Source organism: Streptomyces melanosporofaciens, assembly GCF_900105695.1.
GTDB classification, from domain to species: Bacteria; Actinomycetota; Actinomycetes; order Streptomycetales; family Streptomycetaceae; genus Streptomyces; species Streptomyces antimycoticus.
Genome location: NZ_FNST01000002.1, coordinates 9,499,660 through 9,615,002, shown reverse-complemented (window position 1 = coordinate 9,615,002; position 115,343 = coordinate 9,499,660). Strand labels below are relative to the sequence as shown.

Annotated in this window: 91 protein-coding genes and 3 pseudogenes (2 of these 94 only partly in view); 53 read left to right on the top strand and 41 right to left on the bottom strand. The window is 71.4% G+C overall.

The genetic code is table 11. The annotated features are described in order from the left end of the window. The 7 genes from BLV72_RS43560 to BLV72_RS43530 all read left to right on the top strand — a co-directional run. Positions 1 to 1,182: the 3' portion of a sulfatase family protein gene (locus BLV72_RS43560; protein ID WP_093469401.1), read on the top strand. It extends 285 nt beyond the left edge of the window; only the last 1,182 of its 1,467 coding nucleotides appear in the window; the start codon falls outside the window, past its left edge; its stop codon occupies positions 1,180 to 1,182. Further along, positions 1,183 to 3,543, top strand: a complete 2,361-nt coding sequence (locus BLV72_RS43555; protein ID WP_093469399.1) for a glycoside hydrolase family 43 protein — start codon at positions 1,183 to 1,185, stop codon at positions 3,541 to 3,543. Between the two features lie 87 nt (positions 3,544 to 3,630). Then, positions 3,631 to 3,864: a hypothetical protein gene (locus BLV72_RS43550; protein ID WP_043236480.1), complete on the top strand. Its 234-nt coding sequence runs from the start codon at positions 3,631 to 3,633 to the stop codon at positions 3,862 to 3,864. Positions 3,865 to 3,987: 123 nt separating this feature from the next. Then, positions 3,988 to 5,883 (top strand): glycoside hydrolase family 2 protein, encoded by a 1,896-nt coding sequence (locus tag BLV72_RS43545; protein ID WP_093469398.1) that lies wholly within the window; start codon positions 3,988 to 3,990, stop codon positions 5,881 to 5,883. Next, complete coding sequence (locus BLV72_RS43540) at positions 5,880 to 7,187, top strand: extracellular solute-binding protein (protein ID WP_093469396.1); 1,308 nt, start codon at positions 5,880 to 5,882, stop codon at positions 7,185 to 7,187. The genes BLV72_RS43545 and BLV72_RS43540 overlap by 4 nt, the downstream gene beginning before the upstream one ends. Positions 7,188 to 7,218: 31 nt before the next feature. Continuing rightward, the gene (locus tag BLV72_RS43535; protein WP_093469395.1) at positions 7,219 to 8,169 is read left to right on the top strand and encodes a carbohydrate ABC transporter permease; all 951 of its coding nucleotides are present in this window, start codon (positions 7,219 to 7,221) and stop codon (positions 8,167 to 8,169) included. Between the two features lie 58 nt (positions 8,170 to 8,227). Then, positions 8,228 to 9,115, top strand: coding sequence for a carbohydrate ABC transporter permease (locus BLV72_RS43530; RefSeq protein WP_374229337.1), 888 nt, complete (start codon positions 8,228 to 8,230; stop codon positions 9,113 to 9,115). On the opposite strand, the gene BLV72_RS43525 is transcribed toward BLV72_RS43530, so the two are convergent. Beyond that, the gene (locus BLV72_RS43525; RefSeq protein WP_093469392.1) at positions 9,109 to 10,206 is read right to left on the bottom strand and encodes a LacI family DNA-binding transcriptional regulator; all 1,098 of its coding nucleotides are present in this window, start codon (positions 10,204 to 10,206) and stop codon (positions 9,109 to 9,111) included. The two genes, BLV72_RS43530 and BLV72_RS43525, sit on opposite strands and share 7 nt — an antisense overlap. A 707-nt stretch (positions 10,207 to 10,913) precedes the next feature. On the opposite strand from BLV72_RS43525, the gene BLV72_RS43520 reads away from it, so the two are divergent. The 9 genes from BLV72_RS43520 to BLV72_RS43480 are packed head-to-tail and all read left to right on the top strand — an operon-like array spanning position 10,914 to position 20,899. Then, positions 10,914 to 12,260: an SUMF1/EgtB/PvdO family nonheme iron enzyme gene (locus tag BLV72_RS43520; RefSeq protein ID WP_093469390.1), complete on the top strand. Its 1,347-nt coding sequence runs from the start codon at positions 10,914 to 10,916 to the stop codon at positions 12,258 to 12,260. Positions 12,261 to 12,269: 9 nt separating this feature from the next. Continuing rightward, complete coding sequence (locus tag BLV72_RS43515; protein WP_093469389.1) at positions 12,270 to 12,983, top strand: class II aldolase/adducin family protein; 714 nt, start codon at positions 12,270 to 12,272, stop codon at positions 12,981 to 12,983. A 4-nt stretch (positions 12,984 to 12,987) separates the two neighbouring features. Next, a complete protein-coding gene (locus tag BLV72_RS43510) occupies positions 12,988 to 14,052 on the top strand; it encodes an LLM class flavin-dependent oxidoreductase (protein WP_093469387.1) in 1,065 nt (354 codons plus the stop codon). Then, on the top strand, positions 14,049 to 15,443 hold the full coding sequence (locus BLV72_RS43505; protein WP_093469386.1) for a condensation domain-containing protein: 1,395 nt from the start codon (positions 14,049 to 14,051) through the stop codon (positions 15,441 to 15,443). The genes BLV72_RS43510 and BLV72_RS43505 overlap by 4 nt, the downstream gene beginning before the upstream one ends. Next, a complete protein-coding gene (locus tag BLV72_RS43500) occupies positions 15,427 to 17,184 on the top strand; it encodes a non-ribosomal peptide synthetase (RefSeq protein WP_093469384.1) in 1,758 nt (585 codons plus the stop codon). The genes BLV72_RS43505 and BLV72_RS43500 overlap by 17 nt, the downstream gene beginning before the upstream one ends. Next, positions 17,181 to 18,401, top strand: coding sequence for an aminotransferase-like domain-containing protein (locus BLV72_RS43495; RefSeq protein ID WP_167746528.1), 1,221 nt, complete (start codon positions 17,181 to 17,183; stop codon positions 18,399 to 18,401). The genes BLV72_RS43500 and BLV72_RS43495 overlap by 4 nt, the downstream gene beginning before the upstream one ends. Continuing rightward, positions 18,398 to 18,889 (top strand): pyridoxamine 5'-phosphate oxidase family protein, encoded by a 492-nt coding sequence (locus tag BLV72_RS43490; protein ID WP_093469381.1) that lies wholly within the window; start codon positions 18,398 to 18,400, stop codon positions 18,887 to 18,889. The genes BLV72_RS43495 and BLV72_RS43490 overlap by 4 nt, the downstream gene beginning before the upstream one ends. Further along, positions 18,886 to 20,139, top strand: a complete 1,254-nt coding sequence (locus BLV72_RS43485) for an MFS transporter (protein WP_093469380.1) — start codon at positions 18,886 to 18,888, stop codon at positions 20,137 to 20,139. The genes BLV72_RS43490 and BLV72_RS43485 overlap by 4 nt, the downstream gene beginning before the upstream one ends. Before the next feature lie 16 nt (positions 20,140 to 20,155). Then, complete coding sequence (locus BLV72_RS43480; protein ID WP_093469378.1) at positions 20,156 to 20,899, top strand: class I SAM-dependent methyltransferase; 744 nt, start codon at positions 20,156 to 20,158, stop codon at positions 20,897 to 20,899. A gap of 4 nt (positions 20,900 to 20,903) precedes the next feature. Here the strand turns inward: BLV72_RS43480 and BLV72_RS43475 are convergent, their stop codons facing one another. After that, a complete protein-coding gene (locus BLV72_RS43475) occupies positions 20,904 to 21,926 on the bottom strand; it encodes a Gfo/Idh/MocA family oxidoreductase (RefSeq protein ID WP_093469377.1) in 1,023 nt (340 codons plus the stop codon). A 78-nt stretch (positions 21,927 to 22,004) separates the two neighbouring features. Continuing rightward, positions 22,005 to 22,787, bottom strand: a complete 783-nt coding sequence (locus tag BLV72_RS43470; RefSeq protein ID WP_093469375.1) for a TIM barrel protein — start codon at positions 22,785 to 22,787, stop codon at positions 22,005 to 22,007. A 238-nt stretch (positions 22,788 to 23,025) separates the two neighbouring features. Between BLV72_RS43470 and BLV72_RS43465 the strand changes: the two genes are divergently transcribed. Then, positions 23,026 to 24,051 (top strand): LacI family DNA-binding transcriptional regulator, encoded by a 1,026-nt coding sequence (locus BLV72_RS43465; RefSeq protein ID WP_093470879.1) that lies wholly within the window; start codon positions 23,026 to 23,028, stop codon positions 24,049 to 24,051. A 32-nt stretch (positions 24,052 to 24,083) separates the two neighbouring features. On the opposite strand, the gene BLV72_RS43460 is transcribed toward BLV72_RS43465, so the two are convergent. Then, a complete protein-coding gene (locus tag BLV72_RS43460) occupies positions 24,084 to 25,208 on the bottom strand; it encodes an FAD-dependent oxidoreductase (protein ID WP_093469374.1) in 1,125 nt (374 codons plus the stop codon). Between the two features lie 257 nt (positions 25,209 to 25,465). On the opposite strand from BLV72_RS43460, the gene BLV72_RS43455 reads away from it, so the two are divergent. Then, on the top strand, positions 25,466 to 26,068 hold the full coding sequence (locus BLV72_RS43455; RefSeq protein ID WP_093469372.1) for a TetR/AcrR family transcriptional regulator: 603 nt from the start codon (positions 25,466 to 25,468) through the stop codon (positions 26,066 to 26,068). Positions 26,069 to 26,128: 60 nt separating this feature from the next. Here BLV72_RS43455 and BLV72_RS43450 read toward each other — a convergent pair whose 3' ends face one another. Next, on the bottom strand, positions 26,129 to 26,824 hold the full coding sequence (locus tag BLV72_RS43450; RefSeq protein WP_093469371.1) for a type 1 glutamine amidotransferase domain-containing protein: 696 nt from the start codon (positions 26,822 to 26,824) through the stop codon (positions 26,129 to 26,131). 202 nt (positions 26,825 to 27,026) lie between these two features. Between BLV72_RS43450 and BLV72_RS43445 the strand changes: the two genes are divergently transcribed. Beyond that, complete coding sequence (locus BLV72_RS43445; RefSeq protein WP_244321300.1) at positions 27,027 to 27,983, top strand: LysR family transcriptional regulator; 957 nt, start codon at positions 27,027 to 27,029, stop codon at positions 27,981 to 27,983. Between the two features lie 32 nt (positions 27,984 to 28,015). Here the strand turns inward: BLV72_RS43445 and BLV72_RS43440 are convergent, their stop codons facing one another. Together BLV72_RS43440 and BLV72_RS43435 are read right to left on the bottom strand one after the other, a co-directional pair. After that, on the bottom strand, positions 28,016 to 28,741 hold the full coding sequence (locus BLV72_RS43440; protein ID WP_425288489.1) for a response regulator transcription factor: 726 nt from the start codon (positions 28,739 to 28,741) through the stop codon (positions 28,016 to 28,018). 20 nt (positions 28,742 to 28,761) lie between these two features. Then, a complete protein-coding gene (locus tag BLV72_RS43435; RefSeq protein ID WP_093469368.1) occupies positions 28,762 to 30,045 on the bottom strand; it encodes a sensor histidine kinase in 1,284 nt (427 codons plus the stop codon). A 203-nt stretch (positions 30,046 to 30,248) separates the two neighbouring features. Here BLV72_RS43435 and BLV72_RS43430 point away from each other — a divergent pair, with 203 nt between their 5' ends. After that, positions 30,249 to 32,774, top strand: a complete 2,526-nt coding sequence (locus tag BLV72_RS43430; protein ID WP_093469366.1) for an ABC transporter permease — start codon at positions 30,249 to 30,251, stop codon at positions 32,772 to 32,774. A gap of 71 nt (positions 32,775 to 32,845) precedes the next feature. Here the strand turns inward: BLV72_RS43430 and BLV72_RS43425 are convergent, their stop codons facing one another. The 8 genes from BLV72_RS43425 to BLV72_RS43395 form a co-directional block, all read right to left on the bottom strand. Then, positions 32,846 to 33,697: an FHA domain-containing protein gene (locus tag BLV72_RS43425; RefSeq protein ID WP_208905931.1), complete on the bottom strand. Its 852-nt coding sequence runs from the start codon at positions 33,695 to 33,697 to the stop codon at positions 32,846 to 32,848. Beyond that, positions 33,694 to 35,637 carry a serine/threonine-protein kinase gene (locus BLV72_RS43420; RefSeq protein ID WP_093470876.1) on the bottom strand — a complete coding sequence of 648 codons (1,944 nt, stop codon included), beginning with the start codon at positions 35,635 to 35,637 and terminating at the stop codon, positions 33,694 to 33,696. Before BLV72_RS43420 ends, BLV72_RS43425 begins: the two co-directional genes overlap by 4 nt. A gap of 187 nt (positions 35,638 to 35,824) precedes the next feature. Continuing rightward, positions 35,825 to 36,259: a septal ring lytic transglycosylase RlpA family protein gene (locus tag BLV72_RS43415; protein WP_093469365.1), complete on the bottom strand. Its 435-nt coding sequence runs from the start codon at positions 36,257 to 36,259 to the stop codon at positions 35,825 to 35,827. A 58-nt stretch (positions 36,260 to 36,317) separates the two neighbouring features. After that, a complete protein-coding gene (locus tag BLV72_RS43410; RefSeq protein WP_167746675.1) occupies positions 36,318 to 37,142 on the bottom strand; it encodes a glycoside hydrolase family protein in 825 nt (274 codons plus the stop codon). Between the two features lie 61 nt (positions 37,143 to 37,203). Continuing rightward, entirely contained in the window at positions 37,204 to 37,419 is a 216-nt protein-coding gene (locus BLV72_RS49110; protein ID WP_208905930.1) for a hypothetical protein, read from the bottom strand. Beyond that, complete coding sequence (locus BLV72_RS43405; RefSeq protein ID WP_208905928.1) at positions 37,401 to 37,997, bottom strand: thaumatin family protein; 597 nt, start codon at positions 37,995 to 37,997, stop codon at positions 37,401 to 37,403. Before BLV72_RS43405 ends, BLV72_RS49110 begins: the two co-directional genes overlap by 19 nt. 198 nt (positions 37,998 to 38,195) lie before the next feature. Further along, positions 38,196 to 38,792, bottom strand: coding sequence for an HD domain-containing protein (locus BLV72_RS43400; RefSeq protein ID WP_093469362.1), 597 nt, complete (start codon positions 38,790 to 38,792; stop codon positions 38,196 to 38,198). Between the two features lie 100 nt (positions 38,793 to 38,892). Continuing rightward, entirely contained in the window at positions 38,893 to 39,519 is a 627-nt protein-coding gene (locus BLV72_RS43395) for an alpha-ketoglutarate-dependent dioxygenase AlkB (RefSeq protein ID WP_093469360.1), read from the bottom strand. 197 nt (positions 39,520 to 39,716) lie between these two features. Here BLV72_RS43395 and BLV72_RS43390 point away from each other — a divergent pair, with 197 nt between their 5' ends. Next, positions 39,717 to 40,382, top strand: coding sequence for a L,D-transpeptidase family protein (locus BLV72_RS43390; protein ID WP_425288488.1), 666 nt, complete (start codon positions 39,717 to 39,719; stop codon positions 40,380 to 40,382). A 56-nt stretch (positions 40,383 to 40,438) separates the two neighbouring features. Here the strand turns inward: BLV72_RS43390 and BLV72_RS43385 are convergent, their stop codons facing one another. Then, the gene (locus BLV72_RS43385; RefSeq protein ID WP_093469359.1) at positions 40,439 to 41,374 is read right to left on the bottom strand and encodes a fumarylacetoacetate hydrolase family protein; all 936 of its coding nucleotides are present in this window, start codon (positions 41,372 to 41,374) and stop codon (positions 40,439 to 40,441) included. Then, positions 41,346 to 42,605: an MFS transporter gene (locus BLV72_RS43380; protein WP_167746527.1), complete on the bottom strand. Its 1,260-nt coding sequence runs from the start codon at positions 42,603 to 42,605 to the stop codon at positions 41,346 to 41,348. Before BLV72_RS43380 ends, BLV72_RS43385 begins: the two co-directional genes overlap by 29 nt. A 267-nt stretch (positions 42,606 to 42,872) precedes the next feature. Here BLV72_RS43380 and BLV72_RS43375 point away from each other — a divergent pair, with 267 nt between their 5' ends. Both BLV72_RS43375 and BLV72_RS43370 read left to right on the top strand, forming a co-directional pair. After that, a complete protein-coding gene (locus BLV72_RS43375; protein WP_093469356.1) occupies positions 42,873 to 44,222 on the top strand; it encodes an enolase C-terminal domain-like protein in 1,350 nt (449 codons plus the stop codon). 17 nt (positions 44,223 to 44,239) lie between these two features. Next, positions 44,240 to 44,989 (top strand): FadR/GntR family transcriptional regulator, encoded by a 750-nt coding sequence (locus tag BLV72_RS43370; protein ID WP_093469354.1) that lies wholly within the window; start codon positions 44,240 to 44,242, stop codon positions 44,987 to 44,989. Positions 44,990 to 45,081: 92 nt separating this feature from the next. Here the strand turns inward: BLV72_RS43370 and BLV72_RS43365 are convergent, their stop codons facing one another. Both BLV72_RS43365 and BLV72_RS43360 read right to left on the bottom strand, forming a co-directional pair. Further along, positions 45,082 to 46,182: a polyprenyl synthetase family protein gene (locus BLV72_RS43365; RefSeq protein ID WP_425288567.1), complete on the bottom strand. Its 1,101-nt coding sequence runs from the start codon at positions 46,180 to 46,182 to the stop codon at positions 45,082 to 45,084. A 14-nt stretch (positions 46,183 to 46,196) separates the two neighbouring features. After that, on the bottom strand, positions 46,197 to 47,243 hold the full coding sequence (locus BLV72_RS43360) for a tetratricopeptide repeat protein (protein ID WP_093469353.1): 1,047 nt from the start codon (positions 47,241 to 47,243) through the stop codon (positions 46,197 to 46,199). 280 nt (positions 47,244 to 47,523) lie between these two features. Between BLV72_RS43360 and hglS the strand changes: the two genes are divergently transcribed. Next, on the top strand, positions 47,524 to 48,915 hold the full coding sequence (hglS, locus tag BLV72_RS43355; RefSeq protein ID WP_093469351.1) for a 2-oxoadipate dioxygenase/decarboxylase: 1,392 nt from the start codon (positions 47,524 to 47,526) through the stop codon (positions 48,913 to 48,915). A gap of 4 nt (positions 48,916 to 48,919) precedes the next feature. Here hglS and BLV72_RS43350 read toward each other — a convergent pair whose 3' ends face one another. Next, entirely contained in the window at positions 48,920 to 49,309 is a 390-nt protein-coding gene (locus tag BLV72_RS43350) for a DUF4186 domain-containing protein (protein WP_093469350.1), read from the bottom strand. Between the two features lie 127 nt (positions 49,310 to 49,436). Between BLV72_RS43350 and BLV72_RS43345 the strand changes: the two genes are divergently transcribed. Continuing rightward, the gene (locus BLV72_RS43345; RefSeq protein WP_093469349.1) at positions 49,437 to 50,195 is read left to right on the top strand and encodes a class I SAM-dependent methyltransferase; all 759 of its coding nucleotides are present in this window, start codon (positions 49,437 to 49,439) and stop codon (positions 50,193 to 50,195) included. A 66-nt stretch (positions 50,196 to 50,261) separates the two neighbouring features. Here BLV72_RS43345 and BLV72_RS43340 read toward each other — a convergent pair whose 3' ends face one another. Further along, complete coding sequence (locus BLV72_RS43340) at positions 50,262 to 50,822, bottom strand: GNAT family N-acetyltransferase (protein ID WP_093470874.1); 561 nt, start codon at positions 50,820 to 50,822, stop codon at positions 50,262 to 50,264. A 109-nt stretch (positions 50,823 to 50,931) separates the two neighbouring features. Here BLV72_RS43340 and BLV72_RS43335 point away from each other — a divergent pair, with 109 nt between their 5' ends. The 4 genes from BLV72_RS43335 to lplAB all read left to right on the top strand — a co-directional run bounded on the left by BLV72_RS43335 (position 50,932) and on the right by lplAB (position 53,748). Further along, complete coding sequence (locus tag BLV72_RS43335) at positions 50,932 to 51,495, top strand: TetR/AcrR family transcriptional regulator (protein WP_093469347.1); 564 nt, start codon at positions 50,932 to 50,934, stop codon at positions 51,493 to 51,495. 46 nt (positions 51,496 to 51,541) lie between these two features. Continuing rightward, positions 51,542 to 51,928 (top strand): tautomerase family protein, encoded by a 387-nt coding sequence (locus BLV72_RS43330; protein WP_093469346.1) that lies wholly within the window; start codon positions 51,542 to 51,544, stop codon positions 51,926 to 51,928. Positions 51,929 to 52,125: 197 nt separating this feature from the next. After that, the gene (locus BLV72_RS43325) at positions 52,126 to 52,602 is read left to right on the top strand and encodes a hypothetical protein (RefSeq protein ID WP_093469345.1); all 477 of its coding nucleotides are present in this window, start codon (positions 52,126 to 52,128) and stop codon (positions 52,600 to 52,602) included. A 90-nt stretch (positions 52,603 to 52,692) separates the two neighbouring features. Next, positions 52,693 to 53,748 (top strand): lipoate-protein ligase LplAB, encoded by a 1,056-nt coding sequence (gene lplAB / locus BLV72_RS43320; protein ID WP_093469343.1) that lies wholly within the window; start codon positions 52,693 to 52,695, stop codon positions 53,746 to 53,748. 18 nt (positions 53,749 to 53,766) lie between these two features. On the opposite strand, the gene BLV72_RS43315 is transcribed toward lplAB, so the two are convergent. Further along, positions 53,767 to 54,204: a TIGR03618 family F420-dependent PPOX class oxidoreductase gene (locus tag BLV72_RS43315; RefSeq protein ID WP_167746526.1), complete on the bottom strand. Its 438-nt coding sequence runs from the start codon at positions 54,202 to 54,204 to the stop codon at positions 53,767 to 53,769. Positions 54,205 to 54,542: 338 nt separating this feature from the next. On the opposite strand from BLV72_RS43315, the pseudogene BLV72_RS43310 reads away from it, so the two are divergent. Beyond that, a pseudogene (locus tag BLV72_RS43310) lies at positions 54,543 to 55,262 on the top strand (sensor histidine kinase); the annotation flags it as partial. A gap of 31 nt (positions 55,263 to 55,293) precedes the next feature. Here BLV72_RS43310 and BLV72_RS43305 read toward each other — a convergent pair. After that, positions 55,294 to 58,026 (bottom strand): helix-turn-helix transcriptional regulator, encoded by a 2,733-nt coding sequence (locus tag BLV72_RS43305; protein ID WP_244321298.1) that lies wholly within the window; start codon positions 58,024 to 58,026, stop codon positions 55,294 to 55,296. Between the two features lie 87 nt (positions 58,027 to 58,113). Here BLV72_RS43305 and BLV72_RS43300 point away from each other — a divergent pair, with 87 nt between their 5' ends. Both BLV72_RS43300 and BLV72_RS43295 read left to right on the top strand, forming a co-directional pair. Further along, positions 58,114 to 59,010: an MBL fold metallo-hydrolase gene (locus tag BLV72_RS43300; RefSeq protein WP_093469340.1), complete on the top strand. Its 897-nt coding sequence runs from the start codon at positions 58,114 to 58,116 to the stop codon at positions 59,008 to 59,010. Continuing rightward, on the top strand, positions 59,001 to 60,137 hold the full coding sequence (locus BLV72_RS43295) for a carboxylesterase/lipase family protein (protein WP_093469338.1): 1,137 nt from the start codon (positions 59,001 to 59,003) through the stop codon (positions 60,135 to 60,137). Before BLV72_RS43300 ends, BLV72_RS43295 begins: the two co-directional genes overlap by 10 nt. Positions 60,138 to 60,230: 93 nt before the next feature. Here the strand turns inward: BLV72_RS43295 and BLV72_RS43290 are convergent, their stop codons facing one another. Next, positions 60,231 to 61,121, bottom strand: coding sequence for an MHYT domain-containing protein (locus BLV72_RS43290; protein ID WP_093469337.1), 891 nt, complete (start codon positions 61,119 to 61,121; stop codon positions 60,231 to 60,233). A gap of 329 nt (positions 61,122 to 61,450) precedes the next feature. Here BLV72_RS43290 and BLV72_RS43285 point away from each other — a divergent pair, with 329 nt between their 5' ends. The 3 genes from BLV72_RS43285 to BLV72_RS43275 are packed head-to-tail and all read left to right on the top strand — an operon-like array spanning position 61,451 to position 66,514. After that, positions 61,451 to 65,179, top strand: a complete 3,729-nt coding sequence (locus BLV72_RS43285; protein WP_093469335.1) for a CHAT domain-containing protein — start codon at positions 61,451 to 61,453, stop codon at positions 65,177 to 65,179. Beyond that, positions 65,176 to 65,862: a hypothetical protein gene (locus BLV72_RS43280; RefSeq protein ID WP_093469334.1), complete on the top strand. Its 687-nt coding sequence runs from the start codon at positions 65,176 to 65,178 to the stop codon at positions 65,860 to 65,862. Before BLV72_RS43285 ends, BLV72_RS43280 begins: the two co-directional genes overlap by 4 nt. A gap of 25 nt (positions 65,863 to 65,887) precedes the next feature. Beyond that, positions 65,888 to 66,514, top strand: a complete 627-nt coding sequence (locus tag BLV72_RS43275; protein WP_093469332.1) for an RES family NAD+ phosphorylase — start codon at positions 65,888 to 65,890, stop codon at positions 66,512 to 66,514. A 52-nt stretch (positions 66,515 to 66,566) separates the two neighbouring features. Here BLV72_RS43275 and BLV72_RS43270 read toward each other — a convergent pair whose 3' ends face one another. The 4 genes from BLV72_RS43270 to BLV72_RS43255 are packed head-to-tail and all read right to left on the bottom strand — an operon-like array spanning position 66,567 to position 73,493. Further along, a complete protein-coding gene (locus BLV72_RS43270) occupies positions 66,567 to 67,151 on the bottom strand; it encodes an FHA domain-containing protein (protein WP_093469331.1) in 585 nt (194 codons plus the stop codon). Further along, positions 67,148 to 69,214, bottom strand: a complete 2,067-nt coding sequence (locus BLV72_RS43265; RefSeq protein WP_093469329.1) for an AAA family ATPase — start codon at positions 69,212 to 69,214, stop codon at positions 67,148 to 67,150. Before BLV72_RS43265 ends, BLV72_RS43270 begins: the two co-directional genes overlap by 4 nt. Continuing rightward, entirely contained in the window at positions 69,211 to 70,866 is a 1,656-nt protein-coding gene (locus tag BLV72_RS43260; RefSeq protein WP_093469327.1) for a hypothetical protein, read from the bottom strand. Before BLV72_RS43260 ends, BLV72_RS43265 begins: the two co-directional genes overlap by 4 nt. Further along, positions 70,863 to 73,493 carry a protein kinase domain-containing protein gene (locus BLV72_RS43255; protein WP_093470872.1) on the bottom strand — a complete coding sequence of 877 codons (2,631 nt, stop codon included), beginning with the start codon at positions 73,491 to 73,493 and terminating at the stop codon, positions 70,863 to 70,865. The genes BLV72_RS43260 and BLV72_RS43255 overlap by 4 nt, the downstream gene beginning before the upstream one ends. A gap of 343 nt (positions 73,494 to 73,836) precedes the next feature. Between BLV72_RS43255 and BLV72_RS43250 the strand changes: the two genes are divergently transcribed. After that, positions 73,837 to 74,874 (top strand): macro domain-containing protein, encoded by a 1,038-nt coding sequence (locus tag BLV72_RS43250; protein WP_244321297.1) that lies wholly within the window; start codon positions 73,837 to 73,839, stop codon positions 74,872 to 74,874. Between the two features lie 184 nt (positions 74,875 to 75,058). Here BLV72_RS43250 and BLV72_RS43245 read toward each other — a convergent pair whose 3' ends face one another. After that, positions 75,059 to 75,766, bottom strand: a complete 708-nt coding sequence (locus BLV72_RS43245) for a 4Fe-4S single cluster domain-containing protein (protein WP_093469324.1) — start codon at positions 75,764 to 75,766, stop codon at positions 75,059 to 75,061. A gap of 864 nt (positions 75,767 to 76,630) precedes the next feature. Between BLV72_RS43245 and BLV72_RS50780 the strand changes: the two genes are divergently transcribed. The 5 genes from BLV72_RS50780 to BLV72_RS43220 are packed head-to-tail and all read left to right on the top strand — an operon-like array spanning position 76,631 to position 80,503. Then, complete coding sequence (locus BLV72_RS50780) at positions 76,631 to 76,771, top strand: hypothetical protein (protein ID WP_244321296.1); 141 nt, start codon at positions 76,631 to 76,633, stop codon at positions 76,769 to 76,771. Next, positions 76,768 to 77,550 (top strand): hypothetical protein, encoded by a 783-nt coding sequence (locus BLV72_RS43235; RefSeq protein WP_093469323.1) that lies wholly within the window; start codon positions 76,768 to 76,770, stop codon positions 77,548 to 77,550. The genes BLV72_RS50780 and BLV72_RS43235 overlap by 4 nt, the downstream gene beginning before the upstream one ends. Next, complete coding sequence (locus BLV72_RS43230; RefSeq protein WP_093469321.1) at positions 77,525 to 79,051, top strand: hypothetical protein; 1,527 nt, start codon at positions 77,525 to 77,527, stop codon at positions 79,049 to 79,051. The genes BLV72_RS43235 and BLV72_RS43230 overlap by 26 nt, the downstream gene beginning before the upstream one ends. Positions 79,052 to 79,055: 4 nt before the next feature. Continuing rightward, positions 79,056 to 79,679 (top strand): hypothetical protein, encoded by a 624-nt coding sequence (locus BLV72_RS43225; protein ID WP_143059870.1) that lies wholly within the window; start codon positions 79,056 to 79,058, stop codon positions 79,677 to 79,679. Next, a complete protein-coding gene (locus tag BLV72_RS43220) occupies positions 79,673 to 80,503 on the top strand; it encodes a hypothetical protein (RefSeq protein ID WP_093469319.1) in 831 nt (276 codons plus the stop codon). The genes BLV72_RS43225 and BLV72_RS43220 overlap by 7 nt, the downstream gene beginning before the upstream one ends. An 83-nt stretch (positions 80,504 to 80,586) precedes the next feature. Here the strand turns inward: BLV72_RS43220 and BLV72_RS43215 are convergent, their stop codons facing one another. Further along, entirely contained in the window at positions 80,587 to 81,411 is an 825-nt protein-coding gene (locus BLV72_RS43215; RefSeq protein ID WP_093469318.1) for a MerR family transcriptional regulator, read from the bottom strand. Between the two features lie 111 nt (positions 81,412 to 81,522). On the opposite strand from BLV72_RS43215, the gene BLV72_RS43210 reads away from it, so the two are divergent. After that, positions 81,523 to 82,572: a 3-dehydroquinate synthase family protein gene (locus tag BLV72_RS43210; protein WP_093469317.1), complete on the top strand. Its 1,050-nt coding sequence runs from the start codon at positions 81,523 to 81,525 to the stop codon at positions 82,570 to 82,572. A gap of 15 nt (positions 82,573 to 82,587) precedes the next feature. Here the strand turns inward: BLV72_RS43210 and BLV72_RS43205 are convergent, their stop codons facing one another. Continuing rightward, complete coding sequence (locus tag BLV72_RS43205; protein ID WP_280143067.1) at positions 82,588 to 83,487, bottom strand: ROK family protein; 900 nt, start codon at positions 83,485 to 83,487, stop codon at positions 82,588 to 82,590. 86 nt (positions 83,488 to 83,573) lie between these two features. Then, entirely contained in the window at positions 83,574 to 84,023 is a 450-nt protein-coding gene (locus tag BLV72_RS43200; RefSeq protein WP_014058381.1) for a type II 3-dehydroquinate dehydratase, read from the bottom strand. Between the two features lie 211 nt (positions 84,024 to 84,234). On the opposite strand from BLV72_RS43200, the gene BLV72_RS43195 reads away from it, so the two are divergent. The 3 genes from BLV72_RS43195 (at position 84,235) to BLV72_RS43185 (ending at position 87,320) form a co-directional block, all read left to right on the top strand. Next, positions 84,235 to 85,401: a DegT/DnrJ/EryC1/StrS family aminotransferase gene (locus BLV72_RS43195; protein WP_093469315.1), complete on the top strand. Its 1,167-nt coding sequence runs from the start codon at positions 84,235 to 84,237 to the stop codon at positions 85,399 to 85,401. Further along, positions 85,398 to 86,522: a Gfo/Idh/MocA family protein gene (locus BLV72_RS43190; RefSeq protein WP_093469314.1), complete on the top strand. Its 1,125-nt coding sequence runs from the start codon at positions 85,398 to 85,400 to the stop codon at positions 86,520 to 86,522. Before BLV72_RS43195 ends, BLV72_RS43190 begins: the two co-directional genes overlap by 4 nt. A 114-nt stretch (positions 86,523 to 86,636) precedes the next feature. After that, a complete protein-coding gene (locus BLV72_RS43185; RefSeq protein WP_208905926.1) occupies positions 86,637 to 87,320 on the top strand; it encodes an HAD-IA family hydrolase in 684 nt (227 codons plus the stop codon). A 100-nt stretch (positions 87,321 to 87,420) separates the two neighbouring features. On the opposite strand, the gene BLV72_RS43180 is transcribed toward BLV72_RS43185, so the two are convergent. Then, positions 87,421 to 87,900, bottom strand: a complete 480-nt coding sequence (locus BLV72_RS43180; RefSeq protein ID WP_093469313.1) for a hypothetical protein — start codon at positions 87,898 to 87,900, stop codon at positions 87,421 to 87,423. 84 nt (positions 87,901 to 87,984) lie between these two features. On the opposite strand from BLV72_RS43180, the pseudogene BLV72_RS43175 reads away from it, so the two are divergent. Together BLV72_RS43175 and BLV72_RS43170 are read left to right on the top strand one after the other, a co-directional pair. Continuing rightward, positions 87,985 to 88,314, top strand: a pseudogene (locus BLV72_RS43175) (PadR family transcriptional regulator); the annotation flags it as partial. A gap of 7 nt (positions 88,315 to 88,321) precedes the next feature. Then, positions 88,322 to 89,071 (top strand): permease prefix domain 1-containing protein, encoded by a 750-nt coding sequence (locus BLV72_RS43170; protein WP_244321294.1) that lies wholly within the window; start codon positions 88,322 to 88,324, stop codon positions 89,069 to 89,071. Positions 89,072 to 89,187: 116 nt separating this feature from the next. Here the strand turns inward: BLV72_RS43170 and BLV72_RS43165 are convergent, their stop codons facing one another. Further along, positions 89,188 to 89,820, bottom strand: coding sequence for a sigma-70 family RNA polymerase sigma factor (locus tag BLV72_RS43165; protein WP_371864430.1), 633 nt, complete (start codon positions 89,818 to 89,820; stop codon positions 89,188 to 89,190). Positions 89,821 to 90,005: 185 nt separating this feature from the next. Next, the gene (locus BLV72_RS43160) at positions 90,006 to 90,701 is read right to left on the bottom strand and encodes a hypothetical protein (RefSeq protein WP_244321293.1); all 696 of its coding nucleotides are present in this window, start codon (positions 90,699 to 90,701) and stop codon (positions 90,006 to 90,008) included. Between the two features lie 216 nt (positions 90,702 to 90,917). On the opposite strand from BLV72_RS43160, the gene BLV72_RS43155 reads away from it, so the two are divergent. After that, a complete protein-coding gene (locus BLV72_RS43155; protein WP_093470868.1) occupies positions 90,918 to 92,420 on the top strand; it encodes a PepSY-associated TM helix domain-containing protein in 1,503 nt (500 codons plus the stop codon). 50 nt (positions 92,421 to 92,470) lie between these two features. Next, positions 92,471 to 93,523: an NAD(P)/FAD-dependent oxidoreductase gene (locus tag BLV72_RS43150; RefSeq protein WP_208905925.1), complete on the top strand. Its 1,053-nt coding sequence runs from the start codon at positions 92,471 to 92,473 to the stop codon at positions 93,521 to 93,523. 138 nt (positions 93,524 to 93,661) lie between these two features. Here the strand turns inward: BLV72_RS43150 and BLV72_RS43145 are convergent, their stop codons facing one another. Beyond that, positions 93,662 to 94,585: a S1 family peptidase gene (locus BLV72_RS43145; protein ID WP_093469310.1), complete on the bottom strand. Its 924-nt coding sequence runs from the start codon at positions 94,583 to 94,585 to the stop codon at positions 93,662 to 93,664. A 181-nt stretch (positions 94,586 to 94,766) separates the two neighbouring features. Between BLV72_RS43145 and BLV72_RS43140 the strand changes: the two genes are divergently transcribed. The 4 genes from BLV72_RS43140 (at position 94,767) to BLV72_RS43125 (ending at position 99,685) form a co-directional block, all read left to right on the top strand. Beyond that, on the top strand, positions 94,767 to 97,448 hold the full coding sequence (locus tag BLV72_RS43140) for a SpoIIE family protein phosphatase (RefSeq protein WP_093469308.1): 2,682 nt from the start codon (positions 94,767 to 94,769) through the stop codon (positions 97,446 to 97,448). 145 nt (positions 97,449 to 97,593) lie between these two features. After that, positions 97,594 to 98,100: a methylated-DNA--[protein]-cysteine S-methyltransferase gene (locus tag BLV72_RS43135; RefSeq protein ID WP_093469307.1), complete on the top strand. Its 507-nt coding sequence runs from the start codon at positions 97,594 to 97,596 to the stop codon at positions 98,098 to 98,100. Between the two features lie 91 nt (positions 98,101 to 98,191). Continuing rightward, entirely contained in the window at positions 98,192 to 98,920 is a 729-nt protein-coding gene (locus tag BLV72_RS43130; protein WP_093469305.1) for a 2OG-Fe(II) oxygenase, read from the top strand. 72 nt (positions 98,921 to 98,992) lie between these two features. Further along, a complete protein-coding gene (locus tag BLV72_RS43125; RefSeq protein ID WP_093469304.1) occupies positions 98,993 to 99,685 on the top strand; it encodes an alpha-ketoglutarate-dependent dioxygenase AlkB family protein in 693 nt (230 codons plus the stop codon). Here BLV72_RS43125 and BLV72_RS43120 read toward each other — a convergent pair. The 5 genes and pseudogenes from BLV72_RS43120 to BLV72_RS43100 all read right to left on the bottom strand — a co-directional run. Continuing rightward, positions 99,667 to 100,863, bottom strand: a complete 1,197-nt coding sequence (locus tag BLV72_RS43120; protein ID WP_093469302.1) for a cytochrome P450 — start codon at positions 100,861 to 100,863, stop codon at positions 99,667 to 99,669. The genes BLV72_RS43125 and BLV72_RS43120 overlap by 19 nt on opposite strands. 29 nt (positions 100,864 to 100,892) lie before the next feature. Then, positions 100,893 to 102,119 carry an LLM class flavin-dependent oxidoreductase gene (locus tag BLV72_RS43115; protein ID WP_093469301.1) on the bottom strand — a complete coding sequence of 409 codons (1,227 nt, stop codon included), beginning with the start codon at positions 102,117 to 102,119 and terminating at the stop codon, positions 100,893 to 100,895. Positions 102,120 to 102,185: 66 nt separating this feature from the next. Beyond that, complete coding sequence (locus BLV72_RS43110) at positions 102,186 to 102,941, bottom strand: arylamine N-acetyltransferase family protein (RefSeq protein ID WP_093469299.1); 756 nt, start codon at positions 102,939 to 102,941, stop codon at positions 102,186 to 102,188. A gap of 51 nt (positions 102,942 to 102,992) precedes the next feature. Beyond that, positions 102,993 to 111,224, bottom strand: a complete 8,232-nt coding sequence (locus BLV72_RS43105; protein WP_483153947.1) for a type I polyketide synthase — start codon at positions 111,222 to 111,224, stop codon at positions 102,993 to 102,995. A 173-nt stretch (positions 111,225 to 111,397) separates the two neighbouring features. Then, positions 111,398 to 115,343 (bottom strand): annotated as a pseudogene (locus tag BLV72_RS43100) (type I polyketide synthase); its annotated part runs 2,582 nt beyond the window's last position; the annotation flags it as partial.

The following is a 115,343-nucleotide window of genomic DNA, read 5'->3' as shown; positions in this document are numbered from 1 at the left end:
GACTACCAGCTCGGCCTGGTCGGCAAGTGGCATGTGGGCACCCACCGCAACGCCGCCTCGTACGGCTTCGACGGGCCCGATCTGCCCGGGTGGCACAACCCCGTGGACCATCCGGACTACGCGGCGTATCTGAAGGAGCGGGGCCTGCCGCCGTACCGGATATCCGATCCGATCCGCGGCACCACGCCCAACGGCAATCCGGGCAATCTGCTGGCGGCACGGCTGCACCAGCCGGTGGAGGCCACCTTCGAGCACTATCTGGCCACCCGCGCCATCGAACAGCTGGAGCGCTACGCCGCGGACGGGCGGCCGTTCTTCCTGGCCACCCACTTCTTCGGACCGCATCTGCCGTATCTGCTGCCCGACGCGTACTTCGACGCCTACGACCCCGGCCTGGTGGAGCTGCCCGCCTCGATCGCCGAGACCTTCGAGGGAAAGCCACCGGTGCAGCGCAACTACAGCGCCCACTGGACGTTCGACACGATCCCGATCGAGGTGACCCGCAAGCTGATCGCGGTCTACTGGGGCTATGTCACGCTGATCGACGAGCAGATCGGGCGCATCCTCACCCGCCTCGACGAGCTCGGGCTGGCCGATGACACCTCGGTGTTCTTCACCGCCGACCACGGCGAGTTCACCGGCGCCCACCGGCTGCATGACAAGGGCCCGGCGATGTACGAGGACATCTACCGCATCCCCGGCATCATCCGTGTCCCCGGGGCGGCCCCGCAGGTCCGCGAGGAGTTCGTCAGCCTCACCGACTGCACGGCCACCATCTTGGACCTCGCGGGCTGCGACACCGCACCGGCCGTGGACAGCCGAAGCCTGGTGCCACTGGTGCGGGGCGAACATCCGCGGTGGCCGACCGAGTTGCTCGCCGAGTTCCACGGCCACCACTTCCCGTATCCGCAGCGGATGATCCGCGACGAGCACCACAAGCTCATCGTCAATCCCGAGTCGGTCAACGAGCTCTACGACCTGGACGCCGACCCCCATGAGCTGACCAACCGCTACGAGCACCCCGAGCTGCTGCCCGTGCGCCGCCGCCTGATGCGCCGCCTGTACGACCTGCTGCGCGAGCGCGGCGACAACTTCTACCACTGGATGACCCCGATGTTCGACATCGGAGACCTTGACTACGACCCGACCCTGAGCTCCTTCGAGCCGGAAGGGACCGCGTAGATGAGACGAAGTCCTGGCACCCTCGTGGTCACGCTGCTGTGCGCGCTGCTGGCCGGGCTGCTGCCCGCGGCCCAGGCGACGGCCGCCGCGCGCCCGACGACGGAGGACACCACCACGGCCCGCGAGGCGCCGACGTACCACAACCCGCTGACGGCCGGGGTGGTCGACACCTTCCCCGACCCGGTGATGATCCGGGGCAAGGACGGCCTGTGGTACGCGTACGGCACCCAGAACCCGGTGTTCCAGAGCAAGGGCGAGGACGGTGAGCGGATGCTGCCCATCCTCCGCTCGGCCGACATGGCGCACTGGGAGTACGCCGGAGAGGTCTTCACCCCTGAGACCAAACCCGCCTGGCACAAGGGCGCCCGGTTGTGGGCCCCCGACATCCGCTATGTGAACGGCCACTACAACCTGTACTACTCGGTGTCCTCGGGGAACACCGTCGGAGTGGCGACGGCGCCCACCCCCACCGGGCCCTGGACCGACCAGGGAGCCGTGCTGCCCTCGCCGAGCGGCTGCGCCACCGGCAACATCGACCAGGCCCAGTTCACGGACGAGGGCGGGCAGCCCTATCTGTACTGGGGGAGCTACGACACGATCTGCGCGGCGAAGATGAACGCCGCCCGCACCCGCATCGAGGGCGCGGTGACCGAAGTGGCGCAGGGCCGCCGAATGGAGGGCGGGTTCGTCGTCCGGCGCGGGGGCCACTACTACCTCTTCTACTCCGACGCCGGATGCTGCGACGGCGCCTACAGCGGCTATCAGGTCAAGGTCGGCCGGGCGACCAGCCCGACCGGGCCCTTCGTGGACGACGAGGGCGTTCCGCTGATGGCCGCCACCAGCAAGGGCGGCGTGGCGCTGACCGCGAACGGCAACGGCTGGATCGGCCCCGGACACAACGCCCTGCAGACCGATCTGTCCGGCCAGGACTGGCTCGTCTACCACGCCATCTCCTCCGACGACCCGGACCTCAAACCGGCCGCGGGCGGCACGCTGAAGCTGTCCAAGCGGCCGATGCTGATGGACCGCCTGGACTGGATCGACGGCTGGCCGGTCGTACGGGCCGGGGCCGGCGCCTCCCAGGGCGCGCGGCGGGCCCCGGTGGCCTCCTGGGCCGCGGGCGGCACCTTCAACGACGGCTCGCTGAAGGGGTGGCACGGTGGTGGCGGCTCCGGCACCGACGGCTGGAGTGTCGGACACGAGCAGGACGCGCGGGGCTTCGTCACACCGCGCGGGAATCCCACCGGCCCCGCCTCTCTGGTCTCGGACCGGTCCGCCCCGGCCGCCCGGCGCGCCGAGGCCGATCTGCGGGTCAGCTCGGCCACCGGCGCGGCCGGGCTGCTGGTCCGCCACACCGGCCCGGACGACGTCGTGGTGGCGTGGCTGGACAGGGCGCGCAACGCACTGGTGACGGACGTACGGGTCGACGGCCGGAGCCGTGGCTCTCGGACGACCCCGCTCCCGGCGGACTTCGCCTGGGACACCTGGCACAACGTGGCGGCCGAGGTCCGCGGCACCCGGATGACCGTGGAGGTGAGCGCGGACCGGCTGCGGGACGCGGTGGCCACCCAGGAGCGGACGCTGCCCGCGTCGGCCGTCCGCCCCGGCAAGGTCGGCGTCGCCGCTCGCGGCGCCGGGGTGGCCGCCGACAACGTGGGGGCCGCGGCGCTCCACACACCGGTCACCACCCGCATCCCCGAGCGGGTACCGGGCCCGCTGCTGCCCGCCTACAGCGACGAGTTCGACACCGCCACCGTCCCCGGCACCACGGCGGATTCGCCATGGTCATGGGTGCGCGGGCCGGCGTCCGGGGTCACGATGGCCGATGGCGCCCTGTCCTGGCCGACCCAGGGTGCCGAGCTCTATCTCGGCACCAATACGGCGTCGGTGCTGACCCGCGACGCTCCCCCGGGCGACTACACCGTGGAGACCAGGCTCCGCTTCGCTCCGGGGCGGACCAATCAGCAGGCCGGGCTGGTGCTCTACGGCGATGACGACCGCTATCTGAAGCTGGTGCACGCGGTGCTCCCGGTGAGCCACACCGACGGAAAGGCCACGCACGTCACGGAGTTCGCGAAGGAGGGCGAGCGTCCCACCACCACACCGCCGACCCCGGTGGCCTACGGGCCGATGTTCGGTGGCCCGCCCGCGGACACGCTGTGGATGCGGCTGTCGTACCACGCCGACACCGCGCGGGACGAGACCGAGGTGCGGGCGGCCACCAGCACGGACGGTGTGCACTGGGTCCACACCGGCGTCTGGGCCCTGCCGACGTCGAGCAAGCTCAAAATCGGGCTGGTCGCGCAGAACACCGCGGGCGCGGTCGCGCGCTTCGACTACGTGCGCACCTACCGCCACTGACGTTCCGAGCGAGCCCCCGTCCTATGCTGATCACCTTTGTTGATGCGAGACGGGGGCCGCTTCGGCGGCCGGAGAAGGTGAGCGAGCGTGGCCAAGCCTGTACGCGCGGCGATCGGGGACGTGTGGATCACATGTGTGTTCTGCAAGGGCGACCTTTTCCGGGACCGCGAGGTGAAGCTCAACAGCACCGGCATGGAGCTGTTCAAGTTCGGCTGGGCCAACGAATCGGCCACCGGGTTGATCTGCTGGAACTGCGGCTATGTGCACCTTTTCGCCAACACTGACATCGAGCTGTACAAGGTGAAGAAGGGCGAGATCTAGCCACTCCCACCGGCGGCCGCCCGAGGTCGCGGTAAAAGATGGTGCGCGGGATCTTTACAACGATGTAAACGGGTGATGGCATACCCGTGCCCGGCCGAATCCCCGCCCCGTCCCGGAGACCCCATGGCTCACACCGACGCCCCCTCGCCCGACGTGTCGAACGCCGTTCCACGACCCGAATATCCCCGTCCCGGCTTCGTCCGTGAGAACTGGCTCAATCTCAACGGCGCCTGGGAGTTCACCTTCGACCCCGGTGACAGCGGACTCGAACGCGGTCTGGTGCACCAGGAGCTGGACGGTCGGATCCTGGTCCCGTTCTGCCCCGAGTCCGAGCTGTCGGGGATCGGTGACACCGACTTCCACCCCGCGGTCTGGTACCGGCGCACGGTCCGGATCCCGGCGGAGTGGGCCGGCCGGCGGGTGCTGCTGCACTTCGGAGCCGTCGACCATGACGCCACCGTCTGGGCGGATGGCCGCGAAGTGGCCCGGCACAGCGGCGGCTTCACCTCCTTCACCGCCGACCTCGGCGAGGTGGCGGACCCGGCCGGTGAAGGGGCTGAGGTGGTGATCGTGGTACGGGCCCGGGACGCCCGGCACGGCCCGCAGGCGCGCGGCAAGCAGGCCACCGAGTACGCCAACAGCGACTGCCACTACACCCGCACCACCGGCATCTGGCAGACGGTCTGGATGGAGCCGGTGTCCGAGGTCCATCTGCGCAGGCCCCGGATCACCCCCGACCTCGCGTCCGGGGCCTTCCACCTCGAACTGCCGCTCAGCGCCAACCGCCCCGGCCACCGGATCACGGCCCGGGTGAACGACGCGGACGGCGAGACGGTGGCCGAGGCGACCGTGCGCGCCGACCTCGACATGGCACCCCGTATGGTGCTCGCGCTGCCCGAGGACCGGCGCCGGCCGTGGTCTCCGGAGGACCCCCATCTGTACCGGGTGCGGTTCGAGCTGCAGGACGCCGACGGCGCAGTCGTGGACCGCGCCGAGTGCACCGCCGGGCTGCGGTCGGTGGCCATCGACGGCAAGCGGCTGCTGCTCAACGGCCGCCCCGTCTTCCAGCGGCTGGTCCTGGACCAGGGCTGGTACCCCGACGGGCTGATGACCGCGCCCGACGACGCCGCCCTCGTGCGGGACATCGAGCTGTCGCTGGCCGCCGGGTTCAACGGGGCGCGGCTGCACCAGAAGGTGTTCGAGGAGCGGTTCCTGCACCACGCGGACCGGCTCGGCTATCTCGTCTGGGGCGAGTTCGGCGACTGGGGAGCCGGCACCGGGCGCACCACCCGGGACAACCAGCAGCCCACCGCCGGATTCATCGCGCAGTGGCTGGAGGCCGTGGAGCGGGACTACTCCCACCCGTCGATCGTGGGCTGGTGCCCGCTGAACGAAACACACCAGGAACTCCACGACCGGCAGAGCGTCCTGGACGATGTCACCCGGGGCATGTTCCTGGCCACGAAGGCCGCCGACACCTCCCGTCCGGTCCTGGACGCCTCCGGCTACTCCCACCGCGTGGCCGAGACCGACGTGTACGACTCGCACAGCTATGAACAGGACCCGGAGGCGTTCCGCCGCCAGATGGCCGGGCTGGACAAGGACGAGCCGTTCCTCAACCCCGACAACCGGGGAAACCCCGGCAAGCGGGACACCGACGCGGTGTGGTCGCTGCCGTACCGCGGCCAGCCCTACTTCTGCAGCGAGTTCGGTGGCATCTGGTGGAATCCGGAGGAGGCGGAGGCCGCGGCCGGTGACGACCGCGAGGTGTCCTGGGGCTACGGGGAGCGGCCGCGGACCGAGGAGGAGTTCCACACGCGCTTCGCGGGGCTGACCGCGGCGCTGCTCGACGACCCCCTGATGTTCGGCTACTGCTACACCCAGCTCACCGATGTCTTCCAGGAGCAGAACGGCGTCTACCGCTTCGACCGGAGCAGCAAGCTCGACGTGGCGCGGGTACGCGCGGCCCAGCAGCGGCCCGCCGCCTTCGAGCGCCCGGCCGGTGAGGAGGGGCGATGAGCGGTCTGTCACGACGTGGTCTGCTGAGAGGCGCGGTGTACGGGGCGGGCGCCGCCGTGTCGGCGTCCGCACTCAGCGGCTGCGGTTCGATCGCCGGAAGCGTGGCGAGCGCCGATGAGATCCAGTACTGGACCCTGTTCACCGGCCCCGACGGCGAACTGATGAAGACGATGACCCGGAACGTGGAGAAGCGGGTCCCGGATCTCAAGGTCAGGACGACGGTGCTGGACTGGGGCCCGCCGTACTACACCAAGCTCGCGATGGCCTCGGCCGGCGGCCGCTCGCCGGATGTGGCGATCATGCACCTGACCCGGCTGGCGGGCTACGCCCCCGGCGGTCTGCTCGACCCCTGGGACACGGATCTGCTGGCGGAGTTCGGCCTGAAGCAGGACGACCTCAACAAGACGCTGGTCAAGCGGAGTCTGTACCAGGGCACCCCGTACGCCATTCCGCTGGACACCCACCCCTTCGTCGTCTTCTTCGACCGGGACGTCATGGACAAGGCGGGTCTCCTCACGGGCGACGGACAGCTCGTGCCCTTCGAATCGCCGAAGCACGCCCTGGAGCTGATGGACAAGCTCCGCAAGGACACCGGCAAGCTGGGGCCCGTCTTCGGCCATGCGAACGACGCGGCGATGGGCTGGCGGATGTTCTGGACGCTGTTCAGCCAGACCGGCGCCACCTTCGACCTCACGGGCGAGCGGGCCGAGATCGACGAGGACACCGCCGTCGAGGTGGTGCGCTTCATGGCCGACCTGGCACGCGACAGCCGCACCATGGACGTCCAGACGGCGATCGCCGCCTTCGCCAACGGCCGCTCCCCGATGATCTTCTCGGGCGAGTGGGACATGGCCACCTACAAGACGGCTCTGAAGGACAAGCTGGGCGGCTCGCCCATCCCCACCTTCTACGACCGTCCGGCCGGGGCGTCCGACAGCCATGCGCTGGTGCTGCCGCACCAGGACAACCCGGACCCGGAGCACCGGCGGCGCACCCACCGGTTCGTGGCCGAGCTGGTCAAATCCGGGCTGACGTGGGCGTCGGCGGGTCATATCCCCGCGTACACACCGGCCGTCTCGTCCGCGGGCTACGCCAAGTTGCGTCCGCAGTCCGAGTACGCGGGCGCCGCGCAGCAGCTCGTGCTCGACCCGCCGGTGTGGTTCGCGGGCTCCGGCTCGGACTTCCAGACGCGGATGTGCCAGGCGCTCGATCCCGCGCTCGGTGGCTCGTCGTCCGCGGCGAGTGCGGTGCGCACGATGGTCTCCCAGATCAACACCCTGATGGCTCAGCCGAATCCGGCCTGATCGCGACGGAATCGCAGAAAGGAGCGATGTGATGGCTTCCGTCTCCACCTTCGCGCGGCGGGCCGCGGCCGGATCCCGGCGCGCCGGATCCCGGCGCGCCGCCGCCACCGACCGGCGACGGTCCCCGGGCGGCGCCGGGTGGCTCTTCGCCACCCCCTTCCTGGTGTTCTTCACGCTCTTCCTCCTCGTGCCGATCGGCATCGGCCTGTGGATGAGCTTCACCGACGCCAGCCTGACCGGACACGGTGACGGTGTCTTCGTCGGCCTGGACAACTACACCGAGGCGTTCGGCGACAGCCAGGTGTGGCAGACCCTCGGCAACACGGTCTGGTTCACCGTCCTGACCACCGTCCCCCTCGTGATCGTCGCCCTGGTGATGGCCCTGCTGGTGTACACGGGGATGCCGGGGCAGTGGTTGTGGCGGCTGGCCTTCTTCGCCTCGCATCTGCTGCCGGTGGCGGTGGTCTACCAGATCTGGAGCATGCTGTTCCAGCCGGACCGGGGGATGCTCAACAGCGTGCTCCAGACGTTCGGGATGGACGGGATCGCCTGGCTGACGGACGAGAAGTACGCGATGTGGTCCATCGGGCTGGTGACCCTGTGGTGGACGGTGGGGTTCAATTTCCTGCTCTACCTGGCCGCGTTGCAGGCGATCCCCGACCACCTCTACGAGGCGGCCGCGCTCGACGGCGCCGGTGCGTGGCGCCGACTGTGGTCGGTCACCCTCCCCCAGCTGCGCCGGACCACCGCGCTGATCGCGGTGTTGCAGGTGATGGCGTCGCTGAAGGTGTTCGACCAGATCTATCTGCTGACGAAAGGCGGCCCGAACGGGGCCACCCGGCCGATCCTGGAGTACATCTACGACACCGGCTTCACCAACTACCGGCTCGGCTACGCCTCGGCGGTCTCGTACGTGTTCTTCGGGATCATCATCATCCTCTCGCTCGCCCAGCTGAAGATCTTCTCGCGCAGGGAGGACTGATCGCGCCATGACCACCGAGACACTCTCCCCCCGTACCCCCGGAAAACCCCGCTCGACCATGCCCCGGGAAGTCGTCCGGCGGCGTCGCTACGGCGGCCATGCCTGGCACCCCACCCTCGGAACGGGCCCCCTCCCCCGTGTGCTGACGCTGCTGGCGCTGGCGCTGATGACGGTGGTCTGGCTGGTGCCGTTCGGCTGGGGCGTGGACACCTCGTTCAAGACGGAGGTCGACGCGAGCGCGTCGGGCGCCGACTGGATCCCCAAGGCGGGCTTCACCCTCGACGCCTACCGGACCATCCTCGGTCAGGGCAATCTCCCGGTGTGGGCGGTGAACAGCGTCGTGATCGCCGTGTGCGTCACGGCGATCACCGTGACCATCTCGGCGATGGCGGCGTACGCCTTCTCCCGTACGCTCTTCCGCGGCCGCCGGGTGCTCTTCGCCGTCACCATCGCCTCGATCATGGTGCCGCCGCAGATCCTGATCGTGCCGCTCTTCCGGCAGATGCTCGCGATGAACCTCGTCGACACCTACGCGGCGGTGATCCTGCCGCAGGTGGTGGCGCCCGCGATGGTGTTCATCCTGAAGAAGTTCTTCGACGGCATTCCACGTGAACTGGAGGAGGCGGCCCGGATCGATGGGGCGGGCAGCTTCCGGGTGTTCTGGAGTGTGGTGCTGCCGCTGTCCCGGCCGATCCTGGCGGCGGTGGCGATATTCGTCTTCATCAACACCTGGAACAACTTCCTCTGGCCGTTCATCAGCACCAGCGATCCGCAGCTGATGACGCTCCCGGTGGGGCTGTCGACCGTGAAGGACTCCACGGGGCTGCGGAACGCCCAGGAGTCGGCCGCCTCGATCCTCGGCTCCATCCCGCTGCTGATCGTCTTCATGCTGTTCCAGCGCCAGATCGTCAGGTCGGTGGCCACCACGGGTCTGGGAGGTCAGTGAGCGGTCCGGGCGACACCGCCCTCGGTGGACTCGCGGGCGTGGAGGGTATGTCCGACGACGACTTCCCGGGCCGGGCGGTCCGGTGCCTCGATCCTCTCCAGCAGCAGACCGATGGCGTGCCGGGCGATGGCGGTCTTGTCCGGTGCCACGCTGCTCAGGCTCGGGGTGCTGTACCGCGCGGCCTCGATGTCGTCGAAGCCCATCACGGCCATGTCGTCCGGCACCCGTAGTCCGCGCTCGTACAGGGTGCGCAGTGCGCCGAGGGCGAGCGCGTCGTTGAAGCAGAACACGGCGTCCGGCGGTTCGGCCTGGTCGAGCAGCTCCGCCATCGCCCGGGCGCCCTCGGCCAGGTGGTAGCGGGCGGTCTCACGCTCCAGCCGGGGGTCCAGCGGCAGACCGGCCTCCTCCAACCCCTGGCGGTAGCCGGTCCTGCGCAGCAGCGGTGTGCCGATGTACGGCTCGGGCTGCACCCCGATGGCGGCGATCCGGCGGCGCCCGCCGGCCACCAGATGGCTCACGGCCTCCTGCGCGGCGGCGACGTTGTCGATCACCACATGGTCGGCGAGGCCGCCGCTGGGACGCTCGCCGATGAGCACGAGCGGCACCGTGCCGAGGTGGTTCGCCAGCGCGCTGCCGTGCAGCGCGAGCGGGCTCACCACCATGCCGTCCACCACCTGGTCGCCGAGGCCGTGGATCACCGCCGCCTCCCGCTCGCGGTCACCGAGGGTCTGCTCGATCAGCAGGGTGCGGCCGTGCTCCTCCGCCGTGGTGAGGAAGTGGCGTCCCAGCTCGGCGAAGTACGGGACGTCCAGCTCGGGCAGGACCAGCCCGATCATGCCGGTGCTGCCGCGGCGGAGGTTGCGGGCCACCCGGTTGGGCCGGTAGCCGAGCTCCCGGATGGCCCGCTGGACCCGCTCCCGGGTCGCCGGGGACACATGCACAAAGCCATTGATCACATTCGACACGGTCTTCGGGGAGACCCCGGCGAGCGTCGCCACGTCCTTGACGGTGGCGCTCCGGCCGGCACCGTCCGAGCGCTTCCGCCCCGGTGCCGCTTGATCCCTGGTGGTCTGCTGTTTCACGGCGGTCACCGACCGATCCTAGAGCGTGACGGTGGTGGGCCGCACCGGCGGGCACCACCCGGGCCCCGCCCCCTGGGGAGACGGCCGCCCCCTCGGGAGACGAGCGCCCCTCGTGAGAGGGGTGACGCGAAGATCGAAACACAACCGGAATGGAATACTCAATTCAGCTTGCACACCAAGATTACATAAAGCCGAAAGGCTTTTTGGCTCGCATCCGTTGTGGCGGAGGTGACGGATGCCTATAGTGCCGTGAGGTGTACATGCGACTCCCCGAGCGGATGCTGGACGTCACGCAACGGAGGAAGTGTAGTGCCACTGATTTCCTGGGTGTCCGACCCCGTCGGACTCTTCCGAAGATGCAGATGAGCGCGGTGCGCTGCTGACCCACACCGCCTGTCAGTGACAAGATCCCGGCTCGGTGCGATCACGGCCGGTACGCATCTGTCTCAGGAATCCTTGAAACGGGAGACCTTCTCGTCATCGCGCCCTCGGGCGCCCATGAGCGGCCACGCTGTGCGCGTGGCTTGGAAAACTCCGACCGGCGAGCGAATGGAGGTGACTGAGGATGACAGCCGAGGACTTCCTGGCTTCCCGCGAGGCGGGCGAGGCCGCGACGAAGTGGTAATCGTCGCAACCGATAGGTAAAGGGCGCCGGGCGGATCTCCGTATTCGCCCGGCACCCCGTCGGCGCAGTGTGTACGAGGGTGGGTGGGACAATGCTGCACGGACTCTTGAACGAGGAATCGATAAACGACCTTCAGGGCCAGGAGTATCGTGATCGGATCCAGCGGATAGAAAAGGCGCTGACCGATGCCGCCGACGGCGACCTCTCGCTGAAGGAACTGGCCGAGTGGGCGGTCGGGCACCGGGACTGGAACGTCAGGCGCCTCGCCGTGGAGACCCTCGCCGCCCGGTTCGTCGACGCGCCCGAGGCACGGGCGGCGATCAGCGAGGCGATCCATGACGACGTCGACTGGGTGGCCTTCACCGCCATCAAGGTCGCCGGCGAGCACCGGGTCCCGGAGGCGGTGGCCCACATGATCCGCATCTCCGGCTGGCCCAGCAACTTCACCAAGCCCGCCTACGCCCGCAAACCCGTGGGCTGCGGTGCCGCCTTCACCAAGCGCGCCCTGCTCGACTTCTTCGACTCCACCGATCCGGACGAGCTCCGCGAGCTGGAGGACCGCCACTTCGCCCGGCTGCGGGCCACGGTGGACTCCGCCAGACGCGAACCGGACCTGCGCGATGCCGTGCTGATTCCGGCCGGGCCCTTCATCGCCGGGGCCCGGGTGAACGACATCGGCCCCTTCCAGATGGACAACACCGACAATCCGCTGCGCGTCGAGGAACTTCCCGCGTATTACATCGACCGGACCACGGTGACCAACGCCCGGTACGCGGAATTCCTGGACGCGGTGGGTGGCTCCAGGGAGTTCGCACACCCCGATGAGCCCGACGGCAAGGACTACACCCCGGCGCATTGGCACGATCCCCGGTTCAACGGGCCGGGCTTCCCGGTGGTCGGGGTCGACTGGTACGACGCCTACGCGTTCGCCCGCTGGGCCGGAGGCAGGCTGCCCTCGGAGAACGAATGGGAGAAGGCCGCCCGCGGAACCGACGGCCGGATCTACCCCTGGGGCGACGAATGGAGCAATGACAAGGCACAAAGCGTCTTCACGGCATACGGCCGCGACGACATCCGGAATCTCGCGGAACTGGAGGAGCTGCTCGTCACCACCACCGTCTCCTGGCCCGAGCGCCCGGTGGCGGCGGCCGACTCCCATCCGGCCGGCGCGAGCCCCTACGGCGTCCTCAACATGGCGGGGAACGTCTGGGAGCTCACCCGTACCAATTTCTTCACCCGGGCCGATATGGCCCCCTTCTTCAAGGGGCGTTCGGGGCAGGAATTCATGAACCGTCCCGAGGCTTTCCATGTGCTGCGCGGTGGGACGTGGACCTCGCCTCCGGTCTGCCTGTCGACCTTCTACCGAGGTAAGGACCTGCTCACCGACCGGCACAACGAAGTCGGCTTTCGCTGCGTATACGACGCTTCTGGAAAGTGAGGTTGCACCATGCCGGACCGAGGCGAGCGCGATGTGCTGCGGCAGTCTCTGGTGGAGGGCATCCATCTGCTCGCGGAGCTGGGCTACAGCGAGGGCATCGCGGGCCATGTGAGCGTGCGCGACCCGGAGGACCCGGATGCCTACTGGGTCAATCCCTTCGGTCTGGACTTCCACCATGTGAGGGTCGACGATCTGCTCCTCGTCGGGGCGCAGGGCACCGTCCTGGAGGGCTCGGGCGAGCTCAACCCCTCGGTGGACCCGCTCCATGGTGAACTGCATCGCAACCGGCCGGACCTGGTGGCCTTCGCCCATGCCCACGCGATGTACGGCAAGACCTGGTCGTCCCTGGGCCGACTGCTCGATCCGATCACTCAGGACGCCTGCGTCCTCTACCGGCGGCACGGCCTGTACGACCGGTTCACCGGTCTGGTCAACGCGCGCCAGGAGGGCAAGGAAGTCATCGAGGCCATGGGCGACGGCACTGCCGTGATCATGCAGAATCATGGCTTCCTGACCGGGGGCCGCTCCCTGGGCGAGGCGATCTGGCTGTTCATCGTGATGGAACGGGCCGCCGCGTCCCAGCTGATGGCCGAGGCAGTCGGCACGCCGCGGCTGATCCCGCACGAGACGGCCCTGGAGACCGGACGCGCGCTGGCCAAGCTCGAATTCGCCGACCGGCAGTACCGGAATCTGTACGAGACGACCTGCCGCCGCGGGAAGTGAGACCATGAAGGTCGGGCTCAACTTCCTGCCCACCGTGGGCCCCGGCGAGATGCCGGCCGAACGGTTCTACGACGAGATCATCGAGCTCAGCGAGCTGGCCGACCGGCTCTCCTTCAGCCATGTGAAGCTGGTCGAGCACCACTTCCACGAGTGGGGCGGATACAGCCCGGACCCGGTGGCGCTGCTGTCGGCCATCGCCCGGCGGACGACCCGCGTACGGCTGGTGACCGGGGCGGTCACCCCCGCGTTCACCCACCCCATCAAGCTGGCCGCCTCACTGTCGGTCCTCGACAACCTCTCCCACGGCCGCCTCGACGCCGGGTTCGGCCGGGCGTTCCTGCCCTCGGAGTTCGAGGCGTTCGAGGTGGACATGGCCGACAGCCGGGCTCTGCTGGAGGAGAACGTCGAGGCCGTCGAGCGGTTGTGGACGGACGAGGGTTTCCGCTGGGAGGGCCGCTTCCACCGCTTCGGCCCGCTGCCCGCGATGCTGCCCCGCCCCGCGCAGCTCCCCCGGCCACCGGTGTTCATCGCCGCCACCACCTCTCCGGAGACCTTCACCTGGGCCGCGTCCAAGGGGTACCACCTCATGATCATCCCGGTGGTGGCCAGCCATGAGAAGCTCACCGGGCTGCTCGATCTGTACCGCGCCACCCGGATCGAGCACGGCCACTCCCCGGACTTCCGACTGCATGTCAGCTACCACTGCTATGTGGCGGAGAGCCAGGACGAGGCGGTGGCGCGAGCCGAGGAGCACTACGCCGCGTACCGGGCCAAACAGCTTGAGGCATACGGGAGTTGGCGCGGCATCACCTCGGACCAGTACCGAGGCTATGAGCGCATGGAACAGGCGGCTCGCACGACCACGGTGGCCGGTCTGATGGCCGCGGACAACATCATCGTGGGTGGGGTGGCCGAGACGGCCGCCACCCTCCGCCGCATCGGCAAGCTCTACCCCGGTGCCGAACTGAGCCTGCAGCTGCGGTTCGGGTCCGTCCCGCACACCGAGGCCATGCGGGCGGTGCGGCTGCTCGGGGAGCGCGTGCTGCCCGAGCTCATGGAGGGCGAATGACCGCGTCCGGCGATCCGGTTCCGCTCAGTCCGCAGCAGGAGTGGATCTGGGAGAGCATGCGCTTCATGAACCCGGACGACGCGGCGATGACCAGGACCAATGTCTGTCTGGCGTTCACGTTGCACGGCCGGCTGGACACCGGGCGGCTCGAACGGGCGCTGGCCGATGTCCGCCGACGGCACGAGGCGCTGCGCACCAGTCTCAGCGACCTGGGCACCGCACCCCGCACCCACGTCCAGGACGCGGAGGACGCGCACCCACCCCTCCTCGCCCTGGTGGATCTCTCCGGCGTGCCACCGGAGGATCAGGACACCTACTGCGAGCTGGTGGCCGGCGCCGAGGAGCACCGCCTCTTCGACTACGTCCGGGGCCCGCTGTGGCGGGCGACGCTGGTGCGCCGCTCCCCGGCGGAGCATGTGCTGGTCCTGTCCGCCGCCCATCTGGTGCTGGACGCCCCCTCGGTGCAGCTGGTCGTCCGGCACCTGGCCGAGGCGTACGAGGGGATCGCCCCTCCGGCACGGCAGGAGCAGTACCGCGACTTCGTGCGGCGGGCCGCCCGGCCGCCCGCGGACGCCGACCGGCGTCTGGACCACTGGCGCCGGGTGCTCAGCCCCCTGCCCGCCCCGCTCGACGTGCGCACCGACTATCCCGCGGCCCCACCGCCGGTCTTCCTGCGGGAGACGACGCCGTTCCGGGCCGAGGCCGATCCGGAGGCCCTCGCCGGGCTCCGCGGCCGGGCGGGCGTCACCCCCTATCTGATCCATGTCGCGGCCTATGTGGCCGCCCTCGCGGACCTCTGCGGGGCGCGGCGCGTCGTGGTCGGCTCCACGCTGACCCGGCTGGAGCTCAAACCGGATCCGCATGCGGTCGGGCACTTCGCCGATCTGGTGCTGCTGCCGATCGAGGTGCGCCCCGAGCACACCTTCGGCGAGCTTCTGGAACACGTCAGGGACACCGCGCTCGACGCCTACGACAACCAGTTGCCGTATCCGCGCATCGCCGACGCGATCGACCCGGACTTCACGGCCAGACGGCCCTGGCCGGCGAGGGCGCTGTACCACGTATGGGTGCGCGGCAGCGTCCTCAACGCCGATCTGGGCCCGCCGGAGCGCATCGGCGACGCCGAGGTCCGTCCCTTCGAGTTCACCAGGGAGACCTGCTATCCCATCGAGCTGGACGGCGATCGGTACGCGCATGTCTACGGCCAGAACGTGGTGCCCACCCTCTACGCCGGCCCGACCGGGCTGGAGGGCGAGATGACGTACAACCGCGCGGTCTTCACCCCGAGCAGCGCACAGCGCTACGTCGACCGCCACTGCCGGAACCTGGAGCACATGCTCAAGGACCCCCAGACGCGGCTCGGGGAGGTGTGGCATGACAGCGGCCGCTGACCCGCCCGGACACGGCCGTCCGGCCCACACCCACGACCTGGTGCGCGACGCCGCACGACGGTGGCCGGACCGGCCGGCGCTGATCGAGGGCGACACCGTCCTCACCCACCGCCAACTCGACCGGCGCGCGGAGGACTTGGCCCGGGCCCTGGTGGCAAGGGGCGCGGGCGGCGACATGACCATCGGGGTCGGCGTGCCGCGCTCCGCCGAGCATGTGATCGCCGCGCTCGCCGTGTGGAAGGCCGGTGGCGTCTATGTGCCACTGGCGACGGATCTGCCCCCGGCCCGGATCGCGGACATGCTGGGGGTCGCCGGGGTGCGGCTGACAGTGGGTCCGGGACTGACCATCAGCGAGGTCGCGGATCCCCCCGTGGACCGGCCACTGGCCGGTCTGCCGCCGGCTCCGGAGGGCGAGGACGGCGCTGTCGCCTGCGTCTACTTCACCTCGGGCTCGACCGGCCGCCCCAAGGCGGTGGCCCTTACGCACGCGGGCATCGTGAACGAGGCGCTGTGGTCCCATGACGCCTTCTCGATCCGCCCCGAGGACCGCAGCGGCTGGCTGGCGTCCCCCGGATTCGCCATCTCACGATGGGAGTTGTGGACTCCGCTGACCGCGGGCGCCGCCATCGCCGTCTCCGAGGAAGGCGCCGTCCGCGAGCCGGGGGCGCTCCGTGACTGGCTGCTGGACCAGGGGGTGACCTGGAGCATCGTGGTGACCGGGCTCGCGGAACGGCTCTTCGGCGTCCCCTGGCCGGCCGACTGCCCGCTGCGCCTGCTGGTGACGGGCGGTGAGCAACTGCGGGTCTGGCCCCGCGGGCTGCCCTTCGAGGTCGTCAACTCCTACGGTGTCACCGAGGCGTCCAGCGTCCGCCTCGCGGCCCGGCTCGACCCCTTGGAGGGGTCCACCGGAGGTCTCCCCTCCGTGGGCCGTCCGATCCGCGGTACCCGGGTCCATGTGCTCGACGACGCGCTGGCGCCGGTGCCCGACGGGGAGGTCGGGGAGCTGTTCATCGGCGGTGTCGGGCTGGCCCGCGGCTACCTCGGCGACCCGGAACAGACCGCACGCCGCTTCGTACCCGATCCGTTCCACGGCGGCGGGCGGCGCCTGTACCGCACCGGTGATCTGGTGCGTGTCGATGAGAAGGGGCGGGTGGAATTCGTCCGCCGGCTGAACGACGACCCGAAGGTCAACGGTGTCCGCGTCGATCTCGCGGCCGTCGAGGCCGCGCTGCTCGCCTCGCCCGGGGTCACCGGGGCCGCGGCCGCGATCCGTGTCCATGACGGGGAGCGGCCACGGCTGGTGGGGTATCTGGTCGTGGACGACGACCGGTCGGCCGCCGATGAGGTGATCGACGCGGTCGCCCGGCGGCTGCCCCCTCAGATGGTGCCCGGCGTCCTGGTGCGTCTCTCCTCCCTGCCGCTGCTGTCCAGCGGGAAGGTGGACCGCGGCCGGCTCCCGGAACCCACGGCGGACATCGTGTTCCGCGGTCGTCCGGCCACCGCGCGGGACGAGACCGAGCAGCAGGTCATCGACGTCTTCCGGGAGGTCCTCGGCCGCGCGGACATCGGCGCCCACGACGACTTCTTCGGCTTGGGCGGGGACTCCATGGGCGTCGCCCGGGTGCGGCAGTCCCTTCTGGAACGGCACGGCATCGACGTCCCGTACACCCTCATCTTCCGTCAGCGGACCCCGCGCCGGATCTGTACGGCCGCGAGCGACGGCGGGGAGGAGCCCCGGTGACCTTCACGGACGCGCCCAGCAGGCTTCCGGTTCTGGCGAGCCGTACGGACCAGCTCGCGGACTCCGCCGTCGGCGCCGTGCTCCGGCTGACCGACGGCCACGATGTGATCGCTCTGGCGGCCGGCAGCCCGGCTCCGGAGACCTACTGCCACCAGGAGTTCACCGACGCCACCACCCGCCTGCTGAGCCAGGGCGGCCTGCCGCTGCGGTACGGCGACGCGAGCGGGCTGCCCGAGCTCCGGTCGTGGATCGCGGCCCGGGAGTCCGCCGAGCTCGGCCGTCCGGTCGACGCCGGGCAGGTGCTTCTCACCCATGGCTCACAACAGGGCCTCGACCTGCTGTGCAAGGCGCTGCTCGATCCCGGGGACGTGGTCTTCGTGGACCGGCCCAGCTATGTGGGAGCGCTCCAGGTCTTCCGTCTCTTCCAGGCCCGGGTGGTGGACCTTCCCCTGGGATCGGACGAGGGTCTCGACCGGCTCGAAGCGGCGCTGTCCGTGGAGGAACGGGCCAAAATCATCTATGTGGTACCCACCTTCGCCAATCCGACGGGCGCCACCCTGGACACCGCGCACCGGCGCCGGCTGGCCGCCCTCGCGCAGCGGTACGGCTGTGTCCTCGTCGAGGACGACCCCTACCGGGATCTCGGCTACGACACCGTCGCGCCCCGGCCGGCCGCCGCGACCTCCGCCGTGGCCGGCGCCGTACGGATGGGTACCTTCTCCAAGGTGCTCTTCCCCGCGGCGCGCCTGGGCCATCTGGTCCTCCCACCGTTTCTCACCGATGTGCTGATGAAGTTCAAACAGGCGGCCGACCTGGGGAATTCGCTTCTGATGCAGCAGGTGGTGCATGAGCTCGTCCAGGAGCCCGGCTTTCTGGCCACCCGGCTGGAGCACGCCCGTCATCTCTATCGCAGGCGCCGCGACGCACTGGTGAGCGCCTTGGCCGACTCCTTCGAGGGGGCTTTGGAGTTCGAGGTGCCCCACGGTGGCTTCTTCGTCTGGGCGAGGCTTCCCGGGGGCGCCGACGCCACCGCACTGCTGGCCGCCGCGGTCGAGGAAGGTGTCTCCTTCGTACCGGGGACCGATTTCTACGCCACCGGGCCCGACCCGTCCACCCTCCGGCTGTCCTTCTCCTGCACCCGTGCCGAGGACATCGTCGAAGGCGTCGCGCGGCTGGAACGGGCGTGGCGGACCCTGCGCAAGGGGCCCCGCTCATGAAGCTCACCAGGGACGACGACGGAACCTTCCCGGGCCTCGACAAGGCCCCGTTCGACGTGGACGCGTTCCTGGCCCGGCCCCTGGTGGCCCGGCTGGCCACCGAGGGCCCACGGGTGCGGCCCGTGTGGTTCCTGTGGGAGGACCACGCCTTCTGGGTGCTCACGGGCCCCTGGGCCCGGCTGGAGGAGCGACTGGACCGTGCCCCGGTCTTCGAACTCGTGGTGGACTCGTGCGACCTCGCGACCGGCACCGTTCACCAGGTCATCGCCCGTGGCCACGGCCGGGTGGTGGACTTCGACACGGACCGGGGCCGCCGCAAGCTCACCCGGTACCTGGGCGAGCGGGAGGAGCTGTGGGACACCCGGTTCAGCCTGCGCGACGACCCGTCCGCCCGGGGCACCCGCTGGGCCCTGCTGGTGCCCGACACCCTGTGGATCGCGGACCTGTCCTTCCGCCCGCCCCGCGAAGCGCGAACGGATTGCCCATGAGCACGGACACCACGGACGAGACGGCGGAAGGGGGCGCCGGCCACCGGTCCTACCGCCGGGTGCTGACGGGGAACCCGCGCCTGGCCGTACTGCTCGCCGGCTATGTGGTCTCCAGCGTGGGCGATGGCATCCTGCTGATCGCCCTGCCGCTGCTGGCCATACGCCACCACGGACAGCTCTCCGCCCCCGTGGCGGTCGGCCTGGTGATGACCGCGCCGTATGTACTGTCGACCGTGCTCGCCCTCAGCATCGGCCTGGGACGGCTGCGGCTGCCCACCCGGGCCGTGGTCATCACCGACAGCGCGCTGCGCACCGTCCTCTTCACGGTGGTGGGTCTCGCCGCCATGGCCGACCGGATCGACATCCGGTTCCTGGTGGTGGCGCTGCTCCTCGGGTCCGTCCTGCATCAGACGGCGTCCAGCAGCCGGCGCCTCGTCGCCACCGGTATGGCCGGGAAGGACGAGCTCTTCACCGTCAACGGACTGCTGGGCTTCGCCAACAGCCTGGCGCTCTACGTCGTGGGGCCGGCGGTCGGTGGCGCGGTCACGGTCGCGTTCGGAGCGGACGTGGCGGTCCTCCTCGAAGCGCTCAGCTTCCTCTTGCTGTTCGGGGCCGTCGCGCTCGTCGTGCCGCCACAGCCGCGAGCGCCCCGGGCGGAGCGGTCGACGGAGTCCGGGTGGCGGATCCTGCGGCTGCGTCCCGTGGCCGCCCGCCTGTTCTTCGTGGTCTTCTTCTTCAATCTGTCCTATATGCCGGTGGAAGTGGCGCTTCCCGTGCTGGTCAACGGAGAGCTCCACGGGGACGGAAACACCCTGGGCATCATCTGGACCGCCTTCGGCGCCGGGGCGTTGCTCGGCGGGGCGCTCACCGGGTTCCTGCGGAAACTGCACCAGCAGGCCGTCCTGGTGGCGGTCATCGCGCTGTGGGGCGGTTCGGTGGTGCTGCTCGCCCTGGCCCCCTCCGGGCCGGTGGCGATGTGCGCCTTCGCCCTGGGCGGGCTCATCTACGCCCCCTTCACCCCCATCGCCTACACCTTTGTGCAGTCGGAGCTCCCGCCCCATGAGCAGCAGCCGGTGATCACGCTCTGGACCACCGGCTCGACGCTGGCGGCCCCGATCGGCCTGCCGCTCAGCGGCCCGCTGGTGAGTGCGCTCGGTGCGCGCGGCGGACTGCTGCTCTCCGCGGCGCTCACCCTCGTTCTCGTTCCGTTCGCCGCCAAGGGCCTGCTGGGCCCTCGCCGAGTCGCCTAGCCAGAGGAGTGCGCACGTGCAGGGATACGAATCGTCGACCTACGGCGACCACATGACCGACCACGACGCCATCGGCTGGCCGGCCGCGAAGGACGAGGACGCGGCGGTGGGGTTCCTCGTGGACGTGGCCAAGCCCGGCCATGCGCTGGAGCTCGGGGTGGGCACCGGGCGGGTCGCCCTGCCGCTGGCGGAGCGGGGGGTGCGGGTCACCGGCATCGACGCCTCCCCCGTCATGCTCCAGCAGATGGCCGACAAGCCGGGCAGCGCACAGGTGCGGGCCGTCGAGGGCGACTTCGCGGAGGCCGCCGTCGACGGGACGTTCGACCTCGTCTACGCCGTTCAGCACACGTTCTTCCTGCTGCGCGACCAGGAGACCCAGATCCGCTGCTTCCAGAACGTGGCCGCGCGGCTGGCTCCCGGTGGCGCCTTCGTCCTGCAGGTGTTCGTCCCCGATCCGCACCGGCTGATCCAGCCGCAGGCCAGCGACGCCCTTCATGTGGCGCTCGACCAGGTGGTCCTGCGGGTCTCGAAGTTCGACCGGGTGAGGCAGACGGTCAACCGGCAGTACGTCGCCATCACCGAGGGCGGGACAAAGCTGTACCCCATGGTGTTCCGCTATGCGTGGCCCACCGAGCTGGACCTGATGGCGCGGCTGGCGGGCCTCCGGCTGGAAGGGCGCTGGGACGGCTGGTCGCGAGCGCCCTTCACCGCGGAGGGCGGGTATGTCGTGGTCTACCGCAAGCCTGCCGAGGCCGTGTGAGGGCCTACGCCACGGTGTCGCCGACCCGGACGGGTCCGTTGGCGGTGACCGACTGGATGGCCGCGAGCGCGACGGACAGGGCGGCGCGGGCGTCCTGTCCGGTGACGGAGGGGGCACGTCCGGCGCGCACGCACTCGGTGAAGTCGGCGAGTTCGGCGACGTAGGCGTCATGGAAGAGCTCCTGGTCATAGGTGACACATGCGGCGCCGATGCCGTCCGGGCCGTAGGCGGTCAGATGGCTGCGGCGGATGTCGCCCAGGGTGAGCATGCCGGCCGAGCCGAAGACCTCACCGCGGACGTCGTATCCGTACACGGCCTGGAAGTTCGCCTCGGCGGTGGCCAGGGCGCCGTTGTCGAAGCGGATGGTGACCACGGCGGTGTCGAGCAGTCCGCGGTCCTTGAAGTCGGGACGGACCAGGGCGTCGGCGAATGCGAAGACCTCGACCGGGGTGGCGCCGGGGTTGAGAAAGCGCAGGGTGTCGAAGTCGTGGATGAGGGTCTCCAGGAAGATGGTCCACGGCGGGATACGGCCCGGATCGGCCAGCTGGGGGTCGCGGGTGAGCGAACGCAGCAGCTGCGGGGTGCCGATGGCACCTGCGCGGATCTTCTCGTGGGCGGCGTGGAAGCCGGTGTCATAGCGGCGGTTGAAGCCCACCTGGAGGGGGACACCGGCGTCGGCCGCGGCCGCGATGGCGCGGTCGGCCTCATCGAGGGTGACGGCCATGGGCTTCTCGCAGTAGACGGCCTTGCCCGCCCGGGCCGCGGCCTCGACTAGCCCGGCGTGGCTGCGGGCCGGGGTGGCGATGACCACCGCCTCGATCCCGGGGTCGGCCAGCAGTTCGCCTATCTCGGTGTACGCCGTGGCGCCGCCCAGCCGGTCGGCGAGTGCCTGGGCGGCACCCGGGGCCGGGTCGGCGATGGCCGCGAGACGGGCGCCGGGGAGGCGGCGGGTGAGGGTCTCGGCGTGGAAGGAGCCCATGCGGCCGGCGCCGATGAGACCGACGGGGAGAGGGTGTCGCGTGGTCATGCGGATGCTCCGTAGGTTCCGTAGTTCCGTGGGCGAGAAGGGGTGCGATCAGGGCGGTACGGTGTCGCGGCCGCGCCGTCAGGGGGTGAAGGCGGAGCGGAAGCGCTCCAGGGCGAGGTCGCTGTCGCCGGAGGCCCACGCCTCCATGGCCACGGTGCCCTCGTAGCGGAGGTCGACGAGGGTGCGGGCGAGGGCCGGGTAGTTGATCTCCCCGGTTCCGGGCTCGCGGCGGCCCGGTACGTCGGCCACCTGGATCTCGCCGATCAGACCCCGGCCGTGGGACCGGCGGACCAGCTCGATCAGGTTTCCCTCGCCGATCTGCGCGTGGTACAGGTCCAGGTTCATCCGCAGACCCGGTCGGTCCACGGCCTCGACCAGCGCCAGGGTGTCGGCGGCCGTCGCGAACGGCACGCCCGGGTGGTCGACGGCGGTGTTGAGGTTCTCCAGGGTGAAGGTGACCCCGGCGCGCTCGCCGAGTTCGGCGAGGCGGGTGAGGGTGCGATGGGCGGCGATCCACATCGGGCCGGTGGCCGGGCCCGCCACCGGCACCATTGGCAGGCCGTCGCCGTCCAGCCCGGTGCCGTGCAGATTCAGCCGGGGACAGCCGAGCCGTTCGGCCACTTTGACCGACTCCTCGGCGGTGCGCAGGAGTTCGGCCGCCCCGTCCTCGTCCGTCAGGCTGCCGCGGAGATAGCCGGTCATCGAGGAGAACACCGCGCCGGTCCGCTCCAGTGCGGTCAGATCGTGTCGGCTCCAGTCCCAGATCTCGACCTGGAAGCCGGCGTCGTGGATGCGCCGTGCCCGTTCCTGGACCGGCAGATCCCGGAAGACCATCTCGGCGCAGACCGCCAACGTGTACATCGCTGCTCGTCCTCTCTACGGCCCGGCACGACTAGAACGTTCCAGCTACTAGAACGTTCTAGAGACGAGCAGCAGTACGCCAGCCACCGGACGCCCCTGTCAAGGGCCGACGGCCGCATCACTAGAACGTTATAGAAGCCGGGCAACCGCATATCGCGCCCTGGGCTACCATCGTCGCCCGGAAGGCGAACCCCGCCCGCTCCGCCCGAAGACAACACCTCGACCAGGGAGGCCAGTGGTGCCACCGACGCCGGCCGTCCCCCACGGGAAGCGCCCCACGCTCGCGGACGTGGCGGCGCGGGCAGGTGTGTCCACGGCGCTGGTCTCCATCGTGATGCGGGACGCCAAGGGCGCCGGCGCCGCCACCCGCGAGCGGGTCCTCAAGGCGGCACAGGAGATCGGATACCGGCCGGACGCCCGGGCCCGGCTGCTGCGCAGCCACCGGTCCCGTCTCCTCGGGGTGCAGTTCGGCCTCCAGCACCCCTTCCACTCAGACCTGCTGGAGGGCATCTACGCGGTGGCCGAACCGGCCGGGTACCAGATCGCGCTGAGCGCCGTGGCCGCGGGCCGTGGCGAGCGGCGGGCGACCGACACCCTGCTCGCCGACCGCTGCGAGGCCCTGATCCTGCTCGGGCCGCAGGCCCCGGCCGCGCGGCTCGCCGAACTCGCCGGACAGCTCCCGGTCGTCTCCGTGGCCCGCCGACTGCGCGGGACCGCCCCGGGCGTGGAGGTGGTGCGGACCGCCGATGACGAGGGCGCCCGCCAGGCCGTGGACCACCTGGTGGCCCTCGGCCACCACGACATCGCCCATATCGACGGCGGCCGGGCACCCGGCGCCGCCGACCGGCGCCGTGGTTACCGCACCGCCATGAGCCGCCACGGCCTCGCCGACCACGTCCGCGTCCTGCCCGGCGGCCTCACCGAGGAGGACGGCGCCACGGGCGCCCGCGCCCTCCTCGATGCCACTCCCCTGCCCACGGCCGTCCTCGCCTTCAACGACCGCTCCGCCACCGGCGTCCTGGACACCTTCCTCCGCGCCCGGGTCTCCGTCCCCGACGAGATCTCCGTCATCGGCTTCGACGACAGCCATCTGTCGCGCCTGGCCCATATCAACCTCACCACGGTCGGTCAGGACATCCCCCGCCTCGCCGAACTCGCCGTCGGCCGGGCCATCGCCCGCCTGGAGGGCGAGCGGACACCCACCGGGGAGGCGGTGGTCGCCCCGCAGCTCGTCATCCGGGGCACGACGGCCGGGCCCGCCTGATCCGCGACCACTGGGGCGTTTCGCTGCTGCCTTCAGAAGTGCTCGGGTACGTCGGCGGACAGCAGATGCTCGGCGCCGCCTTCGAGGGCCTTGGCCATCTCGATGGAGCGGGGGAGCATGGTCTTCTCGTAGACGCGGATGGCGTCATCGACGGTGGCCGCGTTCGCGAGGGCGAGGGCGAGTTCGCTCGCGTCGAGCATGGCGAGGTTGACGCCGACACCGAGCGGGGGCATGAGGTGGGCGGCGTCGCCCAGCAGGGTCACCGTCGGGTTGTGTTCCCAGGTGTGCGGGACCGGGAGGGCGAAGAGCGGCCGGTCGACGTAGGGGCCGTCGTTGGTGGTGATCATCTGGCGCATACGGGGCGACCAGTGCGCGTACTCGTCGAGGAGCAGGGCGCGGATGCCGTCGGTGTCGTCGGTGGTCAGGCCGCTCGAGGCGAGCCAGTCGACCGGGGTTCGCCGGATGACGTAGACGCGGATGTGGTCTCCGCTGTTGCGCTGGGCGAACAGGCCACGGTCGCCGTCGGCCGCGCCGGCGCTGCCCGAGCCGACCAGCTCGGCGAGGTCGGGGTGCCGGTTCTCCACGTCGGAGAACCATGCCTCCAGGAAGCTCACCCCGGTGTACTCGGGGACGGCCGGGGACGCGGCCGGGCGCACCCGGGACGAGGCGCCGTCGGCGCCGATGACCAGATCGGTCTCGATGGTCGTGCCGTCGGCGAAGGACAGCTGCCGCGGCCCATCGGCGGGCCCGCTGACCGCATCGAGGGCGCGGCCCCAGTGCAGGGTTCCCGGGTGCAGGGAGTCGAGCAGTAGCGTGCGCAGCTGACCGCGGTCGATTTCCGGCTTGAACAGCTCGTCGGCCTCCGGGACATGATGGAACGTCACCGTGCCGGCCGAGTCCATCTTCCGCATTTCCTGCCCTTCGGGGCGGGCCAGCTTGAAGAACTCGTCGAGCAGGCCGGCTTCGCGCAGGGCGATCTGGCCGTTGTCCGCGTGCAGGTCGAGGGTGCCGCCCTGGTTGCGCGCGCCGGGGCCCGAGTCTCGGTCGTAGACGGTGACCGCTATGCCGCGCTGCTGGAGGATCCGGGCGCAGGTCAGGCCGCCGGGCCCGGCGCCGATGATGCTGATGCGGGCGTGGGCAGGCTCTGGTGAGGTCATGGTGGTTCCTTTCACCGGCGAAGAGGGGGCATGAGGCGAGCAGGGCCGGGCGTTCCGGCATCACCCTCGGCCTCGGACATGCCGCGCACCGGGCCTTCTTGATGCACAGGACGGCGACCGTCGATGCGGCGCAGACGAGGGGCACGCCGAGGAAGAGGTGCCGCTCGGGTTCTCGCAGACCCCAGAAAAGCAGACCCAATAAAAAAGTGCAACGAGTCCACTTAGTCATCGATGCAACTATCGGATATGCTCAAGCCATGACCGAGCCCCCCGTCGGCCGCCGCGAACGCAAGAAGGCGGCCACCCGCCAGGCGATCGCCGACGCCGCGCTGCAGCTCTTCCTGGAACGCGGCTACGACCAGGTGAGCATCCGTGACATCGCCGACGCGGCCGACGTGTCGACCACCACGGTGTTCAAGCACTTCACCGGCAAGGAAGCGCTGGTATTCGACCAGGAGCAGGGCCGGGAGTCACAACTGATCGCCGCGGTACAGCAGCGAGCCGCTGATCAGAGCATCCTCGACGCCCTCCGACAGCATGTCCTCGACTCATGGCTGCCGATCACGGCGCATCCGCGGATGGCCGAGTTCACCAACCTGGTGGACTCCACCCCGGCACTGCGCGCCTACGCGGAACGCATGTGGACCCGGCACACCGACAGCCTCAGCGCAGCCATCGCCGATGAGCTCGGCGTCGACCACGACAACCTCGCATGTGTGACTCTTGCCCGATTCGTACTCGAGGTCCCGGCCCTGGCCCGCGGCCAGCAGGACCGCCGAGCCGCCGTCGACGCCATCTTCGACATCCTCACACAGGGCTGGCAACCGCCGACCAAGTCGCCGGTGCCCCGTAGCGCCTAGGCAGTTGTTCGGACCACGTCCCGTCCACCGGTGCGGTGGACGGGGACGAGGGATGAGAGGTCAGCCGAGCTTCTTGAGCAGTTCGTCCGCGAGCGGGCCGGAGGAGGCCGGGTTCTGGCCGGTGATCACATTGCGGTCGACCTCCACATGCGGCGCGAAGGGCTCGCCGACCCGCACCGTCAGGCCCGCCTCGGTCAGGCGGTCCTGCAAAAGCCACTTGGCCTTGTCGGCGTTGCCGGCCATCGTCTCCTCCTCATTGGTGAAGGCGGTGATCCGGTAGCCGGCGTAGGCGTGGGTGCCGTCCTCGGCGACCGCCGTCAGCAGCGCTGCCGGGCCGTGGCAGACCACGCTCACCGGCATACCGCTCCGCACCGCCAGGGTGAGGATCCGCCCCGAATCGGCGTCGGCCGCGAGGTCCTCCATGGGGCCATGGCCACCGGGGACGTGGACGGCGTCGTACTCGTCCAGGCGCACCTCGCTCAGCGCGATGGGGGCGTGGAATTCGGCGGCGGTCTCGGCGACGCTCCTGATCCTGGCGGCGTTCTCCGGGCCGCCGTTGGCCTCGGGGCTGAGGCTGGCGGCGTCGACGGGCGGGACGACACCGCCGGGCGTGGCCACGGTGATCTCGTGGCCCGCGGCCTTGAACGCCTCATAGGGGGCAACGGCCTCATCGGCCCAGTAGCCGGTGGGGTGCTTGGTACCGTCGGCCAGTGTCCACTGGTCGGCACCGGTCATCACAAACAGGATCTTCGCCATGCTCACTCCTCGATGCGATCACCCGCCGTACGCGTGATCGCTGGGATCTCCTGGGGCGTTGCCGCCCCCATGTGTCGCCGCCGTCCTGGCGGCGTGCTCGAAGGTAGATCCACTGGGCATCGAAATGCCAATAGGTGAGTCGATCGTCGGCATCGGGATTCCGATGGAAGGAAGAGCCGTACGTCTCTCTATGCTGGGCGGCATGGAGGATGGGACACACCTGGGCGACGACCTCGTCATCGGCGGCGGGCGGACGCCGCCGCATGCCGATCTGAATCTGCTGCGCACCTTTCTGGCCGTCTACCGCTCCGGCTCGTTCACCGCCGCGGCGCCACTGCTCGGACTCTCCCAGCCGACCGTCACCGCCCAGATCCGCACCCTGGAGCAGCAGACCGGGCGGGAGTTGTTCACCCGGCTGCCGCGTGGTGTGGAACCCACCCACCTCGCCCATGATCTGGCCGGGCAGATCGCCGGGCCACTCGACGCCCTCGCCTCCCTCGGCGGCCGGAGCACCGTGCTCACCGGACGCGCCATCCCGGTCCATCTGGCCGGGCCGGCCGAGTTGCTGTGCGCCCGCGCCCTGCCCGCACTCGCCTCGCTGATCGCCGAGGGGCTGCGGCTGCGGATCACGATGGGGCTGACCGATCCGCTGCTGGACGCGCTGCGCGCGGGACACCACGATCTCGTGATCGCCACCAGACGCCCCGGCGGCCGCGCGCTGACCTCGCTGCCGCTGGCGGACGAGGACTATGTGCTGGTCACCTCGCCCGACTGGGCCCGGCGCATCGGGGAGCGGCTGGCGGCCGACGGGCCGTGTGCCGCCGTCCGTGACGTGCCGCTGATCACCTACGCGGAGGACCTCCCCATCGCCCGCCGGTACTGGCGCAATGTCTTCGGCAAGCGGCTCACCGCCCAGGCCGCGGTGACCGTGCCGGATCTGCGCGGGGCCGTGTCGGCCGTCGTCGCGGGCGCGGGCTACAGCGTGCTCCCGCGCTACCTGTGCCAGGACGACCTCACCTCCGGCGGGCTCGTTCTGCTCCATGAGCCCGATGAGCCGCCGCTCAACACACTCTTCCTCGTGCAGCGGCCGGGGGCCGACGCCAACCCGGACGTGGCCCGGGTCCGGGAGCGGCTTCAGCGCGCCGCCCGCACTTGGTAGCGCGCACACCTCAGGGAAATCCGCCGAGCAGGTCACCCTCCGCCACTCGGCGGGGACTGGTCCACCATGCCGTGCTCCCAGGCCCAGGCCGCGATCTCGACGCGGTTACGGGCGGCCAGTTTGCGCTGGACGTTGCCGAGATGGGTCTTGACCGTGGACAGGGTGACATGGAGATCGACGGCCACCTCCTCATTGGTACGGCCGCGGGCGACCCGCCGGACCACTTCGCGTTCCCGCTGGGTCAGCGGCTCGATCAGCTCCTCCGGCCCGCCCCTCCCCCGGCTGGCCGGACGGGCCTCGGAGGGAGCCGACCGGTCGCGGTGCGGTCCCATGTGTGCGAGCAGGCGAACGGTCACCGACGGGGAGATCAGCGAGTTGCCCGAGGCCGCGGCCCGCACCGCCTCGGTGAGCAGACCGGGCGCGCCGTCCTTGAGCAGAAAGCCGCATGCGCCGTTGCGCAGCGCCCGGTAGACGTACTCATCGAGGTCGAAGGTGGTGGCGATGAGGACGTTGAGGGGGTCCGGCACATCGGGCCCGGCGAGGAGCCGGGTGGCCTCCAGACCGTCCAGCTCGGGCATGCGGATGTCCAGAAGGCAGACGTCGGGCCGCAGCCGGCGGGCCTGCTCGACCGCCTCGACACCGGTCGCCGCCTGGGCGACCACCCGCATGTCCGGCTGGGAGTCGAGAATCATGCGGAAGGCGGCTCGGACCATCTCCTGGTCGTCGGCGATGAGCACCTGGATCGTCATATCACGCATGATCGCAGGCGCACGGGCCGTCAGCCGGAGGAGGTCACCTTCGGGGCCGCCTCGCCCAAGGTCGCCACGTCCGCGCTGTCCACCGTGTTCGCCTTGTCCGCCTTGCCCATGGGGAGGACCGCCACCACGTGCCAGCCGCCGCCGTCCCGCGGCCCTGCGGTGATACGCCCGTTGACCTTCTCGACCCGCTCCGCCAGACCGACCAGGCCGTAGCCGCCCCCCTCGACCGACCGCTCGGCGGCCGTCGAGGCGCCACCCTGCCCGTCGTCGACGACCGACACCTCCAGCCGCTCCGGGTCATCGGACCGCACACCGATCCGCACCTCGACCCGGCCGACCCCGGTGGCGTGCTTGCGCACATTGGTCAGCGACTCCTGCACCACCCGGTGGACGGTGGTGATGATGCCGGGCGGCAGTGGCCGGTCGGCGAGTTCCGGGGCGAGGGTCAGCTCGGCGGGCGGCCCCACCTCGGAGAACTCCTCGGTGAGGTCGCGCAGACCGCACAGCCCCGCCGGATCGCCCGTGGGCCGGGTCGTGGCGGCGGTGGTGTGGTCCCGCAGGCTGGAGACCATGGCGCGCATCGACCCCAGCGCCTGGGATCCGGCCCGCTCGATCTGGGCGAGCATCCGGTCCAGGTCCTCCGGGGACTGGGGGTGGCCGGCCGCGGCCGTGAAGCGCGCGGCCTTGGTCTGCGCGACGATCGCCGTGACATGGTGGGCCACGAAGTCGTGCAACTCCCTTGCGTGCTCAAGGCGTTGGCCCTGCCGGATGGCTTCGCGCTCCCGCTCCCGCAGCGTGTCGTACAGACGCAGACACAGCCCCACCATCACCATGAACGGCACGGCGCAGACGGCGATGACGGCGATCAGGTTCAGGAGGTTGTTGTCCCACGCGTCGATCCGCAAGGGAAGAACCACGGCGGCGAGCGCGGATCCCGCGGCCGGCCCGGCCGCTCGCAGGGGCCGGCAGCGCCGCGCGGCACGGGTGATGAGCAGGAGCAGCACGCCCAGCTCCACCAGGCCCGGGGTGTTCGGGGGGCGCTGGGAGAGCTGCGCCTCCACCACGGTCAGTACGCATGAGACGGCCGCCGCGCCGATGGCGTAGCGCGTGAAGAGGCGTTCCGGCACGGCGAACGCGGCCAGGCACAGCAGCCCGGACACCATCGTCGCCGCGGCCATCGGCGGAAGCGGCGCGTTCAGCCCCTCCAGGACCACGAGGACGACCAGACTGACGCCGATCACGCCCAGCCACAGGTGCCGGAAACGGAATCGGGCCCGGAAGCGGGACCGGAACTCGGAGATCATGGCAGGTCACGCTACGGCCAGACCGCCGTCGCCACATCAGACTTTCGGCCGAGGAAACCGGGGAAGGGGCGCGGACCACTTCGGCATTCCGGTGGATCCGCCGCACCGCACCCCTCGCGAAGGATGGCATCCAGGGCGACCGGCGAGCGCTCGAGCGCGATCCGCCACGCCCCTTCCGACCGTTTCCTTTCCGAAGGCCATCGATGTTCCGCACCGCCCTGCGCACCCTCCGATCCCATCGGCTCCGTTTCGCGATGCCCGCCCTCGCCGTCGTGCTCGGCGTGGCCTTCGTGACCGGGTCGCTGCTCTACGGCGACTCCGTCCAGGCCGCCGTGAACCGCGCACACTCCAACTCCCAGCCCGATGCGTCCGTCTCGATCACCGCGGACTCCCCTACCGCGGACACCGCCGAAACACCCACGCTCGATGACACCCTTCTGCGACGGCTGCGGGCGCTGCCGTCGGCGGCCGCGGCGCGCGGTGTGGTGGAGGGTCGCTCCTTCCTCGTCGGCTCCGACGGCACGCTGGTGGGCGACCTGTACCAGGCCGCGGGCGTCAACTACGTGCCCGACCACAGCGGCAAGGACGTCCGCTATCCGCTCACCGCGGGGCACGGCCCCCGTGGCGCCACCGAGATCGCCGTCGACCGGCGGACCGCCGAGCGCGCCGGGTACCGGGTGGGAGCCAAGGTGCGCATCGTCGTGAACGGCACGGCCCGCGACGCGCGGCTGGTCGGCGTCTTCAGCGCCCATGACAGCCGTGTGGACTCCGGCGGTACGCTCACCGCCTTCGACACCGCCACCGCACAACGGCACTTCGTCCCCACGCCGAACGGCTACTCGGCGATCACCCTGACCGCCGCCGGCGGCACATCGGATGCGCAACTCGCCCAGCAGGCACAGAAGTTGCTGCCTTCCGGACTGCGGGCGGTCACCCGCGCGGATCTGGAGTCCGGTGCCGCCTCCGAGGCGGACTCGGACAAGCTCACCACACTGCTGCTGAGCTTCGCCGGTGTCGCCCTGTTCGTCTCCACCTTCCTGGTCGCCAATACCTTCACCATGCTCAGCGCGGCCCGTGCCCGGGAACACGCACTGCTGCGGGCGGTCGGCGCCACCAGGAACCATGTGATGAGGATGGTCCTGGCCGAGGCCGCCCTGGTCGGCACGGCCGCCTCGGCCATCGGTTACGGGCTCGGCATCGGTGCCGCGAACCTGCTGGGCAGCCTGTTCGACGCCTCCGGTGCGGGGAGCGCCACTGTGCAGGCGTGGTCCGCCAAGCCGCTGATCGCTGCCTTCGCCGTCGGCGTCGGCGTCACCGTCCTCGCCGCCTACGTCCCGGCCCGACGGGCGGCGGCCGTACCGCCCGTGGCGGCGCTGCGGACCGTCCAGCCGTCCACCGCCGCCTCGCTGCGCCGCCGCAACACCATCGGACTGATCGTCACCGTGTGCGGATCGCTGCTGGTCGCTGCCGCCGTCGGCGAGCCGGACCTCCTGTTCGGCGCCGCGCCCCTGCTGCTGGTCGGCCTGATCGTCCTCACCCCGCTGCTCGCCCTGGGCGTCACCGGGCTGCTGCGCTCCCCGCTGACCCGGCTGGCGGGCATCCGGGGCAAGCTGGCGGTGGAGAACGCCCGCCGCAATCCACGGCGTACGGCGGCCACGGCGACCACCCTGATGGTCGGTCTGGCGATGGTCACCGCCGTCACCGTGGTCGTCACCTCCGTGAACCGCTTCGACGAGCAGGAGGTGGACAGCTCCATGACCTCGGACCTGCGGATCACGGCCGTCGACTTCGGGGAGATCGGCGAGGGCACGGCGGCACGGGTGCGGCGGCTCGCCGACGCCGAGGCCGTCACCCCCGTCATCCACACCTACCTCGACATCCCCCACACGACGTCCCTGGACGTCACCGCGGTCGACCCCGCCGCGGTGGAACGCGCGGCGTCGCTCTCCGTCCGCGAGGGGTCGCTGGACCGCCTCGGCCATGGCATCGCCGTCACCGAGGAGCTGGCCACCGCCCATGGCTGGCGGCTCGGTTCCCGTGTCAGCGGCACCTTCACCGACGCGAGCGCGCATACGCCGGGCACCCGCACCAGTCTGCCCGTCGTGGCGATCTACGACGGCCCGGACGATCTGAGCCCCGCCCTCGTCTCCGACCGCGTCCTGCCGCGTCCGACCGGCGCCGAGGACCGGCCGACCATCAGCTCGGTCCTGGTCAAGGCCGCCCCCGGCCGCACCGCCGCGCTCCGGGAGGAGATCCGGCGCGCCCTGGACAACCCGGCGCTGCTCGTCCAGGACCGCGCCGACGCGAGGGCCGCCGCCACCGCGCGGACCGCGCCGTTCCTCAACATCATGTACGCCATGCTCAGCGTCACCGTGCTGATCGGCGCCCTCGGGGTGGTCAACACGATGGGCATGGCCGTCTTCGAGCGGGTGCGGGAGATCGGACTTCTGCGGGCCATCGGGCTGGACCGCGCCGGCGTGGGATCGGTGCTGCGCCTGGAGTCGGTGACCATCTCCCTGTTCGGCTCCGCGCTCGGTGTCGTCGCCGGTACGGCCATCGGCGCGGCGGCCGTCCTCGGCCAGGAGGTCGTTCCGCTCGTCATCCCCTGGGACCGGGCGGCCCTCTTCTTCGTCGCGAGCGCCGCGATCGGTGTTCTCGCCTCGCTCTGGCCGGGACGTCAGGCCGCACGCCTCCCGATGCTGGAGGCCATCGGCGCGGACACCGAATGACCGGCGGGGCGGCGGGCGCCGAGGACGCGGGCCGAGCGGTCAGGCGGGCGCCGGGGACGCGGGCCGAGCGGTCAGGCGGCGTCGATCAGGGCCAGGTCCGGGGGGACGAGCGTGGTCGACATCATCAGGGCACGGATCAGATGGTCGTTGAGCGCGTTGCCGACCGGTTCGCCGACCTCCTCGCGGGTCAGCCAGGGCACTCCGTCCCGGGAGAGCATCATGCGGACCCGGTTGACCAGGTGCTCGACACGCTTTTCCCGCCAGCCCTCGCCGGGGCGCAACTCCGCGAGCTGGGCGGCCGTCTGCTTCCAGGTGAGGGGCTGTGGCCGGGGTTCGTGGAGCAGATACCGCTGGCCGAGGACGACGAGCGCGAGCTTCTCCTCCTCGGTGAGCACCCATACCCGAGGCGGGCGGGTGACCTCCCCGGGCAGGGCTACGGGCCGCTCGGCCTCGGGGCCGCTGACGAAGACCTCCAGCAGATGCTCACGGTCGCGCGAACCCCGGACGAACAGCGGGGTGTAGCCGCTCTCGAGGGGCAGTGGCTCCTCGCCCGTGAAGAGCAGCCGCGTCGGGAAGCGGAGGGGCAGCCGGCCGCTGTTGGCGACCCACCAGCGGCCGTGGCGATGGGTCAGGCTGCCCTGGCAGCGGCTGACCTGGGGGTCGTCCTCGCCCACGCAGACGTGCACCTCGGGGCGGTTCCGCCCGAAGAGCAGCTCACGGCCGTCGCCGGGGCCCAGGGTCATGCCACCGGTCAGCGCGAGGGCGAAGGCGGTGCCCGGCACCGGCGCGGTCACACCGCGGGCCAGGCTGCCGTGCGCGGCGGGCAGGAGGCGGCCGCCCGCGGCGGGACGGCCGGTGGCCGGGCGGCGAGCGGCGGGGGCCCGGCCGGTGGTACGGCGGTCGCTGCCAGGGGGCGTGGTCATGAGCTCGGTAGTCTCTTCGCGGCCGTGGCGGCGAGCGCCTTGGCGGTCTGGCAGAGCTTTTTGGTGGGCTTCGGCCCGTAGACGTTCAACGACATCAACTCAACGGTGTCATCACCGAGGGAGTTGCGGTACGAGCGGTGCAGCATCCGGACGAGGCATGAGTCGTCGTCCCACTCCTCCGGCGACACGGAGCTCAGCTTCCCGGCGATCTCCGCCCGCTCCTCGCCCTCCGGGGAGAAGTCATTGTCCCGGGTGAACTCCAGCTCCACTCCCGTGTCGCTCGAGTCGTCCGCCCACTCGCACCGCCAGTCCCCGAAGCCCGGGTCGCGGTCCTTCACCCGCACACCGGCGATCCGCTCGAGCTCGTCGCCGTCCAGCAGCCGGCATGCGTGCCGGCTGACCAGGGAGCTCGCGACGGACTGCGCCGAGCGCCGGGGGACCTGGCCACGGTCCAGCACACTGACCGCGTAGTCGGTGGCGGCGTCGCCCAGTTGGCACGGGTCGGGCGCCGGGGTGTCCAGCCGCTCGGTGATGATCCAGATCTGCTTACGGTCGGCGGAGGCGATGTTCCGCACGCACTCGTCCCCCTCGCGCTGGAACGCGCCGACGGTGACGTTGCCGACCCTTCGGGTGGGCACGTCGCCACCCGGCTCCGGCGGGTCGGCGTCAAAGTTGAGCTGGACGTCGGCGATGTCATCGCCGCTTTCGCCGTGCAGCAGGACATCGCATCGATCGATCTCGCCGTAGTCCGGGTCGATGACGGTCTCGCCGAAGCGGCTGAGCGAGGCGGCGTTGAGCAGCTTGCAGGGGTCGGCCGTCCGCGCGTCGCCCACCGTGCCGGCCCGTCCCGCCTGTGACAGCGAGTCGCCCGTACCAAAGGCGCCACTCCCGCCGTTCTTCCCGGACCGGCCGCTCTCGTCGGAGTGCCCGCCGCCCCAGGGGCCGAAGAGGGCGGCCCAGGCGATCAGGGTCGCGGCGGTGCCCACCGCGGTCGCGGTGATCACCACCCGGCGGCTCGGGCGGCGCCACGCCCCTCGGACCGACGGCGGCAGCAGCCGCATCGTGAACGGGGTGCGGTCCAGCGTGTCGCCGTCGTGCGGGTCCTCGTCAGTGCCCTCGACATGTTCGAGGTGGGACGACGACGGGACGACCCGCCGCAGCAGCCGTGCGGCCTGATCGGCGGCGGGGCGCCGCTTCGGCTCCACGTTCAGCAGCGCGGTGAGCGGGTCCACCAGCGGGCCGGCCCGGTGCGGGGTCTCGATATAGCCCTCGATGGCGCGCGCCACATAGGCCATGGGGTGCGATGCCTCGCCGTACGGGGACCGTCCCTCGATTGCCGCGTAGAGCGTCGCGCCCAGGGAGAAGACATCGGACTTCCGGTCGGCCGCGTCCCCCCTGGCCACCTCGGGCGGCAGATACGGTGGTTTGCCGCGCACCCCGCCCGTCCGGGTCATGGTGGCCTCACTCCACAGCGCCCGGGAGATGCCGAAGTCGGTCAGCTTGGCGACGCCTTCCTCGGTGATCAGCACGTTCTCCGGGGTGACATCGCCGTGCACCACGCCCTCGGCATGCGACTTCGCCAGCGCGGTGGCGATCTGGCAGCCGATGGAGCCCGCTTCCTCCGGGGTGAGCGCACCACGGTCGCGCACCATGTCCGCGAGGCTGCCCCCGGACACGTATTCCATGACGATCCAGCAGACCTCGCTCTCTTCCACGAAGTCGAACACCGAGACGATATGCGGATGGTGCAGCCGCGCTGCGTTGCGTGCCTCGTTGGTGAGTCGCAGCGCCGCGCGGTCGTCGTCCGGACGGGCACACTTCACCGCGACCTGGCGGTCCAGCAGCTCATCGTGGGCCCGCCAGACGACGCCCATTCCGCCTCTCCCGATGGGCTCCTGGAGGAGATATCGGTCGGCGACCTTGTCACCGGCCTCCGCCATCACCCGCACCCCCGCTACCCCGTTTCATCGCACCCATCACGTTCCCGTGTCGCCACGGAGAGTACTTGGCCCTGACGTCGGTGGATAGCGCTTCCGGTGGATAGCCCCCGGAAAGAGGGAAGCCTCCGGCGCACGACGGTCGGTCCCTCAAGCGAAGAGCGGGAGCTGGAGAGCGGTCTCATCCGGCTTACGGCACGATTTCCTCCGTGACCACGATGTGGCCGGAGTCCGGGTTGAGCACGCCACCGAGCCGGGCGTACGCCCCGTCGGTCAGGTCCAGGCACTTGGGCACCGACGGGGTCCACGCGAACGTGCCGCGGTCGTTGACGCGCACGACCAGCGACGCGTTGTTCGCGACGTTGGTGACCTTCACCTTGGTTCCGAACGGGAGCTGCGGGTCACGGCTCAAAGAGGTCGCCGCGGTGTCCGCGTTGTTGTCGAAGAGCTCGCCACTGGCGGTGTAGGCGCCGGGGGGTATGTAGCCATAGTGGGTCGCCCAGCAGTTCTCACCGGCCGGCGGGGTGTCGCTGGTCGCGGCGGTGCTCGCCGGGGCGGCACCCAACACGGCGGTCAGTGCGACGACGGCGGCCGCCACTCGGCCGATCAGCGTTCCCTTGCGCATGATGGAGGGCCTCACTTCGGGTGGTCGTGGTGTGGTGTGAGCGCGGGTGGGCCGTGCGTCAGCCGGCCGCGCGGTAGGCGGCGCCCGCCTGGTTGGGCGTGGCGCCGTTGTAGAGACCGGTGCCGCCGCGATCGGCGGACAGCGTGAACCACGCGTACCGCTCCACGAAGGACAGCCCCTGGAGCATGGCGGTGGACTTCGTCACGAAAGCGGCCTGCTGGTCCGGGGTCGGATACCTCGGCGTACCGGTCGAGAAGTCGATCAGCGCGTATTCGGTGAGCCAGATCGGCTTCCTGTAGCGGTCGTAGGTGGCCTGGAGATAGCTGCGCAGCTGATCGGTCGCGCGGGTGGGGTCGAAGTCCGCGCCGTACCAGTGCAGCGGGATGAAGTCGACCGTGTGGCCGCGGTCGGCGGCGCCCTTCATGAAGCGGTCGAGCCAGCCACCGGCGACGTCGCCGCCGTGGGCCACGGCGGGGGCGCCGAGCCGCATACCGGTCGACTGCAGCCGGGGCCACAGGTCGAGGGCCTGCTCCACGGTCATGTCGGCCTGGCCGGCCATGTCCGGTTCATTGAATCCGAGCAGGGTCGTGCCCTCGCTTTTCGCCCGGTCCAGCTCCGCGTCGGTCACCGAGCCCGGACCCCAGATCATGGGCACGAACTCGACACCGGCCGGGGCGTCGATCTGCTCCCGGCCGGAGGCCCAGGTGTAGAACCAGCCCACTTTGGCGTCGGACATCGCGGCGGTGGCCCCGTCGAAGTTCCAGGCGCTGACGCCCTTCTTCTTCGCCGCGGCGGTGGCCGCGCCGGTGGCGCCCGCCTGACTGCCCGCGGTGAGCAGGGTCAGCACCGCCAGCAGTACGGCCAGAGCGCGTATCCTGCGCATCCTGTGCACGTCGTCTCTCCCTTGCTCGTCCGGTCGTGGGGTGAAGTGGCGGACCGGCCGGTCAGACGGCGCTGTGGAAGGTGACGGTGAAACCGCTGCACTGGGCGCATTGCTGCATCACCTGGTTGCCCGGTTCCTGGTCCTGCTTGGACCAGCCGTAAGCCTTCGGGCAATGGGCGGCGATCATGTCGCTGTAGGGCGTCTTGGCGTCCCGGTTGGGGCTGGTGCACAGCATCGGCTTGCCGTCCGGCCACCGCGTCAGATTGTCGGGGGACACAGCGGCAGCAGATTCTCCGAGCAGCCCATGGTGCCGCATCCGCCGCCGCCCGTGGCGTTCTTCGGGGCGATGGTGACCGGCTGCGAGAAGGCGTTGACGTAGCTGACGTCGTACCAGGGGGCGAGCGTGTCCTCGGTGTCGAAGTTGAACTCCGCGAGACTCGTGGGCTGTTCGCTCCGCTCGCAGTGGTCGGCGAACGTGCCACAGTCCCCCACCAGGCAGTGGAAGGTGCTGCCCGATGTCCCGGTGCATCCCTGGCGGGCGAAGAACTTGCCACGCCAGTGGCCGGGTTCCGCCGTTTCGGGAATCGTCACGGTGCCCGACTGTCCGGGCTCCAGGGTGGGTAACGCGGCGAGTGGCCTGGACCCGTCGTTGTTGACATCACTGCCGATCCATACGGTCTTCCCGGTGTCGTTGACGAACGTGACCGTGTGATCGACCGCCACGGCGGGTGCGGCGCGGGATGGCAGGTCCCCGTCGGTGCCTGGGGTGGCGGCCACGCTGGTCCCGGATGGGGGGCTCAGTGCCACCAGGACCGCGACGGCCGCGGCGGCCAGGGCGGTCATGATTTTCCGCATGTTGCCTCTTTCGCCGCTGTCGCGATCATGACAATCTTGACGCACGAGAAACTCTCCGAGGTCCGGCCTCAGTTGAGGGCATCCACGTGAGGGCATCCGCCTGCGCGCACGCTCCAGAGCTGACGGTCCCCCATGGCAGCGCCCCGAGCCATATATGTCAATGGTCTGGACCAAAATCAGCCGCGCCCGGGCCCCGACTCAGGACAGCGGGTGGCCGTACCGCGCCTGGAGGGACATGAGGTCGGGCTCGCCGAACCGCACACGGAGGAGCTGGAACGCATCGACCTTGTCGCCGCCGAACCGCCGCACATAGATGGCGTAGGAGTCGGCGGTGAGGAACTTCGGTGGCGAGGTCTTGCTGTGGAACTTGTCCGCGTACATCACCAGTTGCTCCTCGGTGGTGTCGGCCGTGTAATCGGCCGGCGGGAGATCCAGCTTCCGCACGCGGATGTCGTCCCGGGTGATGCCGACGCCCGTGTGGTGGGAGCAGAAGCGGCACAGGGACTCCGGAAAGCCTTCCTGGCGGAGGACCTCGTGGCCGAGGACTCCGTGGCGGATGTAGTTGGCCTCGTCGAGCCGGCCCGTGGGGCCGTGGAGCCGATACACACCGATGTCGTGCAGCAGCGCGCCCGCGCGGACGAGAGAGGCGTCGAGCCGTAGCCCGGCGCGCGCCATGAGTTGCTCCGCGATGTGGCAGACGATCTCGCAGTGGGTGTACACGAGGTCCAGGGCCTCACGCGTCGGCGCGTACTTCTCGTGCAGCGCACGCACCTCGTCGACGGTCGGCAGAATCACCGCCGCAGCGTAACAACCACGGCGGGGGCCCACGGCGGACGGCCGTGGTCAGGCAGTCGGGGCGCCGGGGGCCGGGGTGGCCGGGTGGCCGGCAGGCGGCTCACCTCACGCCGGTGGGGCGGAACTGGATGCTGATCCGCGGGCCGGTGGCGCGCGAGGATTTGGGGATCGCGTGTTCCCAGGTCCGCTGGCAGGAGCCGCCCATCACCAGAAGATCGCCGTGGCCGAGTGGCCGTCGCATGGCGCTGCCGCCGCCACGCGGGCGGAGCAGCAGGTCCCGGGGCGCACCCACGGACAGGATGGCGACCATGGTGTCCTCGCTTCTGCCCCGGCCGATGCGGTCGCCGTGCCAGGCCACGCTGTCCCGGCCGTCGCGGTAGTAGCACAGCCCGGCCGTGGTGAAGGGCTCCCCCAGCTCGCCGGCGTAGTACGTGGAGAGCACCTCCCGGGCCTCGGACAGGACGGGATGCGGCAGCGGGTCCTCGGCGCCGTAGAACGCGAGCAGCCGTGGGACGTCCACCACCTGCTCGTACATATGCCGCCGCTCGGCCTTCCAGGGGACCTCGGCGACGAGCCGGGAGAACAGGTCGTCCGCCCCCCTCAGCCACCCGGGCAGCAGATCGATCCAGGCCCCGGACCCGAGCTCGGTCCTGCTCATCCCGCGCAGCGAGCCGAGACCGATGTCGTCGGTCTGATCGAAGAGCGAGCCCTGGAGATACGCACCCATATGCGCAGGGTACTCGAGTAATCGAGCAAACGTTCTATAGAGGGAACACCGGCGTGCGTCCTTGGCTGCTTCGATGGTGACACCGCAGGTCAGCGAGCGGTCGCCACCGGGCATCGGCCCGCCGCACGACGACCCCCGACGTCGCCACCATCGTCCGAGCCGTCGCGGGACACTGGGACCCTGACGCGTTCCCTTCCGTGTCGGCCGGGGGTCGGCCCATGACCATGCGCCCACCACGACGCGCACCACCATGCACACCGCGTCCGGCCGTCCCGGCGTCGCCGCCTCCGGGGCTGGGGCCCCGGACCTGGGCCGAGGTGCCGCGCCGGTCCCGGCAGGTCCTGGTGGTGTCGGGCCGCGACCGGAATGCGCCGGTGTCCACGGCGGTGCTGTACGAGCGCACCGGGGCCGGCTGGCGGGCCGGGGCGAGCCGGCCGGCGCACAACGCGCTCAACGGCTGGACCGACCACCACCGGGAAGGCGACCTGCGCTCCCCCATCGGCGTCTACACCCTCACGGATGCCGGCGGACGGCTCCCCGACCCGGGGACACGGCTGCCCTACGACCGGTCGGCCGGCTTCACCGCGGGCGGCGCGGGCTTCGAGGGCGAGCCCCTGTCCGGCTCCTTCGACTATGTGGTCGCCATCGACTACAACCGCAGGCCCGGCACCTCTCCCCTGGACCGGACCCGCCCCCTCGGCCCGGACCGGGGCGGCGGCATCTGGCTGCACATCGACCACGGCGGCCCCACGCGCGGCTGTGTCAGCCTCGGGAGGGGCCCCATGAAGGAGCTGCTCCGGGCGCTGGACCCCGCCCGTGAGCCCGTCGTCGTCATGGGGGACGCGGCGTCACTGGAACGCTGAGCGCCGGGCCGTGCACGGCGGAGCACCGGTGCGGTGACCGCCGTCACGACAGCGGATCACTCCGGGGAGCCGCCGCGGTGGGCACGGCGTGTCAGCGGATGGTTGATGGCTTCCACCAGCCAGTCCAGGTCGGACCGCTGGGCCCGTACCGGGTTGCGCAGGGTGCCGACCCCTTCGATGGAGATCTCCACCACGTCCCCGGCGTGGAGTGTGAAGTCGAGCGCGGGCACGATGCCGGTGCCGGTGGACAGCACGGCGCCGTCGGGGAAGGGCTGGGAGCGCCACAGATGGTCCACCAGCCCCTGCGGGGTGCGGTGGAACGCGGCGGTGGAGGTGGACGCGCGGTAGGCCGCCTCGCCGTCGCGCCACACCGCCATGGTGATGTCCAGCGCGTCGGGCGCGTCGATCTCCCACGCGGGCACGATGCCCGAGGACACGGCGGCGCTTCCGGCGTAGATCTTGGCCTGGGGGAGGTAGAGCGGGTTCTCGCCCTCGATGGACCGTGAGCTGACGTCGTCGGCGACGAGATAGCCGACGGTCTCGCCGTGCCGGTTGAGCACCAGCGCCAGTTCGGGCTCGGGGACGTTCAGCTCGGAGTCGTCCCGTACGGCGATCGGCTCGCCGTCGGTCACCACCCGCCAGGGCGGCGATTTGAAGAACAGCTCGGGGCGCTCGGCGTCGTAGATCCGCTCGTACACCGACTGTTCGGTGCTCTCCTCCACCCTGGCCTCGCGCGAGCGTTCATACGTCACCCCCGCCGCCCACAGCTCCATCAGCCCGTCCAGCGGTGGCAGCGGCAGGACGTCCGGCTCATGGACGGCCGCCGGTCCGGCGGCGGTGTTCTCCGCCAGGGCCCGCAGCTCCGCCACGGACAGCCGCAACAGCTCGGCGATGAGCGGCGCTCCGGGGAAGGCCCGTACCCCGCCGGTGTCGTCGGCCACTCCGGTCCGGACGGTCCCGGCGTCATCGGCGAAGCGCACGATGCGTGTCATCTGTCGTCCTCTCCTCTCGTGACGGTGCAGTGGGTCCTCCTACCCAACGGAGGGTGGTGGCCGTGCACACGCCGACCGCCACGATGGCGGCGATGGCGTAGAGCCCGGTGGCACCCGAGCCGGTCCCCGACTCCGCGACCCCCATCAGATACGGGCCCAGGAAGCCGCCGAGGTTGCCGAAACCCGAGATCAGCGCGATGGTCCCGGCCATATGGGCGCCGGACAGGATGGTCGGCGGCACGGTCCAGAACACCGGCTGCGCGCCCAGGAAACCGAAGGCGGCCACGCACAGGGCGGCGATGGCGGGGACCGGGGGCAGCAGCACCCCGCCGAGCAGGCCGACGACGGTCAGCACCAGGGCGAGCCGCAGCGGCCCGCGCCGGTCGCCGCTGCGGTCCGAGATCCACGGCAGCGCCAGCACGCCCAGCAGCGCGCACACCCACGGCAGCGCCGAGACGAAGCCGATGCCCACGTCGCCCAGCCCGTCGATCCGGCCGACGAGCGCCGGGAGCCAGAACGTCACGCCGTAGACGCCGATCTGAATGGCGAAGTACACGAACATCAGCCGCAACACCCGGCTGTCGGCGAGGGTTTCGCGGACCCGGCGCGGCTCTCTGGCGTCCTCGCCCGGCCGGTCCGCCTCGATGCGCCGGGCGAGCAGGTCCTTCTCCTCGGCGGTCAGCCACCGGGCCTGTTCGGGGCGGTCGGTGAGCAGCCACGGTACGGCGAGGGCCAGGATCACTGTTGGGGCGCCCTCCAGCAGGAACATCCACTGCCAGCCCTCCAGGCCGGCCAGTCCGTGCAGACCGATCAGGAAGCCGCCGAGGGGATTGCCGATGATGCTGGCGACCGCCACGGCGGCCTGGAACATGCCGGTGGCCTTTCCACGGTCGGCGGCCGGGAACCAGTAGGTGATGTAGAGGATGACACCGGGGAAGAAACCGGCCTCCGCCGCGCCGAGCAGAAACCGCAGCACATAGAAGCCGGTGGGGTTGGACACCAGCGCCATCGCGCAGGAGAGCAGCCCCCAGACGAACATCAGCGCGGCCAGCCACCGGCGGGCGCCGAAGCGGTGCAGCACCAGGTTGGAGGGCACGCCCAGCAGGGCATAGCCGATGAAGAAGACACCGGCGCCGAGCCCGAACGCGGTGGCGTCGATCCCGGCGGCGTCGGCGAGATGGGACTTGACCAGGGCGACGTTCGTACGGTCCAGGAAGCTCAGCACGAACATCACGAAGAGTGGGGGAGCAGGCGTCTGGACACCTTCCGGCGGGTGTTCTCCATGGTGGTGGCCGGGTTCATCGGGCCTCCCTGCGGACCACGCTGTCTCGCGGAAACATCTGACCTGTGGAACGTAGGTGGGGGTTACAGCCTTTGACAAGGTCTCAACAACCATGAGTTTTCTTCCAGATGCCCCCTGGCAACCACATCAGACATCTGACATGTTGGTCGGCACTGCTCACTTTCCCTCGCCCTTTTGCCCACAGGAGCGCGTGCCATGACCCTTCGTGTCGTCGGCGTCGAGACCATCGATGTCCGCTTCCCGACCTCCCAGCACCTCGACGGCTCCGACGCCATGAACGAGGCTCCGGACTACTCGGCGGCGTACGTGGTGCTCAAGACCGCCGACGACGAGCCCTCCGGCCAAGGTGCGGCGCAGCCCGCACCCGGCGCCGAACCTCTGGAGGGCCATGGCTTCACCTTCACCATCGGCCGTGGCAACGACCTGGCGGTCCAGGCCGCCCGCGCCATCGGGGAGCGGGCCGTCGGCATGGCCGTGGACGAGATCACCGGCGATCTGGGCGGCTTCTCACGCCATCTGCTGGGCGACAGCCAGCTGCGCTGGCTCGGCCCGGACAAGGGCGCCATCCACCTGGGAAGCGCCGCGGTGATCAACGCGGCCTGGGATCTCGCCGCCCGGCAGGCGGGCAAGCCCGTGTGGAAGCTCCTCGCCGACCTCTCGCCCCGGGAGGTGGTCGACCTGGTGGACTGGCGCTACCTCAAGGACGCGCTCACCCCCGAAGCCGCACTGAAGATGCTGGAATCCCGCGCCGGTGGCCGCGCCGGGCGCGAGGCGTATGTGCGCGAGCACGGCTACCCGGCGTACACCACCAGCGCGGGCTGGCTCGGGTACGACGACACCAAGTTGGCCCGGCTCTGCCAGGAGGCCGTGGACCAGGGCTGGAACTCGGTGAAGCTGAAGGTGGGCGCGAATCTGGAGGACGACATACGGCGCTGCCGTATCGCCCGCGAGGTCATCGGACCGAACCGCCGGCTGATGATCGACGCCAATCAGATCCTGGGCGTGGAGGAGGCGGTCACCTGGGCCACGGCGCTTCGGGAGTTCGACATCTGGTGGTTCGAGGAGCCCACCAGCCCCGACGACATCCTCGGCCACGCGGCCATCGCCCGGCGGATCGGTGGGACCCGGGTGGCCACCGGCGAACACGCCCATAACGCGGTGATGTTCAAGCAGTTCCTCGCCGCCGACGCGATCAGCGTCTGTCAGATCGACGCCTGCCGCCTGGGCGGTGTCAACGAGGCGGTGGCCGTGCTGCTGCTGGCCGCGGCATACGGCGTGCCGGTGTGCCCGCACGCCGGCGGTGTCGGCCTGTGCGAACTCGTCCAGCATCTGTCGATCTTCGATTACGTGGCCGTCAGCGGCTCCATGGACGACCGTGTCATCGAGTACGTCGACCATCTCCACGAGCACTTCCACGACCCGGTCCGCATCCGCGGCTCGCGCTATCTCGTCCCCGACGCGCCCGGCTACAGCGCCCGGATCCGGCGCGAGACCCTGGACACCTACCGCTACCCCGACGGACCGGTCTGGAGCCGCCGCGACTGAGTGGCATCCTGGTCGCCATGCCCACCAATCCAGACCGCTCCGGCCCCGGCGGCGACGGTGTCCCCGCCGCCGGGAGCAGTGTCGTCGACATAGCCATCGGCCGGCTGCGCCATCGCATCGAGAGCGGTGAGTTCGCGCCGGGCCACCGTCTGCCTCCGGAGGCGGTGCTGGCGGGCGAGCTCGAACTCTCCCGCCCGTCCCTGCGGGAGGCGATCCGCGCCCTGGCGATGGCCGGGGTCCTGGACGTACGTCGCGGTGACGGCACCTTCGTCACCGATCTGCGCCCGGACCGGCTGCTGCGGGCCCTCGGCAGTTTCCTGGATCTGGCCCAGGACACCGGTCTGAACGAGATGCTGGAATGCCGCAAGGTCCTGGAGCCGGGCGCCACCGCACTGGCCGCGACCCGCATCGACGAGGCCGCCCTCGACCGGCTCCAGGAGCGGATCGAGCGGATGCGCGGTCTGCACGACCCGGAGGAGCTGGTGCACGAGGACATCGCCTTCCACGCCGACATCGTGGCCGCCTCCGGCAACCGCACGCTGGCCTCCCTGGCGGACTCGGTCACCCAGCGCACCGCCCGGGCCCGCATCTGGCGCGCCCTGGTCAAGTCCGATGTGCTGTCCTGGACCCACCAGCAGCACATGGACATCTACACCGCGCTCCGGGCCCACGACAGCCTGGCCGCGTTCACCGCGGCCAGCCGGCATGTGGGCGATGTGGAGCTGTGGGTCCGCGATCGGCTGGACGCGGTGCGCGACCGCCGCTGACCGGCGGACCCGAGTGGCGCGGCCGCCCATCACCAAGCGGACCCGAGTGGCGCGGCCGCCCCTCGCAAGGGGTCGCACATCTCCCCACCGGGTCAGATGTCGCGCCGTGCGAGGAAGCCCAGCAGGGTGTGCAGCTCCGCGCTCGCGCGAGGCACGAGCGGCAGACCGTCCAGGCACCGCTCCACGGCGGTGATGTGACGGTCGGCCTCCACCAGGGCGGCGGAGCGGCCACCGGCCTGCTCGATCAGATCGGCCGCCCGGCGCGTGGTGGCGTCGTCCGGGGTGTCCGGGGACTCCTCCAGGAGCGTGGCCAGTTGCCCGGCGGCCGAGGTGTCGCGGGCGCTCAGGGCGGCGAGCACGGGGAAGGTCTTCTTGCGCTGCCGCAGATCGCGGTGGACGGGTTTGCCGGTGACCGCGGGGTCGCCCCAGATGCCGAGCAGGTCGTCCGCCACCTGGAACGCCACGCCCATATGCCGTCCGGCCCGGTCCAGAGTGGCCGCGGTGGTCTCCGGCGCCCCGGCGAGCGCGGCGCCCAGGGCGGCGGCGCAGCCGAGCAGCGCGCCGGTCTTGTGCTCGGCCATCGTGCGGTACTCCTCCGGCCCCACCGCCGCGGGCCCCGTCCAGGGGCGCGACTCGAAGAGCAGGTCGTCCGCCTGGCCGTGGACGAGGTCGCCCAGGGCCACGCTCAGCCGCCGCACCGCGGCCGCGGCACCGGCACCGGGCACGGCGGCCAGTGCCTCCACGGCCAGCGCGAACAGGGCGTCACCGGCGAGCACGGCCGGGCCGGTCCCGTAGGCCTTCCATACGGTGGGGCGGGTGCGGCGGGTCTGGTCGCCGTCCATGATGTCGTCGTGCAGCAGCGAGAAGGTGTGCACCAGCTCCACCGCCACCGCTCCGGCGACCGCCGCCTCGCCGGATGCCCCGGCCGCCTCCGCGCACAGCACGGCCAGGGCCTGCCGCACCCCCTTGCCGCCCGCGCCCTCGGCGGGCGTACCGCCCACATCGCACCAGCCGAAGGAGTACGCGGCCATCTCGGCGACCCATGGGTGCAGCCGGCCGACCGTCTCGGCCAGCGCCGGGCGCACCAACTCCCGGCAGCGGACGAGGATTTCGCCCGCGGTCGCGGTGGGCTCGTCCGCGGTCGCGGTGGTCCCGTGCGCAGTCGCGGTGGTCTCGTAGGCCCCGAGGAGCATGGGGAACGCCGTCGTCACAGTGCCACCTCCATGACCTCCGTGAGGCCGAACTCCTCCCGGGCACGGTCCACCATCCGGCGGGCGTGCCGCAGTCCGATCCGCTCCAGCACATCGGCCAGTTCGGACAGGTCCTCGTCGGTCCGGGCGCGGTCGCGGCCCAGCCGGGCCAGGGACTTGATGAGCCCGAGCCGGGCGAGACCCTCGCCGCGCGGCTCGCTCATGTCGCGGAACTCGTCCAGGGCCTGCTCGTACATCGCGCGGGCCTCCTCGTAACGGCCCGCGCGGTAGAACACATTGCCGCGCATCTTGTGGTTGTACGCGAGCGCGCTCACCAGGTTCATCTCGCGGCAGGTCAGTTCGGCCCCGGAGAGCAGCTCCAGTGCGCGTTCCACGTCCCCGTCGCGTACGGAGACGATGTCGGCCATGCCCCGCAGCGCCCATGCGTGTCCGCGCCGGTCATCGGCGCCCGCGGCTATCTCCGCGGCCTCCTGGAACATCGCGTAGGCCGAGTCGTACGACCCGGTGTTGCGGTGCATCTGGGCGATGCCCTCCAGCGCCCATACGGTGTGCCGCGCCTCGCCGCGCTTGCGTGCCTCGGCGAGGAGCCGCTCGTGCAGCGCGCCCACGGCCTCGTAGTCGCCCTGAATGCGGCCGGTCTCCGCCATCCCGGCCAGTGAGTAGCCGCGGACGACGATGTCCCCGCCGCGTTCGCCGAATTCGGCCGCGAGTCCGAGCAGCCGCCACGCCAGCGCCAGCGCGCCCCGCTGCCGGGCGAGCGTGCCTCCGCTCCACAGCGCCCACGCCATCGCCCCGAGGTCCCCCGCCGCACGGGCCGCCCGGTAACTGGCCTTCCACTCGCGGTCGGCCTCGCCCACCTGACCCAGCCTCCGGTGCGCCTCGGCGACCGCGAGCCCCGCCCGGGCCGCCTCGCCCGGGGAGCCGCCCCGCTCGGCCGCCCGCAACTGCTCGGTGCCCGCCGCCAGCACGTCGACCAGCGAGGAGTTCACGGACAGGGTGGTGAGGGAGCCCTGGTACTCAGGAGCGAATGCTTTGCCGTACATGGATGCCTTTCCGTCTGTTGTTCCCAGGAGCACGCGACTGTCCGCTATACACCGAGTGCATACACCACGAGTATGCATTCCATGTATACACGCTGTGTATAGGTGACAGGAAACCGGCCTTGCCAAGGTCGCCGGTGCTGTGCGTCCGTTGCCGATCAAGACGCGACCGGGGCCCGGGAGGTTTACCAACCGGCTCCACGGGTGGCAAAAAACTTATGGACCGGGCTCGGCACCCCCTCCCCGATCCGGCACGTCCCCGACGGAAAGGCAGAATTCACCCATGATCAGCCAGTGGCAGCTCCGCGCCGCCTTCGCGGCACGGCTCTCCGACATGTACGGCCGGGAAGTCCCGGCGTACACCACGCTCGTGGACGTCTCGCGCGAGATCAACGAGGACGTGCTGCGGGCGCGGGGCGCCGACGCCGAGCGTCTGGGGTCCATCGGCCGGGTGACCGCCGAACGCCACGGCGCCATCCGGGTCGGCACGCCTCAGGAGCTGGGGCAGGTGGCCCGCGTCTTCGCCGCGCTGGGAATGCACCCGGTCGGCTTCTACGATCTGCGCGAGGCCGCCGCCAGCGCGGTCCCCGTGGTCTCGACCGCCTTCCGCCCGGTGGACGGGGAGGAGCTGGCGCGCAACCCCTTCCGCGTCTTCACCTCCCTGCTCACCACCGCCGACCCGCGGTTCTTCGACGCCGATCTGCGCTCCCGGCTGGAGACCTTCCTGGCCGGCCGCGAGCTGTTCCCGCCAGAGCTGCTCACCCTGGCCGACCGCGCGACGGCCGAGCACGGACTGCCCGAGGAGGACGCCGAACGCTTCCTCCACCTCGCCGTGTCCGCCTTCGAGTTGTCCCCCGAGCCGGTGGACAAGGTCTGGTACGAGACGCTGGAGAGGATCTCCGCCGTCGCCGCGGACATCGGCGGTGTCCGCAGCACCCACATCAACCACCTCACCCCGCGCGTCCTGGACATCGACGAGCTCTACCGGCGGATGACCGACCGCGGCATCCAGATGATCGACACCATCCAGGGGCCACCGGCCTGGAAGGGTCCCGACGTCCTGCTGCGCCAGACCTCCTTCCGCGCCCTCGACGAACCCCGCGCGATGCGCCTCGCGGACGGGAGCGTCACCACCGGCGCCCTGCGGGTGCGCTTCGGCGAGGTCGAGGCCCGCGGTATCGCCCTCACCCCCGACGGCCGCGCCCTGTACGACCGGCTGCTCACCCTCGTCGACCATGAAGTGGCCCGCCATCCGGGGGTGGACCGGGGCGAACTGGCCCGCGGCGTATGGGAAGAGCATCTGCCCCATACCGAACGGGAACTGGCCGCCCGGGGATTGGGCTGGTTCACCTACCACGTCGTACCGGACCGCCCACGCGACGGCAGCCGTCCGCCCGCCGCCCTGGGCGAGCTGCTGGAGCGAGGCTGGGTGCGGGCCGAGCCCATCGTCTACGAGGACTTCCTGCCCCGCTCCGCCGCCGGTATCTTCCAGTCCAACCTCAGCGGGGAGGGCGTACGGGACAACGGCCAGGAGGACACCGCCCACGACGCCGCATGGCTCTCGGGCGCCATCGGCCGCGATGTCCTGGACCCCTTCGCGCTCTACGAGCGGCAGCAGAGCGGCTCCCTCGCGCGGGTCGCCCGCGAACTGGGGCTCGACGGCGCCCCGGGCTGATCCGTCACCGTCCGCCTGCCGCCACCTCGCGTTCGATCCAACGGCAGATCACCCCCACCACGTACGCCCGCTCCGCCCGCGTCAGTTCCCGCCCCTTGGGGATCTGGTGCCAGCGCTCGAGGCAGGTACGGCAGCAGGTGGCGGTCGCATGCTGGGCGACGAACACGGGGTGGCCGCGGTAGGGCGTCTGCTTGCCGTCCTTGTACGGCTCGGCGGGAGCCAGCCGCTTGGCGATCAGGTCGTACGCGTGCCAGCGCACCGTCGACGGGCCACTCAGCTCGGCCGTGGCCCGGTCACGACCGCGCAGATGGAACTTCGCGCGGAAGGGGTGGCGCGCGATGGTCTCCAGCCGCTGGTCGAGCGAGTCAGGCATCGGGTCGGACGGGTCGGACATCGAGAGCTCCCGGAGACGACAAAAACCCCTTTCGATCGTAAGACGGCCCGCCCACGACACCGTGGGCAGGGCCGTGGAGGGGTGCCGGACCTTGCGGGTCCGCCCGGCCAGGGGCAGTGTGACGGCCATGGTGGACACGCAGTTCTCCGATCGCCGGCTGGCCGCGCTGTACGACCTGTTCTGCCCCTGGGACGAGCGCGGGGATTTCACGTTCTACCTGCCCCTGGTGATGTCCGCCCGCTCCGTCCTGGACGTGGGGTGCGGAACGGGCGCGCTGCTGCGCAGAGCACGGGAGGACGGGCACGAGGGGCGGCTGTGCGGGCTGGATCCCGCAGTGGGGATGCTGGAGGTGGCGCGGGCGTACCCGGATGTGGAGTGGGTGCTCGGCGACCTGGCCTCGGCGCCGGGGTGGAGCCGTGCGTTCGATCTGGTGGTGATGACCGGCCACGCCTTCCAAGGGCTTCTGGGCGACGACGAGTTGCGCGATGCGCTGGCCGCGATCGCCACGGCACTGACCGACGACGGCCGCTTTGTGTTCGAGACCCGCAATCCGCCGGTGCGGGAGTGGGAAGACTGGGACGTGCGGTACTCGGGCGAGGTGGTGGACCCCACCGGGGCCGTGGTGCGGTGTGTGTGCGCGGTGGAGACGCCGGTGCGGGGAGATCTCGTCTCGGCCACGCACACCTACACCGGCACGGGCTGGGAGCGGCCCCTGCTGAGCCGCAGCACGCTGCGGTTTCTCGGTCCGGACGCGCTGGCGGGGTTCCTGGGCGAGGCGGGGCTGGTCGTGGCGGAGCAGTTCGGGGACTGGGACGGCGGGCCGCTGACCGGCACCAGCCCGGAGATCATCACGGTCGCCCGCCGCCCCCGCGGTCCGCGTGGTTGACGCGCCGCCCTCGCCGTCAGCGTGATCGACGCGCGGCCCTCGCTGTCAGCGTGACTGACACGCGGTTCAGGACGGCTTGCGGGTCGCCCGCCACTCCGGTGCGAGCACCGACCAGATCTCCCTGTCCTGCCACTCGCCCCGGCGCAGATAGCTCTCCCGCAGCACACCGTCCTTCGTCATCCCCAGCCGCCGGGCCACGGCGATGCTGCCCTCGTTCCCGGCGGCGGCAATCCACTCCACGCGGTGGATGCCCCGCTCCTCGACGGCCCAGTCGATGATCACGCGGCAGGCCCGGGTCACCAGCCCCTTGCCCACCGCCGAAGGCTCCAGCCAGCAACCCGCCTCCGCGGTGCCCTGGTTGATGTCCATCGTGCGGAAGAGGACTCCGCCGACCAGCTTGCCGTCCATCCAGATGCCGTAGATCCGTCCGGCGTCGGCCGCCGCCTTGTCCGCGTATCCCTGGAGGAACGCCCGGGCCGACTCCAGGTCGGAGGCGGCGTCCGCCAGCGGGATGTACCGTCCGATGAATTCCCGTCCCCGGTCCATGTGCGTAAGGAACTCCTCGGCCTGCCACGGCTCCAGCGGGCGCAGCTCCGCGCCGTCGTCGCCCAGGGATATCGCGTACATCGTCACCTTCCAGCGTTCGGACCAGCCCACACAGTACGGCGGGATCCTCTCACCGAGGGAGCCGTCCCCGCGCTTCCATTTGTACCTACTAGTACGTATGATCTTGCCCATGGACACCCGGGAACGACTCATCGCAAGCACCCGCGAGCTGCTGTGGGAGCGCGGCTACGTGGGCACGAGCCCGAAGGCGATCCAGGAGCGATCCGGGGCGGGCCAGGGCAGCATGTACCACCACTTCCGCGGCAAGCCCGATCTGGCGCTCGCCGCGATCAGCCGCAGCGCCGAGGAGCTGAGGGGCAGGGCGGAGGCCGAGTTCAGCGGTCCCGGCACCACGGTCGAGCGGATCAGCGCCTATTTGCGGCGGGAGCGGGACGCCCTGAAGGGCTGCCCGGTCGGCCGCCTCACCCAGGACCCCGATGTGATGGCCGATCCGGAGCTGCGCCGACCGGTCGAGGAGACCTTCGCCTGGCTCACCGACCGGCTGGCCGGGCTGCTGGCGGAGGGCCGGGCGAATGGCGAGCTCGACACCGGGCTCGACCCGGCGAGCACGGCCACCGCACTGGTCGCGGTGTTGCAGGGCGGCTATGTGCTGGCCCGTGCCGCCGACTCGGTCGAGGTGTACGCCCGGGCCATGGACGGAGCGCTCGGTCTGCTCACCGCCCATGTCCGCTGAGCCCGTGATGTTCCGCCGACCGACTCGCCCGAAAGAGAGCCCCGACATGCCCTTCGTTCGCATTGACGCGCTGCGGGCCGACCCCGACCGGCTCGACGCCCTCGGCCGTGCCGTGCACGACGCCCTGGTGGAAACCATCGGCTTCCCGCCCAACGACCGGTTCCAGGTCCTGACCAGCCATGACGGCACCAGCGGCCTGCTGCGCTACGACGACTACCTCGGGGTGCGACGCGACGAGGGCATCGTCTACATCGCGCTCACGATGCGCTCGGGGCGCACACCGGCACAGAAGCAGGCGCTGTACCGGCGGATCGCCGAGCTCGCCCAGGAGTACGCGGGGACCGAGCCGCGAAACGTCTTCATCACCCTGATCGAGAACGAGTCGGCCGACTGGTCGTTCGGCCATGGGGTGGCGCAGTACATCGACGGATGACCATGTCCTCCCTCTGGCCACACCGCTGGGCCACTGGACCACATGGGGCCCGGCATGGCGAGAATCCGTTGACTTCTGTCGTTCCAGCCCCTGGGTGATCTTCTCGCGGCTCCCTAGCGTGGGGCGGGCACCAGCCGCCCACGCCCGGAAGGAGACGCGGTGCCTGCCACGTTCGAAAGGGAGCCGGACACCACCCGATGACCAAGATTCTGCTCTCCCTGCATGTCCTGGCCGCCATCGTCGCGATCGGCCCCGTCACCGTCGCGGCCAGCATGTTCCCGCCCGCGGCCCGTAACGCCCACGCTGCCGCAGGGGCAGCCGCCGAGGGCGAGGCGGACCTGGGCACGGTCCGGCTTCTGCACCGCATCTGCCGCGTCTACGCCAAGATGGGCCTCGCCGTGCCCGTCTTCGGATTCGCCACGGCCGCCGCGATGGGCGTCCTCGGCAGCGGCTGGCTCACCGCCTCCATCGCGCTGACGGCCGCGGCCGCCGGCGTCCTGGTCGCCTTCGTCCTGCCCCGCCAGGACGAGCTCATCGACAGCCTCGGTGGGGGCAAGGCCCTGGAGCGGACCGATACCGCCCAACTGGCCATGTACACCGGCGCGTTCAACCTGCTGTGGGCGACGGTGACCATTCTCATGATCGTCCGCCCGGGCTCGACCACGGGAGCCTGACCCCGCCGGATCACCGGTGCCGACCGAAGCCGCCCCGGCGCGGGATAATGATCGAGAGCGCCGGGGCGGAAACAGGAGGCGGTGCAGGGCATGCACGGTGAGTACAAGGTGCCGGGCGGCAAGCTGGTCGTCGTGGATCTGGATGTCCACGACGGCGTGCTGCGCGGGGTGCGGGTCGCGGGCGACTTCTTCCTGGAACCGGACGAGGCCCTGCACGCCATCGACCGGGCCCTGGAGGGCGCGCCCGCCGACGCGGACGCGCAGGCGCTCGCCGCGCGCATCGAGGCGGGACTGCCCGCCGGCACCGTGATGTTCGGTTTCTCCGCCGAGGCCGTGGGCATCGCGGTGCGACGGGCGGTGGCCCGTGCCACCGACTGGACCGACTACGACTGGCAGCTGATCCACGAGGGGCCACAGGATCCGGCGCTGCACATGGCCCTGGACGAGGTGCTGACCGGCGAGGTGGCCGCCGGGCGGCGGCCGCCGACGCTGCGGGTGTGGGAGTGGGACCGTCCGGCCGTCATCATCGGCAGCTTCCAGTCGCTGCGCAACGAGGTCGACCCGGCGGGCGCCGAGCGGCACGGGGTGACGGTCGTCCGGCGGATCAGCGGCGGCGGGGCGATGTTCGTGGAACCGGGCAACACCATCACGTACTCGCTGTACGTGCCCCAGTCGCTCGTCTCCGGCCTGTCCTTCGCCGACAGCTACGCCTATCTGGACGACTGGGTGCTGGGCGCGCTGGGCGAGATGGGCGTCAAGGCGTGGTACCAGCCGCTGAACGACATCGCGACGGAGGCGGGGAAGGTCGGCGGGGCAGCCCAGAAGCGGATCGCGGCACACGGCGGTGCGGTGCTGCACCACGTGACCATGTCGTACGACATCGACGCCGCCAAGATGGTGGAGGTGCTGCGCATCGGGCGGGAGAAGCTGTCCGGCAAGGGCATCGCGAGCGCCGTCAAGCGGGTGGACCCGCTGCGCCGCCAGACCGGGCTGCCGCGCCCGGCCGTCATCGACCGCATGGTGGCCTCGTTCCGCGGGCGGTACGGGCTCACCGGCGGCAAGGTGACGGACGAGGAGTCGGCGACGGCGCGGCTGCTGGCGGCCGGGAAGTTCGGCTCGCCGGAGTGGACATCGCGGGTGCCGTGACCGGGGCCGCCCCGGGGGTCAGTTGCTGTAGACGCGCTCGGGGTGGACGAAGACCGCGGCGCGGCGCTGCTCGGCCATCACCCGGTCGTAGGCGCCCCAGTCGTCGTGCGCGCCGCCCGCGGCGATGAAGACCTCGCGCAGCAGCAGCCGCAGACGCTCCTGGTCGACCCCGGGGAACGGGTCGTCGGGCCCCGCGATCTCGGTGCGGCCCTCGACGGCGGCCCAGTTCCATCCGGCGCGGAAGACCAGGGTGGCCCGCGGGCGTGGCCGCAGATGGGCGAGTTTGGCGCGGCCGTAGGTGACGAAGGCGACCACCTGCTCACCGGAGACCGGATGGTCGATGATCCCGGCGTTGACCACTGATGCCTGGACCGAGCCGTCGGCGCGCGTCGTCGTCACGACCGCCAAGTGGTGGTCGGCCGTGGCGATGCGGTCCACGTCCTGAAGATCCGTCATCGGGTGCCTTTCTCGGCGGACCGGTCCGTCCAGCATGGCTTCCTCGGCACGCTACCGCACCCTGATGCGTCCGGGCCGGTGAATCCCGGACCGCGCGGGCGGGCGTGGGCTCGCCGCCGGGCCGGGGGGTGTAGCGGGCTCCACCGTCGATGGGGCGGCTCGCTCTCCCGCGTGCGTCCGGCCGGTCTTCTAGCCTCGTCGGCATGGGGAGAACGATGCTGCACGCGGTGTGGGCCACGGCCCTGCCGGCGTCCGCGCTCGCCTTGGCCTTCGGCTCGTATCTGCGCCGTCGGCGGCCCGGCCCGACGGACACGGAAACGGCCACGGCCACGGCCACGGCGCGGCTGACCGAGCGGGTGGCGGAGCTGGCGGAAAACCGGGCGGGCGCCATCGCCGCGCACGATGCCGAACTGCGCCGAATCGAACGGGAGTTGCATGACGGCACCCAGGCGCGGCTGGTCTCCCTGTCCCTGCGGATCGGCCTGGCGAAGCGGGCGTACGACCGGGATCCGACGGCGGCGCGCAGGATGCTGGACGACGCGCAGGACCTGGCCGAAGAGGCGCTGACCGAGCTGCGCCAGGTGGTGCGTGGCATGCATCCGCCGGTCCTCACCGACCGTGGCCTGGCCGGGGCGGTACGAGCGCTCGCCGCGAGCAGCGGGCTCGATGTCACCGTGCGGGTGGACGGTCTGGAGGACGGGAGACGGGCGTCGGCGGCGGTCGAGGCGGCCGCCTACTTCGTCGTGGCGGAGGCGCTGGCGAACGTGGCGAGACACAGTGGCGCCGACCGGGCCGAGGCCCGGCTGGCCCGTACACCGAGCGGATTGTGGGTCTCGGTGCGGGACGAGGGACGAGGTGGCGCCGAGGCGGTGGCGGGCGTGTCCGGCGTCGGGGAGACGGGTGGTTCCGGCAGCTCCGAAGGTGGCTCCGGGCACGGCTTCCAAGGTGGCTCCGGGCTGCTCGGGATAGGTCGCCGCGTCGCCGCGCTCGATGGAACGGTGACGGTGACAAGCCCGCGGGGCGGGCCGACGGTCGTCACGGAGCTGCCCTGCCGGTGGCAATCGCCGGGAGCCCACGTGGCCGCCGCCACTACGACGGGCAGGACGCCTCGATCAGGTCGCGCAACTGGGAGCGGGCGGTGACGCCGAGTTTGGGGAAGCTGCGGTAGAGGTGCGAGCCGACGGTGCGAGGGGAGAGAAAGAGCCGTTCGCCGATCTCACGGTTGCTCAGGCCCTGCGCCGCCAGGCGGATGATGTGCTGCTGCTGCGGGGACAGGGAGGTGAGGGCGTCGGGGCTGGTGGGGGCGGATTCGATCCCGGCGGCGCGCAATTCGGCCTGGGTGCGGTCGATCCAGGGGCGGGCGCCGAGGCGACGGAAGGTCTCCAGCGCGGTGTTCAGCTGGTGGCGGGCCTCGGTGATGCGGTGGCGGCGGCGCAGCCATTCGGCGTGGTCCAGCAGGAGCTGCGCGCGTTCGAAGGGCCATTGGCCGCCCGCGGGTTCGGCGAGGGCCGCGGCGAAGTGCGGCTCGGCATCTGCCGGTTCGAGCAGCGCACGGGCGCGGTGGATCAGGATGCGCATCCGGGGCGAGGGGTCCTCGGCGAGCCGGTCGGCGATGCGCTCCACGGTGGCGGCGGCCTCGGCGCCGTGGCCGGTGCGGACGGCCGCCGCGGCCAGTTCGGCGACGGCGGGGAAGGAACACGCGTAGTGGACGGGCTCGCCGTCGGCCGTGAACAGCAGGCGGAACTGCTCGTACGCGCCGATGTGGTCGCCGTCGGCCACCGCGGCCATGCCCAGCGCCCACCGGGCGCGGACGGCGACGGCGCGGCTGCGGTGCGGGTCGACGAGGGACAGCGCGGCGGAGCCCGCGGTGCGGGCCTCGTCGGTCCGGCCGGTCAACGCAAGAGCGGCGGCTTCGAGCGACCGTGCGGCGGCGTCGAGGTGCGGCAGCCCGGCGCCCGCGGAATTGGTGTTCACGGCGGCGGTACGGGCCTGGGCCCACAGCCCGTGGTCCAGATACGCCCACCCCGCCGAGCAGCCGAGCCCGATGGGCAGGGTGCCGCCCAGCCGCCAGCGGTGGAGGGCGTCGTCGAAGATCCGTACCGCGAGTGCGGTCTCGTCGAGCAACCAGGCCATGGCGCCGAGCGAGATGAGCCGGGCCGGGTCGCCGTCCGCCCGCTCGACCAGTGCCGGGATCGCCGCCACCCGCTCGGAGCGGTGCGCGGTGGGGTCGGTCACCGCGAGCGTCCACGGGTCGTCCTGTGCCCGGGCCCGTACGGCGAGGCGGTATTCCTCGTCGCCCGAGTAGAAGCCCGCCACCGACGCGGAGGCGAGCGCGATCCGGCGCAGCCCGGGGTCCTCCGCCGCCCGCAGCAGCAGGGAGAGCGCGGTGTCGTGCTCAGTGCTCAGCGTGAGCACCTGGCCCACGCGCAGCGATGCCTCGGCCGACAGCGCCGGGTCGTCGGTGAGCTCCGCGGCACCGGCGGCGAGCCGGCGCACCCAGTGCGGCTGTCCGGTGGACACCGCCGCACCCGCCGCGGCCACCAGGCGGCGGGCGCGGTCGCGGCGCCCGGGACTCAGCTCGGCGGCACGTTCCAGCGCGGTGGTGGCGGCGGTGTATCCGCCACGCTCCCGGGCCCTGGCCGCCGACTCCTCCAGGGCTGCGGCGATCTCCTCGTCCGGCCCCTCCGCGGCGGCGGCCAGATGCCAGGCGCGGCGGTCGGGTTCGGCGCTGAGCAGCGCGGCGAGGTCGCGGTGGGCCTGACGGCGGGCGGCCAGCGGTGCGGAGTGGTAGATCGCGGACCTGATCAGCGGATGCCGGAAGCGGGCCCGCCGGCCGTCGTGGCCGCCACCGGTGAGCCGCAGCAGTCCGGCGGCCTCGGCCGGGGCCAGCGCCTCGACCCGGCCCGCCACCGCCCGCTCGTCCGCCGCGACCAGGAGCAGCGCCTGCCGGGTGGCCTCGGGCAGGGAATCGAGGTCGGCGGCGAAGACCCGCATCAGGCGGTCGGTGGGCGGCAGGAGCTCGCCTTCTGCGGAGTCGGCCGAGTCCCCGCCGCAGGCGCCGTTCGCCCGGGCCAGTTCGACCAGTGCCAGCGGGTTCCCGGCGGCCTGGTCGAGGATGCGCAGCCGGCCGCGGCCGGTCGGTGGATACGGCTGCCGGTCCAGCAGAAGGCCCGCGGCGGTCGCGTCCAGCGGGCCCAGCGTACGCACGGGAAAGCCGGAGAACGGCGCCGTGGCCCCGCCCCCGGCGCCCTCGCCGGCCGGCTCTCTGGCCGCGGCCAGCACGGCGAGAGGTTCGTCGCCGATGCGCCGGGCGGCGAAGGCGAGCAGCTCCAGCGAGCCGGCGTCGATCCACTGCAGATCGTCGGCGACCACCAGGACGGGCGAGCGCCGTGCGAGGTCCGAGAGCAGGGTGAGCAGCGCGACGCCGAGCAGCAGCCGGTCGGGCGGGCCACCGTGGCCGCCCTCGACACGGCCGGGCTCGGCCTCCGCGAGGCCGGTGTCGCGGGTATTGGTCTCCGCAGGGCCGGTGTCGTGAGGCTTGGCGTCCTCCAGGCCGATGGCGCCGAGCAGGGCCGACCGCTGCCGGGCCGACAGCCCGGCCGTCTCCCCCAGCACCGGCCGCAGCAGCTGGTGGAGGCCCGCGAACGTCAGGTTCGCCTCGCTCTCGCTGCCCGTCATCCGCAGCACCCGGCCCTGGTGACGATCCGCCGCGAGGCCGAGCAGGGTGCTCTTGCCGGCACCCGGTTCGCCCGTAAGGATCAGCACACCGCTGGTCAGACCGAGTACGGCCGCGCTCTCACTCTCCCGCCCGACCATGGTCATCCCTCGACTCTAACCCGTGGTGCGGTAGCCCGTGGTGCAGTCATATGACGGATACCGCCGACGCCCGCCGACGCACAGGCTGGACTCATGGACACCATCACGCTTGGCAACGTCGAGATCACCCGCGTGGTAGAGGTGGCCCCCAGGGGTCTGCCACGCGACTTCGTCTTTCCCGACGTGGCCATGGAGCACTGGCGCACGCACGAGGGCTGGCTGGCGCCCGAATTCCTGGATCCGGCCGCCGACGAGGTACGCACGACGATCCAGAGCTGGCTGCTTCGCAGCGAGGGCCGGACGATCCTGATCGACACCGGCGTCGGCAACGACCGGGAGCGGCCACATATGCCGTTCTTCCACCATCTGCAGACGGACTACCTCGGGAGACTGGCCGCGGCCGGGGTCCGCCCGGCCGATGTGGACCTGGTGATCTGCACCCATGTGCATGGTGACCACGTCGGATGGAACACGTCGTGGACGGAGGGTGAGTGGCGGCCGACCTTCCCCAACGCGGAGTATGTGTTCCCCCGGGCCGACTTCGACTACTGGAACCCCGAGAACGGGCACCGGACCCGCTCCGGCCCCCGGATGGCGAACGTGTTCGAGGACAGCGTCGCCCCCGTCCACCAGGCCGGGCAGACCGTGCTGTGGGAGGGCGACCACTACGACATCGACGCCCAGCTGCGCCTCGAGCCCGCCCCCGGCCACACCCCCGGCTCCTGCGTGGTGCGGCTGCGGTCCGGTACGGATCGGGCGATCTTCGCGGGCGATGTGCTGCACAGCCCGCTGCAGATCGTGGAGCCGGACGTCTGCCCCTGCTTCGACGAGGACGAGCCCCGGGCGCGGGTCGCCCGGCGCCGGGTGCTGGGAGAGGCCGCGGACGAGCGCGCGCTGCTGTTCCCCGCGCACTTCCCCGGCGCGGGCGCGGCCGAACTGCGGCGGGACGGCGAGCGGTTCGCGGTGAAGGAGTGGGCGGCATGGCGGTGAGCGTGTTCCGGAACATCCCGTACGCGGCCGCGCCGATCGGCGCCGCGCGGTTCGCCGCGCCGACCCCCGTGCACGGTGCCCCCGGCGACGATGGGCCGGGGCCGACGGCTCCGGCGCCCGAGCGACGGTTCGCGGTGGACCTGAGCCCGGCGCTGGGCCAGGGCTGGGTGCGTGGCGAGGACTATCTGACGGTCAACGTCTGGACGCCACGGACCGACGGCAACGCCCCGGTGATGGTCTTCGTACACGGCGGCGGCTTTCTCTCCGGCACCGGCCAGGCGCCGCTGTACGACGGGACGTCCTTCGCCCGCGACGGCGTGGTCCTGGTCACCCTCAACTACCGTCTCGGCGCGCCGGGTTGGCTCGACCTGCCGGGCGCCCCGCGCAACCGGGGTCTGCTGGACGTGCTCGCGGCGCTGCGCTGGGTGCGTGAGCACATCGCGGGCTACGGCGGGGACCCGGACCGGGTGACGGTGTTCGGGCAGTCGGCGGGAGGGATGATCGTCAGTGCGCTGCTGGTGACGCCCGAGGCCGCCGGGCTGTTCCGGGCTGCGATCAGCCAGAGCGGTGGGCTGCACACCCTGACCGGCGCGGAGGCGGCGGAGACGACCCGGGCCCTGGCCGACCGGCTGGGCGTTCCGGCCACGGCCGAGGCGTTCGCCGCGATCCCCGACGAGCGCCTGGTGGCCGCGCTCGCCGACCTGCCCGGGGTGGGGCCGCGGCTCTCGCCGTTCGGTGTGGTGCTCGATGAGCCCGACGAGGTGGCCCCGACGCATCCGGTGGATCTGCTGGTGGGCACGAACACCCAGGAGTCGCTGCTGTACCAGCGGCCGGAACGCAGCGCGGGCATCGACGCCATGTTCCGCGACGCCCGTGAGCGGCTGGTGTCCCGCTACGACAAGGTGTTCACCTACGACTTCGACTGGCGGGGCGGGCCGTTCGGGGCGTGCCACACCGCGGAGGTCCCTTTCGTCTTCGACAACACCGGTCTGCCCGCGCTCCGTACGGCGAACGGACTGCTCGGACCGGACATCCCGCCGTCGCTGGCCACGGAGATGCACGGCGCGTGGGTCCGGTTCGCCATGACGGGGGATCCGGGCTGGTCGGGGGCGCGCCGGTTCCACTAGGGCCCACGGGGTGCGGCGGGGTGGCCGTTGGCGGCGGATCCGCCGCGTCGGTCTCGGCCCGCCTCATCGCGCCCCGGGCCACGGGCCACGGGTTCACCAACCGCCGTATTCCTGACCGCCGTGGGGTGGGGCGGGGCGGCTCGCCGGGGCCTGAACGGGGTCCTCCGGCGGCCGGGCCGGCCAGACGGGCCGAGGTGGTGGCGGCGGGGGCAGGCGCGAGCTGTCCGCCTTCTTTTGGTTCCACTCCCCCTCGCCCAGGACCAGCAGCGGATCGAACATGATGATGGTCCCCGCGATCACCAGAAAGACCACCGGGCCGATCAGCATGGGGAGGATCAGCGAAGCCGGTGCGTTGCCGCCCACGGAGGCGCCGAGCACATCGTCCAGCCGCACACTGACCGCGGCCATGCCCGTGTAGTGCATCCCGGTCACCGCGACCCCCATCACCATGCTCGATCCCAGGCTGGCGCGGAAGCCATGGATGGTCACCGCGGCCCACAGGGCCGCGGTCGCGGCCACGACCGCGATCAGGACGGAGAGCAGGACGGTCGGCACGGAGTACTCCAGATGTCCCTGCATGCGCATCGCGGACATCCCGATGTAGTGCATGCCCGCGACGCCGAGTCCGGTGAACACACCGGCCGAGAGCAGCACCCCCCGGGAAACGCCCCGGTAGCCGACCATGAAAACGCCGATGCCGACGACGACGATCGCCACCAGAAGGCTGAGCAGGGTGGTCGGTATGTCGAAGCCGACCGGGGTTTCCTTCACATGGAACCCCATCATGGCGATGAAGTGCATCGTCCAGATACCCGAGCCGATCGACGCGGATCCGAGCGCGAGCCAGCCCGGCTTCCAGGAGCGCTGAGTACGCACCGACCGGGCGGTGCAGCGTAAGCCGAGCGCTCCCCCGAGACAGGCCATGAGGTAGGCCGCCAGCGGGGTGGTGGCCCCGTAGTTGAACCCGTCGATCGTGCCGTACATGTACGTTCCGTCCTTCTCGCCGCGGGGTTCTGTGCAGAAACGTTGAGCCACCGGCGAGGGTAGGGCGCGGGCAAGCACACCGCCCTCGCCTTTGGTCACGCATCGATAAAGGTGTCTCACCAAACGTGACGCGATATCGCATCATTCACCTCATGTCCCTTTTCGCCTTGGCTGCGGGGCGGGAGTTCCCGCGCGGCCCCGAACCCGCGTATCCGACTGGGCGATTCGCGGACGTCTTCCGGGCGGTTTCCGGAAAGAGCGATCAAAGGGGTCCTGTGCTCGCGTGGACGGGCGGATGATGAGTGAGGCATGGCGAAGGGGGACGTTTCATGCACAGCAGGAATCTCGCGGCATTACGTGACCGAGCCGAACACGCCGCGGCCGACGCGCTGGCGTGGATCGCCCCGGCCCCGCCGGTCGGCCCGGCGGCCAAGGGATCGTCCGACGGCATAGGTTCAGAGGGCTCGTCCGGCGGCGCTGGTTCGGAGGGCTCGTCCGACAGCCCGGCGGCCGGGCGAGCGGCCGACGGCATTCGGTCGCCCGCTGACGCCGACCCCGCGTCGCTCGACCGCTGCGTCGCCGAACTGGACGAGCTGGAGGCCGCGTTGGCGGCGGCCGTGCCGGACGGGGACGCACTGCTGTGCACCGTGCGCGCCCGGCTCGGCGGCCTGTACGCCGAGCGCTACCGGCACCACCCCACGGACGACGACCGGAGTCGGGGCCTGCGGGTGCTGAGGGCGGCGCGCGCCCGTGGGGCGCTCGACCCATCGGACGAGCGGGCCTCCACCCTCCACCTGGTGCGGTTGCTGCTGACGCCCGGTATGACGGCCGGATGGGACGGCACGCTGCCCCGCCTCCTCGAATCCTTCGACGTAGGCCGCCAAGTAGTGGTGGGCGAGCCCGAACTCACCGCCGATCTGACCGAGCTGCGCGCACTGCTGACCGACCTGCTGCCGACGCTGCCCGAGGACGTCGCCGAACCCCTGTCGTGGGCGGCCGAGGCCCTGGAACGGGTGCCCGCCGCCGCGCGCTCCGGGGACTTCGAGCAGATGGCCGCCCTGGCCGCGCAACTGGCCGAGCGCATGCCGGACGGCAACTCCCCGCTGATACAGGCCCTGTGTGGGATGGCCACCGAGTTCGCCACGGCCGCGGCAGGCGGCGGCGATGAGGCCGATCGGCTGGAGGAGCTCAGCGCGGAGGAGACCGCCCTCACCTTCGCGCAGGCCGCCCTCATGCTGGAGCTCGAAGTGCCCGGCACCATCCGGACCGAGGATCTGGAGGCCCTGGTCACCGAGGTGAGCAAGGGGCCGGCCGGTGAAGAGGCGGAGACCGCGATGCGCGCCGCGATGAGCCGCATGGCGCACGGTGTGCGCACGGGTGACGCCGACCGGCTGGCCGAGGCGGCCGAGTTGATCGGCACGGCCGCCGGTACCGGATCCGGGCGGGTGGACTGGATGGCCGGGGTCATCTCGCCCGGACTGCTCACCGCAGCCAACATCCTGGGCGGCAATCTCACCGACCGCGACCAGGCGCGTGCCCGCTTGGACGCGCTCTTCGGCCCCGCCTCCGCGGTGTTCGAATCCGCACACGCGACCGGGCCCGGCGCGGAGGGGCTACGGCTGTGCTCCCGGAGCATGCACCTCCAATTGCGCCTCAACGAAGCGCTGGACGAGCGGGACGCCGAAACGCTGGAGGAGCTGCTGGACGAGTTGCTCGACCTGCTGGAGGAGGCCGGCGAGAACAGCGAGTGGCAGTTCCTGGTGCTCTTCCTGCTCGGCCAGGCGCAGTTGAGCCTGGCCACGCTGGACGGCGGGATCCCCGCACTGCGAGCCGGCGTGGCCTACTTCGAGGAGGCGGCGAACCACCCGAGGCTCCCGACCTTCGCGCGGCCCCTCATGGACGCGCAGTGCGCGCCCCTGCTGGCCCTCTTCTCCATGATCGAACCGGATCCCGTACGTGTCTCCGAGGCCGTGACCCGGGCCCGTCGGGCCCTGGAGGGCCCCGCCTCGACCCCCGACCAGCGGGTGTGGATCCGGCAAGGCATCGGGATGGCCCTGCTCACCGTCCACAGGTCGGCCGGCGACCGCTCCGCCCTGGAGGAGGCGGTCGGGGAGCTGGAACAGGCCAGGCGGGAACTGACCGAGCGCACCAGCCCGGCCATCCGGCAGAAGCTGCTGTGGGAGCTGGCCGAGGCGTACCGGCTGCGCGACGACCGTGAGCGCGATGACACGGGGGCGGCCGTCGCCACCGCCCATGCCTCGCTGTGGGTGCTGGCCGAGGACGTGCTGCTGCAACTGGGCGCCGAGCACGGCCTGGAGGTGGCCAGGGCGGGGTCCAGCCGTGGGCTGCTCGCCGCCCACTGGGCCGCCGTGGACGGCCGGATCGAGGAGGCCGTGGCGTCGCTGGAGAACGGGCGTGGCCTGGTGCTGCGGGCCGCGGCCGCGGCCGCCGGGGTCCCCGAGCAGCTGGCCGCCCGGGGCGAGGCGGAGCTGGCCGAGCAGTGGCGGACCGCCGTACGGGACCTCCCGCTTCAGGCCGCGCCGAGCAGCGGCGGACTCGCGCCCGGCACCGGCGGCGGTACCCCGGACGAGGTCCGGAGCACGCTGACGCGGGTCATGTCGGCCGGGGCCGCCCCCGGCGTCGAGATCCCCAGCAGGCTGCGCCGCCGCGCGCTGGACGTGCTGCGGCGGGACAGCGGCGAGGCGCCGCTGCGCGGGCTGCTCGGCGCCCCCGGCATCGGCGAGTTGCGGGAGGGGCTGCGCGCCACCGGCACCGACGCGCTGGTGTATCTGGTGCCCGGACAGGACACCGCCGACGGCGTGGCCGTCCTGGTGCGGAGCGCCGGTGAGCCGACGGCGCTGGCGCTGCCGGGGCTCGGCGCGCCCGGCCGGGAGCCGCTGGAGCGCTATCTGGACGCGGGCGCCCGGCGGTCCGCCGTGTCCGAGCACGGCATGGACGCCCACGCCGAGGCGCATCGGCACTGGGAGGCGGCGCTGGAGGGGCTGTGCGACTGGGCGGGCCCGGCCGTCCTCGCCCCCGTACTGGACACGCTGGGTGCCCGGGCGGAGGACGGGCGTGAGAAAAGGGAGGACGGGGCCCAGCAGCACGACGCGCCGGTCCGGCTGGTCCTCGTGCCGTGCGGCAACCTCGGTGCCGTTCCCTGGCACGCCGCCCGCCTCCCCGGGCCACGGGCCGGTGCGCGGCGCCCGTACGCCTACGCCTGCGAAGCCGCGGTCATCTCGTACGCCGCGTCCGGCGGTGAGTTCCTGCGGGCCGCCCGGCGCGGCCGGGTACCGGCGGGCGAGCGCGCGGTGCTGGTGGCCGACCCGAGCGGGGATCTGACGTGGGCGCAGGACGAGGTGTCGGCCCTGCGCACCGCGTACTACACCACGGCCCTGCTCTACGGCTGGCACGAGGACGCGCCCGAGAGCGCGCTGGGCACCCCCGAGGATGTGCTCTCCCACCTCCCCGGCGGCCCGGCCGCGCCCGCCGCCTCACTGCTGCATCTGGTGGTGCACGGCCTGGCGGGTCTGCGGCCCACCGACTCGGCCCTCCACCTGGCCGGCCCGGACCCCGAAGACGCCCCGGGCCCCGAAGCCGCCCCGGACCCGGGCAGGCTGACGGTGACGCGCATTCTCGACGTACCCGCCGGGGAGCGGGCGGCCACCGGGCCGCTGATCGTGCTCAGCGCCTGCGAGACGGACCTCAGCAGCCGCGACCACGACGAGGCGCTGACCCCGACCACCGCACTGCTGGCGCGTGGCGCCACGGATGTGGTCGGCTCGCGGTGGAAGGTCTCGGACAGCGCGTCCGCCGCGCTGATGGTGGTCTTCCACCACCACCTGACCGTCGCCGGACTGGCCCCGCCGGACGCCCTGCGCGCCGCCCAGCTGTGGATGCTCGACCACGACCGCCACCCCGTCCCCGGGCTGACCGGCCTTCTGCTGGCCGAGACACAGAGCGATACGGGAAGCCTGGCCCGGATCGTCTCCTGGGCCGGATTCATCCACCAGGGCAACCCCGCTCCGCACGCACCCGCGGAAGGACGACAGCCATGACCACCGACGATCTCCTGGAGCTGCTGCGCCGGCATCTGCCGGAGATCCGCGCCTCGCTGACCGCCGCGCTGTTCAGCGGATTCCGGGACAGCGTGCTGCGGCTGCGGGCCGCCGGAGACGACGCCAGGGCCGTGCGCGCCGCGCTGCGGGAGATGCGGCTGGCACTGCGGCCTCTCCCCCGCGAGAACGAACTGCGCAGAAAGCTGGACCAGTTCCGGTCCGGGGGCGCCGCTCCCTCCGCGGTCCTGCCGGACGCCGACCGGCTGGCCGAGCTGATCCGGCTGCTGCAGTCCGTGGACTGGCCGACGCTGGACCCCGCGAGCGCCGAGATCGCCCGGGCCGTACGGGACCGGCTGCTGACCGCCCCCGCGCGGGGCCCGGAGCAGCTCACCGGTGCCGCCGCCGAGAATCCCGCCGGGGCCGGGCTCATCCGCCTCTCCGACCCGGAGCGCGGCGATCGCTACCCGGACTTCCAGTTCGACCCGGATACCGGCGAGCCACGGCCGGTGGTGCAGCGGATCAACAGAATGCTGCTGTCGGACCAGGACCCCTGGGGCGCCGCGGACTGGTGGCTCGGCGGCAACACCTGGCTGCGCGACACGCCGGCCGCCCTGGTGGGGCAGGTGCCGGACGCGCGGCTGACCGAGGCCGCCGCCGCGCTGTTGGGAGACGGCGGATGGTGAGGCAGGCGCCCCCGAGGGCGCGCGCATGAGCCCCAATCTGTTCACCCTGAGCGCGGGCACCGAGCTGTGGCGGTGTCATGAGACCGCCTACGCCTGTACCGAGTTCAACCCGAAGCCCGCGCACTCCTTCTTCGGTGGCAACCGTTTCGACGCCACCGCCGAGGACCGGTATCCGTATCTGTACGCGGCCGTGGAGCCGGCCACCACGCTCGCCGAAGTGATGCTGCGGGACATGGAGTTCACCGGGCCGGAGGCACGGCGTCAGGTGCCGTGGGCGCTGGCGGCCACCCGCTCGCTGTCCAAGGTGCGGGTGACCGAGGATCTGGTCCTGGTGCGGCTGGTCCGGGAGGAGGACCTGGCCGCGGTGTTCCAGACCTCCTGGCTGCTGGAGACCGACGAGTACGCGCAGACCCGCGCCTGGGCGCGGGAGATCCGGCGCCAGGTGCCGGACGCCCAGGGGCTGGTGTGGCAGTCGCGGCGGCACCGCCCGCATCCCGCCCTGGTGCTGTTCGGCGACCGCTGCGGGGAGGAGCCGCTGAAGGCGGTGCCCGGCCAGGCTCACAACCTGGGCACGTTCGAGGGGGCGGGCGAGGCCAACCGGCTGCTGGCGCCGCTGCGGGCGGTCGTCATTCCGCCCGGTACCCGGACATGAGCACGCGGGGCGGCCTGGGGGGCGCCGCCCCGCGACACCGCCCGGCATCGGCTCAGCCGGTGCCGGGCCCCGGTCCGTACAGCCGTACGACGAAGCTGACCCGCAGCCCGAGCCGGAGCTGGTCGCCGTCGCGGACGGGGGTGCGCACGCCGGGCGCGATCCGGGCGCGGTTGAGATACGTGCCATTGCGGGTGCCCGTCTCGGGCTCCTCGACCCAGGCGCTTCCGTCCGGTTCCACGGTGAGCGACGCATGGTGCCGGGAGATTTTGTTCCAGCCGGCGAACGCGGCGGCGGTCCGCGGCGCCCAGTCGGGGTGGCGGCCGAGGTGCAGCGGAGGGCCCGGGCCGTGGCGGAGCTCCAGACAGGGCTCGGCGCAGACCAGCAGCACATGGGTGCGCGTACGGTCACAGGACGCGCAGCGGGCGTCCCGGGGGGCCACCGGCGCACGGCAGTTCCAGCAGGGCGCGGACACTTCGACACCGGCCGGGCCCGGCGCGGGCCGGGGTGCGGGCTCTGCCGTCGGCTCCGGCTCCGGCGCCTCGCCCGGCCTGTGCGCTGTCCCCCCTTCCTCCGGTGCCTCCAGTTCCTCGCCGTCCGGCACGAGATACCACCCCGGGGGCGTGGCCCTCTCGCTCATCGGCCACCACCAGGACCGGGATCCGCGTCCGCCGTGTGCACCACCCGCAGGTCCAGGGCCACCGTTCCGTCCCCGGCGGGCCGCACACCGGTGACGGTGACCGCCGTGCCCGCCAGCCGTTCCTGGTCGAACAGCGCCCGTGCCAGCGGGTTGATCAGATGCGTCTCCAGCAGCATGCCGATACCCCGGCCGCCGTTGTCGACATCCGCCGTGCAGTAGGTGGACAGCGCCTGATGCGCCTCGTCGGAGAGGCGCAGATGCACCCCCTGCTCCTCCCGCAGCACCCGTTGGATGTTGCCCACCTGCGAGTCGAAGATCTCGGCGGCCACCTTGGCGTCGATGTAGTCGAAGACCACCACGTTGCCGCCGAGCCGGTTCATCAGCTCCGGGCGGCCGATCTCCTCGACGAAGTGTTCCTTCACATTGGCCAGGATGATCTCCTCAAGCTGGTGGTACGGCATCCCGGGCTCGGCCACCCGCCCCTCGTGTCCGCGTCCGCCCTCGCCGGTCCGTTTCCTGACCCCGAGGTTGGAGGTGAAGATCAGCACGCATTCGCTGAAGTACGTGGTGACGCCCTGCCCGTCGGTGAGCCGGCCGTCCTCGAGCACCTGGAGGAACTTGTCGAGCACCCCCTTGTCGGCCTTGTCGATCTCGTCGAACAGCACCACCCGGAAGGGGTCGTTGCGCACCGCCGTGGTCAGCTCGCCGCCCGCCTCGTAGCCCACATATCCCGGTGGTGCGCCGAGCAGCCGGTCCACCGAATGCGGTGCCGAGAACTCGCTCATATCGAAGCGCAGACAGGCGTCCTCGGTGCCGAACAGCAGCTTGGCCACCGACTTGGCCAGCTCGGTCTTGCCGGTGCCGGTCGGCCCGGCGAAGAACAGCACACCGCGCGGCCGGCTGCCGGGGTGGGACGCCTGGGCGCCGGACAGGCTGAGCGCGGCGCGCTTGAGGATGTCGAGGGTCTTGCCGACCGCCTTCTCCTGGCCCTTCACCCGCGCCCGCAGGTCGGCCTCGCCCTTCTTGATCTGCTCGCGGATGTAGTCCGCCTGCCACGGATTGTCCTTGACGCCGAGCTGGTAGACGCGGACCGCGTCCCGCATCTCGGCGAACGACAACCCACGGTCGAGCGCCATACGGGCGCTCTCCCGCATCGCGCGCAGGGTCAGCCCGGCGGTGGCCCGCGCGAAGGTGTCGATGTCGTGTTCGTTCAGCGGCCGTCGCTTGTCGAGCCGGACGGGCCCGTCGTCTTCGTCCTGGGACGCGGACGCGGCGGTGTGCTCCTCGGCCAGCAGCTCGGCCATGCGCCGCCTGCTGCCCAGGTCGGGCAGCGGGATGCCGATGGTACGGACCCGTTCGCTGCCCGCGACCAGCCAGGTGGGCAGATCGCGCTCCCCGTCGGCGAGCCAGATCACGGGGTTGAACAGCCGCCGTCCGCTTCCCGGGGAGGTGATCGGCCGTGCGTCCTCGGCCAGCTTCAGGCAGTTGAGGAAGAAGTCCCGCTCCGGATCGCTGAGCCGGGTGACATCGGTGGGGATCCGGGCCGCGTAGTCGATCAACAACACCACCCGATAGGGCTGTTGGCGCGGTGCCGGGTCCGGGCGGGACCGGCCGTCAGGTGTCTTCGGCCGCCGCCCCTGCTGCTTCCAGCCGGTGACGATGTCGCGCAGCGTCCGCTCCGCGTCGGCCAGGTGGACGGGGGTGTCGGCGCGCCGGGCGCGCCCGGGCCTGGCGGCATCCCGCCCGTGCAGCAGCTCGCGGATCTCCTGGGCCGCCGGGCCCACGACGACGGTGAAGCCGTCCGCGATGTCGAAGCGGATCAGCGCCTCGTATCCCTCCTGCCACAGGGCGTTCCACAGGACCTCGGTGAGGGTGTGGTGGGCGTCGTACGTGGCCTCGGGGCCGCCCTCGTCGGGGTCCTTGTCGTGGCGGACGAGGTGGATGTCCCGGATGCTGCCGTGCAGTACGTACTGGGACTGGACGCTGAGCGTGCCGACCAGCTCCTCGGCGAAGGCCGGGAGCCTGCGGTCGTCGCGGCCCGGGGACGTCACCGGCTCGGTCATGACTGCCTCTCCTGGTCATGGTGGCGGGCCTTGGGTCCGGTGTGGTCCCGAGCGGGCCGGCCCCCCATGCGCCGGACCGGCCGCGCGGGCAGCTCGCCGAAGACGAACGGGACACTGAGCCCGGCCCGTTCGGCCAGCTCGCACAGCTTCCCCAGATGCTCGGGGGCCTCGTGGCACCGCTGCCAGTCGAGGTCCAGATCGTCGTCGGTCTCCTCGGCGGGGTCGCGCTCGCGGTGCATGGTGGCGACCCGGGCGGTGCCCCCGGCCGCCACGCTGACGCGGAGCCAGTGCTCCTCCCCCCAGCCCGGCGGGGTCCAGTCGATGATCTGCACCGCCCCGGATGTGGTGCATCCGGCCGTCTCGGGCTGCGACCGCCGGACCGCCGCGCGCATCACCTCCGTGGCGTACATCCGCTGATACGCGTCGACCCGCTCTCCGACGCGGGCCGCGACGCGCACGCGCTCGGCCTCCGCCAGCGTCCCGCCCTGGTACAGAAAGCGCTCCAGGACCGCGATCTCCGCCCTGGCATCGGGCAGCGGAACGGGGGTGCCGGAGTGGCCGTCACCGGGTGTGCCGGGGTGGTCGTCGCGGAGGAAGGCGAGCTGCTGGGCGGCCCACTCCTCGGTCTCCTGCCGCCGCTCGGCGTCGCGCGTCATCCGCTCGGCGAACCCGGCGGCCTCCCGCAGATGGCGCTTGGCCGCGGCGGGCCGCCGGGCGGCGACCTCCGCGGCGACGGTGACCCTCTCCTCCATTAGCCGGTAGTCGGCCGCCGACACGTTCTGCGGAAGCATGGCCAGCAGGTCCGCGCCCAGCCGCAGCACTTCCTCCTCGGTGGGGGCCGTGGCGGCTGCGGGCGGCGGCTGCGGCAGCGAAGCGCGCGCCTCGGCCTCGGTGGCGGCCTCCTCGTACGCCTCCAGCGCCTGGCGGCGGCGGGCGCGCAGGCTGGCGTGCCAGCCGGTGTCCTCGGGATGCGCTCCGGCCACCGGGCGGGCGGCTGCCTCCATCGTGGCCCGTGCGTAGGCGGTCTCCGCGCGGCGCAACCGGCGGTCGGTGTCGGCCAGTTGCCGCAATGCCTCGTCCAGATTCTTGCCCACCAGGGCCAGCGGCGGTGGCAGGTCGGGCGGTTCCGGTGGCCCGTCGGGGCCGGCCCGCCGGATCCGCGCGCGCAGGGTGTCGATGCGGGCGTTGGCCCGGACGGCGGCGAAGGCGGCGTCCCGCCAGCACGCGGCGGCCTGCTGGGCGTCCAACTGCCGCTGACGCAGGTCGGCCTGATCCTCGGCGGCGCGGATGGCCGCGGCCGCGAGCACCTGCGCCCCGGCCATGGTGGCACGGCCGACGAGCAGCGCCCCGCTGAGCGACCCGAGACCGATCAGGGCGGGCACCATCAGGTCCTGCAGCTGGTCCATGGCGGCGTTCAGCGCATGGCCGGTGGTGTGCTGTACGGCGTCGGCGAGGTGCTGCCCGGCCTGGGCGCCGATGTGGTCCGACAGCCCGGTGCCATGGATCGCGTCGTGCGGCACTCCGGTGTTCGGGATGGTGTTGGTGACGGTGTCGGGGACGGTGTGCTGGATGGTCTCGGCGACCGGCGGCGGGGGGAAGTACACATCCGGCATCACATCGCCGATGCTGGCAATCGCCTGACCCGAACTCATGTGAGCCTCCCCGGAGTCGGCGGGGCGGCTGCTCTCGGGCGGCCGGTGCGGTGCCGTTCATCCCGGCCGCGCAGCTCCGCCACATAGCGGCGCCAGCACCGCAGCCGGTGCCAGGTCCACCAGACGAGGACGGCCACCGTGGCCAACGGCCACACCCAGGGGGCATAGGCCACGGTGGCCCACAACAAGGCGATGACCGGGAGGATCAGCAGGCCCTGGACCGGGAAGCGGGAGCCGGGACGGCGGATGAACCGGGCCACGGGCAGCGCACGGTCGATCAGCAGCCCGGCCAGGGACCGGTCCGGGTGGTAGCCGGGGCTGCCGATGCGGTACGCCGTCCACAGCTCAAGGGCCAGCACGGCGGCGGCCGCCGGGACGGCCAGCATCCACGCCGTCACCACCGCGCTCTGGGCAGGCCATCCCACCAGATCGCCCAGACCGATCACGAAGATCCACGGGAAGACGAGGGCGACGGCTCCGCCGAGGGCCCAGCCGAGTGTGGGCAGCATGTCCTGCCTGCGCACCCACAGCGTGGCCACGTCCAGGTCGCGCTCCTGGCGCAGGAGGGCGCGCTCGCCGTCGAGCCGCCCTTGCGCCTCCGAGGACTCGTGCTCGGCAAAGCCGGCCAGCCACTCGGCCAGTTGCAGCCGCACGAGATCCTCGGGGTCGCGCACCAGCCGGCCGTACCAGGCCACCGTTTGTGGCAGCGCGGCCTGGATGCGGGCGGTTCGCTCCTGGAGCCTGCGCCGGTGCGCGGTGGGGGCGGCGGCGAGCGACAGGAGGGCGGCGAGCCGGGAGCGGTCGAGCCGGGTGGCGGCGCGCACCTCGGCACGGCGGTCGCGCAGCCACGGCGACTCGTGGAGCACCTCGTCGACGGTGTGCTGCCAGCGGGAGCGGGCCGTCAGCCAACGCTGCTGCACCTCGGCGAGCCCTTCGCCGCCGGGCCGTGAGTCCAGCAGCGGCAGGATGGTGTGGTCCCGCAGGTCCGCCACGACGGAGAGGGCGAACTCATCGCCGCGCCCGGCCTCCCGCAGCAACTCCCCCAGCCCCACGTGGTCCAGCGGCACCCCGCGGTAGGACGCGTCGAGGGTGGGGCCGAGCCAGGAGATCAGCCGCACCATCGTGACCGGCTTCGGCTCACGCGGCGGAGCCGCGGGGTGCTGCGGCTCCAGGAGGCCGAGCAGCGCCGACAGTTCGTCGGCGTCGCGGTCCGGCGCGCCCTCGAACTGCCGTAGCCAGCGAGTGAATTCGCCGCGGCCGCGCCGCCGGGAGAGGAGCTGCCGGGCGGGCCGCCAGTTCTCGCTGAACGCCCTGGCCAGCTGCTTCGGCCTGGTGTAGTGCTCATCGAGGAAGGCGAACGGCTCGATGTCCGGGGCGTCTTCCGGGTCCGAGGCGCCGGGTGCCGTGCCCGCCTCCCAGGGGGCGATCGGCGGCGAACCGCCCACCAGCCACTGCGCCACCTCGTCGGTTCCCCAGCGGTGGTCGGGGTCGCGGGTGAGCAGCCCCATGCACAGCAGCCGCAGCCGGTGGTCGGCAACCAGGGACAGATCCGGGGCGCGGGAGCTGATCTCCTCCCGGACGAAGTCGTTGTCGGTGAACCGGACGGGGTGGCGTCCACCGGCCATCTCGGCGACGATCATGCCGAGCGACCACCAGTCGGCGGGCGGGTGGATCAGCTGGTGGCGCAGCGACGCCTGCGGGGACATATAGAGGGCGGTGCCGACCCAGCGCTCGTCGCGGGTGTAGCGCTCGGCGGGTTCGTGGGCGGAGACGGCGAAGTCGACGAGCACGAGGTCCGGAGCGGCCGGGTCGAGGCTGCCGAGCACGATATTGGCCGGACTGATGTCCCGGTGGACGATGTTCAGTTCGTGCAGGGTGGTGAGGGCCTCGTGCAGCTGCCGTACGACGCTGTGGATGAGCACGGGGTCGGCCGGGCCGGGGTTGTCCCTCAGATATCCGGCCAGGTCGGTCTCGCCGTAGGAGGGCGCCAGGTCGTACGGATGGCCGTCGGCCCCGGTATCGCCGGTCTCGGTGAAGTGGGTGAGGTGCCGGCGCGGCCGGTCCCGCAGCGCCTCCCACACTCGGCGGTCCGGGGCGTGGCCGCGGTGGTACCACTTGAGGATATGGCTGCCGCGCTCGTCCTCGACGCGGTAGACGGCCGCCTGGTGCGGATGGTCGGGGCGGCGCAGCACGGCCCTCAGACGGAACCGGCCGCGCAGCGAGACCGGCAGCGCTCCGGTGTCCCCGCGCAGGTCGCGACCCCCGTGCGCGACCTGCGCGGGAGCCGCCGAGGGGATCTCGTCCTCGGTGGGCCCGGCCATCGTGGCGGCCGCCGACGGGAGCGGCTCCTCGTGTTCGGTGAGCCCGACCGCCGAGGCGCCGACCGATGAGGGCGGCTCCTCGTGTTCAGTGGGCCCGACCGCCGAAGTGGCCGCCGACGGGGGCGGCTCCTCGTGTTCGGTGGGCGGCGGCCCGGCATCGTGCGCGCGCTGCTCTTCGGGGTCCCCTTGGTCCCGGTGGTATCCGTGGTCCCCCTGGGCTGCGTATTGCTCGTCGTCCCCGTAAGCCCCGTAGTCCTCGTCGTCCTCGGATTCCGTGGGGGGCGGCTGCTCGTGCGGATGGGTCACAAAGGTCACCTCGTGAACGGGTGGGCGGTGTCGGATTCCATGGCGGCGAGAGCGGCGGCCGGGGGTCGCCGGGCGGTGGATCAAGAAGGCGGAACCTTGAAAATCGGAAATCTGTTCCAGCACGGTGTGAATTACCGGCGGCGCAAAGCCCGGCACGGCGAGGCCACCGAGAGAACGATTTCCTCTTTCCCGGCCGGTCGCTAGCCTGGTGACCATGAGTCAGGAGCCATTTGCGTCAAATTCGCCCACATACGATCAACTCCTGGAAGAACTGAAAGGCATACGCAGGCCCGGACTGCCGGATCTGCGCAGGACCGATCGGCCGGCGCTGCGTGCCGCGGCCGTGGCGGGCGGCTTCTGCGATGGCTCCGACGACGCCCCGGCCGGTATCGAGGCGTTGCTCAGGGAGGCGGTACGGCGCCTCGGCGAGCGGGATCTGCTCGGCCAGGCGGCGGCCCACACCTTCGGGCTGCTCCCCGACCGCCGGGGCGCACCCGCCCATGACCGCCGTAAGATGGCCGCCGCCGTGTACGGAGTCACCCCCGAGCGGTTCCGCAAGCAGCAGGAACCGCAGGTCATCCAGCAACTCGCCGAGGCCGTGCTGACCATCCTGCGGGAGCCGCCGCCCCTCCCCGGGAAACCGGGCTCGGCGGGACAGAGCCCCGGACCCGGCGCCGGGCCACAGCCCTCCGGCGGACCGAGCGCGACCGGGCAGAGCACCATCGCGCGGAGCGGCCGGGTCGGCCAGGAGCCTCCGCTGCGGGTCGACAGCGTGCCGGTGGACGCGCGGAGCACGTTCACTCTGCATGTCTCGCCCATCGAACTGCTGCGGGACATCGAGGTGCTGGTCTCCTCGGAGAACGTCTACCTGGAGATGTCCAAGACCTTCCGCCCCACCGTGTCCGGCGCGCTGCGCCTGGCCGCCGCCGTACGCGACCCGGCCGGAGAGATCGTCGACGATGTGCTGGCCCGTGAACTGGCCGGGTGGCTGCGCACCCACGGCCGCCCGGGGCTGCCGATCCGGCCGGGCACGGTGGTGCCCACCGCACCGGGAGCGCTCGCCGCGCGCGGCGTCCGGCGGATCTACCACGCCGCGGTCGCCACCCCGCGGGACGATACGTACGAGGTCCGCCCGGAGAGCATCGCCCGCGCGGTCAGCGCGTGCTTCGCGCTCGCCCGGGCGGAGCGCGACCGGTACGAGCCCGCCCTGTCCTCCATCTGCTTTCCGCTGCTCGGCGCGGGCCGGGGCGGCCTGGCACCGGCGGTCAGCGCGACCTGGCTGCGCTGGGCGATCCGCGACGAACTCGCCCGGGACTCCCGCTGGCGGGTGCACCTGGTGGTCCGCAGCCGGGAGATAGCCGAGGCCGTCGGCGCGCTGTGACCACCACCGACCGAGACCTTCGGGGCTGTGCGACCACCGTCGACCGAGACCTTCGGGGCTGTGCGACCGCCACCCACCGAGACCGTCGGCCCTCGGCGACCACAGCCCACCGAGGCCACGGCCCCTTCGCGACCACGCCCGCCGGGGCCGCCGCGCGCCGTGCCGTCCGGGCGGGCGCTCCCGCTCAGCGGCGCCAGCTCGCACCGGTGAGCGTGATCCCCACCCGCCGCAACCGACGCTCCAGCGCGGCCAGTTCGCCCCGCCTCGGCACTCCGTAGAGCCGCACATCGCCCTCCCCCTCGACCATCTGCAGACGCGGCCCGCTCTCCGTCCGGGCCAGATGCTCCTGGTAGCGCGCCCACCCCCGCGCCGTACGCGGCCGCAGGCGCTGGTTCGCCGAGCCGCGCCACACCAGGGCGGTGGGCTCGGCCGCCCGGAAGCGCCCGGTGACCAGCACATCGGCGTGGCGGACGGCGGCGGAGCGCGCCGCGTCGCGCTCCACTTCCTCCTGCTCGTATCCCGTGTAGAGGAGGATGTCGATCTCGCGGCCCGTCGCCGGGCCGCCCGGTGCCGTCGCCTCCGCACGGGCCCGCACCGCCCCGGCCAGCAGGGACTCCAGAGCGGCGGGCTGGTCGAGCGGCTCGCCGCCGCTGACGGTCAGTCCGTCGGCGCCCCGCGCCAACGCCTCGTGCCACAGCCCGAGCAGGGACGACACCGTATGGGATGCGCCGCCGAGCGGATCCCAGGTGTGCCGTGACATACAGCCGGCGCAGGCCAGACCGCAGCCCTGGGTCCAGATGCCCAGGCGCCGCCCCGGGCCCAGGGCCTCCACCGGGAAGTGGGTCTGACTGATCCGGAGCGTGGGCTCCGCGCACTCTGGGACGTTCTCCACCGACCCGTCTCCTATTCCCCCGAGGTCGTGTTTCCGAGATCCATGATCGATAAGGCGTGGCCCGGGAACCGTTCCAGTATGACCCGGCGTCAGGCATCGACGAGGGCGTTCTCCGGTCGACTTCCGGGCGTTTTCGGGAACGGGCCCTATGGGGAGCATTCCCGGGTACGACCTCACCGATACGGTAAGACAAGGAATCGAATCGACAGCGTCATCGGCATCGACTGCGAGCCGTTTGCGGGAGAAAGCGGAATTCGACTGTCCGCAATGCGGCTGTCCGGTGCGGGAATTGCGCACCGGGGAAATCGGGGGATCCATTTCCATGATCACATCTGACAGTGTCAACGGGGTGGTGCGCCGGGGAAGGCTCGGCAGTACCGCCCGCTTCGCGGCCCGCCGGCGGGGCAAGCGCGACGGCGCGCGCGGCGTCCCGCGCATCCCGCTCCCGGAGCCGCCCGAGGAGCAGAAAGGCGAGATACCGCCGCCCATCGAGCCACCGGCTCCCGAACTGCTCATCACCCCGTATGTGATGGAGGTGCGGACCGGCGTCCGCCGGGCCACCGAGCAGATGCGCTCCGCCCTCATCGGACGGGAGCACGCCCTGCTCAGCCGGGTGCGCGCCGAGTCGGTGCGCGTCGTCACCCAGTACGACGTCCGCGAGGACCCCCGGCCCGCCGCGCTTGCGCGGTACGGCCACTGGGTGGGCCAGTGGCGCACCAGCGTGGACCGCTGCCGGTCGCATGCCCAGGCCGTCGTCGACCAGGCCAATCAGCGACTCGCCTGCTACTGGGACGCGGTGCGCGAGACCCACCCCCAGCTCTCCCGCCTCCCCGGCGCCCGCCCGGGGACTGGCTGCCGGGCCGGGTGGAGCTGGACCGGTCCTGGCTGCAGCCCGACGTCTGGCTGCTGGCCGACGACGACAGCGCCCGGACGGCCACCTCCCGGGCGCTGCAGATACTCGAACGGCAGAACACCGACCGCGTCGACGGGAGGACCGCGCGATGACCGTCCACAGTCCCGCTCCGGAGCACCCGGGCGCCCGGTGGCGCCCGAACCGGCGGCGCGCGCTGTCCGCCGCGCTGGTGCTCGCCCTGGCGTCCGCCATCACGGCCTGCGGCTCCGACGAACCGTCACGCTACTCCCGGGCCTGCGGCGTCGTGGTCGACGGCTCGGGCTCGGCCGCCGCCTCCCGGACCGGCTTCGACGCGGAGGCCAAGCTCAAGGCGACCCTGCAGAAGTTCCTGTCGGACAACAAGTGCCGCAAGACGTCCTTCGCCCCCATCACCAAGGTTTCCGAGGCGTCCAAGTGCCAGGTCAGCCCGCTCGACCTGGACCCGGACACCTCGAAGACCGCCGACCGCGAGCGGGCGCGCACCGCCATGCGCGCGGTCGCCCTCTCCAACGCCCTGAAGCTGCTGCGCTGCGCCCAGAAGGAGGAGCCCGGCTCCGATGTGCTCGGGGGGCTGTCGCGCATCGCGCTGTCCAAGCCGTCCGGCGACGACGCCTCGTTCGACGTCCTCGTGGTGAGCGACTTCGACCAGGGCGACACCGACTTCCGGCTGGGGCGGCAGGACCTGTCCACCGCCGCGAGCCGCCGGACCGTCATCGACGGCTTCCTCACGTCGCACGGCACGCCGAAGCTGTCCGGGGCCGACATCTACCCGGTGGGCTACGGCATGAAGTACCACACCGACACCTCCCACTACGAGCGGTTCAACGCCTTCTGGACGGAGCTTCTGGAGGGGAGGGTGAAGGCACATGTCGACACCACCTATCGCCGGTGACGACCAGGCGCCGCGTCGGCTGAGGCTGCGCCGCCGCAGGGCCGACGCCGACCGCGGGCGCCGGGGAGGGCGGGCGGCCGCACGGCGGTTCCCCGACGGCGCGCTGCCCCAGCCCGACCCCGTCGCATCGGATCTCATCCGGGTCGGGGACAGCGCCTGGCTCCTGGACCGGGCGCGCAAGCACGGCGCGTCGGCGGCCACCGGGAAGGTCTTCGACCCCTGGGTCCTGTCCACCCCTGACCGGGTGCCCTACTTCGCCGAGCTGGCCAGCCTGCGCGACCGGGTCAGGCACCGGCTCGCCGAGGAGCAGGCACGGGCCGAGGAGGACGGCGCCCTGGAGGCGAGCCGGGTCAGGGCGGCCGCCACCGCCGCCGGTGAGCGGCTGGAGCGGGCGGGCCGCCGGCGGGCCGTCCTGGAGCAGCAGCAGATGGTCACCACCGCCCAGTTGGACCGGCTGGCGCGGCGGGCCGACCGGTGGCAGACCTTCCGCGACACGGTGCGGGGCGGTTTCGAGCGCCGGTGGCTGCGCGCCCGTATGCCCGCCGGCTGGAACGACGGCGCCGACCCGGGACGGCCGGGCGCGACGCGGCGCGAGGACGAGCCGCAGACCGCCGGCGGCCACACCGGCTGGCAGGCGGTGTCCGATCAGGATCCGATGGCGGAGGCGGGCGCGGCCGACCGGGCGCTGTCCACCAGAGCGGCGTGGGAGGGCGCCGCGGCGCGCCCCGGTATGCCGCGCTGGATGAAGCTCGGGGTGCTGGCCGCGCTGATCGTGGTGGAACTGCCCGTCTACTACTCGGTGTTCGAGAATCTGCACGGTGTCGGGCGCTTCGCCGATCTGCTCTCCTACAGCCTCATGGTGGCCGTGGCGGTGGCGATGATCCTCGCCCCGCATATCGCGGGCTGGATACTGCGGCGGCGCTCGGCCACCGGCGCGGTCCGGCTGTCGGCCCTGCCCGCCCTCGCCCTGCTGGGCGTGTGGGCGTACGGCGCCTGGGCGTTGGGCGACCTGCGGGCCAAAGTGGCGTTCCGGGAGGAGCCTCCGCTGGATCTGCCGCCCGATGTGGCCGCGGACGTCGGAGACAGCGTGCGCAACCCGCCGAGCCTCATCGAGTCGCTGCATCTGGACCCGCAGAGCGTGTCCTGGATGTTCGTCGCGCTGCTGCTGCTCTCCGGCGGTATCGCCTTCCTGATCGGACTGGGCGAGGAGCACCCGTATCTCGCGGCGTACCGGACCACGGCCGAGCGGCTGCGGGAGCTGGAGCAGGAGATCGAGACGGATCTGGCCGGCTCCGAGCGCGCCAAGGAGGCCGAGGCCACCATGGGCGCCCGCGGAGGCGCCCGTCGCGCGGCCCATGAGGCGCGGCTGTACGCGGTCGACGACCTGTACGAAGCCGCGGCTCACGCCTATCTCGACGGGGTGGCCATGCAGTCCGGCGATCCGGCGGTGACCGAGGCCGCCATGCGGCTGTCCCGGCAGTGGCCGCTGCTGCCGCACTGAGCGCATGCGGCACACCGAAGGCAGCTGGAGACCCACGGGGATGGCGATGGATCCGACGACACCGGCGCAGTACATACTCATCACGCAGTGTCTGCAGAACGACTTCTTCCTCAACCTGGACTGCCAGTTGTCCCTGCCGGACAGCGCGGTCTCCAAGCTGCTGCTGGACAGCGAGAGCGGTGCGGCCCTCCGCACGGAGGGCCACCGCAGGGTCCTGTCCGATGCGGAGCTGCACCGTTCGCCGCTGGCCCGCTTCCTGGACGCCACCGTCGGCTCCCGGACGCGCGGACACGGGGACGGGGTCCTGCATCTGATCAACATCCGTGACTGGCATGTCCCGGGAGAGGCGTACGACCTGGAGCGCAGGCAGTACGGGGCACACTGCGAGGCCGGCACCTGGGGAGCGGCATACGTCGACGGGCTCACAGATCTGCTGGCCCCGGACCGGTGCGCCCCGGCGGACGGCTGGGGCGGGCGACTCCGCGTCCACCATGTGCGGTCCAACACCCTCTTCGACTTCCAGCACAGCTCCGGCGGACGGCCCGACCTCGGCGAACCGGCGCCGCTGACGACGCTGCTGGACGGTCTGCTGGGGACGGACGGCAGGAGACGACCCATGTCGTGGTGATAGGTGTCCTCACCGACATCAAGGTTCAGCTCCTGCTGACCGGTATCCGCTCCCGCTACGACGTCCGGCAGCTCGTGGTCTCCGACGCGCTCACCGCCAGCAGAACCCTGGAGCGCCATCTGACGGCCCTGGACTTCTGCCAGCGGGTGCTGCGCACCGAGGTGATGGCCGGTCTCGCGGAGCTGGCCCGCTTCCTGGGCTCCCGGCCGGACGACGACCGGCGGCTCTCCCGCGGCGGGGACGCGGAGTTCGCGGGCTACTCCTCGTATATCCAGGACAAGCAGGGCATCCTGTCGTACGAGGACGCCAGGCTGCGGGACTACCGCATTCAGACCTCCGAGCGCCTCCGGCGGGCGCAGCACACGGTCGGTTTCGCCAGCAAGTTCCTGCTGGGGCTGGGTACGTGTCTGCTGCTCACCGCGCTTGTGCTGTCGCTCGTCGGGGTCTTCCTCCCGGGCCGTATCGGGTGGCAGAGTCCCGCCGTGCTCGGCGCACTCGGTGTGGGGCAGATCGTCACGCTGTTCTTCACCCGGCCGGTCAGATCCGTGCAGGACGCCCTGGCGGAGGAGACCATCTACCGGATGATCCTGGAGAGCCGCAGTCTGAAGGTGGCGCTGGCCCGGTTCCACATCACCACGGCGACCTCGCTCCGACGGCATGACGATGTCGATGGCCAATCCGACGCACTGGCACGGCAGTTGGAAATCCTGGAGAAGATCGACACGGCCGACTTCGAACGGCTCGGACAGCTGGGGGTGACCCCGCGCGCCGAACCGCCCGGGCCCGGCCGCTCCCGTAGAGGAAACCGCGCGCAGGCTCCCTGAGCATCTCGTACTGCCGAGGCGGCCACCTCCCGGGTGGCCGCCTGCCGCGCGAGGGGCCCCGCCGTCCCGCTACGGCCCGGCCGTCAGACCTCGACCACCGGTGTCTGGAGTTCCGTGACCCACTCCTCGCGGTTCTCCGGGCACTCCAGGTTGACCTCGCGGGGGTAGCCGGACGACCGGTAGCCGTTGCCGTCGATCCAATGGGCCAGGGCCTGGGCCGTGGGCACCACGGCATCCATCGGGCCGCGGTGGACGATGGTCGCGGCCCGGTCGACGGACGGCAGATCGAGAATGCGGAGGTCCTCACCGTCCCGGAGCGGGGCGGTGACCTGGACGGCGGCGTGGACGGTGATGGCGCCGCCGCCCTCCGGGGCGTCCTCGTAATACGCGACACCGGGGCCCGTCGGGGTGATGCCCGCCGCGTCGAGGCGCCGGAACAGCTCGTCGTAGAGGGGTGAGATGACCGGGCCGATGTCCCGGGGGTCGAAGCCGCCCGCGGTCGCGGTGAGCTCCGCCACCCGCACGGCCGGGGTCTCCTTGATGACGACGTCGTTCGTGGGCATATGTCCTTCGCTTTCGATCGACCGGAGCCTCGCCTCGACCTGCACCAGCCGTGCCGCCACGGCGGCCACGGTGGCTTCCAGCTCGGCCCGCCGCAACCGCAGCATGCCGCGCAGCTCCTCGGTGCCGACCTTCTCGTCCACGATGTCCCGCACCTGCTGGAGGGTGAAGCCGAGCTCTTTGAGCGCGATGACCCGGTTGAGGCGGCTGAGTTGGGCGGCCGAGTAGTAGCGGTAGCCGGTGGCGGGGTCGACATGGGCCGGGCGCAGCAGTCCGGTGGCGTCGTAGTGGCGCAGCATCCGGACCGATACGCGGCCGTGCCGGGCGAAGTCTCCGATGGTGAACATGATGTCTCCGAGTCCAGCGCCTCACACGGTGTGAGGGTCAACCCCCGATTCAGGCACTACATTCGACGATGGAGAATGACCGGTCATCGCCCATGGAGGGACGGACAGCGCATGACGGCGTCGGCTCATCCGCATACCCGGGTCATGGTGGAACTCGGCGACCGTTCCTATCCCGTCGACATCGGGCCGGGTGTCCGGCATGCGCTGTCCGGGGTCATCGCGGGGCTCGGTGCTCAGCGGGTGGCGATGGTCTCCGCCCGGCCGGACGGCTGGCTGCCCGACCCGGGCGTGCCCTCGGTGGTGCTGCGGGCCCGGGACGGGGAGGCGGACAAATCGCTGGCCACGGTGGAGGAGCTGTGCCGGGAGTTCGTCCGTTTCGGGCTGACCCGGTCGGATGTGGTCGTCTCCTGCGGTGGCGGGACCACCACCGATGTCGTGGGTCTCGCGGCTGCGCTGTACCACCGGGGTGTGGCCGTGGTGCATCTGCCGACCTCGCTGCTGGCGCAGGTGGACGCCAGCGTGGGCGGGAAGACGGCGGTGAACCTCCCCGAGGGGAAGAATCTGGTGGGTGCTTTCTGGCAGCCGTCCGCCGTGTTGTGCGACACCGACTATCTGGAGACCCTGCCCGCGGCGGAATTGCTCAATGGATATGGGGAGATCGCCCGCTGCCACTTCATCGGCGCCGGTGATCTGCGCGGGCTGCCACTGCCGGAGCAGATCGCGGCGAGCGTGGCCCTGAAGGCGTCGGTGGTCTCCGCGGATGAGCGGGATTCCGGGCTGCGTCATGTGCTCAATTACGGCCACACCTTGGGCCATGCGCTGGAAATCGTGACCGATTTCCGGCTGCGGCATGGTGAGGGGGTGGCGATCGGCACGGTTTTCGCCGGGCGTCTGGCGCTGGCCCTGGGCCGGATCGACGAGGCGCGGGCGGCGGAGCATCTGGAGGTGGTGCGGGGGTACGGGCTGCCGTTCGCACTGCCCGCCGACGCCGATCCGGGTCGTCTGATCGAGGTGATGCGGCTGGACAAGAAGGCGACGGACGGGCTCACCTTCGTCCTGGACGGTCCCGGCGGTCCTGAACTGGTCTCGGGCCTCGCTGAGGAGACGGTCGCCACGGCGCTGGCCGGGATGGACCGGGCCGACTCGTACCACCGCCCGTAGAACCCCACAGGCGGATCAGTCCGGCAGCCTCCTGGCCAGCAGAACGGCGCCGTGCAGTGAGGACAGCCCGCCCAGTTTCGCGGGCCGGACCGGTGGCGGCGGATGCCCCGGGCGCCCAAGCGCGGCCGTTCGCTCGGCCACCATCGCCACAAGCTCCGGCATCGCGGCGGCGAACCCTCCACCGATCAACACGAGCGAGGGATGGACCAGTTCGCATACGCCGGTCACCGCCGCGGCCAGGGCTGCGCCGCTCTCCCGCAGCGACGCCACGGCCCATGGCTTCCCGTCGGCCACGCCCTGGCGCAGCGCGGCGAAGGTCACCTCCTCGCCCCGCCGCCGCGTCGCCCGGCGCAGGGTCGCCGGGCCCGAGGCCGCCGCCTGGACACAGCCGCGCCGACCGCAGTCGCACAGCGGTCCGTCGCGGTCCACGACCAGGTGGCCGACTTCACAGGAGCCGCGGCCCACGCCGGGGACGGGTTTTCCGTTCAGCACGATGCCACCGCCGATCCCGGTGCCGACGCCGAGGTAGAGCAGATCGGGGCAGCCGGCCTCGTGTGCTTCGGCGAGGGCGGCCAGATCGCCGTCGTCGGCACAGCGCACCTCGGCGTCGCCGAAGAGCGCGGACAGCGCGCCGCCCAGGTCCACTCCGGCCCAGCCGGGGCGGCCGGGCCAGGCGGTGACCGTGCCGGTGGCGTCGAGGGTGGCGGGCATCGCGACGCCGACGCCGGTGAGCCGCTCGGGGGCGCCGGCGCATAACTCCGTGACGTGATGCGCCAGCAGATCCAGGTCGCGGGCGGGGTCGCCGGACGTCCTGGCGTCCGTACCGTCCGGCTCGGCCCAGCGGAAGGAGGATTCGCTGATGCTCAGATCGTCGTGTTCCAGGCGCAGCGCCACTTTGGTGCCGCCGACGTCGATTCCCAGATGGCTGATGGTCGCCTCCCGGCTCGTCGGCCTTGGCGGTGTGGGGTGGCGGCGGGGTGGAGTGACGGCAAAGTGGCCGCTCAGTCCGGCACCTTCTCGAGCAGGGCGCGTGCGGCGAGCCGGTACCCCAGGGCGCCGAGCCCGAAGATGACGCCCGCGGCCAGCGGGCCCGTCACCGACTCATGGCGGAACTGCTCACGGGCCCAGACATTCGACAGATGCACTTCAATCCAGGGCCGCGGATAGTTGGCCAGTGCGTCCCGAAGTCCCCAGCCGGCCATCATGAGCGCGGCCGGATTGATGATGGCGCCGACCGTGTCGTAGTTCCCCTGAATGGTGCGGATGATCTCCGCTTCGCCATCGAACTGGTAAGAATCCACTTTCCAGCCGCGCTCCGCGACCTCTTCTCCGACCCAGCGCTCGATGTCCTGCAGCGTATCCGTGCCGTAGATCTCGGGCTGTCGCTTCCCGAGTATGCCGAGATTCGGTCCGTTCACCAACAACAGCCTGCTCAATGCACACCTCGCCATGTGGGGTCGGCTGAATTACAGCGGCTCATCACGGAAGTGCATTTATAGCACGACCCCCTTGGCCTCGGCCCGAGAGCTTGGTCAACTCCGTTTTTAAGGGGGCTATAGGGGGGCCCTGAGGGGGAATGACGTTTGCCCCGTCGGCCGGTTAGCGTGCTAATGCGTCCGCCGCGGACCCGCCTCCATAACGCATTAAGGGAGTAGGGAAATCATGAGCAATGATGTGCGCCTGGGATCCGAGCTGCCCGCATGGCCGCAGTATGGCGACGAGGAGCGCGAGGGCCTGATCCGGGCCCTGGATCAGGGGCAGTGGTGGCGTATCGGGGGCGGTGAGGTCGACGCCTTCGAGGCGGAGTTCGCCGCGGCCCATGGCAGCGAGCACGCCCTCGCGGTCACCAACGGAACGCACGCGCTGGAGCTCGCCCTCGAGGTGCTCGGCGTCGGCGCCGGCACGGAGGTGATCGTTCCCGCGTTCACCTTCATCTCGTCCTCGCAGGCCGCGCAGCGGCTGGGCGCGGTGGCCGTTCCCGTGGACGTCGACCCGGACACCTACTGCATCGATCCATCGGCGGTCGAGGCGGCCATCGGCCCGAGGACCCGCGCGATCATGCCGGTGCATATGGCGGGTCAGATGTGCGACATGGACGCGCTGGGCAAGCTGTCCGCCGACTCGGGGGTGCCGCTGATCCAGGACGCGGCCCACGCCCACGGAGCGCAGTGGCGCGGCAAGAAGGTCGGTGAGCTGGGCTCGGTCGCGGCGTTCAGCTTTCAGAACGGGAAACTGATGACGGCCGGTGAGGGCGGTGCCGTGCTCTTCCCCGACGCCGAGATGTACGAGAAGGGCTTTGTCCGGCACAGCTGCGGACGTCCGCCCACCGACCGCGGCTACTTCCACCGCACCTCGGGCTCCAACTTCCGGCTGAACGAGTTCTCCGCCTCGGTGCTGCGCGCCCAACTCGGCCGCCTGGAGGACCAGATCACCACGCGTGAGCAGCGCTGGCCGGTGCTGAGCCGACTGCTCGCCGAGATCCCCGGCGTCGTGCCGCAGTCGCGCGACGACCGCGGTGACCGCAACCCGCACTACATGGCGATGTTCCGGGTGCCGGGCCTCACCGAGGAGCGCCGCGCGAAGATCGTCGACGTGCTCATCGAACGCGGGGTGCCCGCGTTCGTCGCCTTCCGCGCGGTCTACCGTACGGACGCCTTCTGGGAGATCGCGGCGCCGGATCTGACGGTGGACGAGCTCGCCCGCCGCTGCCCGCACTCCGAGGCGCTCACCCGCGACTGCGTATGGCTGCACCACCGGGTGCTGCTGGGCAGCGAGGAGCAGATGCACGAAGTGGCCGCCGTCGTCGCCGACGTGCTCGCGGGCTCATGAGCGCCCCGTCCGCCGGCGGGATGCCGATCCGGACCGCCGTGGTGGGGCTGGGGTGGGCGGCCCGCTCGATCTGGCTGCCCCGGCTCCGCCGCAACCCCGCCTTCACCGTGATCGCCGCGGTGGATCCCGACGAGCACGGCCGCGCCGCCGTCGCCGAGTCCGAGGGCGCAGACCGGCTGCCGGTGCTGGCGGCGGTCCACGACCTCGACCCCGCGGAGGTGGACCTGGCGGTGGTCGCGGTGCCCAACCATCTGCACTGCGCGGTCGCCACCGAGCTGCTGGCCAAGGGCATTGCGGTGTTTCTGGAGAAGCCGGTGTGCCTGACCTCCGAGGAGGCCGAGCGGCTGGCCGCGGCGGAGCGCTCCGGTGGCGCGGTGCTGCTGGCCGGGAGCGCGGCACGCTACCGCGCCGATGTGCGCGGGCTGTACCGGATCGCCGCCCGGCTGGGCCGTATCCGCCATGTCGAACTCGCCTGGGTACGGGCGCGCGGTGTGCCCGACCGGGGCGGCTGGTTCACCCAGCGGTCGCTCGCGGGCGGCGGGGCGCTGGTCGACCTGGGCTGGCATTTGTTCGACATCGCGGTGCCGCTGCTGGGCGCCGCCGCGTTCCGGCAGGCCATCGGCACCGTGTCCTCCGACTTCATCACCCAGCGGTCCTCGCGGGCCGCGTGGCGGGGCGACGACGGCGGCCCGGAGCTCCCGGGCGACACCGATGTGGAGGACACCGCGCGCGGATTCCTCATCACCGACGACGGCCGTTCGGTTGCGCTGCACGCGAGTTGGGCCTCGCACGAGGCGCTGGACACCACGCGGGTCACGATCGACGGCAGCGCGGGCAGCGCGACCTTGCGCTGCACCTTCGGATTCAGCCCGAACCGCCTCGAGAAGTCCACCCTGACCCGCACCGTCGACGGTACGACCCGTCCGGTGGCCGTACCCACCGAACCGATCGGCACCGAGTACGACCGGCAGCTCGACATGGTTCCCGCGCTGCTGCGCGACCCGGCGGGGCGGGGTCGGGTGATCGAGGAGGTCCGCCGGACCATCGGCGCCATCGAACGGGTCTACGCCTCGGCCCGGATCCCCGGGGAGGTCCGGGAGTCGGTGTCGGCCCCGATGTGACCGCGCCAGCCGCCCGCCGCCTCACCCGCCCGCCATCGCCATCTCCTTCCCCGGACCGCCTCCGAGACCCGGACCGGCGGTCCGCCGAACCGGCCCGCACCACGGGAGTCTGCAATGACCAGCCATCCGATCAGTCACGGCGAGCCGCTCTCCGGCGCGGGTGCTGCCCCGGCCACCTCGGTGGTCTTCGACCTCGACGGTGTCCTCGTCAACAGCTTCGCGGTGATGCGTGAGGCGTTCACCCTCGCCTACGCCGAGGTCGTCGGCGAGGGTGAGCCGCCCTTCGAGGAGTACAACCGGCATCTGGGCCGCTATTTCCCCGACATCATGCGCATCATGGGTCTTCCGCTGGAGATGGAGACCCCGTTCGTCCGCGAGAGCTACCGGCTCGCCCACCTGGTGGAGGTGTTCGACGGTGTGCCCGAGCTGCTGACGGAGTTACGTCGCCGCGGGCTGCGGCTCGCCGTGGCCACCGGGAAGAGCGGCCCCCGGGCGCGTTCGCTGCTCGACACGTTGGGCATCCGTGGGCAGTTCCACGTGGTCCTCGGCTCGGACGAGGTGGCGCGGCCCAAGCCCGCGCCGGACATCGTGCTGAAGGCGATGGACCTGATGGACGCCGACCCCGACCGGACCGTGATGGTCGGAGACGCGGTGACCGACCTGGCCAGCGCGCAGGGCGCCGGGATCACCGCCGTGGCGGCGATGTGGGGGGAGACGGACGAGAAGACCCTGCTCGCGGCGGAGCCCGATGTGATCCTGCACAAGCCCGCCGAACTGCTGGCGCTCTGCCCGAGGTGACGGCTCCCTAGCTCCGCGCATTACGCCCGCCGCCCAGGTACCTCCGCCCGGGTCCGCACCGGACCCGGACCGGCTGGTGCGCATCGGGCGACGGCGAACGTCACGCTCCGGTGGTCGAGCCGGGCCGGACGATCATCAGCACGACGACGATCGCCCAGAGGAGGTTGAAGACTCCGGTGAGCATGGCCAGCCGAGCCGCGACCGCGGAATCCCCCTTGGCGGCCGTGTCCTGGGGTGCGGTGAGCAGACCTCGCTGGGCCGGGAGGATGATCAGCGCGAGGACGACCGCGGCGACCGTGGTCAGGACGATCGACGCGATGAGCCAGACATCGGTGAGAACGCCGAGTTGAGCGCCGGTGGCCAGGCCAAAGAGCGGCACGACGATACCCACGAGGGCATAGCCACGGCAGATCCGGTGCAGGAGTGCGGCGACTCCGGCGGCCCGTTGGTCGTCAGGGGCTTCGGGGCGCGGTGCGGCGGCCTGGCGCGCATAGCGCGGGAACAGCGAGGCGGCCACCGCGATCGGCCCGACCGCCAGGATCGCCGCGAGGACATGTATGGACAGCAGCAGCTTGGTCATGGCAAGCCTTCCGGGCCGATGGACCTATATGTTGGCTGCCAATACATAGCACGTCTACACCTTCTATAGGTAGGCTGCCTACCTATGAGGGCAGACAGAGTCCGAGGACATCTGGACGGGCTGCTGATGGCCGTTCTCGAGCAGGGGCCACTGCACGGGTACGCGATCATCACCGCGGTCCAGCAGCGCAGCGGAGGCGTGCTCGACCTGCGCACGGGCACCATCTATCCGGCGCTCAACAAGCTGGAGCGGATCGGCTTGCTGACCAGTAGCTGGGAGTCGGTCGGCGAGCGACGACGGCGTTGCTACCAGCTCACCGACGCGGGGCGGAGAAGCCTGGCCGAGGAGCGCACCGCATGGCGGGAGTTCACCACGGCTATCGGTTCCGTTCTGACCCCGGGGCCGAGCCCCGGTCCGCCACATGAGCGCCCACGGCCGACAGGCCGATCCCGTCAAGGCGCACACCGTCAGCGCCCATCCTGCCGAGGCCGATCCCGTCGAGGAGTACATCGCCGATCTGACGGCCCTCCTGCACGGTCCGGCGCGGGCCAAGGAGCGGATGATCGAGGAGATACGCGACGGTCTGACGGAGACGGTGGCGACGCACGCCCGAGGCGGAAGCGCACCCGACCGGGCCGCGGACGACGCGGTACGGGAGTTCGGGACGCCGAAGGAACTCGCGCCCGTCTGCCAGCGGGAACTGACCATCGCACAAGCGCGGCACACCGCGTGGGCCGTAGCCCTCACCGCCCCCTTCCTGACCGCTTGCCGGTATCTGACCTCGAGCACCGCACACGGCCAGGACGGGCTGGTGCCACGTGCCGCCCAGTTGCTCGCCACGCAGTTGGCCGCGGTCGTCGGCGCCATCGCGCTGCTCGCCGCGCTGGCACTGGCCGTCACCGGCACCCTGGCCCCTCGGTTGCCCACGCCGCACCGGCTGCCCCTGGCGATCGCATGGGTCGGCACCACGGCGGGAGTGGCCATGGGGATCGCCACGCTCACCCTCGCCGTCGCTTCCCTCCTGGCCACGGACTGGCCGCTGCTCGCGCTCGCCGGGGCCTTCGCCGCCGTGTCACACGCCGTGGTGGCCCCTTCGGCCCGCGCCTGCCGCCGGTGCGCCCGGATGGCATTCGCCTCCCCGCCCTCTCCCGGCGGCGTGACCGGCCGCTGATCAAGGCCCGCTCCCCCGCCCGCCACCGGCCGGGCGGGGGACAGTGGTGATGTACGGGACGCAGCGGGCGGCGGCCGATGGCTCGCCACCCGCCGCGTCCCGCATCGTCGTTGGGCTCAGCCCGCCAACCGCACGGGTTCCGCGGCCTTCTCGGCCGCGGCCAGCAGTGCGGTGATGTCCTCACGGGCGCGGGCCACACGGGAGCGCACGGTGCCGATGGGGCAGCCGGTGGCGGTGGCGGCGTCCGCGTACGGCAGACCGAGCACCGTGGTGAGGAGGAACATCTCGCGGCGCGCCGGGGCCAGCGCCGCGAGCAGGTCCATCAGCGCCACCCCCTCGTCGAACCCGGGGAGCCCGACGGGCTGCGCCCGTTCGGCCACCTCCTGCCAGTCGTCCGCGTCCAGGGTGCGAGGGCGGGCGGCGGCCGTTCGGTAGCGGTCGACGACCACCCGGCGGGCGATCGACAGCAGCCACGTCCGGGCCGATGAGCGACCGGCGAAGCGCGAGAGTCCGGTCAGCGCCCGCAGATACGTCTCCTGGGCGAGGTCCTCACAGCCGTGGGGGTCGGCGGTGAGATGGAGTACGAAGCGGCGTACATCGCGGTAGGTGGCGCGGATGAAGTGGTCGACCGCGTCGCGGTCGCCGTCACGGGCGGCCAGCGCCCATGCGGTGACCTGGCGGTCGTTCGCCGCGGTGGTGAAGCCGTGCACGGCTCTCATCGGTGCGGCGGGCAGCGTGGCGGAAGGCATCGTCACACGTCCTTCGGATGGCGGTGAACGGCACACCGGCATGCGCCACCGGCCGCGCGAGCGCGCGGCGGAACGGCGAGGGGCCGGCGGTGCCGACGGATGGGGCCGACGCCGGGCAGGCGCCGGTACTCCGCCCGTCAACCGGCACTCACCCCAGGTCAGGGGCAACGGGAAGGACGGGCGGTTCAGCGGATGGCGAACCGCCCCGGTGGCCCTCTGCGGAGAATGACGTGCCGTAGCAGGACGCCGCGCGGCCGGCGGGCGAAGGCCGGTGCGGACGGCCATGCGGGCAGCGGAGTGGCGCCCGCGCCCAGGATGCGCAGGGCGAGGACGAGGGGGACGAACAGCAGGGCCGCGAGCGCGCGGCCGAGCCGGAAGGCGGCCCGCTCGCCGCGCCACAACCACAGTCCGCAGATCAGGGCGGCGAGCAGGTGGGCCGTGGTCATGCCCGCCCCGCCCGGACCCGCCCAGGGCCATGGCAAATGACCCAGCGACGGTGCGGCGGAGGACATCGCGTCCGCGCCATGGTGCATATGGCCCATGGCGGCGCCGCTCATCGGGGCGGCGCCCATGGCGCGCACACCGGGCATCCCGTCGCCCATGGCGCTGCCCGCGGCGGGAGCGGCGGTCAGCTCCGCGAACCGGAACGCCATGTGCAGACCGAGTTGGGCGACCACCGTCGCCCCGGTCACGACCAGCGCTCCGCGCTCGCGCCCGGCGACCCACCACGCGGCGGCCGTCGTCCCGGCGAACGCGGCGGCCACGGCCCACACCGGCAGGGTGTCGCCGGACATCAGCGTGTGCCCGAGCGCGGTCACCACGACGCACACCGCCGCGAACACGGCGGCTCGTGCGAGACGGAAGGGTGGCCCGGCGGACATGGCAGCCATGGTGCCAGCCGTCGCCGGTGTGCGTGACGACGGCTCAATCTTCATCACGCCGATGACAAGCGTTGCGTGGGGGCCGCCCGCGAATGACCCCATGTGATCCAGATCACATACGAGGCCCGGAACTCGACTGTGTGTGCGGCCGACAACTCCACCGGCGCGGCCTCCTATGCGTCCGCCCCCGCCGTTGCCCCGAACCAGGAGTCGTCCATGTCCGCTGAACCGCTCGCCCCGGCCACGGGCGATTCCCCGGATGATGCCGCCGGCAGGGAGCCACACTCCCCCACCGAGGCCGAGTCCGGCGGCTCCGGCTCCGGGTCCGGCGGGTCCGTATGGGTGGGCCTGCGGCCGCTGGTGCTGCGGCTGCACTTCTACGCGGGGGTGCTGGTCGCGCCGTTCCTGCTGGTCGCGGCCGCGACCGGACTGCTGTACGCCGGATCGTTCCAGGCCGAGAAGCTGGTCTACGCCCATGAGCTGCGTGTCCCGGTCGGCGACCGTGAACTGCCGATCTCCCAGCAGGTGGCAGCCGCGCGCAAGGCCCATTCCGAGGGTGAGATCAGCGCCGTACGGCCCTCTCCCTGGGACGGCGCCACCACCCGGGTGCTGCTCTCCGGCGTCAAGGGCGTCGATCCCGACCACACATTGGCCGTGTTCGTCGACCCGTACACCGGGAAGGTGCGCGGGGCGCTGGAGCAGTACGGCTCCACCGGCGCCCTCCCGCTGCGCACCTGGATCGATGAGTTCCACCGCGATCTGCACCTCGGGCAGACCGGCCGCCTCTACAGCGAACTCGCCGCCAGCTGGCTGTGGGTCATCGCCCTCGGCGGTGTGGTGCTCTGGCTCAGCCGTCGCCGTAAGAAGCGCACACTGCGGTCGCTCGCGCTGCCCGACCACGCCGCCACCGGCCGCAAGCGCACCATGTCCTTCCATGGCGCGGTCGGGCTGTGGGTGGCGCTGGGGCTGCTGTTCCTGTCCGCCACCGGCCTGACCTGGTCCACCTACGCGGGGGCCAACGTGGAGGACCTGCGCACCGCCCTCGGCCAGACCACCCCGACCGTCTCGGCCGCTGTCGGCAGCGGCGGCGAACACGCCGGACACCATATGGGCTCCGGTTCCATGCCGGGCATGGACATGGGCGATACGGGCGAGGCTGCCGGGCACCCCTCCGACGTGGGCCTGGACACCGTATTGAAGGCCGCCCGGGCCAAGGACCTGGACAACCCCGTCGAGATCACCCCGCCCGCCGAGCCGGGCAGTGCGTATGTCGTCAGCCAGATCCAGCGCAGCTGGCCCGAGAAGCAGGACTCGGTGGCCATCGACCCGGCCACGGGCGAGGTGACCGACATCCAGCGGTTCGCCGACTACCCGGTGCTCGCCAAGCTCAGCCGCTGGGGCATCGACCTCCACACCGGAAACCTCTTCGGCCTCGTCAACCAGATCGCCCTGGCCGCTCTCGCGCTCGCGCTGGTCCTGCTGATCGTCTGGGGCTATCGCATGTGGTGGCAGCGCGGCCGCGCCTCCGCGTTCGGCCGCCCGATCCCCCGCGGCGCGTGGCGGCGGGTACCGCTGTACGTCCTCTTCCCCCTGGCCGCGACCACCGCCGTGATCGGCTATTACCTGCCCCTCCTCGGCATTCCGCTGGCCGCCTTCCTGGCCGTCGACATCGCCGTGGGCGAGATCGCCCGCCGACGCGGCGCCGCCGCTGCCGCCTGACGTTTTGCTGTCTCGGCAACGAACTTTGCGCGCATGGCGGGTGGGCTCGCATGGTGGCCGTGGAGGTGGTCGAAGTGACCGATGAGCTGAAGAACACCTATGACGTGGTGGTGATCGGCGGTGGCGCCGCGGGGCTGAGCGGGGCGCTGATGCTGACTCGGGCGCGGCGGTCGGTGGTGGTGATCGACGCGGGCGCCCCGCGCAACGCCCCGGCCTCGGGAGTGCACGGACTGCTGGCCCGGGAAGGGATCGGGCCGGCCGAGCTGGTGGAGCGGGGCCGGGCCGAGGTCCGCGGTTATGGCGGTCAGGTGGTGTCCGGCGAGGTCGGCACCGTCGCCCGGGAGGAGGCCGGGTTCCAGGTGGCCCTGACCGACGGCCGGAGCGTCCGTGCGCGCCGGTTGTTGCTGGCCACCGGGCTGGTCGACGAGTTGCCGGACGTCCCGGGACTGCGGTCCCGGTGGGGCCGGGATGTGGTGCACTGTCCGTACTGCCACGGCTGGGAGATCCGCGACCAGGCCATCGGTGTCCTGGGGAGCGGGCCGCTGTCGGTGCACCAGGCGCTGCTGTTCCGTCAGTGGAGCGACGATGTCACCTTCTTCTCCCACACTCTGCCGTCGCCGGCCGGCGAGGAGGCGGAGCAGTTGGCCGCCCGCGGCATCCGCGTGGTGGACGGCGAGGTGGCGTCCCTGGAGATCGTCGATGACCGCCTCGTCGGCGTGCGGCTGACCGACGGCAGCGTGGTCAAGCGCGAGGCACTGGCCGTCGCGTCGCGGATGGTGGCGCGCACCGGCCTCCTGTCGGCGCTCGGGCTGCGGGCGGTGGAACATCCGGGTGGTGCCGGTGAGCACGTCCCGGCCGACGCGACCGGCCGCACCGAGGTGCCTGGGGTGTGGGCCGCGGGCAATGTCACCGATCTGGCCGCCCAGGTCGGTGGCGCCGCGGCGGCGGGCGCGGCCGCGGCGGCCCAGATCAACGCGGATCTGATCGCCGAGGAGACCCGCCAGGCCATCGCCGCCCGGGCGCGCGGCGCGGTGCCGTTCTCTCCGGAGATGGAATCGCGGGTCTGCGAAGCGGTGTTGGGTGATCGCCGCCACGGCCTGTGACGGCGGCTTTCATCGACCGCCGGCTGCCTCCGTCGCCGGGCCGGGACCCTTTGGTGGGCGGTCCCGGCCCGGCGACGCGCCACAGGGCCGCCGCGGGCGGTAGACGGTGCCCGGTCGGCGGCGGCCGGTAGAGGCGTGTCAGTAGACGGTGAGGCCGTAGGCGCTCAGCACTTCCTGGATCGGCTGGTAGAAGGTGGTGCCGCCGGAGGAGCAGTCCCCGGAGCCGCCCGAGAGAATCCCGATGATCTTGTCACCCGCGTAGAGCGGACCACCGCTGTCGCCCGGCTCGGCGCAGATGTTGGTCTGGATCAGGCCGGAGACGATGTCACCGCCGCCGTAGTTGACGGTCGCGTTGAGCGCGGTGACCTGACCGCAGCGGACACCGGTCGTGGCCCCCCGGCGGCAGACCTGCTGGCCGACGTGGGCGGTGGCGGTCCCGGTGACATCGACCGTTCCCACGGTCCCGGGGTGCGGAACGGCCGTGTTGGTGTACCGGACGACGCCGTAGTCATTGCCCGGGAAGCTGGTGCCGGCCGTCGGGCCGACCTGGGTGGCCGCACCGGAGTCGGCGTACCACGTGGGGTTGCCGTCGGTGCAGTGGCCGGCCGTGATGAAGTAATACGCGGCGCCGCTCTGCACATTGACCCCCGCGGAGCAGCGGGTCCTCATGGAGGAGTAGATCCCGTCGCCGCCCGAGAGAAGGGTCCGCAGCGGACCGTCGAGCCGCTCGACGGTGACGGCGCCGCGGAAGCGCTCGGCGGTGCGGTCGAGCCTGGCCAGGTCGGCTCCCCGGGCCGTGGAGCCGACGAGAACACGCAGCGTTCCGGTGCGCTCGTCCACGGTCCAGGCGGTGCCCGGGACGTCCAGGGATTCCACGGCCGAGGCGGCAGCGGAGACGGTCGTCGACACGGACGTGGACGGGGATGGGGGCGTGGACGGGGCGGTGGACGCGGAGGAAGCGGCCGCACTCGTGCCGACTGTCGCGAGGGCTGCCGTGGCGAACAGACCGGACATCGCGGCGATCAGCCGACCACGTCTCCTGGTACGGCGTGCTGTTCTCACCCGAACCTCCTTGAAAAGGCCGTCAGTTGGTCCAGCCGCCTCATTGTGCCCGCGTCCGGGCGGACGCGTAACCCACCTTCGCGGGTCGTCGAAAACCGCCCTTGATCAGCACATTGATCGATCAAGACGATGCCGCGCTCTTCTTCTCGCCTACGACGAGGAGAATGTTATAAATGCCGTTATGAGCAGATATGCTCGTGCGACCCGGAGCCGGCCGGGACCCTGGTCGCGGCTGCGGAGCGTCGCCGGGCAGGCGTTCGTCCTGCAGCTTCTGCTGACCCTGGTTCTGGTGGCCGCCGCGGTGGTGGCCGTCGCGGCGGATGCCCATGGACACAGCACACTCGACGCTCGCCGACGCTCCCTCGCGGTGGCCGAGACCCTGGCGCACTCCCCCGGAATGGCGCGGGCCATCAGCGACGACAAACCGACGCCGCAGCTGGAGTCCCATGCCGAGGCGGCGCGGAAGGGGTCCGGCGTCGACAGCGTCGTGGTGTTCAACACTCATGGCATCCGCCTCACCCACCCCGAGACGCCCTTGATCGGCAAGCGGATCGTCGGACCGGCCGGGCTGGTGCGCGACGAGCTGAGCGGAAAGACGATCACGGAGACCTTCCGGGCCAGCCAGGGTCCGTCCGTCGTCTCGGCGGTACCCGTCACCAGGGCCGACGGGGCCTTCATCGGCGGCGTGTCGGTCGGGGTCAAGGTGGAGAACGTGAACAGCGCGGTGGACCGCCGGCTGCCGCTGCTGCTCGGCAGCGGCGCCGGGGCGCTGGCCCTGGCCACGGGCGGGACGGCGCTGATGAGCGGGCGGGTGCGGCGGCAGACCCGTGGCCTGGGCACCGTGGAAATGCGGCGGATGTACGAACACCATGACGCGGTGCTGCACTCGGTCCGCGAAGGGGTGCTGGTCCTGGCGGAGGACGGGCGGCTGCTGCTGGTCAATGACGAGGCCCGGGAGCTGCTGCGACTGGCTCCGGACGCGGAGGGGCGGCACATCGGCGAGCTCGGCCTGGAACCGCACCTGACCGAGCTGCTGGCGTCGGGACGGCGCGTCACGGACGAGGTGCACCCCTGCGGGGACCGGCTACTGGCGGTCAATATGCGGTCCACGGACCGTGCGGGCGATCCCGCCGGAAGCGTGGTGACGCTGAGGGACACCACCGCGCTGCGGGTGCTGTCCGGCCGGGCCGAGGAGGCCCGCGAGCGGCTGAAGCTGCTGTCCGACGCCGGGGTGCGGATCAGCTCCTCGCTGGAGCTGACGGGCACCGCCGAGCAACTGGTGGACGTGGCCGTCCCCCGGTTCGCCGACATCGTCACCGTCGAGCTGCTGGAGGCCGTGCTGCGCGGTGAGGAGCCCGAGCCCCCGTACGAGCCACTGGCACCGCACCGGACCGCCGTGGGCGGGGTTCCGCCCGAAGCCCCCGTCTTCCGCGTGGGCGAGCGGGTCGTCTACGCACCGGCCACACCGCAGAGCCGGGCCGTGAAGGCCGGAGCCGCCGTCCTCCAGGCCGATCCGACCGACACCGCCGAGTGGCCGGCCGGATACGGTGCCGAGGCCCGGCACCTCCTCGACCGCGGGGTCCACTCGCTGATCACCGTCCCGTTGCGGTTCCGCGGCGTCACCCTCGGCCTGGCCACCTTCTGGCGGACACGGCGCGGCGAGCCATTCGACGAAGCGGATCTGGCGATCGCCGGGGAGCTGGCCGTGCGCACCGCCGTGTGTGTCGACAACGCCCGTCGCTACGCCCACGAACACGCCATGGTCGCCGCCCTGCAGCGCACCCTCCTTCCCAGCGGGCTGCCCGATCAGGACGCCGTGGAGGTGGCATCCCGCTATCTGCCCGCGCGGGGGACGGTGGGCGGAAGCTGGTTCGATGTGATCCCCCTTCCCGGCGCCCGGGTCGCACTGGTCGCCGGGAAGGTGCCCGGGCAGGGTGTGCACGCCGCGGCCACGATGGGCCGGCTGCGCACCGCGGTGCAGAACTTCTCGGCCCTGGACGTGGCCCCGGACGAGCTCATCTCCCATCTGGACGAACTGGTCACCCGTCTCGACCTGGAGCATGACCCCGACTCGCACGGCGGCCGGATCACCGGCGCCGGGTGCCTGTACGCGATCCACGACTCGGTGTCGGGCAGGTGCACCATGGCCCGGGCCGGCGATCCGGGCATCGTCCTGACCCGCCCGGACGGCACCGTGGACATCCCCGCGATGCCCGCCTCCCCGCCTCTGGGCCAGGGCGGAGAGCCCTTCGAGACGGTCGGCCTCTCACTGCCCGCCGCGAGCCGCCTGGTGATGTACACCAATGGTCTTCTCCAAGGCCCCGGCCGAACCGCGGGCACCGGCTTGGACCTGCTGCGCCGCGCCCTCGAGGCCGAGCCGGACCTCGGCCCGGACGAGACCTGCCGCAGCCTGTTCGACACCGTCCTTCCGGCTCGTCCGAGCGATGATGTCGCACTGCTGGTGGCCCGCACCCGTCTGATCGACCCCGAGAACGTGGCCGAGTGGGATGTTCCGTTCGACGCGGCGGCGGTCGCGCCGATCCGCGCCACCTGCGCCCGGACACTACGGGCGTGGGGCCTGGAGGACGCCGTGTACACGACCGGGCTGGTCATCAGTGAACTGATCACCAATGCCCTGCGGTACGGCACACCTCCCGTGCGCATACGGCTGCTGCGCGGCCGCGACCTGATCTGCGAGGTCTCCGACGGCAGCAGCACCTCGCCCCATCTGCGGCGGGCCGCGACCACCGACGAGGGCGGGCGCGGACTGTTCCTCGTCGCCCAGTTCGCCCAGCGCTGGGGCACTCGCTACTCCTCGTATGGCAAGGTCATCTGGGCGGAGACGGCCCTGGACGGCCGCTGACGCCGGGGAGTCGTGTGCCTCGCGCCCCGGTATTCGGCGCCGGAAACACCATGTCCGAATCCCGCCAGCTTTCCGCTTCCGAAAGCCGCATGCTGGGAGCAGCGCACGACGGAACAGCGAGAAGAAGAAGAGAGGGACCACAGCCATGACGGTCCACACGACGATCGACAGCCCGCTCGGCGAACTGCTGCTGGTGGGCGAGAGGTCCGCCACCGCGCCCGGGGGCACCGCGCTGGTTTCCCTGTCCGTGCCCGGCCAGAAGGGCGGGGCCGCCGTCCAGGACGGCTGGAGCGAGGATGCCGAGGCATTCACCGAGATCATCTCCCAGCTGCGCGCGTACTTCGACGGCAAGCGCGTCCGGTTCGACATCCAGTGCGTCGAGGGCGGTACGGACTTCCAGCGCAGGGTGTGGCAGGCGCTGGAGACCATTCCGTACGGCACAACGGTCAGCTACGGCGACATCGCCCGGCAGATCGGCGCCCCGCGCACGGCGGTTCGCTCCGTCGGCACCGCGATCGGCCGCAATCCGCTGCTGGTCGTACGGCCCTGCCACCGTGTCATCGGCGCCACCGGCGCACTGACCGGCTATGCGGGCGGGCTGGAGCGCAAGCAGCGACTCCTCGTCCACGAAGGCGCCCTCCAGACCCTCTGAGCACGGGCCTCGCACCCACCGGTCGAGGCCCGCACCGTGCCCTTCCCGGATCCCGGAGAACACCGATGAGCACGATCCCGGAGAAACACCGATGAGCACCACGACCGACACCGCACGTCTCCACCAGCGCGTGGTCGCGGCCGACTGGACACAGCTGGCCGAAGAGCTGGACACCCACGGGTGCGCGCTCACTCCACGGCTGCTGACCCCCGCCCAGTGCGCCCGTATCGCCGGGCTCTATGAGCGGGAGGAGCGGTTCAGGAGCACGATCGACATGGCCCGCCACCGCTTCGGCTCCGGACAGTACCGCTATTTCACCCATGACCTGCCCGAACCGGTCGCCGAGCTGCGCGCCGCGCTCTACCCGCGGCTGCTGACCATCGCCCGTGACTGGGCGCAGCGGCTCGGCCGCCCGGCGCCCTGGCCGGACAGCCTGGAGAAGTGGCTGGCCATGTGCCACGAGGCCGGACAGGACCGCTCCGCGCAGATCCTGCTGCGCTACGGCCCCGGCGACTGGAACGCCCTGCACCGGGACGTGTTCGGCGACATGCTCTTTCCGCTTCAGGTGGTGATCGGGCTGGACGCCTACGGCACGGACTACACGGGCGGGGAGTTCCTGCTGGTCGAGCAGCGGCCCCGGGCCCAGTCCCGGGGCACCACGGCCGTACTCCAGCAGGGCCACGGGCTGATCTTCACCACCCGTGACCGCCCCGTGGCCACCAAACGCGGCTGGTCGGCCGGTGTGATGCGGCACGGGGTCAGCACGGTGCGTTCCGGGCGCCGCCACGCACTGGGCCTGGTCTTCCACGACGCGGCCTGACGCCGCGGCCGGAACACCTCCGCCACAGGTATCGCGGCCCGACACCACCAACCCGCCCGCGGAGAACCCCGTATGAACGCCCTGATCCCCCGCCCACGCCTCGAGGTGGCCCCCGGCGCCGTCCATGTGCCGGGCTGGCTCACCCTCGAACAGCAGCGGGAGCTGGTCATCGCCTGCCGGGGCTGGGCCACCGGCCCGGTCCCGATCCGGCACACCAAGCTGCCGCGCGGGGGCGTCATGTCGGTGCGGACGGTGTGCATCGGCTGGCACTGGCAGCCCTATGCGTACACCCGCACCGCCGACGATGTGAACGGCGCCCGGGTCGCCGAATTCCCGGACTGGATGGTCGAGTTGGGCCGTCGTGCCCTGGCCGACGCATACGACGACGAGACGGCCGGTGAGGGCTACACCCCCGACACCGCACTCATCAACTTCTACGATGCCCAGGCAAAACTCGGCATGCACCAGGACAAGGACGAGAGGTCATCCGCCCCGGTGGTCTCGCTCACCATCGGCGACAGCTGCGTCTTCCGCTTCGGCAACACCGAGACCCGTACCAAGCCGTACACCGACCTCGAACTCGGCTCCGGGGATCTGTTCGTCTTCGGAGGCCCCTCCCGCTACGCCTACCATGCCGTCCCCAAGATCCTGCCCGGAACCGGCGACCCGGCCACCGGACTGAGGTCCGGACGGCTGAACATCACCATGCGGGTCACCGGCCTGGCCGATCCGGTGTCGTCCAGCGATCACCCCGCCGGCCGCTGAGCCTCGAACTCGACGGGGAGCGCGGTCAGCGAGCGGATGAACGGGTTCTTGCTGTGGCTGATCTCGGAGGCGGGAACGCCCAGCCGAAGACCGGGGAACCGCCGGACCAGGCTCTCCAGGGCGATCTGCCCCTCCACCCTGGCCAGTGGCGCACCGATGCAGTAGTGGATGCCGTGGCCGAACTGGAGATGCATACCGGAGTCCCTCGTCAGGTCCAGCCGCTCGCCGTCGGTGAAGTGTGCCGGGTCGGAGTGCGCGGCATCCATGTCCAAAAGCACCTGGTCGCCGGCGCGGATCTGCGCGGGGCCGATCTCCACGTCCTCGTTGGCGAAGCGCACGACGAGGATGCCCGGCCCGGCGTGCCGGAGCAGCTCCTCCAGGCCGCGCCCGGCCAGTGCGGGGTCCTTGCGCAACAGCTCCAGTTGGTCCGGCTGGGACAGCAGGGAGAAGACCGCGTTGCTGATGAAGCTGCCGGTCAGCTCGTATCCGGCGATCAGCATCATCCGTGCGGTGGCGACCACTTCGCGGTGGCTGAGCCGGTCGTCCTCGTGTGCGGACATCAGATCGCTGATCAGGTCGTCCTCGGGGGCCTTCCGCCTGACTTCGGCGAGCTCCTCCATGTACGTCCACAGCTTGGTGGCGGCGTCCTGGGAGCGTGCGGCGGTGTCCGGGTCCAGCGGGGGCGTGAGCATCAGATCGGCCCACTGGTGGAATTCGGTGCGGTCGGCGATGGGCACGCCGAGGAGTTCGCAGATCACCTGCATAGGCAACGGGATGGCCAGCGCGGTGACGAGGTCGGCCTGGCCGTCGACGGCGATCCGGTCCAGCAGGGTGTCGGTGATCTCCTGCACCCGCGGCCGCAGGCTCTCCACCCTGCGGGTCGTGAACGCCTTGGCCAGCAGCCTGCGCAGCCGGGTGTGCTGGGGCGGATTGGTGCCGGGCAGCGTGTCCTCGAACAGCCCGCTCACCGGAGTGGTCTGGCCCTGGGAGGCGGCGTAGGCGGCGGCCGGGCTCATGCCGGGGTGTCCGAGACAGTCCCTGACCTCGTCGTATCGCGAGACGAGCCACGCCGTCGTGCCGTTCATCGTGATCTGCCGCGGCGGGCCGTGCTTGCGCAGTTCGTCCGCGACGGTCTTCGGGTCGAGGATGCGAAGTTCTTCTTCGGAGATGTCAGCCATGGCGGTATCGCGTTCTCCTACTGTCGGTGTCAACTCTGGCTACGGGCGGGGATGATGTAGTCGGGGTCGGCCGTCCGTGGCGGCTCGCGCCGGGCCAGGGCGGCATCGATGGCGGGCCGGAGCCGGGCCGCCTTCAGCCGTTCGGCGGTCTCATGGCGCTCCTTGAACTCGGGCATCACCTCGTTGGCGAAGAGCTCCAGCGACTCGCAGATGTGCTCGTGCCGGGTGCCGCCGCCCTGGACGAGGAAGATCGCCTGGTCCAGTCCGGCCTCCTCGTGCAGCCGCAGGAAGTCGCGTATCTGGCGCGGAGTGCCCACCGCGCCCCGGGCCGGATTGCCCAGCGGCATACCGGGCTTGCCGAAGGAGGAGCGGCCCATGCCACGCTGGTCGCGGTCGCGCTGGAACTCCTCCCACAGCCGGGTGCGGCCCGGTGCGGCGGTACCGAAGCCCGCGTAGAAGCCGAGGCCGAAGTTGAAGAACTGGACGCCGTCGACGGCGCGTTCCACCGCCGTGGCCTCGTCCTGGTGGCAGAACATCGGAATGGTCGCGGCGATCTGCGCGTTGACCGCGAACCCCGCGGGTATGCAGTTCGCCGACTCGATGCCCGAGTAGTAGGCGTCGACCCATGTCTTGGTCTCGGCCGGTCCGAAGAAGGAGAAGTTCAGCGCGCCGAGCCCCTTGGCGGCCGCGATGCGGATCGCGTCCCGGTTTCCGCAGGCCATCCACATCGGCGGATGTGGCTTCTGCCGGGGCTTGGGCAGCACATTGCGGACCGGAGCGGACACGTACTTGCCCTCGCATCCGGCGAAGGGCTCCTCGACGAACATCCGGGCGACGGCGTCCACCGCCTCCGCCCACTGGTCCCGTTTGTCGGAGCGCTCCACACCGAACCCGCCCAGCTCGGTGGGGGTGGTGGACTCGCCCGTGCCGAAATCCACCCGCCCGTCGGAGAGCAGGTCCAGCGTGGCGATCCGCTCGGCGACCCGGGCCGTCGGATTGAACCTCGGCGGCATCAGAGCGACCGCGTGGCCGATGCGGATGCGGCTGGTGCGCTGACTGACCGCGCCGAGGAACACCTCGGGCGCGGACATGTGCGAGTACTCCTCCAGGAAGTGGTGCTCAGGACACCACACATGGTCGAAGCCGAGCCGGTCGGCCAGCTCGATTTCGTCCAACATGTCGTTGAGCAGGCGGTGTTCGGAGTCCTGGGTCCAGGGTCGGGGCAGCTGCGCCCCGTACAGCAAACCGAATTTCATGGCGCATCACTCTCATCTGCTGGTCGTCGGCCGCGGGCCGGGACGGGGATGGCGGCACCGGCTCGGTCAGTCGCGACCGTCCCAGTACGTGTCGAGCACCTGGGCGCGCTGTTCCGGATCGACGAGGAGGGTGACCTTCTCATGGCCGTCCTCCACGATCGTGAACATGTTGTTGGTGAGGAAGACCTGCCCCTTGTCGATGACGCGCCGGCGCCTGCGCATCGCCGCCAGGATGGCCGGGCCGTTGCCCTCCCCGACCCCGGCCCAGGCGTCATAGGACCTGGGCTCGGTGGTGAACCGGTAGGTGGTGCGCCAGTCGTGGTCAAGGGTCTTGGCCTGCAGTACGAGATAGCCGTCCCGCCGGATCAGCCGGAACGCGCAGCCGTACTGCCACTGCGCCTCCTCGGACAGGCGCAGCGGCTCGATGAAGCAGAGACCGGCATGCCCCACGTCGGCCAGCCACTCCTGCCCGTCGATGCGGACGAGCATCAGCATGTGCTCGGGGTCGGGGGCGAAGATGTCACCGGGCAGATACGTGCCACCGCTGATGACGTCCAGGTCATAGCCCAACTCGCGGAGCAGCCGGGCGAACAGGGTGTTCAGCTCCAGGCACATGCCCCCGGCGCCGGTCGGCACGATGGCCTCGAATGCCTTGTCGATATCGATGTCGGCCATGTTCTCCGCGCTGAGGCGGTGCGTGTGGTTGGTGTCGTAGGGGACCGCCATCAGATGGCTGCGGTGCAACTGCCGCAGGTTCGGCAGGGTGGGGGCGGGCGGCTGGGAAAACCCCAGATGCGCCAGGTACGTGTCCGTGCTGAACATGTGCGATCCCTTTCGCTGCGGGTCCGGCTGAACCGGGCGGGTGTGTCGGACTCACTCCCGGGCGCCTCCGGGAGAAGCGTCCGCATCGGCTTTCTCCAGCTCATCCCGCAGTTGCCGGGCCAGCATCCGGAGAGTCGGGTGGTCGAAGACAAAGCTGGGAGGCAGCCGCAGCGCGGTGCGCTTGGCCAGGCGATCGCGGAGTTCCACCGCCATCAGGGAGTCCAGGCCGATCTCGGTGAACAGCACATCGGGGTCGAGCGTGGCGGCCGCCGAGTGGCCCAGGACCCGGGCGGCCTCCCGCTGGACCATGTCGAGGAGAATTCGCTCCTGCTCCTCGGGGGCGGCCCCGGCCAGCCTGCCGGTCACCAGTTCCTCGTCCGTGGTGGCCCGAGCAGCTCGCCTGATCGGTGGCACCAATTTGCGCAGCAGCGGCGGCACCGCCCCGTCGGCGGCCTGGGTTCGGAGCGCGCCGAGGTCCAGCTTGATGGGGAGGACCGTGGGTTCGGCCGTACGCAGCGCGGCGCCGAAGAGTTCCATGCCCTCGGCCGGGGACAGGGGGGCCACACCGCCGCGTGTCATCCGGCGCTGGTCGGCATCGCCGAGGCGGCCGGTCATGCCCGTTCCCGCGGCCTGCTGCCACATGCCCCAGCCCAGGGAGACGGCGGGGAGTCCCTGCGCCCGGCGCTGATGGGCGAGCGCGTCGAGGTAGGCGTTGGCGGCGGCGTAGTTGCCCTGCCCGGCGTTGCCCAGGGTGCCGGCGGCGGAGGAGAACAGGACGAAGGCGGACAGGTCCAGGTCCCGGGTCAGCTCATGGAGATTGAGTGCCCCGTCCGCCTTCGGCCGGAGGACCGTGTCCATACGCTCCGGGGTCAACGCGGTCAGCACACCGTCGTCCAGAACACCGGCCGTATGCACCACGGCGGACAACGGAGCGTCTGCCGGGACGACGTCCAGCAGCCCGGCCACCGCGCGCCGGTCCGCCACATCGCACGCCACGATGCGTACCCGCGCACCCGCCTTCACCAGCTCCGCCTCCAGCTCGGCGGCACCAGCGGCCCCAGGCCCGTTCCGGCTCGCCAACACCAGACTCCGCACCCCATGCACCGCCACCAGATACCGCGCCACCACCCCACCCAACGCCCCCGTACCACCGGTCACCAACACCGTCCCACCAGAGCCAACGTCACCCGGCCCGGGCTCGGGCACGTCCACGACACGGATGAGGTGCCGGGTCAAGCAGGTGGCGTCGCGTAAGGCCAGTTGGTGCTGGTCACCGGCAAGCATCGCGGGCAGGAGCGCGATGGGGATCGTCTCTTGATCGATGTCGAGGAGGAGGATCCGCCCTGGGTTCTCCGCTTGTGCGGACCCCATCAGGCCCCATACCGCGGCCACCGCCGGATCGACCGGATCGGCCTCCCGGACGGCGACGCCACCGCGCGTCACCACGACCAGCCGACTGGACGCCAACCAGGGCTCGGCCAGCCACGCCTGTATGACCCGCAGCGCCCGCCCGGTCAGCTCCCGCACCTCGGCCGTACCGTCGCCGGTGCCACCGCCGACGCCACCGCCGAGGTCCAGCACCAGTACGTCTGGTGGCGAAGCCTCCGGCGTGGTGGTCAGAAGGTGCACGTCCTCGGCATCGACCACCGGTATGGGTTCCACGGTCGTGCCGTCCGGCCGAACCGGCAGTTCCTCCCAGGCGACGCGGAACATCCGGTCCGCTGTCGCCGCCCTGCCGAACTGCTCGGGGCTGACCGGACGGGACACCACCGAGCCCACCGACGCCACCGGGGCACCGGACTCATCGGCCAGATCGAGGGTCATGGTGTTCGGGCCGGACGGTGTCACGCGTACCCGCAGCGCTGAGGCCCCGGAGGCATGCAGCGCCACCTCCCGATAGGCGAACGGCAGCACAAGCGCGGCGTCGGCTTCGTCACGGTCGTGGAAGGCGATGGTGTGCATGGCCGCGTCGAGGAGTGCCGGATGCAGCCCGAACCCCGCCGCCTGAACCCGATGCTCCTCCGGCAGAGCCACCTCCGCATACACCACACCATCCGACCGCCACGCCGCCCGCACCCCCTGGAACACCGGCCCATACCGATAGCCGACCCGTTCCAGATCGTCGTACAGGCCCTCCACCTCCGCCGGATCCACCGCCGCCGCACCCGCAGGAGGCCACACCGACAACCCCACGTCGGTTGCGGAGACCCCCTCCGCAGAGTGCAACGTCCCGCTGGCGTGCCGCACCCACGCAGTGCCTACACCGGCGTCCTCCGCCCGCGAATACACCCGCACGCCACGCCGACCACCCTCATCGGCCTCCGCCACACTCACCCGCACCTGCACCGCCCCGCCCTCCGCCAAGACCAGCGGAGCCTCCATCACCAACTCCTCCACCCCACCGCATCCGATCTCATCACCGGCCCGCACCACCAACTCCACAAACGCCGCCCCCGGCAACAACACCGCACCCGCAGCCACATGATCAGCCAGCCACGGATGCGACCCCAACGACAACCGCGACGTGAACAACACCTCACCCGAACCCGGCACCTCCATCACCGCGCCCAGTAGTGGATGGCCGACGCCCGTCAATCCGGCAGAGGCCACATCACCGACGCCACGGCCGTCCCCGACCAACCAGTAATGCTCCCGCTGGAAGGCATACGTCGGCAGATCCGAAATGTGGGAGGGCAGAACCGTGGCACCGAACAGGGCGCCGAAGTCGATGCGTACGCCTGCCACATGCAGTCGGGCGACGGCGGACAACAGCGCACGGACCTCGTCGCCCTCCCGCCGCAGCGACGGCACGACCACGGACTCTTCGGCCGACTCCTCCGGCAGACAGTCACCGACCACCGCGGACAACACCGCATCCGGCGCCAATTCGAGGTAGGTGCTCACTCCGTAGTCGGCCAGCGCCCGCACACCGTCCGCAAACCGCACCGCCGCACGCACATGCTCCACCCAGTACTCCGGCGAACACACCACCTCCGCGTCCGCCAACGCCCCCGTCACGTTCGACACCAGAGGAATCACCGGCGCGGCGAACGACACATCGGCGATCGCCTCCCGGAACTCCTCCAGCATGGGCTCCATCCGCGCGGAATGAAACGCATGCGAGACGGCCAGCCGCCTGGTCCGACACCCCCGCTCGGAGAGCTCCTGCGCCACCCGTAGCACCGGCTCCTCATCACCGGAGAGCACCACAGCCGCAGGACCGTTCACCGCAGCGATATCCACTCCCGGCACCAGCAGCGGCCGCACCTGGTCCTCACCCGCGGCCACCGCCACCATCGCACCGCCCTCCGGCAACGCCTCCATCAACCGACCCCGCGCCGCCACCAACACCACCGCATCCGCCAACGACAACACACCCGCCACATACGCCGCCGCCACCTCACCCACCGAATGCCCACCCACCACATCCACCACCACACCCCACGACTCCACCAACCGGAACAACCCCACCTCCACCGCAAACAAGCCCGCCTGAGCAAACACCGTCCGCTCCAACAACACCCCATCCCCGAACACCACATCCCGCACCGACCCCGACACACCACCCGCACCCAGCTCACGATCCAACGCCTCACACACCACATCAAAGGCCTCCCGGAAGACAGGGAACGCCTCATACAACCCACGCCCCATCCCCACCCGCTGACACCCCTGACCGGCGAACAACACCCCCAACCGACCACGCACCACCGAACCCGACACCACACCCACCACCGACTCACCCCGCACCACCGCCGCCAGCCCCGACAACGCCTCCTCCCGATCCCCCGCCACCACCACCGCACGATCCGACAACCCCGCCCGCCCACAACCCAACGCGAAGCCGAGTTGACTCAAGTCGAGCTGCGGCTCCGCCGCGACAAAGGACCGTAGCCGCCGCGCCTGGGCGGCAAGCCCTGCGGTACCTCGGCCGGACACCACCAGTGGCACCGGGACACCCTTCGGCCAGGACATCACCGGATCGGTCGGCTCGGTCGCCGTCGGAGCCGCCTGTTCCAGGATGACGTGGGCGTTGGTGCCGCTGACCCCGAACGCCGACACCCCGGCCCGACGCGGACGCCCCACCTCCGGCCACACCCGCTCCTCGGTCAACAGCTCCACCGCACCCGCCGACCAGTCCACCTGCCGCGTCGGCTCATCCACATTCAACGTCCGAGGCGCGATGCCATGCCGCAACGCCAACACCATCTTGATCACACCAGCCACACCCGCAGCCGCCTGTGCATGACCGATATTCGACTTCAACGACCCCATGAGCAGCGGCCGCTCACGATCCTGACCGTACGTGGCCAACACCGCCTGCGCCTCGATCGGATCACCCAGCGCCGTGCCGGTGCCATGCGCCTCGACCACATCCACCTCTGCCGCGGCCACACCCGCGCTGACCAGCGCCTGACGGATGACGCGCTGCTGCGACGGACCGTTCGGCGCCGTCAGACCGTTCGACGCACCATCCTGGTTCACCGCACTGCCCCGCACCACCGCCAGCACCTGGTGACCGTTCCGCTCCGCGTCCGACAGCCGCTCCAGCGCCAGCACACCCACACCCTCGGCCCACCCCGTACCATCCGCCGAAGCGGCGAAGGACTTGCACCGGCCGTCGACCGACATCCCGCGCTGCCGCGAGAAGGCGATGAAGATGCCGGGAGTGGGCATCACCGTGACACCGCCGGCCAGCGCGATCGAACACTCGCCCGCTCGCAGCGCCTGCGCCGCCAGATGCAACGCCACCAGGGATGAGGAGCATGCCGTGTCCACCGCGACCGACGGCCCCTCGAAGCCCAGTGCATAGGACACCCGCCCTGACAGCACGCTCGCCGAGGCGCCGAGCCCCAGCATGCCTTCGAGCTCGGCGGGAACTGGCTCCACGCCCGACCCGTAGTTGTGGTACGTCACACCGGAGAAGACACCCACGTCCTTGCCCCGCAGGGTGGTCGGGTCGATCCCGGCCCGTTCCAGCGCTTCCCACGAGGTCTCCAGCATCAGACGCTGTTGGGGGTCCGCGGCCAGCGCCTCACGCGGCGAGATCCCGAAGAAACCCGCATCGAATTCCCCGGCATCGTGCAGAAACCCGCCCTGGTGCGCATAGCTGGTGCCGGGGTGGTCCGGGTCCGGGTGGAACAGATTCTCCAGATCCCAGCCACGGTTCACCGGGAAGCCGCTGACCCCGTCCCGCCCATGAAGCACCAGGTCCCACAGCTCTTCCGGAGTGGAGACTCCACCCGGCAGCCGACAGGCCATGCCCACAATCGCCACCGGCTCAGTCGACACGGCCGCGAGCGCTGATGACGAACCCGGTACCTCCTCCGGGGTCGCCGTGTCCCCGATGAGCTCGTCACGGAGGAAGGCGGCGAGAATCAGGGGCGTGGGGTAGTCGAAGAGCAGGGTGGTCGGCAGAGTCCGGTCGGTGAGTGCGTTCAGGCGGTTGCGCAGCTGCACGGCGGTGGCCGAGTCGAACCCGATCTGGTTGAACACCATGTCCGGTTCAATGGCATCCACTGAGGGGTGCCCCAAGACGCTTGCGGTCTCCTGGCGGACGGTCTCCAGCAGGACGCGTTCCTGTTCCGGCGCGGGCTCCCCGAGAAGGCGAGCAGTCAACGTGCCAGCATCGGCGGACAGTTCGGCCATGCCCGGGAGCTGATCGTCGATGGATCCCGCATCGGCGGGAGCGGCACTCTTGAGCCAGTAGTGCTGGTGCTGGAAGGCGTAGGTGGGGAGATCCAACGCGGCATGCGCCGGAATGTCGCCGAGCAGCGCGGTCCAGTCGACGGGAACACCGCGTACATACGCCTCGCCCAGTGAGGTGAGCACGCGACGCATGCCACCCTCATCCCGCCGGAGTGTCCCGGTCACCACGACCGGCCCGGCATCCACTCGCTCGGCCGCCGCCTCGATGCTCATCGTCAGCACCGGATGCGCACTGACCTCGACAAACGCCGCAAGGCCTTCCTCCATCAACCGGTCGATCGACGGCGCGAACCGCACCGTGCTCCGCAGATTCCGATACCAGTACCCGGCATCCAACTCCGCCGTATCCACCCACCCCGCCTCCACCGTAGAGAAAAACGGGATACGCGACGACACCGGCCGCACCTGCGCCAACGACCGGGCCAACTCCTCCTCCACCGCCTCCACCTGCGACGTATGCGAGGCGTAATCCACATCCACCCACCGCGCCCGCACCCCCGCACCCCCGCACTCCTCAACCAGCTCACGGAGCGCCTCCACCTCACCGGCCACCACCACCGACGACGGCCCATTCACCGCCGCCACCTCCACCCGACCCGACCAACGGGACACCAATGGCTCCACCTCCGCCACCCCCACAGCCAGCGACACCATCCCACCCCGACCCGACAACCCCACCGCGATCGCCCGACTCCGCAACACCACCACCCGCGCCGCATCCTCCAACGACAACCCACCCGCCACACACGCCGCAGCAATCTCACCCTGCGAATGACCCACCACTGCGGACGGCTCCACCCCAAACCACCGCCACACCCGCGCCAACGCCACCATCACCGCAAACGACACCGGCTGCACCACATCCACCCGATCCAACGACACCACACCCTCAACACCCCGCACCACATCCACCAACGACCACCCCGTCAACGGATCCAACACCCCCGCACACTCCCCCAAAGCCTCCGCAAACACCCCACACGACTCCAACAACCCAGCCCCCATACCCACCCACTGCGCCCCCTGACCAGGAAAAACAAACACCACCCGACCCCGAACATCCGCCCTTCCCGCCCCACCGCCCTCCGCCACCGCCGCCAGCCCCGCCAACGCCTCAACCCGGTCCCCCGCCACCACCACCGCACGGTCCGACAACGCAGCCCTACCAACAGCCAACCCCGCACCCAACTCCCCGACACTCAAGTCCGGATGAGCCTGCACGTACTCCAGCAAGCGCCGCGCCTGCCCCCGCAACCCCGCACCGCCACGCCCCGACACCACCAACGGCACCACACCACCCGGGACCTCCACCACCGGCGCCACCTCAATGGCCGCCTCCGGAGCCTGCTCCAAAATCACATGCGCATTCGTCCCACTCACCCCGAACCCCGACACCCCGGCCCGACGCGGACGCCCCACCTCCGGCCACACCCGCTCCTCGGTCAACAGCTCCACCGCACCCGCCGACCAATCCACCTGCGGCGTCGGCTCATCCACATGCAACGTCCGAGGCGCGATGCCATGCCGCAACGCCAACACCATCTTGATCACACCAGCCACACCCGCAGCCGCCTGCGCATGACCAATATTCGACTTCAACGACCCCAACCACAACGGACGCCCCTCAGACCGACCCTGGCCATAGGTGTCCAAGAGCGCTTGCGCCTCGATGGGGTCACCCAGGGCCGTGCCCGTCCCATGGGCCTCCACCACATCCACATCCGCCGCCACCAGTCCGGCACTGTTCAACGCCTGCCGGATGACACGCTGCTGCGACGGACCATTCGGCGCCGTCAACCCATTCGACGCACCATCCTGATTCACCGCCGAACCCCGCACCACCGCCAACACCCGATGCCCAAGACGCTCAGCATCAGACAACCGCTCCACCAGCACCACGCCCGCGCCCTCGGAGAAGCCGGTGCCGTCCGCCGCGGCTGCGAACGCCCTGCAACGGCCGTCCTTGGACATCCCGCGCTGACGCGAGAAGCCGACGAAAATACCGGGGTTGGCCATGACGGTCACCCCTCCGGCCAGCGCCATCGAGCACTCGCCCAACCGCAGCGCCTGTACGGCCAGATGTAAGGCCACCAGCGACGAGGAGCACGCCGTGTCCACCGCGACCGACGGCCCCTCGAAGCCGAGCGCATAGGACACCCGCCCCGACAGGACACTCGCCGAGGTGCCCGTACCCATGACCGCCTCGAGCTCCTCGGGGACCCGGGCTCCGGTGCCGTAGCTGTGGTACGTCACGCCGGAGAAGACGCCGATGTCCTTGCCACGCAGCGCCGTCGGGTCGATCCCGGCGCGCTCGAACGCCTCCCAGGAGGTCTCGAGCATGATGCGCTGCTGCGGGTCCATCGCCAGCGCCTCACGCGGCGATATCCCGAAGAACCCCGCGTCGAACTCCCCCGCGTCGTCCAGAAAGCCACCCTCGCGGACATAGCTGGTGCCCGGGTGATCCGGATCCGGGTCGAAGAGGTTCTCCAGATCCCAGCCACGGTCCTCCGGAAAACCACCGATCGCGTCACCGCCGGACGCCACCAGGTCCCACAGCTCCTCCGGCGTGGTCACACCACCCGGCAACCGGCACGCCATCCCCACAATCGCGATCGGCTCCGACAAGCCACGGCGTATGTCGGCGTTCTCCCGTTCGAGCCGCTCGTTCTCCATGAGCGTGACACGCAGCGCTTCGACGACCTGCGCTTCGGGAGTGGTCATCCCGGCCTCCGCATTTCGAACCGACATTACTTCCCGGCCTTGCTCATGGCGCGTTGCACCAGACTGGCGACATCCATATCGGCGATCGTGGCGACCGACTGCCCGTCCGCCGACTGCCCGTCTACCGGTTGCTCCGCTTCCGATTCCCGGACCAGCGTCATGAGGGTGTCCAGGATGCCCAGCTCCTGGAAGCGGCTCAGCGGTGTCCTGGCCAGCGCGCGGCGCAGGTCCTCCTCCTCGCTTCCGTTGTGGCTTTGCGCGGGTGGAGCGTCCGGGCAGAGCTTTATCCGCAGGTGGCGCATCAGGGCGGTGGGCGTCGGATAGTCGAAGACCAGCGTGGCCGGGAGGCGTATCCCGGTGTGGTTGGCCAGGCGGTTGCGCAGTTCCACCGCGGTGAGGGAGTCGAAGCCGATTTCGTTGAACGCCAGGTCCGGCCCGATGGCGTGAGCGGAGGAGTGGCCCAGGACCCGAGCGGCTTCCCGGCAGACCAGGCCGAGCAGGATCTGCTCCTGCTCCTCGGCCGTGGCCCTGGTCAGGCGCTGGGTGAAGGCGTCCATGTCGGCGGCGGTCCGTGCGGTGCGCCGACTCTGCCGGACGAGGCCACGGAGCAGCGGTGGCACCGGTCCGGTGGCGGCCTGGGCCCGCAGTGCGCCGGGGTCCAGTTTCATGGGGAGCACCACCGGCTGGGGCATGTGCAGTGCGGTGTCGAACAGTTCCCCGCCTTCGCTCTCCGACAGCCCGGCCACTCCCCCGCGTACCATGCGCTGCTGGTCGGCGTCGGTGAGGTGGCCGGTCAGCCCGACCCCCGCGCCCTGTGCCCACAGCCCCCAGGCCAGGGAGATTCCCGGGAGGCCCTGGGCACGGCGTCGATGTGCCAGCGCGTCCAGGAAGGCGTTGGCCGCCACATAACTGCCCTGCCCCGAGCTGCCCAGCGTGCCCGCGGCCGAGGAGAACAGGACGAAGGCCGCCAGATCCAGGTGTCGGGTCAGCTCGTGCAGATGGAGTGCGGCATCCACCTTCGGGGCGAAGACGGTGTCCAGTCGCTCCCTGGTCAATGCGGTGACCACACCGTCGTCCAGCGCGCCCGCGCTGTGCACCACGGCGGTCAGCGGCGCGTCACCGGGCAGCGAGGACAGCAGCTCGGCCAGGGCGTCGCGGTCTGCCACATCGCAGGCGGCGATCCGTACCCGTGCGCCGAGTGAGGTCAGTTCCCGCTGCAGCTCGGCCGCGCCGGTGGCCTGGGGTCCACTCCGGCTGGTCAGCAGCAGGTTCCGTACGCCGTGCTCGGCCACGAGGCGCCGGGCGGCCACCTTGCCCAGCGATCCGGTGCCACCCGTGATGAGCACGGTGCCGTCCGGGTCCAGTCGGCGCGGCAGGGTGAACACGTTCTTGCCGATGTGCTGCGCCTGGCTCATGAAGCGGAAGGCGGCCGGAGCGCGCCGGATGTCCCATGCGGTCACCGGCGGCGGGGTCAGCACCCCCTTCGCGAAGAGGTCGACCAGCTCGGTCAGCATCTGCTGGATGCGCTCGCCACCCGCCTCGGCCAGGTCGAACGCCCGATAGGCCACGCCGGGGTGCTGGATGCCCACCTCTTCGGCGTCCCGGATATCGCTCTTGCCCATCTCGATGAACCGGCCGCCCCTGGGCAGCAGTCGGAGTGAGGCGTCCACGAAGTCGCCGGCGAGGGCGTCCAGCACCACATCGAAGCCACGGCCCTCGGTCATCTCGAGAAACCGCTGCTCGAACTCCAGCGTCCGGGAGTTGGCCAGCCGTCCGTCCGGGACACCGGCGGCGCGCGCCGCGTCCCATTTGGCCGGCCCGGCCGTGCCGTAGACCTCAGCGCCCCAGTGCCGGGCCAGCTGCACCGCGGCCATGCCGACGCCACCGGCGGCGGCATGGATCAGGACCGACTCCCCGGGCTCCAGCCGGGCCAGGTCCCGCAGCCCGAAGTAGGCGGTGAGGAACACGCAGGGGACCGCGGCCGCCTGCTCGAAGGACCACCCCTCGGGGATGTGTACGAGGGTGAGGCAGTCGGCCACGGCGATGGGGCCACCCGCACCCTCGAAGAGCCCCATGACCCGGTCACCCGGTGCGAACCGGGTGACACCGGGGCCGACCTCCGTGACCAGACCGGCGCCCTCGTTGCCGATGCTGATCTCACCGGGGTACATGCCCAGCGCCATCAGCACATCGCGGAAGTTGAGTCCCGCGGCACGTGTCTCGATCCGGACATGGCCCGGGGGAAGTGGCGCCAGCGCCGCTGGCGACGGCAGCAGTGCCAGGCCCTCCAGCGTTCCCGGACCGCGGGTGCCCAGCTGCCAGGCGGGCTCTCCCTCCGGCGCCACGAGTGCCTCGTCGGCCGTCGCCCGGGTCAGGCGGCGCAGATGACAGACGCCTCCGCGCAGCGCGAGCTGCGGTTCGTCTCCGGCGAGCAGGGCGGGCAACAGCGTGGGCAGGGCCTTCGTGGAGGCCGGTGTGTCGTCCAGGTCGAGGAGCAGAATCCGGCCGGGGTTCTCCGACTGCGCGGTGCCGACCAGCCCCCAGGCCGCGGCGACCGCCGGATCGACCGGATCGGCATCCCGCATCCCTACGGCACCCCGCGTCAGTACCACCAGGCGAGAGTCCTCCAGCGAGGGCTCGGTCAGCCACGTCTGCAACACGTCCAGCACCTGGCCGGTCAGCTCACGCGCGCGGGCCGCGCCGGTGTCGTCACGTACGGCATCGCCGGTACCGATCTCGTACAGCAGAACCGGCGGCACCTCGCCCGATTCGGACGACTCAGCCGCGTCGGACGCAGGAGGTGCAGGCCGTGCGTCGGCTCGGGAGGCCACCTGCCGTACGTCCTGCGAGATCTGCACGGATACGGTGTCCAGTGGCGCGTCGGCGGCGGCGACCCGCAGCTCCTCCCATTCCACGAGGAACATCTGGTCGGTCGACGTCCGTGTGGCGGCGTCCAGCAGCACCGTCGGCATGGGCCGTGACACCAACGACTCGACCACCGCGACCGCCGCCCCGCTCGGATCGGCCAGTCGAAGACCCACCCCATCCTTGCCATTGGGCGTGATACGTACGCGCAGCGCCGAAGCGCCGGAGGCGTGCAGGGCGACTCCGCGATAGGCGAACGGCAGTGTGGGCCCTGCCTGGGCCTCGGGACGGTCGCGGAACGCGGTGGCGTGCAGGGCCGCGTCGAGCAGCGCGGGATGCAGCCCGAACGCGGTGGCGTCGGCCGACAGCTCCTCGGGCAGGGTGACCTCGGCATAGATCTCGTCGCCCCGCGTCCACGCGGCGCGCAGACCACGGAAGGCCGGGCCATATCCGTAACCGCCGGCCTCCAGCTCCTCATAGATGCCACGCACCCGCTCCTCCGGGACCGCCGCCGCCCCGGCGGGTGGCCACTGCGTCAGGTCAGCGTCGAGCTCATCCAGGGTTTCCTCGGCGAGCGTGCCGCTGATGTGGCGCGTCCAGGGCGCGTTTGAGGCTTCGTCCTGGCCGCGTGTGTGCACCGCCATCGGGCGACGGCCGGAATCGTCCGGTGCGCCGACGCTCACCCGCACCTGCACAGCGTCGCGCTCGGGCAGGGTGAGCGGCGCTTCGACGACCAGCTCTTCCACGACACCACAGCCGACCTCGTCAGCGGCGCGCACCGCCAGCTCCACGAACGCCGCCCCGGGCAGCAACACCGTGCCCGCCGCCGCGTGGTCGGCCAGCCACGGATGCGTACGCAGCGACAGCCGAGAGGTGAACAGCAGGCCCCCCGACTCCGGCAGCTCGGTGACGGCGCCCAACAGCGGGTGGTCGGCCCGGGCAAGTCCCAGCGCGGCCGCGTCCACCGTTTCGCCTCGCCGTCCCAGCCAGTAGTGCTGGTGCTGGAAGGCGTAGGTGGGGAGATCCAACGCGGCATGCGCCGGGACGTCGCCGAGCAGCGCGGTCCAGTCGACAGGGACACCCCGTACGTACGCCTCGGCCAGGGAC

Excerpts from the sequence above, each read along its gene's own strand:
- BLV72_RS43555 (WP_093469399.1), top strand. The coding sequence starts at position 1,183 with ATGAGACGAAGTCCTGGCACCCTCGTGGTCACGCTGCTGTGCGCGCTG.
- BLV72_RS43545 (WP_093469398.1), top strand. The coding sequence starts at position 3,988 with ATGGCTCACACCGACGCCCCCTCGCCCGACGTGTCGAACGCCGTTCCA.
- BLV72_RS43540 (WP_093469396.1), top strand. The coding sequence starts at position 5,880 with ATGAGCGGTCTGTCACGACGTGGTCTGCTGAGAGGCGCGGTGTACGGG.
- BLV72_RS43535 (WP_093469395.1), top strand. The coding sequence starts at position 7,219 with ATGGCTTCCGTCTCCACCTTCGCGCGGCGGGCCGCGGCCGGATCCCGG.
- BLV72_RS43530 (WP_374229337.1), top strand. The coding sequence starts at position 8,228 with ATGCCCCGGGAAGTCGTCCGGCGGCGTCGCTACGGCGGCCATGCCTGG.
- BLV72_RS43520 (WP_093469390.1), top strand. The coding sequence starts at position 10,914 with ATGCTGCACGGACTCTTGAACGAGGAATCGATAAACGACCTTCAGGGC.
- BLV72_RS43515 (WP_093469389.1), top strand. The coding sequence starts at position 12,270 with ATGCCGGACCGAGGCGAGCGCGATGTGCTGCGGCAGTCTCTGGTGGAG.
- BLV72_RS43510 (WP_093469387.1), top strand. The coding sequence starts at position 12,988 with ATGAAGGTCGGGCTCAACTTCCTGCCCACCGTGGGCCCCGGCGAGATG.
- BLV72_RS43505 (WP_093469386.1), top strand. The coding sequence starts at position 14,049 with ATGACCGCGTCCGGCGATCCGGTTCCGCTCAGTCCGCAGCAGGAGTGG.
- BLV72_RS43500 (WP_093469384.1), top strand. The coding sequence starts at position 15,427 with ATGACAGCGGCCGCTGACCCGCCCGGACACGGCCGTCCGGCCCACACC.
- BLV72_RS43490 (WP_093469381.1), top strand. The coding sequence starts at position 18,398 with ATGAAGCTCACCAGGGACGACGACGGAACCTTCCCGGGCCTCGACAAG.
- BLV72_RS43485 (WP_093469380.1), top strand. The coding sequence starts at position 18,886 with ATGAGCACGGACACCACGGACGAGACGGCGGAAGGGGGCGCCGGCCAC.
- BLV72_RS43475 (WP_093469377.1), bottom strand. The coding sequence starts at position 21,926 with ATGACCACGCGACACCCTCTCCCCGTCGGTCTCATCGGCGCCGGCCGC.
- BLV72_RS43470 (WP_093469375.1), bottom strand. The coding sequence starts at position 22,787 with ATGTACACGTTGGCGGTCTGCGCCGAGATGGTCTTCCGGGATCTGCCG.
- BLV72_RS43460 (WP_093469374.1), bottom strand. The coding sequence starts at position 25,208 with ATGACCTCACCAGAGCCTGCCCACGCCCGCATCAGCATCATCGGCGCC.
- BLV72_RS43455 (WP_093469372.1), top strand. The coding sequence starts at position 25,466 with ATGACCGAGCCCCCCGTCGGCCGCCGCGAACGCAAGAAGGCGGCCACC.
- BLV72_RS43450 (WP_093469371.1), bottom strand. The coding sequence starts at position 26,824 with ATGGCGAAGATCCTGTTTGTGATGACCGGTGCCGACCAGTGGACACTG.
- BLV72_RS43445 (WP_244321300.1), top strand. The coding sequence starts at position 27,027 with ATGGAGGATGGGACACACCTGGGCGACGACCTCGTCATCGGCGGCGGG.
- BLV72_RS43440 (WP_425288489.1), bottom strand. The coding sequence starts at position 28,741 with ATGCGTGATATGACGATCCAGGTGCTCATCGCCGACGACCAGGAGATG.
- BLV72_RS43435 (WP_093469368.1), bottom strand. The coding sequence starts at position 30,045 with ATGATCTCCGAGTTCCGGTCCCGCTTCCGGGCCCGATTCCGTTTCCGG.
- BLV72_RS43430 (WP_093469366.1), top strand. The coding sequence starts at position 30,249 with ATGTTCCGCACCGCCCTGCGCACCCTCCGATCCCATCGGCTCCGTTTC.
- BLV72_RS43425 (WP_208905931.1), bottom strand. The coding sequence starts at position 33,697 with ATGACCACGCCCCCTGGCAGCGACCGCCGTACCACCGGCCGGGCCCCC.
- BLV72_RS43420 (WP_093470876.1), bottom strand. The coding sequence starts at position 35,637 with ATGGCGGAGGCCGGTGACAAGGTCGCCGACCGATATCTCCTCCAGGAG.
- BLV72_RS43415 (WP_093469365.1), bottom strand. The coding sequence starts at position 36,259 with ATGCGCAAGGGAACGCTGATCGGCCGAGTGGCGGCCGCCGTCGTCGCA.
- BLV72_RS43410 (WP_167746675.1), bottom strand. The coding sequence starts at position 37,142 with ATGCGCAGGATACGCGCTCTGGCCGTACTGCTGGCGGTGCTGACCCTG.
- BLV72_RS43405 (WP_208905928.1), bottom strand. The coding sequence starts at position 37,997 with ATGCGGAAAATCATGACCGCCCTGGCCGCCGCGGCCGTCGCGGTCCTG.
- BLV72_RS43395 (WP_093469360.1), bottom strand. The coding sequence starts at position 39,519 with ATGGGTGCGTATCTCCAGGGCTCGCTCTTCGATCAGACCGACGACATC.
- BLV72_RS43385 (WP_093469359.1), bottom strand. The coding sequence starts at position 41,374 with ATGACACGCATCGTGCGCTTCGCCGATGACGCCGGGACCGTCCGGACC.
- BLV72_RS43380 (WP_167746527.1), bottom strand. The coding sequence starts at position 42,605 with ATGTTCGTGCTGAGCTTCCTGGACCGTACGAACGTCGCCCTGGTCAAG.
- BLV72_RS43375 (WP_093469356.1), top strand. The coding sequence starts at position 42,873 with ATGACCCTTCGTGTCGTCGGCGTCGAGACCATCGATGTCCGCTTCCCG.
- BLV72_RS43370 (WP_093469354.1), top strand. The coding sequence starts at position 44,240 with ATGCCCACCAATCCAGACCGCTCCGGCCCCGGCGGCGACGGTGTCCCC.
- BLV72_RS43365 (WP_425288567.1), bottom strand. The coding sequence starts at position 46,182 with ATGCTCCTCGGGGCCTACGAGACCACCGCGACTGCGCACGGGACCACC.
- BLV72_RS43360 (WP_093469353.1), bottom strand. The coding sequence starts at position 47,243 with ATGTACGGCAAAGCATTCGCTCCTGAGTACCAGGGCTCCCTCACCACC.
- hglS (WP_093469351.1), top strand. The coding sequence starts at position 47,524 with ATGATCAGCCAGTGGCAGCTCCGCGCCGCCTTCGCGGCACGGCTCTCC.
- BLV72_RS43350 (WP_093469350.1), bottom strand. The coding sequence starts at position 49,309 with ATGTCCGACCCGTCCGACCCGATGCCTGACTCGCTCGACCAGCGGCTG.
- BLV72_RS43345 (WP_093469349.1), top strand. The coding sequence starts at position 49,437 with ATGGTGGACACGCAGTTCTCCGATCGCCGGCTGGCCGCGCTGTACGAC.
- BLV72_RS43340 (WP_093470874.1), bottom strand. The coding sequence starts at position 50,822 with ATGTACGCGATATCCCTGGGCGACGACGGCGCGGAGCTGCGCCCGCTG.
- BLV72_RS43335 (WP_093469347.1), top strand. The coding sequence starts at position 50,932 with ATGGACACCCGGGAACGACTCATCGCAAGCACCCGCGAGCTGCTGTGG.
- BLV72_RS43330 (WP_093469346.1), top strand. The coding sequence starts at position 51,542 with ATGCCCTTCGTTCGCATTGACGCGCTGCGGGCCGACCCCGACCGGCTC.
- BLV72_RS43325 (WP_093469345.1), top strand. The coding sequence starts at position 52,126 with ATGACCAAGATTCTGCTCTCCCTGCATGTCCTGGCCGCCATCGTCGCG.
- lplAB (WP_093469343.1), top strand. The coding sequence starts at position 52,693 with ATGCACGGTGAGTACAAGGTGCCGGGCGGCAAGCTGGTCGTCGTGGAT.
- BLV72_RS43315 (WP_167746526.1), bottom strand. The coding sequence starts at position 54,204 with ATGACGGATCTTCAGGACGTGGACCGCATCGCCACGGCCGACCACCAC.
- BLV72_RS43305 (WP_244321298.1), bottom strand. The coding sequence starts at position 58,026 with ATGACCATGGTCGGGCGGGAGAGTGAGAGCGCGGCCGTACTCGGTCTG.
- BLV72_RS43300 (WP_093469340.1), top strand. The coding sequence starts at position 58,114 with ATGGACACCATCACGCTTGGCAACGTCGAGATCACCCGCGTGGTAGAG.
- BLV72_RS43295 (WP_093469338.1), top strand. The coding sequence starts at position 59,001 with ATGGCGGTGAGCGTGTTCCGGAACATCCCGTACGCGGCCGCGCCGATC.
- BLV72_RS43290 (WP_093469337.1), bottom strand. The coding sequence starts at position 61,121 with ATGTACGGCACGATCGACGGGTTCAACTACGGGGCCACCACCCCGCTG.
- BLV72_RS43285 (WP_093469335.1), top strand. The coding sequence starts at position 61,451 with ATGCACAGCAGGAATCTCGCGGCATTACGTGACCGAGCCGAACACGCC.
- BLV72_RS43280 (WP_093469334.1), top strand. The coding sequence starts at position 65,176 with ATGACCACCGACGATCTCCTGGAGCTGCTGCGCCGGCATCTGCCGGAG.
- BLV72_RS43275 (WP_093469332.1), top strand. The coding sequence starts at position 65,888 with ATGAGCCCCAATCTGTTCACCCTGAGCGCGGGCACCGAGCTGTGGCGG.
- BLV72_RS43270 (WP_093469331.1), bottom strand. The coding sequence starts at position 67,151 with ATGAGCGAGAGGGCCACGCCCCCGGGGTGGTATCTCGTGCCGGACGGC.
- BLV72_RS43265 (WP_093469329.1), bottom strand. The coding sequence starts at position 69,214 with ATGACCGAGCCGGTGACGTCCCCGGGCCGCGACGACCGCAGGCTCCCG.
- BLV72_RS43260 (WP_093469327.1), bottom strand. The coding sequence starts at position 70,866 with ATGAGTTCGGGTCAGGCGATTGCCAGCATCGGCGATGTGATGCCGGAT.
- BLV72_RS43235 (WP_093469323.1), top strand. The coding sequence starts at position 76,768 with ATGACCGTCCACAGTCCCGCTCCGGAGCACCCGGGCGCCCGGTGGCGC.
- BLV72_RS43230 (WP_093469321.1), top strand. The coding sequence starts at position 77,525 with ATGTCGACACCACCTATCGCCGGTGACGACCAGGCGCCGCGTCGGCTG.
- BLV72_RS43225 (WP_143059870.1), top strand. The coding sequence starts at position 79,056 with ATGCGGCACACCGAAGGCAGCTGGAGACCCACGGGGATGGCGATGGAT.
- BLV72_RS43215 (WP_093469318.1), bottom strand. The coding sequence starts at position 81,411 with ATGTTCACCATCGGAGACTTCGCCCGGCACGGCCGCGTATCGGTCCGG.
- BLV72_RS43210 (WP_093469317.1), top strand. The coding sequence starts at position 81,523 with ATGACGGCGTCGGCTCATCCGCATACCCGGGTCATGGTGGAACTCGGC.
- BLV72_RS43200 (WP_014058381.1), bottom strand. The coding sequence starts at position 84,023 with ATGGCGAGGTGTGCATTGAGCAGGCTGTTGTTGGTGAACGGACCGAAT.
- BLV72_RS43195 (WP_093469315.1), top strand. The coding sequence starts at position 84,235 with ATGAGCAATGATGTGCGCCTGGGATCCGAGCTGCCCGCATGGCCGCAG.
- BLV72_RS43190 (WP_093469314.1), top strand. The coding sequence starts at position 85,398 with ATGAGCGCCCCGTCCGCCGGCGGGATGCCGATCCGGACCGCCGTGGTG.
- BLV72_RS43185 (WP_208905926.1), top strand. The coding sequence starts at position 86,637 with ATGACCAGCCATCCGATCAGTCACGGCGAGCCGCTCTCCGGCGCGGGT.
- BLV72_RS43180 (WP_093469313.1), bottom strand. The coding sequence starts at position 87,900 with ATGACCAAGCTGCTGCTGTCCATACATGTCCTCGCGGCGATCCTGGCG.
- BLV72_RS43170 (WP_244321294.1), top strand. The coding sequence starts at position 88,322 with ATGAGCGCCCACGGCCGACAGGCCGATCCCGTCAAGGCGCACACCGTC.
- BLV72_RS43165 (WP_371864430.1), bottom strand. The coding sequence starts at position 89,820 with ATGCCTTCCGCCACGCTGCCCGCCGCACCGATGAGAGCCGTGCACGGC.
- BLV72_RS43160 (WP_244321293.1), bottom strand. The coding sequence starts at position 90,701 with ATGTCCGCCGGGCCACCCTTCCGTCTCGCACGAGCCGCCGTGTTCGCG.
- BLV72_RS43155 (WP_093470868.1), top strand. The coding sequence starts at position 90,918 with ATGTCCGCTGAACCGCTCGCCCCGGCCACGGGCGATTCCCCGGATGAT.
- BLV72_RS43150 (WP_208905925.1), top strand. The coding sequence starts at position 92,471 with ATGGTGGCCGTGGAGGTGGTCGAAGTGACCGATGAGCTGAAGAACACC.
- BLV72_RS43140 (WP_093469308.1), top strand. The coding sequence starts at position 94,767 with ATGAGCAGATATGCTCGTGCGACCCGGAGCCGGCCGGGACCCTGGTCG.
- BLV72_RS43135 (WP_093469307.1), top strand. The coding sequence starts at position 97,594 with ATGACGGTCCACACGACGATCGACAGCCCGCTCGGCGAACTGCTGCTG.
- BLV72_RS43130 (WP_093469305.1), top strand. The coding sequence starts at position 98,192 with ATGAGCACCACGACCGACACCGCACGTCTCCACCAGCGCGTGGTCGCG.
- BLV72_RS43125 (WP_093469304.1), top strand. The coding sequence starts at position 98,993 with ATGAACGCCCTGATCCCCCGCCCACGCCTCGAGGTGGCCCCCGGCGCC.
- BLV72_RS43120 (WP_093469302.1), bottom strand. The coding sequence starts at position 100,863 with ATGGCTGACATCTCCGAAGAAGAACTTCGCATCCTCGACCCGAAGACC.
- BLV72_RS43115 (WP_093469301.1), bottom strand. The coding sequence starts at position 102,119 with ATGAAATTCGGTTTGCTGTACGGGGCGCAGCTGCCCCGACCCTGGACC.
- BLV72_RS43110 (WP_093469299.1), bottom strand. The coding sequence starts at position 102,941 with ATGTTCAGCACGGACACGTACCTGGCGCATCTGGGGTTTTCCCAGCCG.